General features: G+C 49.6%; 122 protein-coding genes and 3 pseudogenes (2 of these 125 running past the window's edge). 62 read left to right on the top strand and 63 right to left on the bottom strand.

Annotated elements, in window-relative coordinates; genetic code table 11:
* Positions 1 to 165 carry the start of a LysR family transcriptional regulator gene (locus A31E_RS16450; protein WP_016248625.1) on the bottom strand. 747 nt of this gene lie to the left of the window's left edge, so the window shows 165 of its 912 coding nt (coding positions 1-165); it begins with the start codon at positions 163 to 165; the stop codon falls past the left edge of the window.
* A 228-nt stretch (positions 166 to 393) separates the two neighbouring features.
* Here A31E_RS16450 and A31E_RS16445 point away from each other — a divergent pair, with 228 nt between their 5' ends.
* Entirely contained in the window at positions 394 to 720 is a 327-nt protein-coding gene (locus A31E_RS16445; RefSeq protein ID WP_001516246.1) for an EthD family reductase, read from the top strand.
* Positions 721 to 832: 112 nt separating this feature from the next.
* On the opposite strand, the gene A31E_RS16440 is transcribed toward A31E_RS16445, so the two are convergent.
* Positions 833 to 1,549 (bottom strand): YebC/PmpR family DNA-binding transcriptional regulator, encoded by a 717-nt coding sequence (locus A31E_RS16440; RefSeq protein ID WP_000532916.1) that lies wholly within the window; start codon positions 1,547 to 1,549, stop codon positions 833 to 835.
* Between the two features lie 274 nt (positions 1,550 to 1,823).
* Positions 1,824 to 2,153, bottom strand: a complete 330-nt coding sequence (locus A31E_RS0122400) for a YkgJ family cysteine cluster protein (RefSeq protein WP_032240664.1) — start codon at positions 2,151 to 2,153, stop codon at positions 1,824 to 1,826.
* A gap of 52 nt (positions 2,154 to 2,205) precedes the next feature.
* Here A31E_RS0122400 and A31E_RS26735 point away from each other — a divergent pair.
* From A31E_RS26735 to ymgF, 3 genes and pseudogenes are all read left to right on the top strand, one after another.
* Positions 2,206 to 2,291: pseudogene (locus tag A31E_RS26735) on the top strand (capsid protein); the annotation flags it as partial.
* Positions 2,292 to 2,963: 672 nt separating this feature from the next.
* Positions 2,964 to 4,487 (top strand): cyclic diguanylate phosphodiesterase, encoded by a 1,524-nt coding sequence (locus A31E_RS16435; RefSeq protein ID WP_016248626.1) that lies wholly within the window; start codon positions 2,964 to 2,966, stop codon positions 4,485 to 4,487.
* 170 nt (positions 4,488 to 4,657) lie between these two features.
* Positions 4,658 to 4,876 carry a cell division-associated protein YmgF gene (ymgF, locus tag A31E_RS16430; protein WP_001065870.1) on the top strand — a complete coding sequence of 73 codons (219 nt, stop codon included), beginning with the start codon at positions 4,658 to 4,660 and terminating at the stop codon, positions 4,874 to 4,876.
* A gap of 307 nt (positions 4,877 to 5,183) precedes the next feature.
* On the opposite strand, the gene A31E_RS16425 is transcribed toward ymgF, so the two are convergent.
* The 6 genes from A31E_RS16425 to minC form a co-directional block, all read right to left on the bottom strand.
* Positions 5,184 to 5,519: a YmgD family protein gene (locus A31E_RS16425; RefSeq protein WP_000979974.1), complete on the bottom strand. Its 336-nt coding sequence runs from the start codon at positions 5,517 to 5,519 to the stop codon at positions 5,184 to 5,186.
* Between the two features lie 3 nt (positions 5,520 to 5,522).
* Positions 5,523 to 5,867, bottom strand: coding sequence for a YMGG-like glycine zipper-containing protein (locus A31E_RS16420; protein WP_000726984.1), 345 nt, complete (start codon positions 5,865 to 5,867; stop codon positions 5,523 to 5,525).
* A gap of 16 nt (positions 5,868 to 5,883) precedes the next feature.
* On the bottom strand, positions 5,884 to 6,021 hold the full coding sequence (locus A31E_RS26740; protein WP_228988174.1) for a hypothetical protein: 138 nt from the start codon (positions 6,019 to 6,021) through the stop codon (positions 5,884 to 5,886).
* Between the two features lie 296 nt (positions 6,022 to 6,317).
* The gene (minE, locus tag A31E_RS16415; protein WP_001185664.1) at positions 6,318 to 6,584 is read right to left on the bottom strand and encodes a cell division topological specificity factor MinE; all 267 of its coding nucleotides are present in this window, start codon (positions 6,582 to 6,584) and stop codon (positions 6,318 to 6,320) included.
* A 3-nt stretch (positions 6,585 to 6,587) separates the two neighbouring features.
* Positions 6,588 to 7,400 (bottom strand): septum site-determining protein MinD, encoded by an 813-nt coding sequence (minD, locus tag A31E_RS16410; protein ID WP_000101053.1) that lies wholly within the window; start codon positions 7,398 to 7,400, stop codon positions 6,588 to 6,590.
* 23 nt (positions 7,401 to 7,423) lie between these two features.
* On the bottom strand, positions 7,424 to 8,119 hold the full coding sequence (gene minC / locus A31E_RS16405; RefSeq protein WP_001516251.1) for a septum site-determining protein MinC: 696 nt from the start codon (positions 8,117 to 8,119) through the stop codon (positions 7,424 to 7,426).
* Between the two features lie 128 nt (positions 8,120 to 8,247).
* On the opposite strand from minC, the gene A31E_RS16400 reads away from it, so the two are divergent.
* The 3 genes from A31E_RS16400 to A31E_RS16390 all read left to right on the top strand — a co-directional run bounded on the left by A31E_RS16400 (position 8,248) and on the right by A31E_RS16390 (position 9,810).
* Complete coding sequence (locus A31E_RS16400; protein ID WP_001516252.1) at positions 8,248 to 8,541, top strand: YcgL domain-containing protein; 294 nt, start codon at positions 8,248 to 8,250, stop codon at positions 8,539 to 8,541.
* 71 nt (positions 8,542 to 8,612) lie between these two features.
* Entirely contained in the window at positions 8,613 to 9,272 is a 660-nt protein-coding gene (locus tag A31E_RS16395; RefSeq protein ID WP_000284291.1) for a fumarylacetoacetate hydrolase family protein, read from the top strand.
* A 91-nt stretch (positions 9,273 to 9,363) separates the two neighbouring features.
* Positions 9,364 to 9,810: a YcgN family cysteine cluster protein gene (locus tag A31E_RS16390; RefSeq protein ID WP_001516253.1), complete on the top strand. Its 447-nt coding sequence runs from the start codon at positions 9,364 to 9,366 to the stop codon at positions 9,808 to 9,810.
* A gap of 837 nt (positions 9,811 to 10,647) precedes the next feature.
* Here the strand turns inward: A31E_RS16390 and znuB are convergent.
* Together znuB and znuC are read right to left on the bottom strand one after the other, a co-directional pair.
* The gene (gene znuB / locus A31E_RS16385) at positions 10,648 to 11,433 is read right to left on the bottom strand and encodes a zinc ABC transporter permease subunit ZnuB (protein WP_000571466.1); all 786 of its coding nucleotides are present in this window, start codon (positions 11,431 to 11,433) and stop codon (positions 10,648 to 10,650) included.
* Positions 11,430 to 12,185, bottom strand: a complete 756-nt coding sequence (znuC, locus tag A31E_RS16380) for a zinc ABC transporter ATP-binding protein ZnuC (protein WP_001516255.1) — start codon at positions 12,183 to 12,185, stop codon at positions 11,430 to 11,432. Before znuC ends, znuB begins: the two co-directional genes overlap by 4 nt.
* A gap of 78 nt (positions 12,186 to 12,263) precedes the next feature.
* Here znuC and znuA point away from each other — a divergent pair, with 78 nt between their 5' ends.
* From znuA to lpxM, 3 genes are all read left to right on the top strand, one after another.
* Complete coding sequence (gene znuA / locus A31E_RS16375; protein WP_010376204.1) at positions 12,264 to 13,196, top strand: zinc ABC transporter substrate-binding protein ZnuA; 933 nt, start codon at positions 12,264 to 12,266, stop codon at positions 13,194 to 13,196.
* Positions 13,197 to 13,211: 15 nt separating this feature from the next.
* Positions 13,212 to 14,534 carry a murein DD-endopeptidase MepM gene (mepM, locus tag A31E_RS16370; RefSeq protein WP_001184055.1) on the top strand — a complete coding sequence of 441 codons (1,323 nt, stop codon included), beginning with the start codon at positions 13,212 to 13,214 and terminating at the stop codon, positions 14,532 to 14,534.
* Positions 14,535 to 14,652: 118 nt separating this feature from the next.
* Positions 14,653 to 15,624, top strand: coding sequence for a lauroyl-Kdo(2)-lipid IV(A) myristoyltransferase (gene lpxM, locus A31E_RS16365; RefSeq protein WP_001516257.1), 972 nt, complete (start codon positions 14,653 to 14,655; stop codon positions 15,622 to 15,624).
* 154 nt (positions 15,625 to 15,778) lie between these two features.
* Here the strand turns inward: lpxM and pyk are convergent, their stop codons facing one another.
* Positions 15,779 to 17,221, bottom strand: a complete 1,443-nt coding sequence (gene pyk, locus A31E_RS16360) for a pyruvate kinase (RefSeq protein ID WP_000091161.1) — start codon at positions 17,219 to 17,221, stop codon at positions 15,779 to 15,781.
* A 126-nt stretch (positions 17,222 to 17,347) separates the two neighbouring features.
* Complete coding sequence (gene hexR, locus A31E_RS16355) at positions 17,348 to 18,217, bottom strand: DNA-binding transcriptional regulator HexR (RefSeq protein ID WP_001056699.1); 870 nt, start codon at positions 18,215 to 18,217, stop codon at positions 17,348 to 17,350.
* A 22-nt stretch (positions 18,218 to 18,239) separates the two neighbouring features.
* On the opposite strand from hexR, the gene A31E_RS0122415 reads away from it, so the two are divergent.
* From A31E_RS0122415 to kdgA, 4 genes are all read left to right on the top strand, one after another.
* The gene (locus tag A31E_RS0122415) at positions 18,240 to 18,539 is read left to right on the top strand and encodes a hypothetical protein (RefSeq protein WP_000155615.1); all 300 of its coding nucleotides are present in this window, start codon (positions 18,240 to 18,242) and stop codon (positions 18,537 to 18,539) included.
* 15 nt (positions 18,540 to 18,554) lie between these two features.
* Positions 18,555 to 20,030 (top strand): glucose-6-phosphate dehydrogenase, encoded by a 1,476-nt coding sequence (gene zwf, locus A31E_RS16350; protein WP_000301721.1) that lies wholly within the window; start codon positions 18,555 to 18,557, stop codon positions 20,028 to 20,030.
* Positions 20,031 to 20,264: 234 nt separating this feature from the next.
* Positions 20,265 to 22,076, top strand: coding sequence for a phosphogluconate dehydratase (edd, locus tag A31E_RS16345; protein ID WP_001516259.1), 1,812 nt, complete (start codon positions 20,265 to 20,267; stop codon positions 22,074 to 22,076).
* Positions 22,077 to 22,113: 37 nt separating this feature from the next.
* Positions 22,114 to 22,755, top strand: a complete 642-nt coding sequence (kdgA, locus tag A31E_RS16340; RefSeq protein ID WP_000800529.1) for a bifunctional 4-hydroxy-2-oxoglutarate aldolase/2-dehydro-3-deoxy-phosphogluconate aldolase — start codon at positions 22,114 to 22,116, stop codon at positions 22,753 to 22,755.
* Between the two features lie 55 nt (positions 22,756 to 22,810).
* On the opposite strand, the gene purT is transcribed toward kdgA, so the two are convergent.
* The gene (gene purT, locus A31E_RS16335) at positions 22,811 to 23,989 is read right to left on the bottom strand and encodes a formate-dependent phosphoribosylglycinamide formyltransferase (RefSeq protein WP_016248627.1); all 1,179 of its coding nucleotides are present in this window, start codon (positions 23,987 to 23,989) and stop codon (positions 22,811 to 22,813) included.
* Positions 23,990 to 24,130: 141 nt separating this feature from the next.
* Here purT and yebG point away from each other — a divergent pair, with 141 nt between their 5' ends.
* The 4 genes from yebG (at position 24,131) to ptrB (ending at position 28,079) form a co-directional block, all read left to right on the top strand.
* The gene (gene yebG / locus A31E_RS16330) at positions 24,131 to 24,421 is read left to right on the top strand and encodes a DNA damage-inducible protein YebG (protein ID WP_016248628.1); all 291 of its coding nucleotides are present in this window, start codon (positions 24,131 to 24,133) and stop codon (positions 24,419 to 24,421) included.
* A gap of 66 nt (positions 24,422 to 24,487) precedes the next feature.
* Positions 24,488 to 24,844, top strand: a complete 357-nt coding sequence (gene yebF, locus A31E_RS16325) for a protein YebF (protein ID WP_016248629.1) — start codon at positions 24,488 to 24,490, stop codon at positions 24,842 to 24,844.
* Between the two features lie 306 nt (positions 24,845 to 25,150).
* Positions 25,151 to 25,810 carry a tellurite resistance TerB family protein gene (locus A31E_RS16320; RefSeq protein ID WP_016248630.1) on the top strand — a complete coding sequence of 220 codons (660 nt, stop codon included), beginning with the start codon at positions 25,151 to 25,153 and terminating at the stop codon, positions 25,808 to 25,810.
* A gap of 208 nt (positions 25,811 to 26,018) precedes the next feature.
* Positions 26,019 to 28,079, top strand: a complete 2,061-nt coding sequence (gene ptrB, locus A31E_RS16315; protein ID WP_016248631.1) for an oligopeptidase B — start codon at positions 26,019 to 26,021, stop codon at positions 28,077 to 28,079.
* Here ptrB and exoX read toward each other — a convergent pair.
* The 3 genes from exoX to holE form a co-directional block, all read right to left on the bottom strand.
* A complete protein-coding gene (gene exoX / locus A31E_RS16310) occupies positions 28,076 to 28,738 on the bottom strand; it encodes an exodeoxyribonuclease X (protein ID WP_000944296.1) in 663 nt (220 codons plus the stop codon). The two genes, ptrB and exoX, sit on opposite strands and share 4 nt — an antisense overlap.
* A gap of 24 nt (positions 28,739 to 28,762) precedes the next feature.
* The gene (gene yobB, locus A31E_RS16305) at positions 28,763 to 29,419 is read right to left on the bottom strand and encodes a carbon-nitrogen hydrolase family protein YobB (protein ID WP_000122137.1); all 657 of its coding nucleotides are present in this window, start codon (positions 29,417 to 29,419) and stop codon (positions 28,763 to 28,765) included.
* Between the two features lie 100 nt (positions 29,420 to 29,519).
* Entirely contained in the window at positions 29,520 to 29,750 is a 231-nt protein-coding gene (gene holE / locus A31E_RS16300; RefSeq protein ID WP_000916764.1) for a DNA polymerase III subunit theta, read from the bottom strand.
* 138 nt (positions 29,751 to 29,888) lie between these two features.
* Between holE and yobA the strand changes: the two genes are divergently transcribed.
* The 4 genes from yobA (at position 29,889) to pphA (ending at position 32,559) form a co-directional block, all read left to right on the top strand.
* The gene (yobA, locus tag A31E_RS16295) at positions 29,889 to 30,263 is read left to right on the top strand and encodes a CopC domain-containing protein YobA (protein WP_016248632.1); all 375 of its coding nucleotides are present in this window, start codon (positions 29,889 to 29,891) and stop codon (positions 30,261 to 30,263) included.
* A gap of 3 nt (positions 30,264 to 30,266) precedes the next feature.
* Positions 30,267 to 31,139, top strand: a complete 873-nt coding sequence (copD, locus tag A31E_RS16290) for a copper homeostasis membrane protein CopD (protein WP_000879335.1) — start codon at positions 30,267 to 30,269, stop codon at positions 31,137 to 31,139.
* Positions 31,140 to 31,151: 12 nt separating this feature from the next.
* Entirely contained in the window at positions 31,152 to 31,493 is a 342-nt protein-coding gene (locus tag A31E_RS16285; protein ID WP_000976465.1) for a YebY family protein, read from the top strand.
* Positions 31,494 to 31,902: 409 nt separating this feature from the next.
* Positions 31,903 to 32,559: a protein-serine/threonine phosphatase gene (pphA, locus tag A31E_RS16280; protein WP_000806226.1), complete on the top strand. Its 657-nt coding sequence runs from the start codon at positions 31,903 to 31,905 to the stop codon at positions 32,557 to 32,559.
* On the opposite strand, the gene A31E_RS16275 is transcribed toward pphA, so the two are convergent.
* The 5 genes from A31E_RS16275 to yebS all read right to left on the bottom strand — a co-directional run bounded on the left by A31E_RS16275 (position 32,560) and on the right by yebS (position 38,612).
* On the bottom strand, positions 32,560 to 32,751 hold the full coding sequence (locus tag A31E_RS16275; protein WP_001516263.1) for a YdfD/YebW family protein: 192 nt from the start codon (positions 32,749 to 32,751) through the stop codon (positions 32,560 to 32,562).
* A gap of 104 nt (positions 32,752 to 32,855) precedes the next feature.
* Positions 32,856 to 33,092, bottom strand: a complete 237-nt coding sequence (locus A31E_RS16270) for a YebV family protein (protein WP_001516264.1) — start codon at positions 33,090 to 33,092, stop codon at positions 32,856 to 32,858.
* A gap of 115 nt (positions 33,093 to 33,207) precedes the next feature.
* The gene (gene rsmF / locus A31E_RS16265; RefSeq protein WP_024193571.1) at positions 33,208 to 34,647 is read right to left on the bottom strand and encodes a 16S rRNA (cytosine(1407)-C(5))-methyltransferase RsmF; all 1,440 of its coding nucleotides are present in this window, start codon (positions 34,645 to 34,647) and stop codon (positions 33,208 to 33,210) included.
* 79 nt (positions 34,648 to 34,726) lie between these two features.
* Positions 34,727 to 37,360 carry a lipid-binding membrane homeostasis protein YebT gene (yebT, locus tag A31E_RS16260; protein ID WP_000076949.1) on the bottom strand — a complete coding sequence of 878 codons (2,634 nt, stop codon included), beginning with the start codon at positions 37,358 to 37,360 and terminating at the stop codon, positions 34,727 to 34,729.
* Complete coding sequence (yebS, locus tag A31E_RS16255) at positions 37,329 to 38,612, bottom strand: membrane integrity lipid transport subunit YebS (protein WP_016248634.1); 1,284 nt, start codon at positions 38,610 to 38,612, stop codon at positions 37,329 to 37,331. The genes yebT and yebS overlap by 32 nt, the downstream gene beginning before the upstream one ends.
* A gap of 129 nt (positions 38,613 to 38,741) precedes the next feature.
* Between yebS and msrC the strand changes: the two genes are divergently transcribed.
* The 4 genes from msrC (at position 38,742) to htpX (ending at position 43,175) form a co-directional block, all read left to right on the top strand.
* On the top strand, positions 38,742 to 39,239 hold the full coding sequence (gene msrC / locus A31E_RS16250; protein WP_024193572.1) for an L-methionine (R)-S-oxide reductase: 498 nt from the start codon (positions 38,742 to 38,744) through the stop codon (positions 39,237 to 39,239).
* 96 nt (positions 39,240 to 39,335) lie between these two features.
* Complete coding sequence (gene proQ, locus A31E_RS16245) at positions 39,336 to 40,034, top strand: RNA chaperone ProQ (RefSeq protein WP_000431382.1); 699 nt, start codon at positions 39,336 to 39,338, stop codon at positions 40,032 to 40,034.
* A gap of 19 nt (positions 40,035 to 40,053) precedes the next feature.
* Positions 40,054 to 42,102: a carboxy terminal-processing peptidase gene (prc, locus tag A31E_RS16240; RefSeq protein ID WP_001516268.1), complete on the top strand. Its 2,049-nt coding sequence runs from the start codon at positions 40,054 to 40,056 to the stop codon at positions 42,100 to 42,102.
* Positions 42,103 to 42,293: 191 nt separating this feature from the next.
* Complete coding sequence (htpX, locus tag A31E_RS16235) at positions 42,294 to 43,175, top strand: protease HtpX (RefSeq protein WP_000984500.1); 882 nt, start codon at positions 42,294 to 42,296, stop codon at positions 43,173 to 43,175.
* Between the two features lie 46 nt (positions 43,176 to 43,221).
* On the opposite strand, the gene A31E_RS16230 is transcribed toward htpX, so the two are convergent.
* Entirely contained in the window at positions 43,222 to 44,595 is a 1,374-nt protein-coding gene (locus tag A31E_RS16230; protein WP_010376166.1) for an MFS transporter, read from the bottom strand.
* 176 nt (positions 44,596 to 44,771) lie between these two features.
* Here A31E_RS16230 and kdgR point away from each other — a divergent pair, with 176 nt between their 5' ends.
* Entirely contained in the window at positions 44,772 to 45,563 is a 792-nt protein-coding gene (kdgR, locus tag A31E_RS16225; RefSeq protein WP_001262177.1) for a DNA-binding transcriptional regulator KdgR, read from the top strand.
* A 154-nt stretch (positions 45,564 to 45,717) separates the two neighbouring features.
* On the opposite strand, the gene A31E_RS16220 is transcribed toward kdgR, so the two are convergent.
* Positions 45,718 to 45,957 (bottom strand): YobH family protein, encoded by a 240-nt coding sequence (locus A31E_RS16220; protein ID WP_001211005.1) that lies wholly within the window; start codon positions 45,955 to 45,957, stop codon positions 45,718 to 45,720.
* A gap of 157 nt (positions 45,958 to 46,114) precedes the next feature.
* Here A31E_RS16220 and mgrB point away from each other — a divergent pair, with 157 nt between their 5' ends.
* The 5 genes from mgrB to rlmA all read left to right on the top strand — a co-directional run bounded on the left by mgrB (position 46,115) and on the right by rlmA (position 48,621).
* Positions 46,115 to 46,258, top strand: coding sequence for a PhoP/PhoQ regulatory lipoprotein MgrB (gene mgrB / locus A31E_RS0122425; RefSeq protein WP_000714549.1), 144 nt, complete (start codon positions 46,115 to 46,117; stop codon positions 46,256 to 46,258).
* A 74-nt stretch (positions 46,259 to 46,332) separates the two neighbouring features.
* Entirely contained in the window at positions 46,333 to 46,620 is a 288-nt protein-coding gene (locus tag A31E_RS16215; protein ID WP_001006870.1) for a YebO family protein, read from the top strand.
* A 659-nt stretch (positions 46,621 to 47,279) separates the two neighbouring features.
* Positions 47,280 to 47,396 carry a DUF2627 domain-containing protein gene (locus A31E_RS0122435; RefSeq protein ID WP_032141266.1) on the top strand — a complete coding sequence of 39 codons (117 nt, stop codon included), beginning with the start codon at positions 47,280 to 47,282 and terminating at the stop codon, positions 47,394 to 47,396.
* 39 nt (positions 47,397 to 47,435) lie between these two features.
* Positions 47,436 to 47,645, top strand: coding sequence for a transcription antiterminator/RNA stability regulator CspE (gene cspE / locus A31E_RS16210; protein ID WP_001062678.1), 210 nt, complete (start codon positions 47,436 to 47,438; stop codon positions 47,643 to 47,645).
* Between the two features lie 166 nt (positions 47,646 to 47,811).
* Complete coding sequence (rlmA, locus tag A31E_RS16205) at positions 47,812 to 48,621, top strand: 23S rRNA (guanine(745)-N(1))-methyltransferase (RefSeq protein ID WP_000010094.1); 810 nt, start codon at positions 47,812 to 47,814, stop codon at positions 48,619 to 48,621.
* On the opposite strand, the gene mntP is transcribed toward rlmA, so the two are convergent.
* From mntP to manX, 5 genes are all read right to left on the bottom strand, one after another.
* Positions 48,618 to 49,184, bottom strand: a complete 567-nt coding sequence (gene mntP, locus A31E_RS16200; RefSeq protein WP_001027737.1) for a manganese efflux pump MntP — start codon at positions 49,182 to 49,184, stop codon at positions 48,618 to 48,620. The two genes, rlmA and mntP, sit on opposite strands and share 4 nt — an antisense overlap.
* Before the next feature lie 417 nt (positions 49,185 to 49,601).
* The gene (locus tag A31E_RS16195) at positions 49,602 to 50,060 is read right to left on the bottom strand and encodes a DUF986 family protein (protein WP_000156311.1); all 459 of its coding nucleotides are present in this window, start codon (positions 50,058 to 50,060) and stop codon (positions 49,602 to 49,604) included.
* A 54-nt stretch (positions 50,061 to 50,114) separates the two neighbouring features.
* Positions 50,115 to 50,966, bottom strand: a complete 852-nt coding sequence (gene manZ / locus A31E_RS16190) for a PTS mannose transporter subunit IID (protein WP_001516270.1) — start codon at positions 50,964 to 50,966, stop codon at positions 50,115 to 50,117.
* A gap of 12 nt (positions 50,967 to 50,978) precedes the next feature.
* On the bottom strand, positions 50,979 to 51,779 hold the full coding sequence (manY, locus tag A31E_RS16185; RefSeq protein ID WP_000406934.1) for a PTS mannose transporter subunit IIC: 801 nt from the start codon (positions 51,777 to 51,779) through the stop codon (positions 50,979 to 50,981).
* Between the two features lie 62 nt (positions 51,780 to 51,841).
* On the bottom strand, positions 51,842 to 52,813 hold the full coding sequence (manX, locus tag A31E_RS16180) for a PTS mannose transporter subunit IIAB (RefSeq protein ID WP_000150534.1): 972 nt from the start codon (positions 52,811 to 52,813) through the stop codon (positions 51,842 to 51,844).
* Between the two features lie 316 nt (positions 52,814 to 53,129).
* Between manX and A31E_RS26575 the strand changes: the two genes are divergently transcribed.
* Both A31E_RS26575 and yoaE read left to right on the top strand, forming a co-directional pair.
* Positions 53,130 to 53,288: a protein YoaL gene (locus A31E_RS26575; protein WP_269471531.1), complete on the top strand. Its 159-nt coding sequence runs from the start codon at positions 53,130 to 53,132 to the stop codon at positions 53,286 to 53,288.
* On the top strand, positions 53,276 to 54,832 hold the full coding sequence (gene yoaE, locus A31E_RS16175) for a CNNM family cation transport protein YoaE (protein WP_000395006.1): 1,557 nt from the start codon (positions 53,276 to 53,278) through the stop codon (positions 54,830 to 54,832). Before A31E_RS26575 ends, yoaE begins: the two co-directional genes overlap by 13 nt.
* 3 nt (positions 54,833 to 54,835) lie before the next feature.
* On the opposite strand, the gene A31E_RS16170 is transcribed toward yoaE, so the two are convergent.
* The 4 genes from A31E_RS16170 to pabB all read right to left on the bottom strand — a co-directional run bounded on the left by A31E_RS16170 (position 54,836) and on the right by pabB (position 60,055).
* Complete coding sequence (locus A31E_RS16170) at positions 54,836 to 56,434, bottom strand: EAL domain-containing protein (protein ID WP_001516271.1); 1,599 nt, start codon at positions 56,432 to 56,434, stop codon at positions 54,836 to 54,838.
* Between the two features lie 129 nt (positions 56,435 to 56,563).
* Positions 56,564 to 57,928, bottom strand: a complete 1,365-nt coding sequence (sdaA, locus tag A31E_RS16165; RefSeq protein ID WP_000624308.1) for an L-serine ammonia-lyase — start codon at positions 57,926 to 57,928, stop codon at positions 56,564 to 56,566.
* Between the two features lie 183 nt (positions 57,929 to 58,111).
* Positions 58,112 to 58,690, bottom strand: coding sequence for a CoA pyrophosphatase (locus tag A31E_RS16160; protein ID WP_000456725.1), 579 nt, complete (start codon positions 58,688 to 58,690; stop codon positions 58,112 to 58,114).
* 3 nt (positions 58,691 to 58,693) lie between these two features.
* Complete coding sequence (gene pabB / locus A31E_RS16155) at positions 58,694 to 60,055, bottom strand: aminodeoxychorismate synthase component 1 (RefSeq protein ID WP_016248636.1); 1,362 nt, start codon at positions 60,053 to 60,055, stop codon at positions 58,694 to 58,696.
* 73 nt (positions 60,056 to 60,128) lie between these two features.
* On the opposite strand from pabB, the gene A31E_RS16150 reads away from it, so the two are divergent.
* Positions 60,129 to 60,308 (top strand): YoaH family protein, encoded by a 180-nt coding sequence (locus A31E_RS16150; protein ID WP_000457334.1) that lies wholly within the window; start codon positions 60,129 to 60,131, stop codon positions 60,306 to 60,308.
* A 6-nt stretch (positions 60,309 to 60,314) separates the two neighbouring features.
* A complete protein-coding gene (locus A31E_RS24005; protein ID WP_000618094.1) occupies positions 60,315 to 60,767 on the top strand; it encodes a pentapeptide repeat-containing protein in 453 nt (150 codons plus the stop codon).
* Positions 60,768 to 60,858: 91 nt separating this feature from the next.
* Here A31E_RS24005 and A31E_RS16145 read toward each other — a convergent pair whose 3' ends face one another.
* Positions 60,859 to 61,158, bottom strand: coding sequence for a DUF1889 family protein (locus tag A31E_RS16145; RefSeq protein ID WP_001112001.1), 300 nt, complete (start codon positions 61,156 to 61,158; stop codon positions 60,859 to 60,861).
* Positions 61,159 to 61,577: 419 nt separating this feature from the next.
* A complete protein-coding gene (locus A31E_RS16140; protein ID WP_010376144.1) occupies positions 61,578 to 61,922 on the bottom strand; it encodes a RidA family protein in 345 nt (114 codons plus the stop codon).
* A gap of 131 nt (positions 61,923 to 62,053) precedes the next feature.
* On the opposite strand from A31E_RS16140, the gene A31E_RS16135 reads away from it, so the two are divergent.
* The 5 genes from A31E_RS16135 to rnd all read left to right on the top strand — a co-directional run bounded on the left by A31E_RS16135 (position 62,054) and on the right by rnd (position 68,425).
* The gene (locus A31E_RS16135) at positions 62,054 to 63,964 is read left to right on the top strand and encodes a DNA repair helicase YoaA (RefSeq protein WP_000128825.1); all 1,911 of its coding nucleotides are present in this window, start codon (positions 62,054 to 62,056) and stop codon (positions 63,962 to 63,964) included.
* A gap of 57 nt (positions 63,965 to 64,021) precedes the next feature.
* Entirely contained in the window at positions 64,022 to 64,717 is a 696-nt protein-coding gene (tsaB, locus tag A31E_RS16130; protein ID WP_001221005.1) for a tRNA (adenosine(37)-N6)-threonylcarbamoyltransferase complex dimerization subunit type 1 TsaB, read from the top strand.
* Between the two features lie 39 nt (positions 64,718 to 64,756).
* The gene (gene yeaY / locus A31E_RS16125) at positions 64,757 to 65,338 is read left to right on the top strand and encodes a Slp family lipoprotein YeaY (protein WP_016248637.1); all 582 of its coding nucleotides are present in this window, start codon (positions 64,757 to 64,759) and stop codon (positions 65,336 to 65,338) included.
* Positions 65,339 to 65,542: 204 nt separating this feature from the next.
* Positions 65,543 to 67,228, top strand: a complete 1,686-nt coding sequence (gene fadD, locus A31E_RS16120; RefSeq protein ID WP_010376141.1) for a long-chain-fatty-acid--CoA ligase FadD — start codon at positions 65,543 to 65,545, stop codon at positions 67,226 to 67,228.
* An 81-nt stretch (positions 67,229 to 67,309) separates the two neighbouring features.
* Positions 67,310 to 68,425: a ribonuclease D gene (rnd, locus tag A31E_RS16115; RefSeq protein WP_001516274.1), complete on the top strand. Its 1,116-nt coding sequence runs from the start codon at positions 67,310 to 67,312 to the stop codon at positions 68,423 to 68,425.
* Positions 68,426 to 68,522: 97 nt separating this feature from the next.
* Here the strand turns inward: rnd and A31E_RS26380 are convergent.
* Positions 68,523 to 68,633 (bottom strand): annotated as a pseudogene (locus tag A31E_RS26380) (tartrate dehydrogenase); the annotation flags it as partial.
* Position 68,634: 1 nt separating this feature from the next.
* Between A31E_RS26380 and A31E_RS0122450 the strand changes: the two are divergent.
* From A31E_RS0122450 to A31E_RS16095, 5 genes and pseudogenes are all read left to right on the top strand, one after another.
* Positions 68,635 to 68,955: pseudogene (locus A31E_RS0122450) on the top strand (LysR substrate-binding domain-containing protein); the annotation flags it as partial.
* A gap of 126 nt (positions 68,956 to 69,081) precedes the next feature.
* The gene (gene leuE, locus A31E_RS16110) at positions 69,082 to 69,720 is read left to right on the top strand and encodes a leucine efflux protein LeuE (protein WP_000457213.1); all 639 of its coding nucleotides are present in this window, start codon (positions 69,082 to 69,084) and stop codon (positions 69,718 to 69,720) included.
* Positions 69,721 to 69,891: 171 nt separating this feature from the next.
* Entirely contained in the window at positions 69,892 to 70,251 is a 360-nt protein-coding gene (yeaR, locus tag A31E_RS16105) for a DUF1971 domain-containing protein YeaR (protein ID WP_016248638.1), read from the top strand.
* 3 nt (positions 70,252 to 70,254) lie between these two features.
* Positions 70,255 to 70,437 carry a DUF1869 domain-containing protein gene (locus A31E_RS16100; protein WP_000513737.1) on the top strand — a complete coding sequence of 61 codons (183 nt, stop codon included), beginning with the start codon at positions 70,255 to 70,257 and terminating at the stop codon, positions 70,435 to 70,437.
* A gap of 148 nt (positions 70,438 to 70,585) precedes the next feature.
* Entirely contained in the window at positions 70,586 to 70,834 is a 249-nt protein-coding gene (locus A31E_RS16095; RefSeq protein ID WP_000512152.1) for a GlsB/YeaQ/YmgE family stress response membrane protein, read from the top strand.
* 58 nt (positions 70,835 to 70,892) lie between these two features.
* Here A31E_RS16095 and yoaJ read toward each other — a convergent pair whose 3' ends face one another.
* Genes yoaJ through A31E_RS16090 form a run of 3 tightly spaced genes read right to left on the bottom strand, consistent with a single transcriptional unit; the run spans position 70,893 to position 72,126 of the window.
* Positions 70,893 to 70,967: a protein YoaJ gene (gene yoaJ / locus A31E_RS25250; protein ID WP_001386836.1), complete on the bottom strand. Its 75-nt coding sequence runs from the start codon at positions 70,965 to 70,967 to the stop codon at positions 70,893 to 70,895.
* Between the two features lie 2 nt (positions 70,968 to 70,969).
* Positions 70,970 to 71,068 (bottom strand): YoaK family small membrane protein, encoded by a 99-nt coding sequence (locus A31E_RS0122455; RefSeq protein ID WP_001219350.1) that lies wholly within the window; start codon positions 71,066 to 71,068, stop codon positions 70,970 to 70,972.
* 32 nt (positions 71,069 to 71,100) lie between these two features.
* Positions 71,101 to 72,126, bottom strand: coding sequence for a sensor domain-containing diguanylate cyclase (locus tag A31E_RS16090; protein ID WP_001516275.1), 1,026 nt, complete (start codon positions 72,124 to 72,126; stop codon positions 71,101 to 71,103).
* A 184-nt stretch (positions 72,127 to 72,310) separates the two neighbouring features.
* Between A31E_RS16090 and A31E_RS16085 the strand changes: the two genes are divergently transcribed.
* A complete protein-coding gene (locus A31E_RS16085; protein WP_001516276.1) occupies positions 72,311 to 72,565 on the top strand; it encodes a putative hemolysin in 255 nt (84 codons plus the stop codon).
* Positions 72,566 to 72,586: 21 nt separating this feature from the next.
* Here A31E_RS16085 and A31E_RS16080 read toward each other — a convergent pair whose 3' ends face one another.
* Positions 72,587 to 72,934, bottom strand: coding sequence for a DUF488 domain-containing protein (locus tag A31E_RS16080; protein ID WP_001516277.1), 348 nt, complete (start codon positions 72,932 to 72,934; stop codon positions 72,587 to 72,589).
* A 97-nt stretch (positions 72,935 to 73,031) separates the two neighbouring features.
* Positions 73,032 to 73,478: a DUF441 domain-containing protein gene (locus A31E_RS16075; protein WP_001516278.1), complete on the bottom strand. Its 447-nt coding sequence runs from the start codon at positions 73,476 to 73,478 to the stop codon at positions 73,032 to 73,034.
* A gap of 168 nt (positions 73,479 to 73,646) precedes the next feature.
* Between A31E_RS16075 and yoaI the strand changes: the two genes are divergently transcribed.
* Positions 73,647 to 73,751, top strand: a complete 105-nt coding sequence (yoaI, locus tag A31E_RS23525) for a small membrane protein YoaI (protein WP_050558860.1) — start codon at positions 73,647 to 73,649, stop codon at positions 73,749 to 73,751.
* On the opposite strand, the gene yeaK is transcribed toward yoaI, so the two are convergent.
* The 5 genes from yeaK to yeaG all read right to left on the bottom strand — a co-directional run bounded on the left by yeaK (position 73,752) and on the right by yeaG (position 80,932).
* On the bottom strand, positions 73,752 to 74,255 hold the full coding sequence (gene yeaK / locus A31E_RS16070) for a mischarged aminoacyl-tRNA deacylase (protein WP_016248639.1): 504 nt from the start codon (positions 74,253 to 74,255) through the stop codon (positions 73,752 to 73,754).
* A gap of 42 nt (positions 74,256 to 74,297) precedes the next feature.
* Positions 74,298 to 75,788, bottom strand: a complete 1,491-nt coding sequence (gene dgcJ / locus A31E_RS16065) for a diguanylate cyclase DgcJ (RefSeq protein WP_001516279.1) — start codon at positions 75,786 to 75,788, stop codon at positions 74,298 to 74,300.
* A gap of 180 nt (positions 75,789 to 75,968) precedes the next feature.
* Positions 75,969 to 77,312: a sensor domain-containing diguanylate cyclase gene (locus A31E_RS16060; RefSeq protein WP_016248640.1), complete on the bottom strand. Its 1,344-nt coding sequence runs from the start codon at positions 77,310 to 77,312 to the stop codon at positions 75,969 to 75,971.
* 278 nt (positions 77,313 to 77,590) lie between these two features.
* Positions 77,591 to 78,874, bottom strand: a complete 1,284-nt coding sequence (locus A31E_RS16055) for a YeaH/YhbH family protein (protein WP_000219671.1) — start codon at positions 78,872 to 78,874, stop codon at positions 77,591 to 77,593.
* A 123-nt stretch (positions 78,875 to 78,997) separates the two neighbouring features.
* Positions 78,998 to 80,932, bottom strand: a complete 1,935-nt coding sequence (yeaG, locus tag A31E_RS16050; RefSeq protein WP_001019882.1) for a protein kinase YeaG — start codon at positions 80,930 to 80,932, stop codon at positions 78,998 to 79,000.
* A 435-nt stretch (positions 80,933 to 81,367) separates the two neighbouring features.
* On the opposite strand from yeaG, the gene mipA reads away from it, so the two are divergent.
* On the top strand, positions 81,368 to 82,114 hold the full coding sequence (gene mipA / locus A31E_RS16045) for a scaffolding protein MipA (protein ID WP_016248641.1): 747 nt from the start codon (positions 81,368 to 81,370) through the stop codon (positions 82,112 to 82,114).
* Between the two features lie 89 nt (positions 82,115 to 82,203).
* A complete protein-coding gene (gene yeaE / locus A31E_RS16040) occupies positions 82,204 to 83,058 on the top strand; it encodes a methylglyoxal reductase YeaE (RefSeq protein ID WP_001186329.1) in 855 nt (284 codons plus the stop codon).
* A gap of 50 nt (positions 83,059 to 83,108) precedes the next feature.
* On the opposite strand, the gene A31E_RS16035 is transcribed toward yeaE, so the two are convergent.
* Together A31E_RS16035 and gapA are read right to left on the bottom strand one after the other, a co-directional pair.
* Positions 83,109 to 83,993 carry a D-hexose-6-phosphate mutarotase gene (locus A31E_RS16035; RefSeq protein ID WP_016248642.1) on the bottom strand — a complete coding sequence of 295 codons (885 nt, stop codon included), beginning with the start codon at positions 83,991 to 83,993 and terminating at the stop codon, positions 83,109 to 83,111.
* A gap of 83 nt (positions 83,994 to 84,076) precedes the next feature.
* The gene (gapA, locus tag A31E_RS16030; RefSeq protein ID WP_000153502.1) at positions 84,077 to 85,072 is read right to left on the bottom strand and encodes a glyceraldehyde-3-phosphate dehydrogenase; all 996 of its coding nucleotides are present in this window, start codon (positions 85,070 to 85,072) and stop codon (positions 84,077 to 84,079) included.
* Between the two features lie 341 nt (positions 85,073 to 85,413).
* Between gapA and msrB the strand changes: the two genes are divergently transcribed.
* Both msrB and A31E_RS16020 read left to right on the top strand, forming a co-directional pair.
* Positions 85,414 to 85,827, top strand: a complete 414-nt coding sequence (gene msrB / locus A31E_RS16025; protein WP_001284624.1) for a peptide-methionine (R)-S-oxide reductase MsrB — start codon at positions 85,414 to 85,416, stop codon at positions 85,825 to 85,827.
* A 41-nt stretch (positions 85,828 to 85,868) separates the two neighbouring features.
* A complete protein-coding gene (locus A31E_RS16020; RefSeq protein ID WP_010376102.1) occupies positions 85,869 to 86,141 on the top strand; it encodes a YeaC family protein in 273 nt (90 codons plus the stop codon).
* Between the two features lie 153 nt (positions 86,142 to 86,294).
* On the opposite strand, the gene pncA is transcribed toward A31E_RS16020, so the two are convergent.
* The 4 genes from pncA to sppA form a co-directional block, all read right to left on the bottom strand.
* On the bottom strand, positions 86,295 to 86,936 hold the full coding sequence (gene pncA, locus A31E_RS16015) for a bifunctional nicotinamidase/pyrazinamidase (protein WP_001120524.1): 642 nt from the start codon (positions 86,934 to 86,936) through the stop codon (positions 86,295 to 86,297).
* A 155-nt stretch (positions 86,937 to 87,091) separates the two neighbouring features.
* Complete coding sequence (ansA, locus tag A31E_RS16010) at positions 87,092 to 88,108, bottom strand: asparaginase (protein WP_001516285.1); 1,017 nt, start codon at positions 88,106 to 88,108, stop codon at positions 87,092 to 87,094.
* A gap of 131 nt (positions 88,109 to 88,239) precedes the next feature.
* Positions 88,240 to 88,950: an SIMPL domain-containing protein gene (locus A31E_RS16005; protein ID WP_001030440.1), complete on the bottom strand. Its 711-nt coding sequence runs from the start codon at positions 88,948 to 88,950 to the stop codon at positions 88,240 to 88,242.
* Between the two features lie 115 nt (positions 88,951 to 89,065).
* Positions 89,066 to 90,922, bottom strand: coding sequence for a signal peptide peptidase SppA (gene sppA / locus A31E_RS16000; protein WP_001259890.1), 1,857 nt, complete (start codon positions 90,920 to 90,922; stop codon positions 89,066 to 89,068).
* 161 nt (positions 90,923 to 91,083) lie between these two features.
* Here sppA and A31E_RS15995 point away from each other — a divergent pair, with 161 nt between their 5' ends.
* From A31E_RS15995 to topB, 3 genes are all read left to right on the top strand, one after another.
* Positions 91,084 to 91,635 carry an NAD(P)H nitroreductase gene (locus A31E_RS15995; protein ID WP_016248643.1) on the top strand — a complete coding sequence of 184 codons (552 nt, stop codon included), beginning with the start codon at positions 91,084 to 91,086 and terminating at the stop codon, positions 91,633 to 91,635.
* Positions 91,636 to 91,751: 116 nt separating this feature from the next.
* A complete protein-coding gene (selD, locus tag A31E_RS15990; RefSeq protein ID WP_001516286.1) occupies positions 91,752 to 92,795 on the top strand; it encodes a selenide, water dikinase SelD in 1,044 nt (347 codons plus the stop codon).
* Between the two features lie 4 nt (positions 92,796 to 92,799).
* The gene (topB, locus tag A31E_RS15985; protein WP_016248644.1) at positions 92,800 to 94,755 is read left to right on the top strand and encodes a DNA topoisomerase III; all 1,956 of its coding nucleotides are present in this window, start codon (positions 92,800 to 92,802) and stop codon (positions 94,753 to 94,755) included.
* A 165-nt stretch (positions 94,756 to 94,920) separates the two neighbouring features.
* Here the strand turns inward: topB and gdhA are convergent, their stop codons facing one another.
* Positions 94,921 to 96,264, bottom strand: a complete 1,344-nt coding sequence (gene gdhA, locus A31E_RS15980) for an NADP-specific glutamate dehydrogenase (RefSeq protein WP_000373052.1) — start codon at positions 96,262 to 96,264, stop codon at positions 94,921 to 94,923.
* Positions 96,265 to 96,595: 331 nt separating this feature from the next.
* On the opposite strand from gdhA, the gene A31E_RS15975 reads away from it, so the two are divergent.
* Positions 96,596 to 96,868 (top strand): YnjH family protein, encoded by a 273-nt coding sequence (locus A31E_RS15975; RefSeq protein WP_000085224.1) that lies wholly within the window; start codon positions 96,596 to 96,598, stop codon positions 96,866 to 96,868.
* Here the strand turns inward: A31E_RS15975 and A31E_RS15970 are convergent.
* A complete protein-coding gene (locus A31E_RS15970; RefSeq protein WP_000781858.1) occupies positions 96,828 to 97,241 on the bottom strand; it encodes a pyrimidine (deoxy)nucleoside triphosphate diphosphatase in 414 nt (137 codons plus the stop codon). The two genes, A31E_RS15975 and A31E_RS15970, sit on opposite strands and share 41 nt — an antisense overlap.
* 86 nt (positions 97,242 to 97,327) lie before the next feature.
* On the opposite strand from A31E_RS15970, the gene A31E_RS15965 reads away from it, so the two are divergent.
* Positions 97,328 to 97,948 (top strand): CDP-alcohol phosphatidyltransferase family protein, encoded by a 621-nt coding sequence (locus tag A31E_RS15965; RefSeq protein ID WP_001516289.1) that lies wholly within the window; start codon positions 97,328 to 97,330, stop codon positions 97,946 to 97,948.
* Between the two features lie 8 nt (positions 97,949 to 97,956).
* Here the strand turns inward: A31E_RS15965 and ynjE are convergent, their stop codons facing one another.
* The 9 genes from ynjE to xthA form a co-directional block, all read right to left on the bottom strand.
* Entirely contained in the window at positions 97,957 to 99,264 is a 1,308-nt protein-coding gene (ynjE, locus tag A31E_RS15960; protein WP_016248645.1) for a thiosulfate sulfurtransferase YnjE, read from the bottom strand.
* Between the two features lie 66 nt (positions 99,265 to 99,330).
* A complete protein-coding gene (locus tag A31E_RS15955) occupies positions 99,331 to 99,984 on the bottom strand; it encodes an ATP-binding cassette domain-containing protein (protein WP_016248646.1) in 654 nt (217 codons plus the stop codon).
* The gene (locus tag A31E_RS15950) at positions 99,984 to 101,519 is read right to left on the bottom strand and encodes an ABC transporter permease family protein (protein WP_000235013.1); all 1,536 of its coding nucleotides are present in this window, start codon (positions 101,517 to 101,519) and stop codon (positions 99,984 to 99,986) included. Before A31E_RS15950 ends, A31E_RS15955 begins: the two co-directional genes overlap by 1 nt.
* Positions 101,492 to 102,658: an ABC transporter substrate-binding protein gene (locus A31E_RS15945; protein WP_016248647.1), complete on the bottom strand. Its 1,167-nt coding sequence runs from the start codon at positions 102,656 to 102,658 to the stop codon at positions 101,492 to 101,494. The genes A31E_RS15950 and A31E_RS15945 overlap by 28 nt, the downstream gene beginning before the upstream one ends.
* A gap of 9 nt (positions 102,659 to 102,667) precedes the next feature.
* Positions 102,668 to 103,216, bottom strand: coding sequence for a carboxymuconolactone decarboxylase family protein (locus tag A31E_RS15940; RefSeq protein ID WP_000524099.1), 549 nt, complete (start codon positions 103,214 to 103,216; stop codon positions 102,668 to 102,670).
* Entirely contained in the window at positions 103,216 to 103,923 is a 708-nt protein-coding gene (locus A31E_RS15935) for a TVP38/TMEM64 family protein (protein ID WP_016248648.1), read from the bottom strand. Before A31E_RS15935 ends, A31E_RS15940 begins: the two co-directional genes overlap by 1 nt.
* Positions 103,924 to 103,937: 14 nt before the next feature.
* Positions 103,938 to 104,615, bottom strand: a complete 678-nt coding sequence (gene ydjY, locus A31E_RS15930; protein WP_016248649.1) for a lipoprotein YdjY — start codon at positions 104,613 to 104,615, stop codon at positions 103,938 to 103,940.
* Between the two features lie 4 nt (positions 104,616 to 104,619).
* Positions 104,620 to 105,330 carry a TVP38/TMEM64 family protein gene (locus tag A31E_RS15925; RefSeq protein WP_016242631.1) on the bottom strand — a complete coding sequence of 237 codons (711 nt, stop codon included), beginning with the start codon at positions 105,328 to 105,330 and terminating at the stop codon, positions 104,620 to 104,622.
* A 166-nt stretch (positions 105,331 to 105,496) separates the two neighbouring features.
* Positions 105,497 to 106,303, bottom strand: a complete 807-nt coding sequence (gene xthA, locus A31E_RS15920; RefSeq protein ID WP_000673938.1) for an exodeoxyribonuclease III — start codon at positions 106,301 to 106,303, stop codon at positions 105,497 to 105,499.
* Positions 106,304 to 106,747: 444 nt separating this feature from the next.
* Here xthA and astC point away from each other — a divergent pair, with 444 nt between their 5' ends.
* The 5 genes in view from astC to astE are tightly spaced (each overlapping or abutting the next) and all read left to right on the top strand, a layout consistent with a single transcriptional unit that may run on beyond the window.
* Positions 106,748 to 107,968, top strand: coding sequence for a succinylornithine/acetylornithine transaminase (gene astC, locus A31E_RS15915; RefSeq protein ID WP_016248650.1), 1,221 nt, complete (start codon positions 106,748 to 106,750; stop codon positions 107,966 to 107,968).
* Positions 107,965 to 108,999, top strand: a complete 1,035-nt coding sequence (astA, locus tag A31E_RS15910; protein ID WP_016248651.1) for an arginine N-succinyltransferase — start codon at positions 107,965 to 107,967, stop codon at positions 108,997 to 108,999. The genes astC and astA overlap by 4 nt, the downstream gene beginning before the upstream one ends.
* A complete protein-coding gene (gene astD / locus A31E_RS15905) occupies positions 108,996 to 110,474 on the top strand; it encodes a succinylglutamate-semialdehyde dehydrogenase (RefSeq protein ID WP_001516297.1) in 1,479 nt (492 codons plus the stop codon). Before astA ends, astD begins: the two co-directional genes overlap by 4 nt.
* Positions 110,471 to 111,814 (top strand): N-succinylarginine dihydrolase, encoded by a 1,344-nt coding sequence (astB, locus tag A31E_RS15900; RefSeq protein ID WP_016248652.1) that lies wholly within the window; start codon positions 110,471 to 110,473, stop codon positions 111,812 to 111,814. The genes astD and astB overlap by 4 nt, the downstream gene beginning before the upstream one ends.
* On the top strand, positions 111,807 to 112,746 hold the 5' portion of the coding sequence (gene astE / locus A31E_RS15895) for a succinylglutamate desuccinylase (protein WP_001516299.1). The gene runs 29 nt beyond the window's last position; 940 of the gene's 969 nt are visible here — the first part of the coding sequence; the start codon lies at positions 111,807 to 111,809; its stop codon lies beyond the right edge, outside the window. The genes astB and astE overlap by 8 nt, the downstream gene beginning before the upstream one ends.

A 112,746-nucleotide genomic window follows, 5' to 3' on the forward strand; every position in this document is an offset into this window, starting at 1 on the left:
GGAACGTTGAAAAAGCTTCAACCCGAGGCGGTCTTCCAGACGACTGACGCTTTTTCCTATGGCAGACTTTGTCAGCCCCAGCTTTTCCGCTGCTGCCGTAAAACTTCCTTGCTGGGCTGTGGCGACAAAAGCCGTAATTCCCCCCAGATGATCTGTTCTTCTCATAATTGTCCGTGAGAGGTATTAGCCCTGTATACATAGATTTATTTTACAATAAATTGAAAACGATTTGTAGAATCTATGTCTACTCAGAGACGAGTGAAAGCGTGTTTATCGCACGAAGAAAAACAGCCATAGTCACCTTCTCTATTACGCTTCATCTAAATTGCAAGACGATGCCGGATTTCGCCGGCCAGTTTTACAAAAACATGAATTAATACAGAGGAGAATATGATGTCATCTGCTAACGGTTTCAAACATGTGGGCTTTCTTACCCGTAAAAAAGGACAGAGCTTCGACGATTTTGTTAAATACTGGGATGAGGTACATACAGCGATAGCGCTCAGACTCCCCGGCTTAAAAGGTTATGTACTCAACCCCATCGATCGGGAAAAATATCCCGATTCCCCCGTCGACGGTTTCTCCGAACTGTGGTTCGACTCACTTGAAGATGCTATCGCAGCATTCAATTCTCCCGTCGGCAAAGAAGCCTATGACGACGTGTCCAATTTTGTTGAACATGCTGCCATTACCTACATCACTGAAATCAGAAAGCGCTAATGCCTTAACATGCCGGGAGCGGTAGAGGTACTGGATTTAATGCGGAGTTTTTAGGTAAATCTAAGATAAGGTGAAGAAATCTGCCATAAAGGCAGATTTCTTAAATTCATAATTAGAGATTTGCAACGTTATGATATACTTTTTGAACATCATCATCATCTTCAAGGGCATCAACAAGTCCCTCAAAGATTTCTAAATCTTCTGGTGAAAGCTCAACTTCTGATTGAGCAATCATTTCTAATTCTGTTGTTGAGAACTCAGTAATTCCGGCTGCTTTTAGCGCTGCAATTCCTTTGTGAAGGTCTGTAGGCTCAGTATAAATAACGATATTTCCTTCTTCTTCGGTCACATCGCGAACATCAACTTCAGCATCAAGCAAAATTTCAAAAATATGGTCAGGATCTGTTCCTTTAAATACAATCACTCCAGTATTGTCAAACATATAGCTGACAGAACCTGCCGCTCCGATATTTCCGCCTTTTTTGTTGAAAATTGTGCGAACATTAGCAATCGTGCGGTTAACATTTGAAGTTAACGTTTCGGCGATAATCATTGAACCATTGGGGCCAAAACCTTCATAACGTCCTTGTACGAACGTTTCATCTCCGCCACCTTTAGCTTTATCAATTGCTTTATCAATGACGTGTTTTGGAACTTGTGCCTGCTTCGCACGCTCAATAACGAATTTTAAAGATGTATTTAATTCAGGGTCTGGTTCACCTTGTTTAGCTGCAGCATAGATTTCTACACCGAATTTTGCATATATTTTAGACGTTGCACCGTCTTTAGCCGTTTTTTTAGCAACAATATTGGCCCATTTACGTCCCACTGGAATGATCTCCTCGAAATTTATTTACATTACCGACAAGTTGATAACTTGTGTTTTTTCATCGTATTATATTATATCATAACATGAAAAAATTCGTCTATGGGAATATAAAATATTCTATTTTCACGCAAGGATATTTAATTTTAACGATGTTAATTATTGTCGATGCGTTATTTTATGATTTCATTTTTCATTGTTAATAATTAAACCGCAACAATAATGTCGCGGTATGGTTGATTTTGACACCTGAATGCCTTATTAAGGAGGCGCGGTTTTAAATTGGCGGTAGCCCATATTTAGCTCGGGCGCGATTACATGCCTCATTAATTTCTCCATGCTCGCCAGACATGGCGAATTCTCTACATGTGGATGAGCGATTCTTGTATATTGTGCAGCAGGCGTTTTTTCCAGGCGTTCCAGCCAGGGCAACACAGCGTGGATTCTTCTGGTTAGTACCGCGCATACATCGGTGGTAAGGGGATATCTGCTCAGTCAGATGAGCCGGTATGGTGCCGCCTGCATCATCAGCTTCGGCCCAGTAAAAAGAGACGCGGAAAAATGCACAACAGGCACCACACGTCAGGCATGGATTCGGATTGCTCATAATTCACCAGTACTACTATTTAAATATCACAACGAAACCGCAGACACGTCATATGAAAGCACGTGCCTGCGGCAGGCTGGCGAACTTTCTATAGTGCGAGTATTGAATGATTACCAGCCGTTATCAATTTTACATATCTATTTAGATATGACCAGACAAGTTGAATGCAAACTGGAAGAGTTAATCTTTACAATTTGTAACGTGGTGGTTTGTGAAAAGTGAACGTCTTATGTAACCAGAGTCTGTATTATATTGTCCCTATAGTCCGACTTGCTAAATATAGCGATTAGTGATTTCTTTTTAATTCTAATTGGTTAGGTAAGTTCATCAGAAAAAGTTATTTTTCTTGTTTTAACGTGTAAGGCTTATATTACTGCTATCCGTGTTTCACATTCATTCTAGTGATTTTGCTGTATGTATTGGTGCTGATTTGGGATGTGGCTATTGAGCGACATGGTCTGGCATCTCCATCTTATGATCTGGAGCCGCCGCTATCGAAGAAAAGACGCGGGGGCACGTACTGGAAAATTAACACCCACCTTACCAGCGAGGCCCCATCGACGTTGTGCCAGTTCATCATATCCTTACTTATTGATAGCTTATGTATAAAAGTGAAGGGGACACAGAGAACTTTGCCTGACCAATATTCTTGTTCCGTTTTGTTGTCCAATGCTTTTTCTCTGCTTTAAGTTACGGCATAGAGGGCAAAATTTCATCAAGAGTATGGATATTTCTGGTTCTCTCTACCATGCTCTTTGTAGACGCCAGATTGAGCGAATGAACACAAAATAATGGCCCCGGGACACGCAAATGCGCAATACACTTATCCCCATCCTCGTTGCGGTGTGCTTGTTTCTTACTGGTGTGTCTATTTTGAATTTTCAGCTCTGGTATTCCGCAAAAGCAGAGAGCCTGGCGGGGGCGAGGTACGCCGCTAACAACATTAATCATATTCTTGAGGAAGCGTCACAGGCGACTCGAACGGCAATGAAAATTGCCGGGAAGAGGTGCGATCTGGATGAACAATACCAACTAGGTACAGAGGCTGCGCTGAAACCACATCTGCGGACGATCATCATTCTCAAACAAGGTGCAGTCTGGTGTACATCGCTACCAGGTAATCGGGTTCTGCTATCCCGTATTCCTGTTATATCTGACAACAATTTGCTATTGGCTCCGGCGATCGACACCGTAAATAGATTACCCATCCTCCTTTATCAGATTCAATTCGCTGATACGCGTATCCTGGTGACAATTAGTGACCAGCATATCCGCGGGGCGCTCAATGTGCCGTTGAAGGGGGTGAAATATACTTTGCGCGTGGGGAATAGCATTATTGGACCGTCAGGAGATGTGACAACTCTCAATGGCAGCCATCAATTTTCTGGACGGGTAAATTCCACAGAATATCATTTCAGTATTATCTATAACCAACCGCCACTATTTAATTTCACCAGACTTATCGATAAAGGTTTGGGTATTTTGATATTCAGCCTGTTAATCTCCTGTTCTGCTGCTTTTTTGCTTGATAAATATTTTAACAAAAGTGACACACCTGAAGAGATCCTGCGTAGAGCAATAAGCAATGGTGAAATTGTACCTTTTTACCAACTCGTGGTTAATGGCCGGGAAGGGACGTTACGCGGCGTAGAAGTACTTGCCAGGTGGAAACATCCTAGCGGAGGATATATTTCACCCGCAGCATTTATTCCACTTGCTGAAAAATCAGGGTTGATAGTTCCGCTCACCCAAAGTCTGATGAACCAGGTCGCCACACAAATGAACGCGATCGCAAGTAAACTGCCGGAAGGTTTCCATGTAGGGATTAATTTTAGCGCCTCACATATTATTTCGCCTACGTTTGTTGAAGAGTGTCTGAAATACCGGGACAGCTTCACGCGCCATGATTTGAATCTCGTTCTTGAGGTTACTGAGCGTGAAGCTTTGCATGTTGATGAAAACCTTGTCCAGCGACTAAATATTCTGCATGAAAATGGCTTTGTCATTGCGCTGGATGATTTTGGTACGGGGTACTCGGGACTTTCTTATCTCCATGATCTGCACATCGATTATATTAAGATTGATCACAGTTTCGTTGGTCGGGTCAACGCAGATCCAGATTCCACCCGAATTCTGGACTGTGTGCTGGATCTGGCGCGAAGACTTTCTATCAGTATTGTTGCCGAAGGTGTCGAAACGAAGGAGCAACTCGATTACCTGAACAAAAATAATATCACGTTTCAGCAGGGGTACTATTTCTATAAACCGGTGACGTATATTGAGTTAGTCAAAATTATTCTCTCAAAACCGAGGGTGAAGGTGGTTGTTGAGTAAATATGTACTAATTCACGTAGCATGATGATGTCTGGCTAAAAAATGATCGAAAAGACTCTGTGGTGGTGCAATTGTAGACAGATAATTAGCTCGTTGCGTCTTGTTACTATTGTTCATTATTTTGTTTGCTATAATTATCTGAAATTGTTTTCAGGATCGCCGTCAGTAGCATGAACAATAGTAATAGCCTGGATTATTTCACTTTGTATATCATCTTCTCCATCGCGTTTATGCTGATCACCATTCTGGTGATCCTGGTCGCCAAACCCAGCATCTGGCTGGGAGAAGTGCTGGTTACCATAAATTTAATCAATGCACTTGTTTGGTTGGTGATCAATTTGCTTAACCGATTAAGAGAAAAGTTTGTAAGTCAAAGGGATCAACATTAATCTTTTTTATTATATTTTGATAATCTGGACTTATAGGATATTTGATCAGGCGTGTTTATAAGTCCAATCATTGAATAATTAATCATTAAAACTGAAAAACTATCCGGGTTTAATTTGAGGAATTGCTTTGGCGGTGAGTAACGCGTATACGAATATGATTGCAGGGAAATAGTTTTTGTGAAGAATAAAAAACTAAATCAATAAAATCACCAAAATAAATAATCAGTGCTTCAGTATTGTCTGTAAGTCTGTTCACCCGCTAAAAATACACCGCGTCGAATCAATCGGCGCGGTGCTACATTATCGATTATTTTTTACCGATGGCACGCATGGTGTCATCAATTGCGGTAATTAACAGCATTTGCGGATCTTTGGCACAAACCTGATTCAGTTTTTCTACCACTTTGGCACTCAGTTCCGGTGATTGCTCAATCTTTAAATCACGGCTGGTAACGCTGGCGTTACCCATTACCGCAACGATATCTGCAACCTGTGCGCTGTCAGTTTTTGCCATTTCGTTGGCTTCTGCGCAGGTAATATAGGTTTCTGCTGGCAAACCATTCTTAATATTATAGTCCTGAGCCCAGGTCATTGGTGCGAAGACGAACAGCCCCGCCAGTAAAGCAAATTTTTTCATCATCATTCCTTATTTCATTTTACCCAGAATTGCACCACCCGTACCGCCAATTACGGCACCTTTAATTGCGCCTTCAAGACCATTGCCGGTCAGAACGCCAGTGACCGCGCCAACGGCGGCACCCACTTTTGCGCCTTTACGGGCATTTTTACCATCGTGGCCTTTTTCTGTTACTGCACCAACGCCAGCGCCCACAGCAGCACCTTTCAGTACGCCATTAACACCATTGCCAGTCAGTAAACCAACGCCTGCGCCTAACAGTGCACCTTTCGTGGTGCGATTCATATCCGCCATCGCTGGCGCGGAGCAGAGCAATGCTGAGATAAGCCCTAAGGCGAGTATTTTTTTCTTCAACTTAGATGTCCGGTATTTAGTAAGTTGCACACACAATAATTTCGTCTTCAATTAAGAACAGCTTAACTAAAGAACGCTCTCTATTATTCAGATAATTCAAAATGAGCGCGGTTTGTATAATAAGAATTATGGTTTTTGCTTGAATGGGAATAATCTTAAATAATAATTAACTCATTGATTTGAAATGTTTATTCAAGAAATGTCATCAAATGTTAACGTGGTATTGTAAAGGTAAGGTGATCTGAAATATCAATATTATTGTGTAATTTATATGTGAACAATATTTATCAGAAAACGTAATGTAAGTGATTATCTTCTGGCGGCAGTAATGTGAATCTGTTTGGCGGGGAAGGGGGTAGCCAGGCAGAGAAAAACTTAAATCGGATGTAATCTGACAGATACCTGTATAAATCACCGGTAACTGTCAGATCAGGTCTGAGCTAATACGGCTTATTTCAGCTCTTCTGCTTCCGGCAAGGTCACGTTAAGCTCAAGGATGGAAATATCACCATCTTTTTGCTCAAGCTGAACAGTCACCATCTCGGGATCGATTTGTACGTATTTACAAATGACATCAAGAATATCTTTACGCAACTGCGGCAGATAGTGCGGTTCTGCATCGCTGCGCCGGCGTTCAGCAACAATAATTTGCAACCGTTCTTTTGCAATATTGGCCGTGTTTTTCTTCCGTGAGAGAAAGAAATCGAGTAATGCCATAACTTATCCTCCGAACAAGCGTTTGAGGAAACCTTTCTTCTCTTCTTCAATGAAGCGGAAAGGGCGTTCTTCTCCCAACAGACGTTCTACGGTATCAGCATAGGCTTTACCCGCATCGGCGTTGATATCGAGAATAACCGGTTCCCCCTGGTTAGAGGCGCGCAATACTGATTGATCCTCTGGGATCACGCCGACGAGCTTGATGCGCAGGATCTCCAGTACGTCTTCCATGCTCAACATGTCGCCTCTGTTAACGCGGCCTGGGTTATAGCGCGTTAATAGCAGGTGCTCTTTAATCGGTTCTTCACCGTTTTCTGCTCGACGGGATTTCGACGCCAGAATACCTAAAATACGGTCTGAGTCACGAACTGATGAGACTTCCGGGTTCGTGGTTATAATAGCTTCATCTGCGAAATAGAGCGCCATTAATGCACCGGTTTCAATACCCGCCGGTGAGTCACAAACAATAAACTCAAAATCCATTGCTTTTAGGTCATCAAGAACTTTGGCGACCCCTTCGCGGGTAAGGGCGTCTTTATCGCGAGTTTGTGATGCCGGAAGAATATAGAGGTTTTCAGTACGCTTATCTTTAATTAAAGCCTGATTTAGCGTTGCATCGCCCTGAATGACGTTGACGAAATCGTAAACGACCCGGCGCTCGCAACCCATAATCAGGTCGAGATTACGCAAGCCGATATCAAAATCGATCACGACAGTTTTCTTTCCCTTCTGGGCCAAACCAGTGGCGATGGCCGCGCTGGAGGTTGTCTTTCCAACGCCCCCTTTCCCCGAAGTAACAACAATAATGCGTGCCATAAAAATTCCTTGTTAAAAAGGGATCAATTTAACGATTGAACGGTCAAAGCGTTTTCGACTAATTGCAGCCGTGCCGCTTTGCCATAAAATTCTGCTGGGATTTTATCACTCAGCCAGTATTCACCTGCGATAGAGACCAGTTCTGCCATCAGGCTCGTACAAAATATTTGTGCTTCCCGATCACCACTTGCCCCCGCCAGCGCACGACCGCGCATCATGCCATAGACATGAATGTTACCATCTGCGATCAATTCTGCCCCTGCGCTAACATGGCTTGTAACAATTAGATCACATTGTGGCGCATAAATGCGCTGACCGGAACGCACTGGGGTATCTATTAAGCGCGTTTTTGTGTCCGGCGTTGTATTTTTCGCAGGAGCCTGGGGGGCAGGAGCTGGACGCGGCGCTTTTTCCTTTCCTTCAGTCAGGATTGGCAACCCCATTTTTTCGATTTCAGCTTTCAGTTTCGCATTTTTGCAGCCACTGACACCAATGATCCGCAAGCCCGTTGCCGAGATAGCTTTATGCATTGCAGACCAGTTGACCTGTTCTTCGAGGCCACTGACATTGAGTACGATGGGGGCATGCTTTAAAAATGCGGGAGCCTGAGCGATTTTGTCTTCCAGCGCCTGATGAATAACCTTAGGTTCTGCCTCATGCAGATGAACCACAGATAAGGTGAAGCTGCTACCTTTAAGCTCGATTGGCGTGTTTGACATCCTGGCCTTACTCAATTAGCTAATTACCATCATCATCAGCGTGCGATGATATTACGAAGACTATAAGGCATGTTATAGTCTGGATTATATTGAGGCAAGTCACCCCCCCATTTATTCAGAGTAAAATTATGTTTTGTGTGATCTATCGAAGTAGCAAACGTGACCAGACCTATTTATATGTTGAAAAAAAAGACGACTTTTCGCGTGTTCCAGAGGAGCTGATGAAAGGTTTTGGTCAACCTCAACTTGCGATGATTCTTCCATTGGACGGGAGAAAGAAACTGGTAAATGCCGATATTGAGAAAGTTAAACAGGCATTAGCTGAGCATGGCTATTATCTTCAATTGCCACCACCTCCCGAGGATTTGCTGAAGCAACATCTTTCTGTGATGGCGAAAAATACAGACAGCACTAAAAAATAACCGATATCCGGCGGTGGCACCATATTTGTCGGAGCGGGTTTTAAGAACCACGATGAAGTGAGAGGAACGTTATGTATCAACATCACAACTGGCAAGGTGCGCTGCTGGATTATCCGGTGAGTAAAGTGGTCTGTGTTGGCAGTAATTATGCCAAACATATTAAAGAGATGGGGAGTGAAGTGCCTGAAGAGCCAGTGTTGTTCATTAAACCCGAAACGGCACTGTGCGATCTGCGCCAGCCATTGGCCATCCCCTCTGATTTCGGTGCGGTTCATCATGAGGTTGAACTGGCGGTGTTGATCGGCGCGACGCTACGCCAGGCCACGGAAGAGCATGTACGCAAAGCCATTGCCGGTTATGGTGTGGCGCTCGATCTGACATTACGTGATGTTCAGGGAAAGATGAAGAAAGCCGGGCAGCCATGGGAAAAAGCTAAAGGGTTTGATAACTCTTGCCCACTGTCCGGGTTTATTCCCGCTGCAGAGTTCACTGGCGATCCACAAAATACGTCGCTAGGCTTAAGTGTAAATGGTGTCGTTCGTCAACAGGGTACAACGGCAGATATGATCCATAAAATCGTTCCGCTGATTGCTTATATGAGCAAGTTTTTTACCCTCAAGCCTGGTGACGTTGTACTAACAGGCACGCCTGATGGTGTTGGACCACTACACAGCGGTGATGAACTGATCATCACTTTCGGTAGTCATTCGTTGACAACTCGCGTTTTGTAATACTTTTTGCCGCCTGAAAGAGGCGGCAATACTTGCAACGCTGTGCCAGACTGGTTATAAGGTGCGTTTTAACGTAATGGCGGAACACCTGATGAGCGATATACCTTTCTGGCAAAGTAAAACCCTGGATGAAATGAGCGATGCAGAATGGGAGTCGTTGTGTGATGGTTGTGGTCAGTGCTGTCTGCATAAACTGATGGATGAAGATACTGACGAAATCTACTTCACTAACGTCGCTTGCCGTCAGCTTAATATTAAAACCTGTCAATGTCGTAACTACGAACGCCGCTTCGAGTTTGAACCTGACTGCATTAAATTAACCCGTGAGAATCTGCCAACATTCGAATGGCTACCGATGACCTGTGCTTATCGGTTGCTGGCGGAAGGGAAGGCATTGCCAGGGTGGCATCCACTGATTACCGGTTCGAAAGCGGCAATGCATGGTGAGCGAATCTCCGTACGTCATATCGCGGTGAAAGAATCAGAAGTGATCGACTGGCAGGATCATATACTCAATAAACCTGACTGGGCACAGTGAGCAACTGAAACCGAAGGGATTACTTGTTTTGTGCATGGGGCATTGTTGGTGCATCAGAACTGAAATTAGCATCCAGAATTGCCAGTGGATTGCCATTATTGTCTGACACCCATCTGAGCAGAAATCTGCCCCATTTGTGCAGCAATGACCTGCGCTTAGTGCTCTACAAGCAAATGTGCGCCTTGATTTGTACACGTTACAAACACATAGCTGCTCTTTTTAGAATGTTGTTTCAGTTAGCACCAAATGAGCCAGGTGCATGCCGTTTACCACCTTTGTTATTTCTTGCCATCAAGTGAGGAACGAAGATGAACCTCAATATAAGGTTATTTACCTATTCTGGTAAAAGCCATCTGAATTATCAGCACATTAATAACGGCCTGCCTAAGATTGATCATCCGTATACCGCTTTCTGTTTCTGATGATGTGAAATGATCTTTAATCGCAAGATTGCATTTGATGGTAATTATCCATTTTTTGTATAAATATTTCCCTGCTAATACATATATTTCGCCGTGCCACACTACTGTATTTATTACCAGTTTCCAGAGATTATGTATCTGCCTGTACGGGCATTTTCCAGAGAGACGATAATATCCCTCACAAGTGAGAGGGGGTTGATCTGATTTCGCTTTTTTGAGAGGGAGAATAGCTGTAAAAGGAGATTTGCTAATATAGCCGTTTAATTCGTCGAACCCGAACACGGGTCTCATTCAGAACATATACAGATTTATGTTCTCACTGTTCGATCGTTCTTAACGGTATGTTTTTTTTGATTATGTCCGCAATGTGGTGGCCTGGTTGATGAAACTGGCACTGTATAGTGCCAGTCGCAACTTAGCTGGTCTGCTTTTTCATCATACTGAGAATGAACAACAGCGCTGCACACAACACCACCGAGGGGCCTGCTGGCGTATCGTAAAACGCGGAAAATGTTAAACCGCCCGTTACAGCAACCATTCCTACTACAACAGCGACACCAGCCATCTGTTCCGGCGTGCGGGCAAAACGGCGCGCAGTAGCCGCAGGAATAATCAACAGCGAGGTAATAATCAACGCGCCAACAAATTTCATTGCTACGCCAATCGTCAATGCGGTCACCAGCATCAACAACAATTTCACACGCTGTAATTTCACACCATCAACAAACGCCAGATCCGGGCTAATCGTCATCGACAGTAAATTGCGCCATTGCCAGAACAGAATCGCCACCACGATAACCACGCCAATCGCAATAGCGATAAGATCTTCCGGTGTTACTGCCAGCAAATCACCGAACAGGTATGCCATCAAGTCAACGCGAATGTTAGACATCAGGCTGACGACGACCAGACCCAGCGACAATGCACTGTGCGCCATAATTCCCAATAACGTATCGATCGCAAGTTGTGGGCGCTTCTCCAGCCATACCAGGCCGCCCGCCAGCAGCAGCGTAACCGCAATCACCGCATAGAAAGGATTCACATCCAGTAACAAACCAAACGCGACTCCCAGTAAAGACGCATGAGCCAGCGTGTCACCGAAATAAGACATACGACGCCAGACAACAAACGAACCCAGCGGACCTGCAGCACAGGCCAGCATGATCCCGGCTAACCAACCGGGAAATAATAATTCAATCATGAGCGGTCATTTCCCCGACGCAGAATAATTCGCCCCTGTAAATCGTGGCGGTGATTATGATGATGGCGATAGATACCTAGCTGTTCAGCACCCCGAGGTCCGAACATCGAAATAAATTCCGGATGCAGGGAAACGACTTCCGGTGTGCCGGAACAACAGATGTGATGATTCAGACAAAGTACTTCATCGGTTTTGGCCATCACCAGATGCAGATCGTGAGACACCATTAAAACGCCGCAATCCAGTTCGCGGCGCAGTTGGTCAATAAGGTCGTACAGCGCAACCTGACCATTCACATCCACGCCCTGAGTAGGTTCATCCAGCACTAATAATTGCGGTTGATTTAACAACGCGCGTGCCAACAATACACGCTGCGTTTCACCACCAGAGAGCTTTTGCATTGGCGCGTCAATCAGATGCCCGGCCTGAACGCGTTTCAGTGCAGGCAGAATGTCTTCTTTATGTGTACTGGGGCGTAAGCGTAAGAAACGGTTTACAGTTAGTGGCAACGTGGTGTCGAGATACAGCTTCTGCGGCACATATCCGATGCGCAGTTTTCCGTGGCGCTTGATAACACCTTCATCAGGTGTTACCAGTCCGAGCACAACCCGCACTAGCGTCGACTTACCGGCACCGTTCGGCCCAAGTAAGGTCAAAATTTTTCCAGGTTTAAGTTCCAGCGACACATCAGAGAGGACGCGGCGTTGGCCAAAAGAGACCGAAACATTTTCCAGGGAAACCAGACTTGTCATGTTAATTTTAGTCTTGCAGTAGTCATGAAATGTTATAATATCACACTTCTCATATTCATTACGATGATTGGTCGCATTATGTTACATAAAAAAACGCTTCTTTTCGCAGCATTATCCGCTGCTCTCTGGGGGGGCGCAACACAGGCCGCAAATGCCGCCGTTGTTGCTTCGCTTAAACCTGTCGGATTCATCGCTTCCGCCATTGCTGATGGGGTAACAGAGACCGAGGTATTACTTCCGGACGGTGCTTCTGAACACGATTATTCACTGCGTCCATCGGATGTAAAACGCTTACAGAACGCGGACTTAGTCGTTTGGGTTGGCCCGGAGATGGAAGCGTTTATGCAAAAGCCGGTGAGCAAATTACCAGAGGAGAAACAGGTAACGATTGCGCAGCTTGAGAATGTAAAACCGCTGCTGATGAAAAGTATTCACGACGATGATGATGATCATAACCACGCGGAAAAAAGTGACGAAGATCACCATCACGGCGATTTCAACATGCATCTTTGGCTTTCCCCAGAGATAGCGCGGGCTACAGCGGTTGCAATCCATGGAAAATTAGTGGAACTTATGCCGCAAAGTCGAGCCAAACTTGACGCCAACCTGAAGGATTTTGAGGCACAATTAGTTGCAACCGATAAACAGGTTGGTAATGAGCTCGCGCCGCTCAAGGGAAAAGGTTATTTCGTTTTTCATGATGCTTATGGCTACTTCGAAAAACAATTCGGACTGACACCGCTTGGTCATTTTACCGTTAACCCAGAGATTCAACCGGGCGCGCAGCGTTTACATCAAATAAGAACACAGTTGGTTGAGCAAAAAGCAACCTGCGTTTTTGCTGAGCCACAGTTCAGGCCAGCGGTCGTTGAAAGCGTCGCACGAGGGACATCCGTTCGTATGGGAACGTTGGATCCCCTTGGGACGAATATCAAACTGGGTAAAACAAGTTATTCAGAGTTTCTGAATCAATTAGCCAACCAGTATGCGAGCTGCCTGAAAGGAGATTAATGAGGAAGTGATTACGTGCAACAGATAGCCCGCTCTGTCGCCCTGGCGTTTAATAATTTACCGCGACCACACCGCGTTATGCTGGGGTCGCTCACCGTTCTTACCCTGGCCGTCGCTGTCTGGCGGCCCTATGTTTACCACCGCGACGCCACGCCAATTGTCAAAACAATTGAGCTGGAACAGAACGAAATCCGTTCACTCTTACCTGAAGCCAGTGAACCGATTGATCAAACCGCACAAGAAGATGAAGCCATTCCGCAGGACGAACTGGACGACAAAACCGCTGGTGAAGCGGGTGTGCATGAATATGTCGTTTCCACAGGCGATACGCTAAGTAGCATCCTCAATCAATATGGTATTGAGATGGGTGATATCACCCAACTGGCTGCTGCGGATAAAGATCTGCGTAACCTGAAAATTGGTCAACAACTCTCCTGGACATTAACCGCAGAGGGCGATTTACAGCGTCTGACCTGGGAAGTTTCTCGCCGCGAAACCCGTACCTATGATCGCACTGCTGCTAATGGTTTTAAAATGACCAGCGAAATGCAGCAAGGGGAGTGGGTTAATAATCTACTGAAAGGCACCGTTGGGTCGAGCTTTGTTGCCAGCGCCAGAAATGCTGGTTTGACCAGCGCTGAAGTGAGCGCAGTGATCAAAGCGCTACAGTGGCAGATGGACTTTCGGAAGGTGAAAAAAGGCGATGAATTTGCTGTATTAATGTCGCGTGAAATGCTTGATGGCAAACGTGAGCAAAGCCAGTTGCTGGGCGTGCGTTTGCGTTCTGAAGGCAAAGATTATTACGCAATCCGCGCTGAAGATGGCAAGTTCTATGACCGTAACGGTACTGGCCTGGCGAAAGGTTTCTTGCGATTCCCGACGGCGAAACAGTTCCGCATCTCGTCTAACTTTAACCCGCGTCGTCTGAACCCGGTAACTGGTCGTGTTGCACCACACAGAGGTGTTGATTTCGCGATGCCACAGGGTACACCGGTGCTTTCGGTGGGTGACGGTGAAGTGGTAGTAGCCAAACGCAGTGGCGCTGCAGGTTATTATGTTGCGATCCGTCATGGTCGTAGCTATACCACGCGTTATATGCACTTGCGTAAGATTCTGGTGAAACCGGGGCAGAAGGTGAAACGTGGCGATCGTATCGCGCTATCCGGTAACACCGGGCGTTCAACCGGACCACACCTGCACTATGAAGTATGGATCAACCAGCAGGCTGTAAACCCGCTGACGGCGAAACTGCCGCGTACCGAAGGGCTGACAGGTTCCGATCGTCGCGAGTTCCTGGCGCAGGCCAAAGAGATTGTGCCGCAGCTACTGTTTGATTAATTAACATCCATTCGCAGCCGGTACGCAGTCAGTACCGGCTTTTTTATTTGGTGCGGGGCAAATTGCGCCGCTACACTATCAGCAGATTGATTTTTGCCTTATCCGAAACTTGAAAAGCATGGAAACGAAAAAAAATAATAGTGAATACATTCCTGAGTTTGATAAATCCTTTCGCCATCCGCGCTACTGGGGAGCCTGGTTGGGCGTGGCGGCGATGGCCGGTATTGCTTTAACACCTCCGAAATTCCGCGATCCCATTCTGGCGCGACTCGGGCGTTTTGCCGGACGACTGGGAAAAAGCTCGCGCCGTCGTGCGTTGATCAACCTGTCCCTCTGTTTTCCGGAACGTAGCGAAGCCGAACGCGAAGCGATTGTTGATGAGATGTTTGCCACAGCGCCCCAGGCGATGGCGATGATGGCGGAACTGGCGATACGTGGGCCGGAGAAAATTCAGCCGCGCGTCGACTGGCAGGGGCTGGAGATCATCGAAGAGATGCGGCGTAACAACGAGAAAGTGATCTTTCTGGTGCCGCACGGCTGGGCAGTGGATATCCCCGCCATGTTGATGGCCTCGCAAGGACAGAAAATGGCGGCAATGTTCCATAATCAGGGCAATCCAGTTTTTGATTATGTCTGGAACACCGTGCGTCGTCGTTTTGGCGGACGTCTTCACGCGAGAAATGATGGCATTAAACCGTTCATCCAGTCGGTTCGTCAGGGCTACTGGGGCTATTATTTGCCCGATCAGGATCATGGCCCGGAGCACAGCGAATTTGTTGATTTCTTTGCAACCTATAAAGCGACGCTGCCCGCGATTGGTCGTTTGATGAAAGTGTGTCGTGCGCGCGTCGTACCGCTGTTTCCGATTTATGATGGCAAGACGCACCGTTTGACGATTCAGGTGCGCCCGCCGATGGACGACTTGTCAGAAGCGGATGATCATACGATTGCGCGGCGGATGAATGAAGAAGTCGAGATTTTTGTTGGTCCGCGACCAGAACAATACACCTGGATTTTAAAATTGCTCAAGACCCGGAAGCCTGGTGAAATCCAGCCGTATAAACGTAAAGATCTTTATCCCATCAAATAAAAAAAGCCTCTCACGAGGAGAGGCTTCCGTTAGTTGATAAGTTCAAGTTTGCCTGATGAGTAATTTTATCGAGCCTACAGACGATTTGTAATCTTTTGAATTATCAAGGTGTTGTAGGCCGGATAGGGCGTTTACGCCGCATCCGGCAACTTACTTACTCAACAGTTAAAATACGCGTGGTATTGGTAGAACCCACGGTACTCATTACGTCGCCCTGGGTGACGATGACCAGGTCGCCGGACATCAGATAGCCTTTATCGCGCAGCAGATTTACCGCTTCGCTGGCCGCAACTACGCCATCACTTGCACTGTCAAAATAGACCGGCGTGACACCACGATAAAGCGCAGTCAGGTTCAGGGTACGCTCATGACGAGACATGGCGAAAATTGGCAGACCGGAACTGATACGGGAGGTCATCAGCGCGGTACGACCAGACTCGGTCATGGTGATGATAGCGGTAACCCCTTTCAGGTGGTTAGCTGCATACATCGCGGACATGGCGATTGCTTCTTCCACATTATCGAACTGAACGTCCAGACGGTGTTTAGAAACGTTAATGCTCGGGATTTTTTCAGCACCCAGGCAAACGCGCGCCATCGCAGCAACTGTTTCTGAAGGGTATTGGCCCGCAGCGGTTTCTGCAGACAGCATCACGGCATCAGTACCATCCAGCACGGCGTTTGCCACGTCCATAACTTCTGCACGGGTTGGCATCGGGTTGGTGATCATTGACTCCATCATCTGGGTCGCTGTAATTACCGCACGGTTAAGCTGGCGCGCACGACGGATCAACGCCTTCTGAATGCCGACCAGTTCCGGATCGCCAATTTCAACGCCGAGGTCACCGCGTGCGACCATCACCACGTCAGAGGCGAGGATAATGTCGTCCATTGCATCCTGGCTGCAAACGGCTTCCGCACGTTCAACCTTGGCGACAATTTTCGCATCACAACCTGCGTCGCGTGCCAGACGGCGGGCATAGTTCAGATCTTCGCCACAGCGCGGGAAGGAAACTGCCAGATAATCCACGCCAATCAGTGCGGCAGTCTGAATATCAGCTTTATCTTTTTCGGTCAGTGCTTCAGCCGACAGACCGCCGCCGAGTTTGTTGATCCCTTTATTGTTAGAGAGAGGGCCACCGACAGTGACTTCGGTGAACACTTTCATGCCCTGAACTTCCAGCACTTTTAACTGTACGCGACCGTCGTCCAGCAGCAGGATGTCGCCAGGCACGACGTCAGCAGGCAGACCTTTATAGTCGATACCGACTTTTTCTTTATCGCCTTCACCTTTACCCAGGTTAGCATCCAGCAGGAATTTGTCCCCAATGTTGAGGAACACCTTACCTTCTTTAAAGGTAGATACACGAATCTTTGGCCCCTGAAGGTCACCCAGAATAGCCACATGACGCCCCAGTTTTGCGGCAATTTCACGAACTTTATCTGCGCGCATTTTGTGATCTTCAGGCGAGCCGTGAGAAAAGTTCATACGTACAACGTTTGCGCCGGCAGCGATAACTTTTTCAAGGTTATTATCGCGATCAGTAGCCGGGCCTAACGTGGTAACGATTTTGGTTCTGCGAAGCCTTCTGGACATGTAATACTCCGTTGACTGAAACAACAAGGTGTTGCTTGAACATGAAATTCGCATAAATTAAAACGATAACGGTTCTAAATTAAACACATGCGAATGTCGTATAAGGATAGAACAGTGACTATCGTTTCAGCGATCGTCACTTAAATTAAGTAACTGCTTATCAAAACGCGATTCCTTGAGAGCTTCCTTGACCCGCTTCAAGTTATCTCTGAATTTTGTTCCGCGTCGCAAAGTAAATCCTGTTGCCAGCACATCTATCACGGTCAACTGTGCAAGTCGAGAGACCATGGGCATATAAATGTCAGTATCTTCCGGTACATCGAGGGTAATTGCCAGCGTTGCTTCCCGGGCGAGTGGCGTTCCCGCTGAGGTGAGGGCAATCACCATTGCGTCGTTTTCTCGCGCCAGTTGCGCCAGTTCAACCAGATTTTTTGTTCTGCCGGTGTGGGAAATCAGCACAACGACGTCACCATCACTACAATTCATACAACTCATTCGTTGCAGTACGATATCGTCCGAGTAGATCACCGGAACATTGAAGCGAAAAAACTTATTCATCGCATCGTGGGCAACGGCAGCGGAAGAACCTAATCCAAAAAAGGCAATTTTCTTCGCCTGGGTGAGGAGATCAACGGCACGATTGACGGCGGATTTATCCAGCGAGTGACGGACGTGATCAAGAGTAGCCATTGCCGACTCAAATATTTTCCCTGTGTATGATTCAACGCTGTCATCTTCATTGACGTTGCGATTAACATAAGGAGTGCCATTCGCCAGACTTTGCGCCAGATGCAGTTTAAAATCAGGAAAACCGCGAGTGTCCATGCTGCGACAGAAACGATTCACCGTCGGCTCGCTAACATTGGCTTCCAGCGCCAGAGCAGCAATACTCGAATGGATCGCGTTGTCGGGCGAAGCAAGAATGACCTCGGCAACTTTGCGTTCTGATTTGCTCAAATGTTCCAGTTGAGACTGGATTTTTTCCAGCATATTCATGATGTAAAGAGACTCACGGGTAATGACGATTTCCGCACTGAAAGAAATCGAAATGCAGTTTTGTCAGATATTACGCCTGTGTGCTGGGTTAATGACAAAAGCAGATAAAAAAGTTGTTATTTTTTTTCATAACATGATCAGTGTCAGATTTTTACCCAATGGAAAACGATGGTTTTTTTATCAGTTTTGCCGCACTTTGCGCGCTTTTGCTGTAATCGCACGGGTGGATAAGCGTTTACAGTTTTCGCAAGCCCGTAAAAGCAGTACAGTGCACCGTAAGAAAATTACAAATATACCCAGGCTTAAGTACCGGGTTAGTTAACTTAAGGAGAATGACATGGCGGTAACGCAAACAGCCCAGGCCTGTGACCTGGTCATTTTCGGCGCGAAAGGCGACCTTGCGCGTCGTAAATTGCTGCCTTCCCTGTATCAACTGGAAAAAGCCGGTCAGCTCAACCCGGACACCCGGATTATCGGCGTAGGGCGTGCTGACTGGGATAAAGCGGCATATACCAAAGTTGTCCGCGAGGCGCTTGAAACCTTCATGAAAGAAACCATTGATGAAGGTCTGTGGGATACCCTGAGTGCGCGTCTGGATTTTTGTAATCTTGATGTCAATGACACGGCCGCATTCAACCGCCTTGGCGCGATGCTGGATCAAAAAAATCGTATCACCATTAACTACTTTGCCATGCCACCAAGCACCTTTGGTGCGATCTGCAAAGGGCTGGGTGAGGCAAAACTGAATGCTAAACCTGCTCGCGTGGTCATGGAAAAACCGCTGGGAACATCACTGGCGACTTCGCGTGAAATTAACGATCAGGTAGGCGAATATTTCGAGGAGTGCCAGGTTTACCGTATCGACCACTATCTGGGTAAAGAAACGGTACTGAACCTGCTGGCGCTGCGTTTTGCTAACTCTCTGTTTGTGAACAACTGGGACAATCGCACCATTGATCATGTTGAGATCACGGTGGCAGAAGAGGTCGGAATCGAAGGGCGCTGGGGGTATTTTGATAAAGCCGGTCAGATGCGCGATATGATCCAGAACCACCTGCTGCAAATTCTTTGCATGATTGCGATGTCTCCGCCGTCCGACCTGAGCGCCGACAGCATCCGTGATGAAAAAGTGAAAGTACTGAAGTCATTGCGTCGAATTGACCGCACCAATGTGCGTGAAAAAACAGTACGCGGGCAATACACCGCAGGCTTCGCTCAGGGCAAAAAAGTACCAGGCTATCTGGAAGAAGAGGGTGCGAATAAAAGCAGTAACACGGAAACCTTCGTGGCTATCCGCGTCGACATCGATAACTGGCGTTGGGCTGGCGTGCCGTTCTACCTGCGAACAGGTAAACGTCTGCCGACAAAATGCTCTGAAGTTGTGGTCTATTTCAAAACACCAGAACTGAATCTGTTCAAAGAGTCGTGGCAGGATCTGCCGCAGAACAAACTGACTATTCGTCTGCAACCCGATGAGGGCGTGGATATCCAGGTGTTGAATAAAGTCCCTGGTCTTGATCACAAACATAATCTGCAAATCACCAAACTGGATCTGAGCTATTCAGAAACCTTTAATCAGACGCATCTGGCTGATGCTTATGAGCGTCTGTTGCTGGAAACGATGCGCGGTATTCAGGCGTTGTTTGTGCGTCGCGATGAAGTGGAAGAAGCGTGGAAATGGGTAGATTCCATTACTGAAGCATGGGCGATGGACAACGATGCGCCGAAACCGTATCAGGCCGGAACCTGGGGCCCGGTTGCCTCGGTGGCGATGATTACCCGTGACGGTCGCTCCTGGAATGAGTTTGAGTAATATCTCGACTTATCCTTACGGGTTATTTTACCGGTAACATGATCTTGCACAGATTGTAGAGTAATTTTTACACTTTTGAGCCTCGTGTGGATTCACCCACGAGGCTTTTTTTATTACACTCACTGAAACGTTTCTGCCCTATGAGCTCCGGTTACAGGCGTTTCAGTCATATTTTTCTTGAGTGAAACGCATTGTGAATCACCCTGCTCTGACAACTCAATTTCAGGAGCCTTTATGAATCCACAATTGTTACGCGTAACAAATCGAATTATTGAACGTTCGCGCGCGACTCGTTCTGCTTATCTCGCCCGGATCGAACAAGCGAAAACCTCGACCGTTCATCGTTCGCAGTTGGCATGCGGTAATCTGGCACACGGTTTCGCCGCTTGCCAGCCAGAAGACAAAGCCTCCCTGAAAAGCATGTTGCGTAACAATATCGCCATTATCACCTCCTACAACGACATGCTCTCTGCCCACCAGCCTTATGAACATTATCCAGAGATCATTCGTAAAGCACTGCATGAAGCTAACGCGGTCGGCCAGGTGGCGGGGGGTGTTCCGGCGATGTGCGATGGTGTCACCCAGGGGCAGGACGGAATGGAGCTGTCGCTGTTAAGCCGCGAAGTGATTGCCATGTCGGCGGCGGTGGGGCTGTCTCATAACATGTTTGATGGCGCGCTGTTCCTCGGCGTGTGCGACAAGATTGTCCCAGGGCTGACGATGGCTGCACTGTCGTTCGGTCATCTGCCTGCGGTATTTGTGCCATCAGGCCCGATGGCAAGTGGTTTGCCAAACAAAGAGAAAGTTCGCATTCGCCAGCTTTATGCTGAAGGAAAAGTGGATCGTATGGCGCTGCTGGAGTCAGAAGCCGCGTCTTATCATGCGCCGGGTACGTGTACTTTTTACGGTACAGCCAACACCAATCAGATGGTGGTTGAATTTATGGGGATGCAGTTGCCAGGCTCTTCTTTTGTTCATCCGGACTCTCCACTGCGTGATGCATTAACTGCAGCCGCTGCGCGCCAGGTTACACGCATGACCGGCAATGGTAATGAATGGATGCCAATCGGTAAGATGATTGATGAGAAAGTGGTGGTGAACGGTATCGTGGCGCTGCTGGCAACAGGTGGTTCCACTAACCATACAATGCACCTGGTGGCGATGGCGCGTGCGGCGGGTATTCAGATTAACTGGGATGACTTCTCTGATCTTTCTGATGTCGTACCGCTGATGGCGCGTCTCTACCCGAACGGCCCGGCCGATATTAATCACTTCCAGGCGGCGGGGGGCGTACCGGTGCTGGTGCGTGAACTGCTCAAGGCGGGTCTGCTGCATGAAGATGTGAATACGGTAGCGGGTTTTGGTCTTTCTCGTTATACCCTCGAGCCGTGGCTGAATAACGGTGAGCTGGACTGGCGAGAAGGTGCAGAAAAATCGCTCGACAGCAATGTGATCGCTTCCTTCGAACAACCTTTCTCTCATCATGGTGGGACAAAAGTGTTAAGCGGTAACCTGGGCCGTGCGGTTATGAAAACCTCCGCTGTACCCGTTGAAAACCAGGTAATTGAAGCGCCTGCGGTTGTTTTCGAGAGCCAGCATGACGTTATGCCAGCCTTTGAAGCGGGTTTGCTGGACCGTGATTGTGTGGTTGTTGTTCGTCATCAGGGGCCAAAAGCGAACGGAATGCCAGAATTACATAAACTCATGCCGCCACTTGGTGTATTATTGGACCGGCGTTTCAAAATTGCGTTAGTTACCGATGGACGCCTCTCCGGTGCTTCAGGTAAAGTGCCGTCAGCTATCCACGTAACACCAGAAGCCTACGATGGCGGGTTACTGGCGAAAGTGCGCGATGGAGACATCATTCGTGTGAATGGACAGACAGGCGAACTGACGTTGCTGGTAGACGAAGCGGAACTGGCTGCTCGCGAACCACACATTCCTGACCTGAGCGCGTCACGCGTAGGAACAGGACGTGAATTATTCGGCGCCTTGCGTGAAAAACTGTCCGGTGCCGAACAGGGCGCAACCTGTATCACTTTTTAAGACGACAAAATTTGTAATCAGGCGAGAGAAAACTTTGATGAAAAACTGGAAAACAAGTGCAGAATCAATCCTGACCACTGGCCCGGTTGTACCGGTTATTGTGGTAAACAAACTGGAACACGCGGTGCCAATGGCAAAAGCGTTGGTTGCTGGTGGCGTGCGCGTTCTGGAAGTGACTTTGCGTACCGAGTGTGCAGTTGATGCTATCCGTGCAATCGCCAAAGAAGTACCGGAAGCGATTGTGGGTGCTGGTACTGTGCTGAACCCACAGCAACTGGCAGAAGTGACCGAAGCAGGCGCACAGTTCGCTATTAGCCCGGGTCTGACTGAACCACTGCTGAAAGCAGCAACTGAAGGCTCCATTCCTCTGATTCCAGGTATCAGCACTGTTTCTGAACTGATGCTGGGTATGGACTACGGCCTGAAAGAGTTCAAATTCTTCCCGGCGGAAGCTAATGGCGGCGTGAAAGCACTGCAGGCGATCGCAGGCCCGTTCTCCCAGGTTCGTTTCTGCCCGACTGGTGGTATTTCTCCGGCTAACTACCGTGACTACCTGGCGCTGAAAAGCGTGCTGTGTATCGGTGGTTCATGGCTGGTTCCGGCGGATGCGCTGGAAGCAGGCGATTACGACCGCATCACTAAGCTGGCACGTGAAGCAGTAGAAGGCGCGAAGCTGTAAAAGTCAAAATGCCCGATCCATGATCGGGCATTTTTGCAGCGTGTTTCTGACGGACTTAACCTTGTACTTTCACCTGTGCGGCGGCGTGCTTCGCGCGTTCAATTGCCTCATCAATGCTCTCCGCTGTAGCCAGCGTCACACCCAGACGACGGCTGCCATCAATTTCCGGCTTACCAAATAAACGAATCTGCAAACCTGCGCCAACGGCATTCTGCACATTATCAAACGTGACATTCTGACTGCTCAGTTGCGGCAGGATAACAGCAGAAGCGGCAGGGCCATTCTGACGAATCCCGCCAACAGGCAGTCCGAGGAACGCGCGTACATGCAGGGCAAATTCCGAGAGATCCTGAGAAATTAACGTCACCATCCCGGTGTCATGCGGGCGAGGGGAGACTTCACTGAAAATCACCTCATCGCCACAGACAAACAACTCCACACCAAACAGACCATAGCCGCCCAGCGCCAGCACCACTTTGCGGGCAATCTCCTGCGCACGTTCCAGAGCCAGTGGACTCATTTGCTGCGGTTGCCAGGATTCTCGATAGTCACCATCTTCCTGACGATGACCTATTGGTGCACAGAAATGGACGCCATCCACCGCACTGACGGTTAGTAGGGTAATCTCAAAGTCAAACTTAACCACGCCTTCAACAATCACGCGTCCCGCCCCGGCGCGACCACCTTGCTGGGCGTACTCCCACGCCTGAGCAAGCTGGTCGGCAGAGCGAATAAACGTCTGCCCCTTGCCGGAAGAACTCATGACCGGTTTAACGATACAGGGATAGCCAATGGCGGTAACCGCCTCGCGGAAAAGACTTTCGCTATCGGCAAAACGATACGTTGAAGTGGGAAGCTGAAGTTCTTCTGCCGCCAGGCGACGGATCCCTTCGCGATTCATCGTTAGCTGAGTCGCACGAGCGCAGGGGACAACATTCAACCCTTCCTTTTCAAGCTGGATCAGCATATCGGTGGCAATAGCTTCGATCTCCGGCACGATATAGTGCGGTTTTTCCAGTTCAACCACACGGCGCAACGCATCGCCATCCAGCATATTGATGACATGAGAACGATGCGCGACATGCATGGCTGGCGCGTCGGCATAGCGATCGACCGCAATCACTTCTACACCGAGGCGTTGGCACTCGATGGCCACTTCTTTACCCAGTTCACCGGAGCCTAATAACATCACGCGAGTTGCTGCCGGACGCAGCGCAGTGCCTAATAACGTCATAACGAATATCCCCTGATTAATTCCGCGCGCAGTATAAACGAAAACGTTTGCGTATGTCTTTATTGCTTGATTGCTCGTGTTGATTTCAAGACCGAAAAGAATTATACTGTATAAAATTACAGTTATTGTGAGAGGCTGCAAATGGCGGTTGAAATTAAATACGTAGTCATTCGTGAGGGCGAAGAGAAGATGTCGTTTACCAGCAAAAAGGAAGCCGATGCTTATGACAAAATGCTTGATACGGCGGATCTGCTCGACACCTGGCTGACAAGTTCTCCAGTACAAATGGAAGACGAGCAACGTGAAGCGCTTTCGCTGTGGCTGGCAGAACAGAAAGATGTGCTTAGCACGATTCTGAAAACTGGTAAATTACCGTCTCCCCAGGTGGTCGGTAGTCGCTCTGATGTGGCAGATGAGACACACGCCGCCTGAAGCCACTTGCGCTCCTGATAATTTGTACCATGCTTTCTCCTGAATCATTGTGCTATGGAGAAAAACATGAAAAAAAGAGGGGCGTTGTTGGGGCTGTTACTGCTTTCTGCCTGTGCATCAGTTTTCGCTGCAAATAACGAAGCCAGCAAGTCGGTCACTTTCCCAAAGTGTGAAGGTCTGGATGCAGCCGGAATCGCTGCGAGTGTAAAACGCGATTATCAACAAAACCGCGTCGCGCGCTGGGCAGACGATCAAAAAATCGTTGGTCAGGCCGATCCGGTAGCGTGGGTCAGTGTGCAGGATATTCAGGGTAAAGATGATAAATGGTCAGTTCCGCTGACAGTGCGTGGTAAAAGCGCTGATATTCATTATCTGGTTAATGTGGACTGTAAAGCGGGAATGGCGGATTACCAGCGTCGTTAATTGCTGTCAGTCATTGCACATAACCCCTGGCGGATGCGGCGCGAGCGTCTTATCCGCTCTATAACGCACCAGATCCCGCAGGCCTGATAAGGCGCGACAGCGTCGCATCAGGCAATCAGCATAAGGCAACTCCAATTACGGCTACAAACCTCTACCATCGCAATTACCCTAAATAACCCGATCACCATTTTCCGTGGCTGGCTTCCTTGCTGTCCGCTAATTTGCGCATCTTTTGCCTCAATATACACTTTCTGACATCCTCATCCGCTATGCTACAGGCATTAAAATGGTTATTGAGGAGCAAACATGGCTAACTGGTTAAATCAACTGCAATCCCTTCTCGGGCAAAACAGTTCTTCTACCTCCTCGTCTACGGATCAGGGATTGGGCAAACTTTTAGTGCCGGGCGCATTAGGCGGGCTGGCTGGGTTACTGGTAGCGAATAAATCAGCACGTAAACTTTTAACGAAGTATGGCACGAACGCGTTGCTGGTAGGCGGTGGCGCGGTGGCTGGTACGGTGCTGTGGAACAAATACAAAGATAAAATTCGCGCGGCGCACCAGAACGAACCGCAATTCGGCACCCAGAGCACGCCGCTGGATGAGCGCACGGAACGTTTGATCCTCGCGCTGGTATTTGCCGCTAAAAGTGATGGTCATATTGATGCCAAAGAGCGTGCGGCTATCGATCAGCAATTGCGTGAAGCGGGTGTAGAAGAGCAGGGCCGTGTTCTTATCGAGCAGGCAATCGAACAGCCATTGGATCCTCAGCGTCTGGCCCTGGGGGTTCGAAACGAAGAAGAGGCGCTGGAAATCTATTTCCTGAGCTGTGCAGCTATTGATATTGACCATTTTATGGAGCGTAGTTACCTGAATGCACTGGGCGACGCGCTGAAAATTCCCCAGGATGTTCGCGAAGGGATCGAACGCGATATCGAACAGCAAAAGCGTACTTTGTCTGAATAATCCTTCTCTCTGTATAGCCCTATATTTACGTTTTTCGGGCTATACAAACTCGCACAGCTAGTTGAACCGACTGATTTTATCTGCCTGCTACCTTTCGATTTTCACTTCATAACGTGTCATCATCGCTGCAATGACTGTCCTGTTTCGCTTGCATCCCGGGTGAGTTTTGCCACCCTTATAAGATGCTTCAACCAGAAAGAACAATAACATGCTACCAAAAGCTGCTCGAATTCCCCATGCCATGACGCTTCATGGTGATACGCGTATCGACAATTACTACTGGTTGCGGGACGACACGCGCTCGCAGCCGGAAGTACTGAATTACCTGCAACAGGAAAATAGTTACGGGCACCAGGTGATGGCTTCGCAACAAGCCCTGCAGGATCGGATACTAAAAGAAATCATTGAGCGTATCCCGCAAAGAGAAGTCTCTGCGCCTTATATTAAAAACGGTTATCGTTACCGGCATATTTATGAACCCGGCAGTGAATATGCCATTTATCAACGCCAGTCTGCATTCACTGAAGAGTGGGACGAATGGGAAACGTTGCTTGATGCCAACAAGCGGGCGGCACACAGTGAATTTTATTCTATGGGCGGCATGGCTATAACGCCCGATAACACCATTATGGCGCTGGCAGAAGATTTCCTTTCCCGACGCCAGTACGGCATCCGTTTTCGCAATCTTGAAACGGGCAACTGGTATCCCGAACTGCTGGATAATGTGGAACCCAGCTTTGTCTGGGCGAATGACTCATGGACTTTTTATTATGTGCGTAAGCATCCGGTAACTCTGCTGCCTTATCAGGTCTGGCGGCACGCCATCGGGACTCCGGCATCGCAAGATAAACTGATCTACGAAGAAAAAGACGATACGTTTTATGTCAGTCTGCATAAAACGACATCAAAACACTATGTGGTTATTCACCTTGCCAGCGCCACGACCAGTGAAGTTCGTCTGCTGGATGCCGAGCTGGCCGATGCAGAACCGTTTGTCTTTTTGCCGCGGCGTAAAGATCACGAATACAGTCTCGATCATTATCAGCACCGCTTTTATCTACGCTCTAACCGTAACGGCAAAAACTTTGGTTTATATCGTACCCGAATGCGTGAAGAGCAGCAGTGGGAAGAGTTAATTCCGCCACGCGATAACATCATGCTGGAAGGATTTACGCTGTTTACCGACTGGCTGGTGGTTGAAGAGCGCCAGCGTGGGTTAACCAGTCTGCGGCAAATCAATCGCAAAACGCGGGAAGTTATCGGTATTGCTTTTGACGATCCGGCTTACGTCACCTGGATTGCCTATAATCCGGAACCTGAAACTTCGCGATTGCGTTACGGCTATTCCTCCATGACCACGCCAGACACGCTGTTTGAACTGGATATGGACACCGGTGAACGCCGCGTATTAAAACAAACTGAAGTGCCCGGTTTTGATGCAGAGAATTACCGTAGTGAACACCTGTGGATCACCGCCCGTGATGGCGTCGAAGTTCCGGTTTCGTTGGTTTATCATCGCAAACATTTCCGCAAAGGGCACAACCCGCTGCTGGTGTACGGATATGGTTCTTACGGCGCAAGTATTGATGCCGATTTCAGTTTTAGTCGCCTGAGTTTGTTGGATCGCGGCTTTGTCTACGCCATTGTGCATGTTCGTGGCGGTGGTGAACTGGGACAGCAGTGGTACGAAGATGGCAAGTTCCTGAAAAAGAAAAATACTTTCAATGATTATCTTGATGCCTGCGACGCACTGTTAAAGCTGGGTTACGGTTCTCCTTCGCTCTGTTATGCGATGGGTGGTAGCGCGGGTGGCATGTTGATGGGGGTCGCTATCAATGAACGACCAGAATTGTTCCACGGCGTTATTGCCCAGGTGCCGTTTGTCGATGTGGTGACGACGATGCTTGATGAGTCGATTCCGCTCACTACGGGCGAGTTTGAAGAGTGGGGGAATCCGCAGGATCTACAATATTACGAGTACATGAAAAGCTACAGCCCGTATGACAATGTCACGGCGCAGGCTTACCCACATTTGCTGGTGACGACAGGTTTACACGATTCACAGGTGCAATACTGGGAACCGGCAAAATGGGTGGCTAAATTGCGCGAGCTTAAAACAGACGACCATCTGTTGCTGTTATGTACCGACATGGACTCGGGGCATGGCGGCAAATCCGGTCGCTTTAAATCTTACGAAGGTGTGGCAATGGAATATGCTTTTCTGGTCGCGCTGGCGCAGGGAACATTACCTGGTCAGCCAGCGGCTTAAGCATCCGCCAAATAGTGCTTCAAGGTTAAACGCAGTTCCGGGCTCATACTGTCGAGGTTATTAAACAACCAGCGCAGATAGCCCGGATCGCGCTCTGCAACTTCTGATACCGCTTTGCCGCGATACTTGCCAAACGTGAATGTCGTTAACAATGACGGACGCCCGGTGATATCCGCCATTTGTTCTACCGTCCAGCCGGATGTGTTCATAATATCGATAAGTAAGGCCGCGGTGATGTAACAGTCATACAGCGCACGGTGGTGATGCAGCCCCGGCGGCGTTTGCACATTGAGCTTACGTGTTTTATACAGCGCCATGTTGCTGTACTTGATCCCCGGCCACAAACGACGGGCCAATTTCATCGTGCAGATCCACTCACCGGGCATTTCAGGCAGTACACGGCGGTCAAAGCTGGCGTTGTGGGCGACATACCATTCACTACCGTAGTAGTGTGGGAGCACGTCTTCAATCCACGGTTTGTCAGCAACCATGGCTTCAGTAATACGGTGGATCGCCATAGCCTGCGGAGTGATAGGGCGGTCGGGGCGAACCAGGTGGCTCATAGGGTTAACGATTTTCCCGTCAACAACATCAACAGAGGCAATCTCCACGACCCCTCCCTGTAAACCGCAGGTTTCAGTATCGATAATACGCAACATGGCAAAACTCCGGGTCGAAAACGCCTAGCGTAATGGAATGATATCGCCTTGCCAACCCTGCGATGTGCGCTGACCAACTAACAATAACGAACCGTAATCGGCGCGGACGATGAGGCGACCATATTCATCCCACAATGCACTATTACCGCGGGCATTAGCCATTAGAACAGCGATGGAATATTGATGTGAGAAAAATTGTAAGTGGCGAGTAGAAGTCAATAAATCTGGCTCGCTGATGCACTGACCGGTGGTAAAGAGTGAGCAGCTCGGGTCCATATCAATACCTTCAGGTTGTCCATCCACCACCGTGATGGTTTTGGAATGTCGCCCCAGGCATGCTCCGTGACTTTGATGATAAATTGCTGGCGCATTCATCCACGGTGCAAATACGGCAATTCCACGAATAAATCGATCGTTATATTCAACGGGAAGGCCGGTAATAATGGTCATTCGATAAGTCATTGCGGCATAACAAAGCGGGTCTAATAGCGAGAGGTCGGGCGGGGCAGGAAGAGGGCGTCGTTTATAATCACATCCCAGTAGAGAAAGCGAGGGGAAAACCAAAAGTTCACACTGCTGTCTGGCGGCAGCCCTCACGAACTCCAGATGATGGGCTACCTGCTCAGTGAGTGAGGCTTTACGAGGCTCATATTGTGCTGCTGCGACTTTCCTGTATGACATGATGACTTCCTTTTCACAGTGTCCGCAAATATTGGTGAGAATAAGAAAATACTCATAATTTAGCAGGCATCATGTAAGGAAGTGTAACTTAATATAAGGTTTATTTAAGTTTAGGTTCGTAAGGTAAACGTGACAGATTTACAGAGGTGAGACGGTGGGCGATAAGGCGCTCACGAAACCAGCTTCGCAGGTGTTCTGGTTGTTCACGTTCAACCGCTTCAGCAATCACCGGCATATTGTAACGTTCTTTAAATGCTACCCCGGCGGCCGCCAGATCGACATTAACTTTATCCATTTCAGTTTGATCCAGTTTGGCCAGATTCTTCAACATGCTGTGTCTCCTCATTAATCGCGGGCAAAAGTTACTAAGAGTTAGCCAGGATGGCAAGCCGGAATTGATGATCCTCGACTCTATCATTAGACAAGGTTATGCTCTGTAAAAAAGTTATTACAAAAAGGAATAGATAATATGGCTTCAACTGCACGTTCCCTTCGTTATGCGCTGACATTTCTGACAGCTTCGCTGGGAGTACCTTCTGCCTGGGCGCATGCGCACTTGACGCATCAGTATCCTGCGGCGAATGCGGAGGTTATCGCTGCTCCACAGGCCATTACTTTAAACTTCTCTGAAAGTATTGAACCCGGGTTCAGCGGCGCAAAAGTCATTGGCTCAAAGAATGAAAATATTAAAACGTTACCCGCGAAGCGTAATGAACAGGACAAAACCCAATTGATTGTTCCGCTTGCCGACGCCCTGAAGCCCGGGAGTTATATCGTTAACTGGCATGTTGTTTCGGTGGACGGGCATAAAACCAAAGGGCAATACACCTTTACAGTGAAATAAAGCATGTTGGCGTTTACCTGGGTCGCACTACGATTTATCCATTTTATCTCCCTGATGCTGGTCTTTGGCTTCGCGATGTATGGAGCATGGCTGGCACCAGTAACAATTCGTCGATTACTGACGAAACGTTTTCTGCGTATACAACAGCACGCCGCCGTCTGGAGTTTGAGCAGTGCCGCTGCGATGTTCGCCGTTCAGGGAGGGTTGATGGGCGCGGGATGGCCGGATGTGGTGTCGTTGAACATTTGGTTGTCGGTATTACAAACACAGTTTGGTGGTGTCTGGATTTGGCAAATCGTTCTCGCCCTCGTTACGCTGACCGTGGCTCTGATGCAACCACGGAATATGCCTCGTCTGTTGTTTATGTTAACTACCGCGCAATTTATTTTGATGGCGGGAGTAGGACACGCGACATTAAACGAAGGATTAACGGCGAAAATCCATCAGACGAATCACGCCGTACATCTGATCTGTGCGGCGGCATGGTTTGGTGGCTTGCTGCCGGTCGTCTGGTGTATGCAGTTGGTGAAAGGGCGTTGGCGACGTGAGGCCATTCATGCACTGATGCGATTTTCCCGGTGTGGACATTTTGCTGTGATAGGTGTACTGGGCAGTGGTGTGCTTAATACATTGTTAATCACTGGATTTTCCCCCACACTTGCGACGTACTGGGGGCAGCTTTTATTACTTAAAGTCATACTGGTAATGGTTATGGTGGCCATCGCGCTGGCAAATCGTTATGTTCTTGTTCCGCGCATGGGGCAGGACGAAGACCGTGCGGCACCCTGGTTTGTGTGGATGACTAAACTCGAATGGGCGATAGGTGCGGTAGTGCTGGTGATTATCAGCCTGCTTGCGACTCTCGAACCTTTTTGATGGATTACGAAAATGATGAAAAAAAGTATTCTGGCGTTTCTGTTACTCACCAGTTCGGCAGCGGCGTTGGCGGCTCCGCAGGTGATTACCGTCAGCCGTTTTGAAATGGGTAAAGACAAATGGGCGTTTAATCGCGAAGAGGTGATGCTGACCTGTCGTCCGGGCAATGCTTTGTATGTCATTAACCCAAGTACCCTGGTGCAGTATCCTTTAAACGATATCGCACAAAAGGAAGTAGCCAGCGGGAAGACTAAAGCCCAGCCCATTTCGGTGATCCAGATTGATGATCCCAATAAACCAGGTGAAAAAGTGAGTCTGGCACCGTTTATTGAAAGAGCTGAGAGACTCTGTTAATTATCTATAGTAATTTTTTGATTTTAAATAAAAAACCGCCCGGGTGCTTTCACCAGAATGGGCGGTTTTTAACATTTTAGAGGATGATAAACGCGCTTTTTTTCTGACCACTTTACGCGCGGACTGGAAAACCTGGCGTCGTCATCTATTCTTAAAAGGCAAGGCAACTAAGCCTGCATTAATGCCAACTTTTAGCGCACGGCTCTCTCCCAAGAGCCATTTCCCTGGACCGAATACAGGAATCGTGTTCGGTCTCTTTTTATCTATAAAGCCAGTTTGATAATGGCATTACTGCTTTTCCCTCACTGACTTCACAATCAACCATAACACACACTCTACTGCTTCAGTCCAGGCTTTTTTAACATTTTTGTTAAAATAATGTGATCTTATGCGCGGGAGTAAGGAATTGATGAAACAGGCAGGCCACATCTATCAGAGAATTGATGGTAGTCAGTGGCGACATATTTGGCTGGTGGGTGATATTCATGGCTGCCTGGCGCAACTGCGAGAGAAATTATGGTTCTGCCGGTTTGACCCGTGGCAAGACTTGTTAATCTCGGTTGGTGACGTTATCGATCGTGGCCCGGAGAGTTTGCGTTGCCTGCAATTACTGGATCAACGCTGGGTCAGGGCGGTAAGAGGCAATCATGAGCAGATGGCGATGGATGCGCTGGCATCGCAGCAGATGTCTTTGTGGTTTATGAATGGTGGCGACTGGTTTGCCGCACTGACAGAGCACCAACGTGAGCAAGCGAGAAGGGCGCTGGAAAAGTGCGGGTCTTTGCCGTGGATAATTGAATTAAGCTGTAGTAGCGGACTGCATGTCATCGCCCATGCGGATTACCCCAATGATATTTATGAGTGGCATAAGGAAGTCGATCTGCATCAGGTGTTGTGGAGTCGCTCGCGATTGCGTGAAGGCCGAAAAGGGCAGGGAATTACCGGCGCTGATCATTTCTGGTTTGGTCATACGCCATTACGCCATCGCGTAGATATCGGTAACTTGCATTATATTGATACCGGCGCGGTCTTTGGTGGAACACTCACGTTGGAACGACTCCAGTAATTAAAAGTCACTGTAATCTTGCGCAGGCCGCCAGAACCCATCAATGAAATCTTCAACGGGAAAACAGCCACCGTGGCGGATCCGTTGATCGTCCATTGAGTAGAGGCACTGCTGTTCCGTATTGTAGACATCAACCACAATATCTTCACAACCAGCGTCCAGATAGCAAACAAAAAGTACCAGCGCGAACATTTCATCCTCGAAGTGCGTTGCCGTACCGTTAAGTTTAGGAGAGATTTTACAACGGGAAAATAACCGGGATAAATAACCCGTCATGCCGACGGGTTCTTTTTGGATCAGGCAAGACGCATAATCCAGGCATCGGACTGTTGATCGTAGCGGGTACGGTAAAGGACAGAGTGTTCGCCGTTTAGCAGGGCAGGAATGCTGGTGTCGGCGTCCCAGGCATCCAGTTGCATACATAAATCCGGGTCAGATTTACAGGGAATGGTCAACGTTCGGTCACCAGGCGATTCGCCGTGTAACTCGCCGTCATCGATTTCAAAAGCGCCTATGCGCACACTGGTTTTCATCTTCGTGCTCTCCATTGAAGTGCTGGTTGTGGTACGACCAGTCCGATCGCACCATTTTTCAGCCTAGTCAAGGCAGTCAGATTCGCCAGTCAAAACGTGCGCTTTTTGTGTACTGTCAGGCTTTACCCGTAAAAAGTTTTCCGTCGCGCACTAGCTCACGCGGGTAACTGTTTTTCAGTCGCGAGCCAATACGTTTGGCTAAACCGATTGGCTGGCGCTGGAAGGTGACCAACACATCATCCCCGGTTGGTGCGGTCTGCGGGTAAACATCGCGCCCACGATACCACTCTTCTGCTTCTTGTGGTGTTAGTTCAAACGCGTTAGCGTGGTCGGGTGAGGCAAGGGCAATGACCGCTTCATGCTGCCAGCGGTAACCTTTGTTATGCGTTTCGGCAAGTTTTACTCCCAGACGAGAAAATCGGACTTTACCGATCAACGCTTCAATGCCCACCGGGAATAACCAGATTTCTTTATCACGCTGCCAGAGACGCAGGTTTTTGTCCCACTGTAAGCCAACATTCGCAGCCGCCTGCCGAATTTGTGCGGTTTCGCGATCTTTCACTGGGCTAAACGGGAAATTGCCCACTTTGTATTTCGGTGCGGGTAAGGCAGGAATGGCCTGAGTTTTACGCAGACGAGCAACGAAGAAGCCTTCGCAGTCATAAATTTGTGGGAAGACGTGCAAGAAGCCTTCTTCGGTCAGCGCTTTTTTTGCATCAGGGAAGAGATCGCCCAACGGCAAAAACTCTACTGCATCGGGATAAGTCTCTTTCAGCCACAGGCAAACGGCTTCGTTTTCGTCACGGTTTAAGGTACAGGTCGAGTAAACCAGCGTACCGCCAGGACGTAAGGCATGAAATGCACTGTCAATCAGTTCACGCTGGGTGGCGGCGATTTCCAGGTTGCTTTCCGGTGACCAGTTTTTCAGCGCGTCGGGGTCTTTACGTACCACACCTTCACCGGAGCAGGGAGCATCCAGCAAAATGGCGTCGAACATTTCTGGCAACGCTGCACCAAACACGCGGCCATCAAAATGCGTTAAAGCTACGTTACTGATACCGCAGCGGCTGATATTGGCATATAACACCTTTACCCGGCTGGCGGAAAACTCATTGGCAAGGATCGCGCCTTCATTATTCATACTCGCAGCAATCTGCGTGGTTTTTGATCCCGGCGCAGCCGCCACATCCATCACCCGTTGCGGGGAGTTACCATCGGCAAACAACGCCGCAACCGGTAACATCGAACTGGCTTCCTGAATATAAAACAGGCCACTTAAATGTTCGGCGGTGCTGCCCAACGGTAATGCCTCTTCATCGTCGCGTTCAATCCAGAAACCTTCCTTACACCAGGGAACCGGTGTTAACGTCCAGCCGTAAGGTGCGGTTAATTGCAGGAAATCAGCAACGGAGATTTTCAGCGTATTAACGCGAATGCTGCGGCGCAACGGGCGCTGGCAGGCGGCGAGAAAATCATCAAAAGAGAGTGTCGAAGGCATCGCTTCGCGCATTTGCGTCAGAAAGGCGTCCGGGAAATAAACGGTGTGTTGAGCCACAAGTATGTACCAGCGGAAAAAAACAGGCGCGCAGTTTAGCATAAACGCTCCGGCGCAGGCACGCCGGAGCAGGAGGAGATTAACGAGGCAGGGCGGTGCCCCATTCACGCCACTCTTTCGGTTCGCTTTCCAGCAACAGGAAGTGTTTGCCTTCCTGAGCTTTCGGTGCCAGTGGCGTTCCTGGTGGGGTAGCGAAGGCGATCCCTCCACGGATAAACTGATTAAAGGTGCCGGTTTTCACCACACCACCCGTCAGGCCAAAGTCCAGACTGTAGCCCGATGCCAGCCAGAAGACGGAATTGTTACGCACCAGGTGCTGGTATCGCTTACTGATGCGCATCGCAATCATCACCCGATCTGACAATGTCCCCAGCGTCATTCCGGTAACCGTACCTACTTCCAGACCACGGAACAGTACCGGAGTACCAATGCCTAATGACCCGGCTTCTGGCGCTTCAACAATAATGCTTAAGCCATCAAGGTAACGAGAATCGGTAATGGTGGCTTCTTGCAACTCAAAGTCACGGCGAGGATTACCCCGACCAGGTTCGACATTGATATACGGCTGAAGGATGGTATCAAGGTGCTCAACGCCCGCTGCCGAAATCTGTGGTGTGACCACCGAGAAGCGCGTACCTCCGCGGGCGAAGGTCTGGACATATTCCGGATAGAGCACCGCTTTTGCCTGTACTTCATTGCGTGCGGTGATCAGATCCAGCGTCTGGATCTGCCCGATATCAATACCGAGATAGCGAATTGGCATACCAACAGCCAGTTTTCCGGCATCGAAAGCATGGAGCGTAATCTGCCCGCCAACCGCACGAGCGGCTGTTTCGGAAGCATATAGAATTCGCTTGTCGCCTTTACGCTGACTGGCGCTGGCACCGCTGAGGTTATCGAAACTGATAGCCCCCTTTAATGCCCGTGAAAGCGGTGATGCCTGTACGGTCAGGCCGCTGCCGTTAAGCTGAACTTTTGCGCCACCTTCCGCCCAGAACACACTGTTGCTGGTCAGGAGATTGCGATATTCCGGCTTAATATGCAGATCGATATCAAAGGCATTGGCCCGAGGACGTACGGTAATAACTTCACCAACCTCAAATTTGCGGTACAGCACTACCGATCCCGCCTGCACATCTGGCAGCGTTTCCGCGCTCAAACTCACGGTCGTTGTAGGCAAATCGCTCAGGCTGTTTTCCAGGGCTTTTTCCAGATTGGCATACAGCGGATAGCTGGCTTTCATCTCGCCTTTTTCGCCCGGCAGAATGCGGATGCCACCGTTGAGCCATTCTGAGGCGCTGGCACCGAGGAACTCGACGCCATCCAGTCCCACTTTCACGTCAACACGGCTATTAACGACAAATTTGCTGTCACCTTTTACCAGTTCACGATGCTGCGGTTCGATGGCAACGGTAAAGGTGACGCCTTTGCTGGTAAGTTTACGTTCAATTACCTGGCCTACCTGTACACCATGCAGAATTAACGGCTGACCGGCATCAATACCGTAACTTTCCGGCGCGGTCAGGGTCAGCGTCATAACATCCGGTTCATGCAGCAGGGCTTTCTCGCCAGGCACAACAACAAACTCTTTGCGTGGCTCGCCATTACCTGGCACCAGTTCGAAGGTTTTGCCGGTCAGTAGGGAACTCAGATTGGCATCGCTGAGGGATAATTTCGGGTTACGTAACTCAATGCGAGTATTTTCACGAAGTAGGGTAACTACGCTGGGATCAACGGTCATTTCACCAGTAACTTTGCCACCTGGATTTAAATTCAGTTTGGTCAGTTGCCCGACTTCCAGTCCCTGGTACATGAGCGGCGTTGAATCGGCGCTTAATCCGACTCCGTTTGGCAGATCCAGTTTTATGAGCACCCCACGCTGGCTGTGGGCGAGATCTTCATACAGACCAAAGGTATCTTCCGGATCGGCTGGTTTCGACTCTTCCGGCGAGTCGAAGGCAATCGCACCGTTAACCAGAGCAGCCAGACTTTCCAGTTTCACCTTCGCGCCACTGATACTGACATTGGCATCAACGCCAGAAACGTTCCAGAAGCGACTGCCTTTTTTCACCAGGTCGGTAAAGCGCCGCTCAATCAGGACATCAATCACCACGCCTTGCTTATTGGGATTGATCGCATAGTCATAGACTCGCCCCACCGGGATTTTGCGGAAATAGACCAACGAGCCGCTGTTCAGCGAACCAAGATCGGGGGCTTGCAGATGGATCATAAGATCACCATTATCCAGCCGATATTTGGGCTGGGTATCGAGGGCGACAAAGTGATCTTGCTCTTTACCTTTACCTGGCATCATGCCGATATAGTTTCCGCCGACCAGCGCATCCAGCCCGGAAACACCTGCCAGCGAAGCTTTTGGCGTCACCAGCCAGAACTGCGTCTCTTCGCGCAACGCATCTTTCATATCGGACTTGATGCTGACCTTCACTTCAATCTTACGCAGATCGTCGCTCAGACTGACATCCTGCACCGTTCCGACTTCAACGCCCTGATAGCGAACAGGTGTGCGACCCGGAACAATGCCATCCGCCGACATAAAATCGATGGTGACGGTATTGCCTCGATCCTGATAACTCCCCCAAATTAGCCAACCGGCTATCATTAGCGCGATGAATGGCAGTAGCCAGAAAGGTGAGATACGGCGTTTAGTTTTAATTTGCGCTTCAGTCGTCGAAGCGGGCGTTTCCTGACTCATGTGCATCCCAAAGTAAGCGGCTGTCCAGCCATTCCACTGCAAGAATAGTCAAAATAACCGCTGCGCCGAAATAAAACGCAGCCGGTCCCATAGTAAAAGCGAGGATTTGATCGCGATTAATCAGCGACATGGTTAAAGAAATGACAAACAGATCCAGCATCGACCAGCGGCCAATCCAGGTCACTATTCGCAGTAACATTATTCGCGTACGTAACCCCTGTTGGCACTTAAAATGAATGCTCAACAATAAAGTGAACATAACAATCACTTTGGTAAATGGCACCAGAATACTGGCGATAAATACGATTCCGGCAACGGCAATATTGCTGTTCGCCAGCGACATAATCCCGGAAAGGATCGTATCTTCTTGTCGACCACCGTTCAGATAAATGATCGAAATAGGTAACAGATTGGCAGGAAACAACAAGATGATTGAAGCTAACAGCGCCGCCCAACATTTTTGAATACTATGATGGCGACGCAGGCGAAGCGGGATATGGCAACGGGGACAGCGACCGCGCGGATCAGGGTAGCCGGTAAAGTGACACCCCAGACAAACGCGTAGTTTTTTATCCCTACGCGTGGCAGGGCGTTCAGGGTAAAATCGCTCCCACAACTGTTCAACATTAAGATGTGACAACGTCACCGTCGTTAAAATCACCAGCGCTACAAAAGAGAATAGGCCGGCACCGGCCTGGATATGGGCATAGTCCTGCACCTTTATAGAGGCAACGGCAATGCCGACCAGGTAGATATCCAGCATTACCCACTCTTTCAGCCGCTCAAGCATCAGCAACACCGGACGTAAATTCATTCCCAGCCGATTACCAAACCACAACCAGGCAATAGATGTCACCAGAATGAGGGGGGCACCGATAACGCAGAAAAAAACCATTGCGCCCGTTACCGCATCTCCCTGTTTGGTCATTTGCCAGATGCCTTGCATTACGTTGGCGTCAATACGAATACCTAACAACCAGATATGCAATAGTGGTTCGCCCCACGCAAAAGGCATCAGCAACAGCATTGTGAAGGCCATTGCCGCCAGGCGCGTTAGCGACCAGTCGCGTCCGTCACGGATTTTTGCCTGGCAGCGTGGGCAATAGGCACTTTGGTGTGAATTTATCTCTGGCAGGCTGAACAGCATGTCACATTGCGGGCAGCGTTGGTAATCACCACGCGGCAACGCTTCGCCAATTGATCTCACTGTTATTTTTTTTGTTGGCGTAACTTGTGGGGTGTAAAGAGCCATGACGCGCCAAATGTAATAAGAATTAACACTAATCTTAACTCATGATGGGAATGATCTTGAGCATTAACGCATTTAATGCTTATTTTAATAGGCTGGCAGTTCCAGGTAAGACAACCAAGTGATTATATAATGAACAAAACAGAATTTTACGCGGACTTAAACCGCGACTTTAATGCGCTGATGGCGGGAGAAACCAGTTTTCTGGCAACACTGGCTAATACCAGCGCGTTATTATACGAACGTCTGGCCGACGTAAACTGGGCGGGGTTTTATCTACTCGAAGATGAGACGTTGGTTCTCGGACCGTTTCAGGGCAAAATTGCCTGCGTAAGGATCCCCATCGGGCGCGGCGTGTGTGGCACCGCGGTTGCCCGTAACGAAGTACAGCGAATCGAGGATGTTCACGCATTCGATGGACATATTGCCTGTGATGCGGCGAGTAATTCTGAAATTGTTCTACCGTTGGTGGTGAAAAATCAGATTATTGGCGTTCTCGACATCGACAGTACCGTCTTCGGTCGCTTCACCGACGAGGACGAACAAGGCTTACGTCAGCTTGTGGCACAGCTTGAAAAGGTGCTTGCAACGACGGATTACAAAAAATTCTTTGCGAGCGTCGCAGGATAATCAACGGATAACGTAGCATTTACTGATGGCGTCATTATAATGACGCCTGTTCATGCCTGCGCTTGTTGGCTACGTCCGTTGTAATCAGGAAATTTCATGGAAAATCAACCTAAGTTGAATAGCAGTAAAGAAGTAATCGCGTTTCTGGCCGAACGTTTTCCCCACTGTTTCAGTGCGGAAGGTGAAGCGCGTCCGCTGAAAATCGGTATTTTTCAGGATTTGGTCGATCGTGTTGCCGGGGAAATGAACCTGAGCAAAACGCAACTGCGATCCGCTTTACGTCTCTACACTTCGAGCTGGCGCTACCTGTATGGTGTTAAACCAGGCGCGACGCGTGTCGATCTTGACGGCAACCCTTGCGGTGAGCTGGACGAGCAACATGTAGAACATGCTCGCAAGCAGCTTGAAGAAGCGAAAGCGCGCGTTCAGGCCCAGCGTGCTGAACAGCAAGCTAAAAAACGCGAAGCTGCCATCGCTGCTGGTGAGAAAGAAGATGCACCACGTCGTGAACGTAAACCACGTCCTGCTGCGCAACGCCGTAAAGAAGGCGCCGAGCGCAAACCTCGTGCGCAAAAACCGGCTGAGAAAGCGCCAAAAACAGTAAAAGCACCTCGCGAAGAACAGCATACCCCGGTTTCTGACATTTCAGCTCTGACTGTCGGACAAGCCCTGAAGGTGAAAGCTGGTCAAAACGCGATGGATGCCACCGTATTAGAAATCACCAAAGACGGCGTCCGCGTCCAACTGAATTCGGGTATGTCTTTGATTGTGCGCGCAGAACACCTGGTGTTCTGAAACGGAGGCCGGGCCAGGCATGAACATGTTTTTTAGGCTTACCGCGTTAGCTGGCCTGCTTGCAATAGCAGGCCAGACCTTCGCTGTAGAAGATATTACGCGTGCTGATCAGATTCCGGTATTAAAGGAAGAGACGCAGCATGCAACTGTGAGTGAGCGCGTAACGTCGCGCTTCACCCGTTCCCATTATCGACAATTCGACCTCGATCAGGCGTTCTCGGCCAAAATCTTTGACCGCTACCTGAATCTGCTTGATTACAGCCACAACGTGCTGTTGGCTAGCGATGTCGAACAATTCGCGAAAAAGAAAACCGAGTTGGGCGATGAACTTCGTTCCGGCAAACTCGACGTTTTCTACGATCTTTACAATCTGGCGCAAAAACGCCGCTTCGAACGTTACCAGTATGCGTTGTCGGTACTGGAAAAACCGATGGATTTTACCGGTAATGATTCTTATAACCTTGACCGCAGCAAAGCGCCCTGGCCGAAAAATGAGGCTGAGTTAAACGCGCTGTGGGACAGCAAAGTTAAATTCGACGAGTTAAGCCTGAAGCTGGCGGGAAAAACGGATAAAGAAATTCGTGAAACCCTGACGCGTCGTTACAAATTTGCTATTCGCCGCCTGGCGCAAACTAACAGCGAAGATGTTTTCTCGCTGGCAATGACGGCTTTCGCACGCGAAATTGATCCGCATACCAACTACCTTTCCCCGCGCAATACCGAACAGTTCAATACTGAAATGAGTTTATCGCTGGAAGGTATTGGCGCAGTGTTGCAAATGGATGATGATTACACCGTTATCAATTCGATGGTGGCGGGTGGTCCGGCTGCGAAAAGTAAAGCGATTAGCGTTGGTGACAAAATTGTCGGGGTCGGACAAACCGGTAAACCGATGGTTGATGTGATCGGTTGGCGTCTTGATGATGTTGTTGCCTTAATCAAAGGGCCGAAGGGCAGTAAGGTTCGTCTGGAAATTTTACCTGCGGGTAAAGGCACTAAAACCCGCACGGTGACGTTGACGCGTGAGCGCATTCGTCTGGAAGACCGTGCCGTTAAAATGTCTGTGAAGACGGTTGGCAAAGAAAAAGTCGGTGTGCTGGATATTCCGGGCTTCTATGTTGGCTTGACGGACGATGTCAAAGTTCAACTGCAGAAACTGGAAAAACAAAATGTCAGCAGTGTCATCATCGACCTGCGTAGCAACGGTGGCGGTGCGTTGACTGAAGCGGTATCGCTCTCTGGTTTGTTTATCCCATCAGGTCCGATTGTGCAGGTTCGCGATAACAACGGTAAAGTCCGTGAAGACAGTGATACCGACGGCCAGGTCTTCTATAAAGGCCCGCTGGTGGTGCTGGTTGACCGTTTCAGTGCTTCGGCTTCGGAAATCTTTGCTGCCGCAATGCAGGATTATGGTCGCGCGCTGGTTGTGGGCGAGCCGACATTTGGTAAAGGCACAGTCCAGCAGTATCGCTCTCTGAACCGCATCTACGATCAGATGTTGCGCCCAGAATGGCCTGCGTTAGGCTCAGTACAATATACAATCCAGAAATTCTATCGCGTTAACGGTGGCAGTACGCAACGTAAGGGCGTAACGCCAGATATCATCATGCCTACGGGCAATGAAGAGACGGAAACGGGTGAGAAATTCGAAGATAATGCGCTGCCGTGGGATAGCATCGACGCAGCAACCTATGTGAAATCAGGAGACTTAACGGCATTTGAGCCGGAGTTGTTGAAGGAACATAATGCGCGTATCGCGAAGGATCCTGAATTCCAGAATATCATGAAGGATATCGCTCGCTTCAACGCCATGAAGGATAAGCGTAACATCGTCTCTCTGAACTACGCCGTGCGTGAAAAAGAGAATAACGAAGATGATGCGACGCGTCTGGCGCGGTTGAACGATCGCTTTAAACGCGAAGGAAAACCGGCATTGAAGAAACTGGATGATCTGCCAAAAGATTATAAGGAGCCGGATCCATATCTGGATGAGACAGTGAACATCGCGCTTGATTTGGCGCGTCTGGAAAAAGCCAGACCCGCGGAACAGCCCGCTCCCGTCAAGTAACATCAATCAGGCACAAGAAATTGTGCCTGATTTTTTAACAGCGGCAAGATGCCGTAAATCAGATGCTACAAAATGTAAAGTTGTGTCTTTCTGGTGACTTACGCTCTATCCAGACTTGAAAATAGTCGAGTAACCCATACGATGTGGGTATCGCATATTGCGTTTTGTTAAACTGAGGTAAAAAGAAAATTATGATGCGAATCGCGCTCTTCCTGCTAACGAACCTGGCCGTTATGGTCGTTTTCGGGCTGGTACTGAGCCTGACAGGGATACAGTCGAGCAGCGTTCAGGGGCTGATGATTATGGCCTTGCTGTTCGGCTTCGGTGGTTCCTTCGTTTCGCTTCTGATGTCCAAATGGATGGCATTACGATCTGTTGGCGGGGAAGTGATCGAGCAACCGCGTAACGAAAGGGAACGTTGGCTGATCAATACTGTTGCAACCCAGGCGCGTCAGGCTGGGATTGCTATGCCACAAGTGGCTATCTACCATGCGCCGGACATTAACGCTTTTGCAACCGGTGCGCGCCGGGATGCCTCTCTGGTTGCTGTCAGCACGGGTTTGTTGCAAAACATGAGCCCGGATGAAGCCGAGGCGGTAATTGCCCACGAAATTAGCCACATTGCTAATGGTGACATGGTTACCATGACGCTGATTCAGGGCGTGGTGAACACCTTTGTTATCTTTATTTCCCGTATTCTGGCACAACTGGCCGCTGGCTTCATGGGCGGTAACCGCGACGAAGGCGAAGAGAGTAACGGCAACCCGCTGATCTACTTTGCAGTTGCGACGGTACTGGAGTTAGTGTTTGGTATTCTGGCGAGCATTATCACCATGTGGTTCTCGCGTCACCGTGAATTTCACGCTGATGCCGGTTCAGCCAAATTGGTTGGCCGTGAAAAAATGATTGCTGCGCTACAGCGCCTGAAAACCAGCTATGAACCGCAAGAAGCAACCAGCATGATGGCTTTCTGCATTAACGGTAAGTCAAAATCGCTGAGCGAGCTGTTCATGACCCACCCGCCGCTGGATAAACGTATTGAGGCTCTGCGCACGGGTGAATACCTGAAGTAAGATGAAATAAATACTCAAAAAGCGCGTCCAGGTTGACGCGCTTTTTTTATGCCTGGGATCGTGGCTGGGTGATCCGTAAACCACTAACACCGGCAGCGATTACTGCCAGAATAGCCGCGGTCATCAGCGAGACGTGCGTACCATTATCACCAAACTGATTTAACATCAGTGCCACCAACGCTGCGCCACTACTCTGACCAAGCAGACGAGCCGTACCTAACATGCCACTGGCACCGCCGCTACGTTCCCGCGGGGCGGAAGTAATAATGGTGTGGTTATTGGGTGACTGGAATAATCCAAAACCGGCACCGCACAAGATCATAGGCCAGATGATATTGATATCGGCAGGTGAAGCAGGCAAGAGAACCAGCGAAAAAAGCCCCGCCGCCATAATAAACAACCCTAAAGCTCCAAGTAACCCAGCATGCACGCGTTCTATCAGATAACCTGCCAGCGGTGCCATCACCATTGTTGCCAGCGGCCATGGGGTCAGAAGTAGACCTGTTTCCACTTCACTACGTCCGAGCACCGTTTGCAGATAAAAGGGCAGGGAGACCATTGCCAGCATCTGTGCGCAGAAAGAGCAAATAGACGTGCAAATAGACAGTGAAAAAAGCGGAATACGCAGTAAATCCACTGGCAACAGCGGCACGGGAAGAGAAAGCTGACGACGAATAAAGAAAATACCAACGACAACCATTACCGCCAGTTCTACACCAATCAACGTCAGCGATTGCCCCTGAGCAAAACCACTCAACGCGGTAATAAGCAGACCAAATGTTAACGCGTTCATCACGGCGCTGGGCAGGTCAAAACGTGGTTTACTGGCACGAGAACCATTAGGTGGCAGAAAACGCATTGCCAGAAGCAGGGCGATAATACCCAACGGTACGTTGATTAAAAATAGCCACTTCCATGACGCGATGGAGAGGATTACCGCGGCGATAGTTGGCCCGGCAGCAGAGGAGACGGCGACAATAAACGAGTTAATTCCCATTCCCCGCCCCAGAAAACGCTGTGGATAGATTAGCCGGATAAGAGCAGTATTGACGCTCATTAGTGCTGCGCCACCAAAACCTTGTATTACACGCGCCAGAGTTAGCATTTGCAGCGAATCAGAAAGGGCACAGAACAACGATGACAGCAGAAATACGACCAGGCCGCATTTATAAATGCGTCGATAGCCAAACATATCTCCCAGAAACGAAAACGAAAGCAGGGAGACGACAATCGCGATTTGATAGGCATTCACCACCCAAATAGAACTGGCTGGCGTGGCGTGAAGATCAGTAGCAATAGTTGGCAAGGCGACGTTGGCGATAGCGCCGTCGAGGACCGCCATCGAAATACCGATAATAATGGTTAAAATCGCGCCGTATCGCTGAGGCAACGGCAGGCCATCGGCCTGAACTTTTGGCATAGGAATTTTATATCTTTGGATGATAATCAACAGGGTTATGATTCTAGCACTGATATTCACGGCGGATGTCGCAGAATTGTAACTAACCGGCAAAAGATGGATTGCGACCACCCAGGCGCGAAATTATAATAAAAAACAGTTCTGATTTTTATAAAACACTCGCAATGAGGTGATAAATGGCTAACGCAGATCTGGATAAACAGCCTGATTCTGTATCTTCTGTACTGAAGGTTTTTGGCATTTTACAGGCGCTGGGCGAAGAGCGCGAAATAGGGATAACCGAGCTGTCACAGCGCGTCATGATGTCAAAAAGCACCGTTTATCGCTTTTTACAGACCATGAAAACCCTGGGGTATGTGGCGCAGGAAGGGGAGTCGGAGAAATATTCTCTGACCCTGAAATTGTTTGAGTTGGGGGCTCGTGCCTTACAAAACGTCGATCTCATTCGTAGCGCAGATATCCAGATGCGCGAAATCTCCCGCCTGACGAAAGAAACCATCCACCTTGGCGCACTGGACGAAGACAGCATTGTTTACATCCACAAAATTGACTCTATGTACAATTTGCGCATGTATTCACGGATTGGTCGTCGTAATCCGCTTTACAGCACCGCGATTGGTAAAGTGCTGCTGGCCTGGCGCGATCGTGATGAAGTGAAGCAGATCCTTGAGGGCGTTGAGTATAAACGCAGTACCGATCGTACCATTACCAGTACCGAAGCGTTACTACCGGTGTTGGACCAGGTGCGCGAGCAAGGTTATGGTGAAGATAACGAAGAGCAGGAAGAAGGACTACGCTGTATCGCGGTTCCGGTATTTGACCGCTTTGGTGTGGTTATTGCCGGTCTGAGCATCTCCTTCCCAACGCTGCGTTTCTCTGAAGAGCGTTTGCAGGAGTACGTAGCTATGTTGCATACGGCCGCACGTAAAATTTCCTCGCAAATGGGGTATCACGACTATCCGTTCTGATTAGAGTTAGAACCTGTCTGTATAATATTCAGACAGGTTCTTATCTGGTGGGGGGTAAATAAAGTTACTGATGGCTGGCGTAATATCGTATACGTTGGTGATAAGTGTACGTTTTATGCATTGAGTTTAATGTGGGTATTTATACCTTAATCTATTAGCCATTATCGACGACGATATTGTTTTTACGTAACAGTGGGCAATCGGTTATCCCGAAAAAACCACTTTTAGTGTGCAGGTATTGTACCGTACTGGTATCCCGGGCCGTCAGATAGGTGCATTGCAACCCTAACCCAGCGGCATTTTCCTTGCTTCCAATCAGAACACCATATCCGCTTAGTAATAATCCTGTCCATACCAGTGCTATCAACATAATTGTGCGAATAATGAATCGCATTATGACCTCTTCTCTTTTTTGTTCGCTTAATCGTAGCGGTAATATGGACTGAAGCAAGCGTATAGTTCCGAAAAAGCACGAATATCGACATGGTTAGGCGCTGTTTAACTAACGCATGATAGTTTAATGACATAAGGTAGGTTAAACGGAGAATGGAGTGAAAAAGTTTCGATGGGTCGTTCTGGTTGTTGCTGTGCTGGCTTGCTTGCTGCTATGGGCGCAGGTATTCAACATGATGTGCGATCAGGATGTACAATTTTTCAGCGGAATTTGTGCCATCAATCAATTTATCCCGTGGTGATATCATTTTTTCAGCAGTAGATTTCCTTCCTGTGTGGCAGTGGTAGAATGACACCTCTACTTAGAGGTGGTGAAATGAACGAAGTTGTAAATTCAGGCGTAATGAACGTTGCGTCTTTGGTTGTATCGGTGGTAATTCTCGCTATTGGGCTCATCTTGTGGTTTTTCATCAACCGTGCCAGTTCACGGACTAACGAACAGATTGAACTTCTTGAGGCATTGCTGGAACAGCAAAAACGGCAAAATGCACTGTTACGTCGTTTGTGCGAAGCAAACGAACCTGAAAAAACGGATGCGAATACTGCTGAGAACCTAAAAACGGCTGAAGATGAAGATATCATCCGCCTGGTAGCGGAACGGTAATCTTTCCTCAAAATTTGAGTAGCCCTAATGCTGATGGGTTACTCATCTTATCCGCACTATAGTGGTGCAATTGATTCAAATTAATACTCTGGTCTGACTTCGATTATTTATCGTGTTATTTATTTCATAATAGCGGTATCGGAAAAAGATATTAATCGCACTAAGCTATTGGGATGTTTACATCGGAATTGTGATCAATTGCGGTATTATTTATTAGCGAAACGTTTCTCCCTTCACTTTTTAGTAATTCATCAATTTTTCTTATTTTAAATTAATAATGAGCATTAAGTCTGGTTTCTTCATTTCACCTGTGTATGTTGTTAACTATCTGTTTTATTGGGTGAAGTTATATAACATTTTATTCGTTATATATCATAAAAAGTGATATCGCTCGCATTGCGTAATAACTTGTACTGCTGCTCTGGAAGAACTGAACTTATTGAACTATGTTAGAAACTGCATCAGGTCAAGTATCTGCGTGTAATGGTATGGTTAAGTGCATCGATATATCGGCACGTATTCCGTTGCATAAGTGTGCAAAAAAAGTGGAAGGCGTATCGAGATTTGTGCGGCTGATCGAGACATGTTTAAAAATGGCTTGCCATAATTAACGTTGTATGTGATAACAGTTTCGGGTTAAACGAGGTACAGTTCTGTTTATGTGTGGCATTTTCAGTAAAGAAGTCCTGAGTAAACACGTTGTCGTTGAATACCGCTTCTCTGCCGAGCCTTATATTAGTGCCTCATGCAGTAATGTGTCAGTTTTATCTCTGTAATGCCTGCGGGCGAAGAAAACAATCTAAGGAATTTTTCAAATGGCAAAGATTAAAGGTCAGGTTAAGTGGTTCAACGAGTCTAAAGGTTTTGGCTTCATTACTCCGGCAGATGGCAGCAAAGATGTGTTCGTACACTTCTCTGCTATCCAGGGTAATGGCTTCAAAACTCTGGCCGAAGGCCAGAACGTTGAGTTCGAAATTCAGGACGGCCAGAAAGGTCCGGCGGCTGTTAACGTAACAGCTATCTGATCGAATCCACTGATCTGAAGTGTAAACGCGCTTCAATCTCGCTATAAAGCCTCGTCGAATTTGCGAGGCTTTTTACTTTGTTTTATTTTCGTTCCTGTCTCCGGATATTTGCCAGTCGTGCGATTCGCGTTACACTTGCGGCCTTTAGTATCCTGCCGGAGTTGTCATGTCATTTTCCTGTCCACTTTGTCATCAGCCTTTAGCGCTTGAAAAAAACAGCTATATCTGTCCCCAACGGCATCAATTTGATATGGCGAAAGAGGGATATGTTAATTTGCTGCCCGTTCAGCATAAACGTTCTCGCGATCCGGGCGATAGTGCGGAAATGATGCAAGCGCGGCGTACATTTTTAGATGCCGGTCATTATCAGCCGCTTCGCGATGCGATTGTCGCTCAATTGTGTGAATGTCTTGAGCAGCACGCAACGGCGATACTGGATATTGGTTGTGGGGAAGGGTACTACACCCATGCTTTTGCCGATGTCTTACCTGGCGTGACGACTTTTGGTCTGGATGTCTCTAAGGTCGCGATTAAAGCTGCTGCGAAACGCTATCAGCAGGTCACCTTTTGTGTCGCTTCCAGCCACCGTCTGCCGTTTTCTGATGCCAGTATGGATGCCATTATCCGTATCTACGCACCGTGCAAAGCAGAAGAATTAGCGCGAGTAGTCAAACCGGGTGGGTGGGTCATTACCGCTACTCCTGGGCCACGGCATTTAATGGAGCTGAAGGGTTTAATTTACGACGAAGTACATCTACATGCGCCCCATGCTGAGAAACTGGATGGTTTTGAGCTGCAGCGGAGTAATGAATTACATTATCCGATGCGCCTGCGCGGAGATGAGGCGGTTGCGTTGTTACAGATGACGCCGTTTGCCTGGCGCGCAAAGCCAGAGGTATGGCAAGCGTTGGCAGCAAAAGAAGAATTTAATTGCCAGACGGATTTTAATATTCACGTCTGGCAACGAATAAATTAGCTGTGGTAGTGCGTCCAGAGGATCTGGACGCCAATGCCAATAAGCACCAGCCCGCCAAGAATTTCCGCTTTTTTCCCAATAATTGAACCGATAAAGCGGCCCACCATCATGCCTAATGTTGACATGATTAAGGTGGCGCAGCCAATCGCCAGCGCAGTCGCGATAATGTTCACTTGCAGGAAGGCCAGACCAACACCAACAGCCATTGCATCCAGGCTGGTGGCAATTGCGGTAGTCACCAGCAACCAGAAACCGTGACGACGACGCGGTTCTTCATCTTCATCATCTCCACCGCGAAAACCCTCAATAATCATTCGCCCGCCGAGGAATATCAGCAGTACAAACGCAATCCAGTGGTTCCACTCGAGGACAAAACGGCTGGCCAACATGCCCATCCCCCAGCCAATCAGCGGCGTCAGCGTTTCGACGGCACCGAAAATAAGGCCAGTTCGCAGAGCTTCAGAAAATTTCGGTTTATGGAGGGTGGCACCTTTACCGATTGATGCAGCAAAGGCATCCATCGACATACCAAAAGCAAGAAGAACAGTAGCAGTGATATTCATGACAATGTCCTGACCGGGGTATCCATAAAACACATCATCGCCCCCAGCAAACATGCACACACGAACGACAAGAAGCGCTCATGCAGGCATAGCGATTGATGTGCATATGGTCTCGCCTGACTGAAAATGTTCAGTCCGTACGCGCCACGTTTTGCAACGAGTATGTTGACACGTACATTTCCGGAGTCTGGAAATCGGCTACTCCCCAAATGAGGGCGCAACCTTAACATATTTTGAGAATATAAAACAACTGTCAGAATATATTATTCCATTGCTATTATTGATAACGATTTTCATTTAGATTTATATATCAATAAAACGTTAAAAATAATAACAAATAAGGGACGGCGTAATATAGCCTAAGCTATGTCTGGTTATTAAAAATACACTACACATAGCTTTGGCTAAGTTGATAACTTATTGAGTTGAAACTAGAAGTTTATAAATCTTTTCCAGATCGTCGATATTTCGGACGCGGATTAACAAACGGCGCTGTTCTAATTGCATCACCAGTACACCATCTTCCGATAAGTTCATCGCTTTAATTCGGCTATATTCAATCCAAACATTGGCGAAGAAAAACCCTTTTTGTTTGAAGATGATTTTCGGAACCCGGATCCAGAAAGTATAAAATCCCATTAGCGCCAGTGCACTTAATAACCAGGTGGTTATTTGTGCGCCATGGCTGGTTACATTGTTATAGATAAGAATGACAATCAGCCCGACAAAGATAACGCTATCGATGCGACCGCGCCGGAGCAAAGGAATTGCCAGCAGGGTGGGGCCGTTGCGGCGGGGCATGATGAACTGATCGTATATCGCAAAAGCAAGCAGTGCGGCGATGAACAGAATCAGTACCAGTTCCGTGATTGTCATTAATCCTCCAGATAAAAAAACGGGGCCAAAAGGCCCCGGTAGTGTACAACAGTATTACAGTCCCAGCAGGCCGCAAGCGTAACCAGCGATACCAATGACGAAGAAGCCAACGATAATCCACAGCGGGTTAACTTTTTTGCGCAGCAGCCACATACAGGCAAAGGTCAGCAGCAGCGGCACCAGGCCTGGCATTAACTGGTCAAGAATGGTCTGGACAGTGGTAACGTGCTCTTTACCCGTCTGGTCGGTGATGCGAGAGACGACCAGAGGGATGTTGACATGTGTCCACTTGTTAACCAACGCCCCCATGACAAACAGGCCGAGAATAGACGCCCCTTCCGTCAGTTTTTGCAGGAAGCCGCCACCCATATCTTTAACGATATCGATACCTTTGGAGTAACCATACGCTACGCCGTAGTAACGTGTTGCCAGACGCACCAGGTTAAACAGGATAAAGAACAGCAGCGGACCTAACAGGCTGCCACTCATCGCGATACCGGCTCCCAGAGCTGCAAAAACCGGACGTACCGTACCCCAGAAGATCGGGTCACCCACGCCTGCCAGCGGACCCATCAGACCTACTTTGATACCGTTGATAGCACCGTCGTCGATCTCTGCGCCGTTAGCACGCTGTTCTTCCAGAGCCAGGGTTACGCCCAGAATTGGCGCAGCCACGAACGGTTGGGTGTTAAAGAATTCGAGGTGACGTTTAATCGCCTGTTTACGGGCATCATTGTTCTCAGGGTAGAGGCGACGAATCGCCGGAACCATAGAGAAGCAGAAACCCAGTGCCTGCATACGTTCGAAGTTCCATGAACCCTGGAAGAGGTTAGAACGCAGGAAGACGCCACGAATATCACTCGGAGTGAGTTTTTTCTCGGTGGTAGTTTTAGTTGTATCAACCATTTCGCTCACCTGTTAGTCCAGTTCGTTATCGAGATCGTTGTTACCAGCAGCCTGAACAGGCGCACCAGCTACGCGGTTATATTTCGGGCTAAGTTGGATGTAGAGCACTGCCATAACAGTACCAATTACACCCAGAGCAACCAGGTTAAAGTTGGTGAATGCTGCGGTTACGAAGCCGAGGTAGAAGAACGGCATCAGGTAGCCTGCACGCATCATGTTGATAACCATTGCATAACCAACAACCACGATCATGCCGCCAGCAATGTTCAGACCATTGGTCACCACTTCCGGAATGGCGTTCAGCATGTTCTGAACTTCACTGGTGCCTACAGACAGCGCAACAATTACGGCCGGGATAGCCACACGCATCGCTTGCAGGAACAGCGAAGAAACGTGGATCCAGGAAATTGCCGTCAGGTTGCCATTCTCAGCCGCCTTATCCGCAGCGTGCTGGAAAGCAACGGTGATGGTACGAACGATGATGGTCAGCACCTGGCCCGCAGCGGCCAGCGGGATTGCCAGCGCGATACCGGCACCGATGCTCTGATGACCTGCAATAACCAGAATGGTAGAAATGATAGAAGCCAGAGCGGCGTCAGGCGCAACTGCGGCACCGATATTCATCCAGCCCAGAGCGATCATTTCCAGAGTACCACCGATAATAATACCGGTTTTCATATCCCCAAGAACGATACCCACCAGGGTACAGGCGATTAACGGACGGTGAAACTGAAATTCATCGAGGATAGATCCCATACCTGCGATACAGGCTACGATAAATACCAGCACAATTTGAAGAGTGGTAATCTCCATTGTACTTCTCCTGTTTACGTAAGACTTAAGTGTGAAAACTGAGTGATAATCAACACAATACGTTACTTATCGATTTTGCTGATCAGATCCATCATTTTCAGTTTCGGATCGGTGGAAACCTTACGGACTTCCAGTTCGATACCGCGTGCATTCAGTTTCTTGAACGCTTCGATATCTTTTTCATCAACCGAAACCGCGTTATTCACCTGGGTTTTGCCCTGACGGAATGCCATACCACCGACGTTAACAGAGGTAATTTTCACGCCGCCTTCAACGAGGCGCTCAACATCTGTCGGGTTGGTGAATAACAGCATTACACGTTCGCCAGCATATTTCGGGTTGTTGTAGACGCGAATCATCTTGGCAACATCAACCACGTGTGCTGTTACGCCCGGAGGTGCGACCTGGGTGAGCAGTGTCTTACGAACGGTATCCGCAGCCACTTCATCACTAACAACAATAATACGGGAGACATTGGTTTCTTTGGTCCAGCGGGTAGCTACCTGACCGTGAATCAGACGGTCGTCGATACGCGCAAGGCCAATAACCATGTAGTCATTTGGTCCCATTGGTTTTGCCGGAGTTGGGGCCGCTTTGGGTGCCGCCGAAGCGGGGGCGGGAGCTGCTTTTTCAACCGGTTTGGCTTTCAGTGCTTTCACACCTTCACGGCCTGTTTCTACTGCCAGCGCCACCAGTTCATCAAAGCCCGGGTCATCATCACGAGCCATTAACGTTTCCACCAGCATTGGAATGTTAACGCCTGCGATCACTTCATAATGCTCTTTGTCGACGACAATGCGGCTGGCAGCATTGAACGGGCTGCCTCCCCATGTATCAACGAGAAACAGCACGCCTTTAGTGGTGTCGAGTTTTGCCAACTGAGCGTTGTACTTTTCGATCAGCGTTTCGGCATTTTCGCCTGGAACGAAATCGATCCAGCCGACGTTTTCCTGCTCGCCTAACAGCATCTCTGCCGTTTTAAGCAACTGCTCTGCAGCCCAACCATGTGTGCCTATAACAATAGCAATGGTCACTTGCTACCTCCTTTATTATTGTTAACACCTCAACGTGCCAGATGTATTTTTGAATCGTCGTCCACAATCGAATCGATTCAGATAAGGGTTACAACCAAAAACCCCCTGCGTTTCGCGATTTATTTTAGATATCGAAAAAAATATTTTATGTGATGAAGATCCGTAATTTAACTTTGGATTATCAAAATTCCGAAAGAGAAAATATTTTCGTCACATTTGTTTGCAAAGGAAGGTAAATCTTTGCCAAATCAGAGGTCTCTCTGATATGTTTAACTCCCGTTTAACAACCAAGGAGTATAGGGCAGCAGCCCGCAGTATGGATCGTCACCGACGTCATTTCAGCATCAGGCCTTTCAGCGCCTGCCTTTCTGGCACTTTTTGCCGCACCTTTTGTTTGCATTTTGTTGTTACGCCTGCATTATTTCTGGCGCCGAATAGCTATTCCTTAAGCAGGAGCTTGTCATGGAATTCTTAATGGACCCCTCGATTTGGGTGGGGCTACTCACGCTTGTCGTTCTTGAAATCGTGCTGGGTATCGATAACCTGGTTTTCATCGCCATCCTTGCCGACAAACTGCCACCGAAACAACGTGATAAAGCTCGTTTGTTAGGACTGTCGCTGGCGCTGATCATGCGTCTGGGACTGCTGTCGCTGATTTCATGGATGGTCACGCTGACCAAACCGCTATTTACCGTGATGGATTTTTCCTTCTCTGGTCGCGACCTGATTATGTTGTTCGGGGGGATATTCTTGCTGTTTAAAGCGACAACGGAGCTGCATGAACGGCTGGAAAACCGCGATCATGATTCCGGTCACGGTAAAGGTTATGCCAGCTTCTGGGTGGTAGTAACGCAGATTGTCATTCTCGATGCCGTCTTCTCGCTGGATGCGGTGATTACCGCAGTTGGGATGGTCAACCACCTGCCGGTGATGATGGCGGCGGTGGTGATTGCGATGGCGGTCATGTTGCTGGCGTCGAAACCGTTGACGAGATTCGTTAACCAGCATCCTACAGTGGTGGTGCTCTGCCTGAGCTTCTTGTTAATGATTGGTCTGAGCCTGGTTGCTGAAGGGTTTGGCTTCCATATTCCGAAAGGTTACCTGTATGCCGCGATTGGCTTCTCGATCATCATCGAAGTGTTTAACCAAATTGCGCGCCGTAACTTTATTCGTCATCAGTCAGCTTTACCGCTGCGTGCGCGTACTGCCGATGCCATCCTGCGTTTGATGGGGGGTAAACGTCAGGCGAACGTTCAGCACGATGCCGATAACCCGATGCCGATCCCTGTGCCGGAAGGCGCGTTTGCGGAAGAAGAGCGATATATGATTAACGGCGTGCTGACACTGGCGTCTCGCTCTCTGCGTGGGATTATGACACCGCGCGGCGAAATTAGCTGGGTTGACGCTAATCTCGGTGTTGATGAAATCCGTGAGCAGTTGCTTTCTTCGCCACATAGTCTGTTCCCGGTATGTCGCGGTGAACTGGATGAAATCATCGGTATCGTGCGTGCTAAAGAACTGCTGGTGGCGCTGGAAGATGGCGTTGATGTCGCAGCAATTGCCTCGGCTTCTCCGGCGATTATCGTTCCGGAAACCCTCGATCCGATCAACCTGCTGGGCGTGCTGCGTCGTGCTCGCGGTAGTTTTGTTATCGTTACCAACGAGTTTGGTGTGGTGCAAGGCCTGGTCACGCCTCTGGATGTGCTGGAAGCCATTGCCGGTGAGTTCCCGGACGCTGATGAAACGCCGGAAATCATTACTGACGGCGACGGCTGGCTGGTAAAAGGCGGTACAGACTTACATGCCTTACAGCAGGCGCTTGATGTTGAGCACCTTGCCGATGACGATGATATCGCGACGGTGGCAGGTCTGGTGATTTCTGCAAATGGTCACATCCCGCGTGCTGGCGATGTGATTGACGTAGGGCCGTTACATATCACCATTGTTGAAGCTAACGATTATCGTGTTGATCTGGTTCGCATTGTTAAAGAGCAACTGGCGCACGACGAAGACGAATAATCATTAACGAAATGGCATGACGGGCGTGATATGCCCATTATGCCGGGCGGGCGGCGGTTGGCTGCCCGCCAGCCATTTTGGGAAATCACGCAGTGGCATCGGCTGCGCGTACAAATACCCTTGTAAAATATGCACCCCATGACGGCGTAAATACTTCGCCTGTTCTTGCGTTTCTACGCCCTCCGCCACCAGTTCAATATTCAGTCTTTGCCCCAATGCGATGATGATATCGGTTACCGTCGAGTTAACCGCATCGGAACCAATTGCAGCGGTGAAAGACTTATCGATTTTCAGCACATCAGGGCGTAACGTTTCCAGCCAGGAAAACGAACTGTTGCCGGTGCCGAAGTCATCAATCGCCAGTTTGACGTTTTTACGATGCAGTTCGCGGGCAATCCGATAATCGACATCCAGTAAGGCATCGCGCTCGGTGATTTCGAGGATGAGTTGCTGAATCGGGTTAGCACTAAACCAATATTGATTGAGATCCTTCAATAACACGCCGCGGCGAAAATGGCTGGGGGCGACGTTAATCCCAATGTGAAACTGGCTGCTCATTGGAAAAACGTGGATTTGGCGGATGGTTTCCATCATCACATAACGGGTAAGCGGCACTATCAGATGATGTTCTTCCGCGATAGGGATAAATACATCTGGTGAGATCCACCCCTGACGCGGGTTATTCCAGCGCAGCAATATTTCTACACCAACACATTGCTGGCTACGAGCGTTTAGTAAAGGTTGACAGAATAGCTCGAATTCATGTTGCGCGAGGCCAAGATTAATTTCGCGCGAAAAACTCATTCTATGGGCGGTTGCCAGCCATGCGATGTAACCCACCAGTAAACTCAACAGTACCGCCAGTGGAAATTGGCTGGGAAGATGATGCAACGCCAGCGCTGTCGCGCCAGGGCCGCTAACGCTGATGGTAAAAGGGAAGTTCTGCGATGAAACCTGGTAACGTTCATTGCCATTAAGTGGAGGTAAAGCGTCAACCAGACCGTCACCATAGAGTAAATGGCGATCAGCCACCGTCAGGCTGGCGTTTCTAATTTGCGGCAACTGCGGTTCCAGTAACATCGTCGTCAATAGGTCAATGTTGATCATCTCCAGAACGCCATCGCCAGTATGTGATTGAGAGGGATACCACTGGATCAGCACTGGACTACCTTTAATCAACACGCGATCGGTGGTAAGGCGCAAAAGAGCCTGTGGGGCGGGCAAATCGGCCTGAATATCATGAACCGGAACATTGCGATAGCCAAAGATACTGGAGCAGTAAAGTGTACCGTTTTGTACCAGACCAATAGAACGCACCGTTTGCAGTTTTGCGGCTTGTTTGCGTAGAGGCAAATGAGTGACTGAGCAAGGGAGGCCAATCAACGGAAGTAACATCTCGCGTCCCGCCTGAAGGGGTTGCAATATATTATCCAGCTCTTCAACCGCGTGATTGGCGAAAAGTATCACCCGCTGTTGATTTAAATTACGCTGTGAAATAAATCGCACGCTTAGTGTCGCCACAAGCGTAAAGAGTGCGCAAATTGTACAAACAATCATTCGATTACGGCGATAAGTTTTGATGATCCGTTGTGCTTTTTGCATGCGGGCCGCCCTGTAAGCGTATGGCAACAAACGCCTGACGCAACAGTGGAAGTGTAGTGGGGAAATTTACTGCAGACGAGAAAGCGGGGGAAATTCGCCCATCCGTTGCAGATGGGCGAAAGAAAAGTATTAGTCACACTGGACTTTTATTGCCAGACCACCGCGAGAGGTTTCACGGTACTTGGCGTTCATATCCTTACCGGTTTCGTACATTGTCTCGATGACTTTATCCAGCGAGACGCGCGGAGCACTGGTGCGGCGTAAAGCCATACGTGCGGCGTTGATCGCCTTCACCGATGCAATAGCATTACGCTCAATGCATGGCACCTGAACCTGACCGGCCACCGGATCGCAGGTCAGACCGAGGTTGTGTTCCATCCCAATTTCCGCTGCCACACAAACCTGTTCCGGGCTACCGCCCAACAATTCAGCCAGGCCTGCGGCGGCCATTGAACAGGCTACGCCGACTTCGCCCTGACAACCCACTTCAGCACCGGAAATAGAAGCGTTCATTTTATACAACGCGCCAATTGCCCCAGCGGCCATAAAATAGCGGGTATAGATATCCGGGCTGACCGATTCAATAAAGTGGTCGTAATAGGCCAACACTGCCGGAACAATGCCGCACGCACCGTTGGTAGGCGCTGTCACCACGCGACCACCTGCGGCGTTTTCTTCGTTCACTGCCAGCGCAAACATGTTCACCCAGTCGATAACATTCATCGGATCGTTAGACAGTTTATCGCTGGAAACCAGCATCCGGCGCAGGGCAGATGCACGGCGCGGAACACGCAGCGGCCCAGGCAATACGCCTTCGGTATTCATTCCGCGATCGATACACGCCTGCATGGTCTGCCAGACATGCGCGAAATAGTCATCGATCTCTTTCTTACTGTGCAGCGCCAGTTCGTTCTGCATTGCCAGGCCGGAAAGGGAATAGCCAGTTTCATTACAGTATGCCAGCAACTCGGTTGCAGATTTAAACGGATACGGCACACTGACTTCGTTGGTGGCATCGTGACCAAAATGTTCTTCATCGACGATAAAACCGCCGCCGATGGAATAATAAGTTTTGCTGTAAACAACTTTATCGCCATTATACGCGTGGATCTGCATCCCGTTTTCATGCAGCGGCAGGTTGCCGTTATGAAAACGCATCCCATTGTCACGGGGGAAATCCACTTCATGCCGTCCCTGCGCCAGCAGCAGACGTTCGCGCTCTTCTACGTCGCGAATAAAACCGGGAATACTGTCGATATCCACGGTGGCAGGTTCGTTACCTGCAAGACCCATAATAATGGCGATATCGGTATGATGGCCTTTACCCGTCAGCGATAGAGAACCGTAAACGTCCACGGCAACGCGGGTAACGCTATCCAGTAAGCCTTTTTCGACCAGATCATCGACGAACTGTTTACCCGCCTTCATAGGCCCTACAGTATGGGAAGATGAGGGACCAATCCCCACCTTAAACATGTCGAATAGACTAATCACGATAATACTCCTGACAAGGTGACTGGACTTCCAGTAACGAACTAATAACAGCGCATAGTGTAAGAGGGAACGCGGCGATCGGCTTAACTATTCACATGAATTAAACTAATCAAAAACCGCGATTTAACTAATATTGCGATGATTGTCTCAAGTAGTGTTTTGTAGATGTAAAGATAAGTATAGTCAGGGTTTCACACCAATTTGCAGCGCCAGCTCACGAATTATGCCTGCGGTCATTCCCCATACAAAATACTGTTCGTACCAGGAAAGCCATACCCGATGTGAATCGCCACGGCGGTAGATATCTAAAGGGTGATAGCGCCCCAGATGTAATGCCTGAGCGAGCGGCATTTCAAACACAGCGGAGACTTCATCTTCACTGGCGCGATAGGGTAAATCGGGCGGGATAATACCGACGACTGGGGTTACCTGGTAACCCGTTACGCTATCGACGGGCGGCAGCACGCCGATAACTTCAACGGCTGAAGGCGGTATAGCGACTTCTTCTTCGGCTTCGCGTAGCGCGGCGGCGATAACTGACGCGTCGGTGTCATCTACTGCGCCACCTGGAAACGCCACCTGTCCGGCGTGTTTACGCAGGTGAATTGAACGCTGAGTAAGTAACAAACCCGGTTGCGGTCGGCGCACGATGGGGATTAACACAGCAGCCTGACGATGATTTAAGGTTTCCCGGTTAATTTGCGGGCGCAAAAGTTGAAAGCGTGATAAAAAATCATCAAGCGTCAGGCTACGGTATTCCACGTCTTACTTCTCCAGTTGCTTCAGAATACGATTAACTTTATCAAAAGTTTCCTGATATTCCGCCTCTTCTTGGCTATCGGCGACAATACCGCCGCCCGCAGAGCAGTAAATTTGCCCGTTAACCGCGGTCAGGGTGCGGATAGTGATGCTGGTGTCCATATTGCCGCAAAAACTTAAATAGCCAATGCTGCCACACCAGGCGTTGCGTCGCTGAGGTTCCAGTTCGTCGATAATTTCCATTGCCCGTACTTTCGGTGCGCCGGTGATTGAGCCTCCGGGAAAAGCCGCGCGCAGCAGATCGCTGGCATGCAACTGCTCGGGAAGGCGTGCCGTTATGGTGCTGACCAGATGATGCACTGCAGGGAAGGGCTCCACCACGAACAGCTCCGGCACTTTTACCGAACCTGCGACGGCAACACGGCCAATATCATTACGCATTAAATCGACAATCATCAGGTTTTCGGCGCGATCTTTCGGTGAGTTCGCCAGTTTTTCTGCCTGTTTGCTATCTTCCTGAGGATCGGCCAGACGCGGCAGAGTGCCTTTAATCGGACGGGTCTGGATCTCACCATCAGCACAAAGAATAAAACGTTCTGGCGAGAGGCTTAAAATCGCACCTTGCTCCAGGCGCAGGAAGGCACTAAATGGTGCACGGTTGGCCTGGTTGAGTTTAACGAACGCCAGCCACTCATCACCAGAATAGGTAGCTTGAAAACGCTGGGCAAGATTCACCTGGTAACAATCGCCGCTGTGCAGATATTCCTGCACCTGGCGAAATTTCTCGCCATACTGTTCGCGGCTCATATTAGATTGCCAGGCAGAGGTTAGCGTGAAATCACCCTGCGGTGTAATTTGCTGGTTTTCCAGCCACGCCAGACGGGCATTGACATCATTATGACTCAGCAAAGAAACAACCCGGTGCTGGTGGTCGACAATCAACGCCCAGTCGTAGATACCTACCGCCATATCAGGAAGGTTGATATCTCTCAGCGCCAATTCCGGCAGGGACTCAAAACGGCGGCCCAGGTCATAGCCAAATAAACCCAGTGCGCCACCCTGAAATGGCAAATTACCATTATGCAACGGGTGAATGTTTGCATGCTCCAGCGCCTGTTGGAGTACCCTTAACGGGTCATCAGTGGTCGTTGTACGGGTTTCTCCTTCACACACCACGGTTTCATTACCGTGAGTTGTTAAGGTGCAAACGGGGTCTGCCACCACAATATCAAACCGACTATGCGGATGATCGGCATAGCCGGAGTGCAAAAGCATCGCCCACGGCAAGTGGCTCAAGCGGGAGAAATAAAATTCAGCGGCGTCCTGACGCCAGGGTAAAGTAATCACAGCGGGAGATAACGTCTTCATTAGTCCTGACTCTACTGGCTATGTGCCGGGTAGCATGAAATAATTAGCGCCAACAATTTAGCAGGAGTTAACAATGTTTGCAGGTTTACCTTCACTCACCCATGAACAGCAGCAAAAAGCCGTTGAGCGGATTCAGGAATTGATGGCACAGGGGATGAGCAGCGGTCAGGCAATCGCACTGGTAGCCGAAGAGTTACGCGCCAACCATTCCGGCGAACGGATTGTGGCGCGTTTTGAGGATGAAGACGAGTAATACACAATGATCCGTATCGATTTCGTCACGGATGACGTTCTGTATCTTGATACGGATAGCCTCATCGGCTGGGATTTTTCCGGCATGAATTTACATCGCGCTATTTTTGATGGCATGTGTCTGGATGGTGCTCGGTTTAATGATGCGCATCTGCGTAATATCAGTTTCATCACATCCTCCCTTATTGGGGCCGACCTCTCGTCTGCCGCCCTGATGTGTGCCTGGCTAAATCACGCCGATCTGACGAATTGTAATTTTTATCAGTCACGCCCCATTGCTGCTGATTTTAGACATTCACGACTTTGTGGAGCAGATTTTACCGCTGCCGATTTAAGAGGTGCTAATTTCGCTGGGACAGATCTTCAGAATGTTTGTTTCAACGGGGTGCATTATGACAAGCGAACCATTTGGCCTGCAGCGTTTGAACCAAAGAAACGCGGGGCTGTTTTGCTTGATTGAATTCAGCGGTTTTATTGATAACGAGAAAAAAGGACGCTTTTCTAAGATCAATGAAAGCGTCCGGATTGATTTTTAGTGCTGGAGTTTTGACTCACACAAGGGCTTTAAGTTCTTCCTGCATATAAGACGAGAAGTATTCAGGGTTTTTAATCACCACGCGTTCACCAGACTCCATTTTTTTTGCCCAGCCAACCATTTTTTCCGTGAATCCAGGATTCCAGCCTTCCTGTTCAGCTCGCGCAGTAATATCGGTGGCCGTCGCGGGTACACCCAGAGCATGCAAATATTTAAATATTCCCTTCGCCGTACTTTCATTCATAGAGCTGGGGGTTGGTGCTGATATATCCATAGCACTAATGAAATCCAGGGCTTTATCTATTACAGCAGGCATATTCTTGTCCTTAAATTAACCACGTTTTCGATAAGGCTATATATGACATTAAATTGTGCCTAATATCAAAAGGATTATGACAATATCTCATTCGTTAACCTGTTGACATTCAGGTATTTTAAAGGTAGCAGGTCATGGCGGGTTATCTAGTGATGTGCCGAAATTAACAGAGAATCGTAGTACCGTAGCCAGGTTGTTCAGGTAAGTAAGGGCAACAGCGGAAAACAGGTTAGGTTAATTGAGTGATTAACACGTGGTTTAGTTTTTATGATTAATATCGTTTCTTTATAAATAAACTTGAAATCAAAAAAATAAATAATAAAGCCCCCGACTGGGGCACCGTCCATCTAAAGTAAGAGCTTAAGCACTGGTCGATTTGTTCATGATCGACCAGTATTTTCGATAATTCTCTTCCGGAATTAAACCGCCGCAATAATCTTAATTTCAACTTTATACTGCGGATTCATCAGTCCCGCTTGCACCGTGCAGCGTACCGGAGCATGACCCGCGACAACCCAGGCATCCCACGCTTTATTCATTGCCGCAAAGTCGTTTTTATCGGCCAGGAAAATGGTGGCATCCAGAATGCTCGACTTATTGCTGCCCTGTTTTTCCAGTACCGCGTCAATTTGCGCCAGTGTATTTGCCGTTTGCTCAAAAGCATCGGCGTCGAGGTTTTCCGGTACGCCAGTGTAGTAGAGCGTGTTGTTGTGGATCACCACATCAGACCAGCGGGCTTCGGCGTCTATACGAACGATAGTCATCATTTTGTCCTCATTATTATTCCATTTTTGTGCTGCAAAGACTGCCACAATGTGAAGTCGCCGTCATCACTTCAACTGGCGAAAAATAGCCTGGCCTGACATAATCCCTGTTCAAATCAACAGGGGGTAGTGTGACGGACGATTTTGCACCAGACGGTCAGTTGGCGAAAGCGATACCAGGCTTTAAGCCGCGTGAACCACAGCGACAGATGGCGGTAGCCGTCACCGGGGCGATAGAAAAAAGCCAACCGCTGGTGGTGGAAGCGGGAACCGGTACGGGCAAAACCTACGCTTACCTTGCCCCTGCGCTGCGGGCGAAAAAGAAAGTCATTATCTCGACTGGCTCGAAAGCATTACAAGATCAACTCTACAGCCGTGATTTGCCGACGGTGTCAAAGGCGCTGAAATACACCGGCAATGTGGCATTGTTGAAAGGACGTTCAAACTACCTCTGCCTCGAACGTCTCGAACAGCAGGCGCTGGCGGGCGGCGATCTGCCGGTACAAATCTTAAGCGATGTGATCCTGCTACGCTCCTGGTCCAATCAAACCGTCGATGGTGATATCAGCACCTGCGTCAGCGTTGCGGAAGATTCTCAGGCATGGCCGCTGGTCACCAGCACTAACGATAACTGCCTCGGCAGCGACTGCCCGATGTATAAAGATTGCTTTGTGGTCAAAGCACGCAAAAAAGCGATGGACGCCGATGTAGTGGTGGTAAACCATCATTTGTTTCTGGCGGATATGGTGGTCAAAGAGAGCGGATTTGGCGAACTGATCCCGGAAGCGGACGTGATGATCTTCGACGAAGCCCATCAGTTGCCGGATATTGCCAGCCAGTACTTTGGTCAGTCACTTTCCAGCCGACAACTGCTCGACCTGGCAAAAGACATCACCATCGCCTATCGCACTGAATTAAAAGACACTCAACAGTTACAAAAGTGCGCCGACCGCCTTGCTCAGAGTGCGCAGGATTTTCGCCTGCAACTCGGTGAGCCGGGTTATCGTGGCAATCTGCGCGAATTGTTAGCCAATCCGCAAATTCAGCGGGCGTTTTTACTGCTCGATGACACGCTTGAACTCTGTTACGACGTGGCGAAATTGTCGCTGGGTCGTTCCGCGTTGCTGGATGCGGCATTTGAACGTGCCACGTTATATCGCACACGTCTGAAGCGGCTGAAAGAGATCAACCAACCGGGCTACAGTTACTGGTACGAATGCACCTCACGTCATTTCACTCTGGCGCTGACGCCGCTCAGCGTGGCGGATAAATTCAAAGAGTTAATGGCACAAAAACCCGGAAGCTGGATTTTTACCTCGGCAACGTTGTCAGTGAATGACGATCTGCATCATTTTACCTCCCGGCTTGGCATCGAACAGGCCGAGTCGTTGCTGTTACCCAGCCCATTTGATTACAGCCGCCAGGCGTTACTCTGTGTGCCGCGTAACCTGCCGCAAACTAATCAACCGGGTTCCGCACGGCAACTGGCAGCAATGTTGCGACCGCTCATCGAAGCCAACAATGGGCGCTGCTTTATGCTTTGCACCTCACACGCCATGATGCGCGATCTGGCTGAGCAGTTCCGTGCCACCATGACGCTTCCCGTTTTGTTGCAGGGTGAAACCAGTAAAGGGCAATTGTTGCAGCAGTTTGTCAGTGCCGGTAACGCGCTTCTTGTCGCAACCAGTAGTTTCTGGGAAGGGGTGGATGTGCGCGGCGATACGCTGTCACTGGTGATTATCGACAAGTTGCCGTTTACCTCGCCGGACGACCCACTACTAAAAGCGCGAATGGAAGATTGTCGTTTGCGCGGTGGCGACCCGTTCGATGAAGTGCAACTGCCAGATGCGGTCATTACTCTCAAACAGGGGGTAGGGCGACTGATTCGCGACGCCGACGATCGCGGTGTGCTGGTGATTTGCGACAATCGGCTGGTGATGCGCCCTTACGGCGCGACGTTCCTCGCCAGCCTGCCGCCTGCGCCGCGCACCCGTGATATAGCCCGTGCGGTTCGTTTCCTTGCGATACCTTCCTCCAGGTAATTTGTGATGGAGTATGGTATGATGCGCGCCTTTTTATTGATCTAAGCACGAAGACCCATGCGAATTCTGGCTATCGATACCGCGACAGAGGCCTGCTCTGTCGCCCTGTGGAATGACGGCACTGTCAACGCTCATTTTGAACTTTGCCCACGTGAACATACTCAACGAATCTTACCGATGGTGCAGGATATCCTGACCACCAGCGGAACCTCCCTGACTAACATAAACGCATTAGCTTACGGGCGTGGTCCCGGTAGCTTCACCGGTGTGCGTATCGGTATTGGTATTGCACAAGGGCTGGCGCTTGGCGCGGAGCTGCCGATGATTGGCGTCTCCACGCTAATGACCATGGCGCAAGGGGCATGGCGCAAAAATGGCGCGACCCGCGTGCTGGCGGCCATTGACGCGCGAATGGGCGAAGTTTACTGGGCCGAATATCAGCGTGATGAAAATGGTATCTGGCACGGTGAAGAAACCGAAGCTGTACTCAAACCAGAACTCGTTCATGAGCGGATGCAGCAGCTTTCCGGTGAATGGGTGACGGTGGGGACAGGCTGGCAAGCCTGGCCGGATCTCGGTAAAGAGAGCGGGCTGGTTTTGCGCGATGGCGAAGTGTTACTGCCCGCCGCAGAAGATATGCTGCCGATTGCCTGCCAGCTCTTTGCTGAAGGCAAAACGGTGGCAGTGGAACATGCCGAGCCGGTTTATTTGCGTAACAACGTCGCGTGGAAGAAACTTCCGGGCAAAGAATGAATCTTAAGAGTATGCCCTGAGAAAAAAAGGAGTCGCATCATGGCGGTTCAAAAGAATGTTATCAAAGGCATACTGGCAGGTACGTTTGCGCTAATGTTGAGCGGTTGTGTCACTGTGCCGGATGCCATTAAAGGCAGCAGTCCCACGCCGCAACAAGATTTAGTTCGGGTGATGAGCGCGCCGCAATTGTATGTTGGTCAGGAAGCGCGCTTTGGCGGCAAAGTGGTCGCGGTACAAAACCAGCAGGGGAAAACCCGTCTGGAAATTGCCACCGTACCGCTCGATAGCGGAGCCAGGCCGACGCTGGGGGAACCTTCTCGCGGGCGCATTTATGCCGATGTGAACGGTTTTCTTGATCCAGTTGATTTCCGCGGACAACTGGTGACGGTTGTCGGGCCAATCACCGGTACGGTTGACGGTAAAATCGGCAATACACCCTATAAATTTATGGTTATGCAGGTAACGGGCTATAAGCGTTGGCATTTAACCCAGCAGGTGATTATGCCGCCGCAGCCGATTGATCCGTGGTTTTATGGTGGCCGTGGCTGGCCCTATGGCTACGGCGGATGGGGCTGGTATAATCCCGACCCTGCAAGAGTACAAACAGTTGTAACTGAATAATTGCTTGTTTTTAAAGAAAAAGAAACAGCGGCTGGTCCGCTGTTTCTGCATTCTTAGAGTAAAGATAAAAATAAATAGTGACGCGCTTCGCAACCTTTTCGTTGGGGAATTATCAAGCTGGTATGATGAGTTAATATTATGTTAATAACATGTATATCACTTGGGGTTGCGATGACGACGAACACGCATTTTAGAGGTGAAGAATTGAAGAAGGTTTGGCTTAACCGTTATCCCGCGGATGTTCCGACGGAGATCAACCCTGACCGTTATCAATCTCTGGTAGATATGTTTGAGCAATCGGTCGCGCGCTATGCCGACAAGCCCGCGTTTGTGAATATGGGGGAGGTGATGACCTTCCGCAAACTGGAAGAGCGCAGTCGTGCGTTCGCCGCGTATTTACAACAAGGGCTGGGGCTGAAGAAGGGCGATCGCGTTGCGCTGATGATGCCTAACTTATTGCAATATCCGGTGGCGCTGTTCGGCATTTTGCGCGCCGGGATGATCGTCGTAAACGTCAATCCGTTATATACCCCGCGCGAGCTTGAGCATCAGCTCAACGACAGCGGCGCATCTGCGATTGTCATCGTGTCCAACTTTGCCCATACCCTGGAAAAAGTGGTTGATAAAACCGCTGTCCAGCACGTGATTCTGACACGTATGGGCGATCAGCTTTCTACGGCGAAAGGGACGCTGGTTAACTTCGTTGTTAAATACATCAAGCGTCTGGTGCCGAAATATCATCTGCCAGATGCCATTTCATTTCGTAGCGCTCTGCATAATGGTTACCGGATGCAGTACGTAAAACCTGAACTGGTGCCGGAAGATTTAGCCTTCCTGCAATACACCGGCGGCACCACTGGCGTAGCGAAAGGCGCAATGCTGACTCACCGCAACATGCTGGCAAATCTGGAACAGGTTAACGCGACCTACGGGCCGCTGTTGTATCCGGGTAAAGAGCTGGTGGTGACGGCATTGCCGCTGTATCACATTTTCGCATTGACCATTAACTGCCTGCTGTTTATCGAACTGGGCGGGCAGAATCTGCTTATTACTAACCCACGTGATATTCCGGGGCTGGTGAAAGAGCTGGCGAAATATCCGTTTACCGCGATCACCGGCGTTAACACGTTGTTCAACGCGTTGCTGAACAATAAAGAATTCCAGCAACTGGATTTCTCCAGTCTGCATCTTTCCGCTGGTGGTGGGATGCCTGTTCAGCAAGTGGTGGCAGAACGCTGGGTGAAACTGACCGGACAATATCTGCTGGAAGGTTATGGCCTGACCGAGTGTGCACCGCTGGTCAGCGTTAACCCGTATGATATTGATTATCATAGCGGTAGCATTGGTTTGCCGGTGCCGTCGACCGAAGCCAAGTTGGTTGATGACGACGATAACGAAGTACCGCCGGGTCAACCGGGTGAGCTTTGTGTCAAAGGGCCGCAGGTAATGCTGGGCTACTGGCAGCGTCCGGATGCTACCGATGAAATCATCAAAAATGGCTGGTTACACACCGGCGACATCGCGGTGATGGATGAAGAAGGATTCCTGCGCATTGTCGATCGTAAAAAAGACATGATTCTGGTTTCTGGCTTTAACGTCTACCCCAATGAGATTGAAGATGTGGTCATGCAGCACCCAGGTGTACAGGAAGTGGCGGCTGTTGGCGTACCTTCCGGTTCCAGCGGTGAAGCGGTGAAAATCTTCGTGGTGAAAAAAGACTCGTCACTCACGGAAGAATCACTGGTGACTTTTTGCCGCCGTCAGCTCACAGGCTATAAAGTACCGAAGCTGGTGGAGTTTCGTGATGAGTTACCGAAATCTAACGTCGGAAAAATTTTGCGACGAGAATTACGTGACGAAGCGCGCGGCAAAGTGGACAATAAAGCCTGAGCGTTAAGTCAGTCGTCAGACGCCGGTTAATCCGGCGTTTTTTTTGACGCCCACTAAAGAGAATACAATTTGAATTACCAAATGATTACCACGGACGATGCGCTGGCTTCTTTGTGTGAAGCCGTCCGTGCCTTTCCGGCGATAGCCCTGGATACTGAATTTGTACGTACGCGCACCTATTACCCGCAACTTGGGTTGATTCAACTTTTTGATGGCGAACATCTGGCGCTAATCGATCCACTCGGGATCACCGACTGGTCACCGCTGAAAGCGATCCTGCGCGATCCTTCCATCACCAAATTTCTCCATGCGGGCAGTGAAGATCTGGAAGTGTTCCTCAATGTCTTTGGTGAGTTACCACAACCTCTGATTGACACGCAAATCCTCGCCGCATTCTGTGGACGCCCGATGTCATGGGGCTTTGCCTCTATGGTGGAAGAGTATTCCGGCGTTACGCTCGACAAGAGCGAATCGCGCACCGACTGGCTGGCCAGACCGCTAACCGAGCGTCAATGCGAATACGCGGCGGCGGACGTCTGGTATCTGTTACCGATCGCCGCAAAGCTGATGGTTGAAACGGAAGCCTCTGGTTGGCTACCTGCGGCACTGGATGAATGCCGCCTGATGCAAACGCGTCGTCAGGAGATCGTTGCGCCAGAAGACGCATGGCGTGATATCACCAATGCCTGGCAATTACGCACGCGCCAACTCGCCTGTCTGCAACTGCTAGCCGACTGGCGGCTGCGTAAGGCTCGGGAGCGCGATCTGGCGGTGAACTTTGTTGTGCGTGAAGAGCATTTGTGGTCGGTAGCGCGTTATATGCCGGGCAGTCTGGGCGAGCTGGATAGCCTGGGCTTATCCGGTAGCGAAATCCGCTTCCACGGTAAAACGTTGCTGGCGCTGGTAGAGAAAGCGCAGGCATTGCCAGAAGAGGCCTTGCCGCAGCCGATGCTTAACCTGATGGATATGCCCGGTTATCGCAAAGCGTTTAAAGCGATTAAGTCGCTGATTACTGACGTGAGTGAAACGCACAAGATCAGCGTCGAATTGCTGGCATCGCGTCGGCAAATCAACCAACTGCTGAACTGGCACTGGAAATTAAAACCACAGAATAATTTGCCAGAGCTGATTTCCGGCTGGCGTGGTGCGCTGATGGCGGAAGCATTACACAATTTATTGCAGGAATATCCGCAATAAAACGTGCGTAAGCCGGACAAGGTGCGTTATGCGCTGCATCCGGCTTCGGATAAACTACAAATCCAACACCAGTCGGTTCAAATAAACTGGTTTGACCTTAACGCAAAATAATTTTGCAAATAGCGTCAGTAAATTGTGGCGTGGTGGCATTGCCTTTCATATCCGGTGTTTTTGGCCCGTGAGTAATCACTTCTTCAATCGCTGCCAGGTTTGGTGTCTGGCAATTGTGCAATAAAGAAGGGCAGCATACGATTAAAGTTACCGGGCCGATGTTGTCTAACCATGGGGAAATTGTGCATCAGTGGTGCCTCGATGGTCAGGGGATTGCGCTGCGCTCCTGGTGGGATGTCAGTGAAAATATTGCCAGTGGTCATTTAGCGCAAGTGCTACCGGAATATTACCAGCCAGCGAATGTCTGGGCGGTATATGTATCAAGGCTGGCGATGTCAGCGAAGGTGCGGATAACGGTAGAGTTTTTACGCCAGTATTTTTCCCAACACTATCCGAATTTTTCACTGGACCAGGCATGAATAACAATTCAATTGTCCAGTTATTGTCAGGTTAAAACCTGATTTTCTCCTTTCTAAGCCGTTGCGGATTGGTTAGCATATTCACCTTTAATCGCGCATGATCCAAAGAGAATTAAAGAGGTTAATGTGTTCGCAGAATATGGGGTTCTGAATTACTGGACCTATCTGGTTGGTGCCATTTTTATCGTGTTGGTGCCAGGGCCGAATACCCTGTTTGTGCTTAAAAATAGCGTCAGCAGTGGGGTGAAAGGCGGTTATCTTGCGGCCTGTGGTGTATTTATCGGTGACGCGGTATTGATGTTTCTGGCGTGGGCTGGTGTCGCAACCTTAATTAAGACCACACCGATATTATTCAATATCGTACGTTATCTTGGCGCGTTTTATTTGCTCTATCTGGGGGGTAAAATTCTTTACGCCACCCTGAAAGGTAAAAATAACGAGGCTAAATCAGATGAGCCACAATATGGTGCCATCTTCAAGCGCGCATTAATTTTGAGTCTGACCAATCCGAAAGCCATTTTGTTCTATGTGTCGTTTTTCGTACAGTTTATTGATGTCAATGCGCCACATACTGGGATTTCATTCTTTATTTTGGCGACAACACTGGAATTGGTAAGCTTCTGTTATTTGAGCTTCCTGATTATTTCAGGTGCATTTGTCACGCAATACATTCGCACCAAGAAGAAACTAGCCAAAGTGGGCAACTCGCTGATTGGTCTGATGTTTGTTGGTTTTGCCGCACGACTGGCGACGCTGCAGTCTTAATGCTTTCAGCCCGCGATGCTGCGGGCTTCCCTCCTGAAATGCATCTGTATTCACCGTTTGATGATGCTAAAAAGTAACCAATAAATGGTATTTAAAATGCAAATTATCAGGCGTACTCTGAAACGGCTGAAATAAATGGTTTTCAGCATATTTACTGAAGGAGGGAAAAGGATGCTGCAAATCCCACAGAACTACATTCATACGCGCTCAACACCTTTCTGGAATAAACAAACTGCGCCTGCCGGAATATTCGAACGTCATCTTGATAAAGGAACGCGTCCGGGTGTTTATCCACGCCTGTCCGTTATGCATGGGGCGGTCAAATATCTCGGCTACGGCGATGAACATAGCGCAGAACCTGATCAGGTGATCCTCATCGAAGCAGGTCAATTCGCGGTGTTCCCGCCAGAAAAGTGGCACAATATTGAAGCCATGACTGACGATACTTATTTCAACATTGACTTCTTCGTTGCTCCTGAAGTCCTGATGGAAGGTGCAAAACAACGGAAAGTCATTCATAGCGGGAAATGAATCATGGGCAAAGCAACGTATACCGTAACCGTCACCAATAACAGTAATGGTGTTTCTGTCGATTACGAAACAGAGACGCCGATGACCTTGCTGGTGCCAGAAGTGGCGGCTGAAGTAATAAAAGATCTCGTCAATACCGTGCGTTCATATGACACGGAAAACGAACATGATGTTTGTGGTTGGTAATAATTGCTAATGTCAGATGGCGCTAATTCAGCGCCATCGCAAAAAAAATCCTCTGTGACACACATCACAATTCTTGCTTCTCTTATGTTGTGCTATGCTTTTTATCAGCGACTAACCCGCTAATGCAAAACAGATAAGTGAGGAAACAATGGGCATTCTGTCATGGATTATTTTTGGACTTATTGCCGGTATTCTGGCGAAGTGGATCATGCCTGGTAAAGATGGTGGTGGATTCTTTATGACCATCCTGCTGGGAATTATCGGTGCCGTAGTTGGTGGATGGATCAGTACACTGTTTGGTTTTGGCAAAGTCGATGGCTTTAACTTTGGTAGTTTTGTTGTTGCCGTGATTGGTGCGCTTGTCGTGTTGTTTATCTACAGAAAAGTCAAAAGTTAATGCTGAAAAACACAAAGGCTGCCGACAGGCAGCCTTTGCTATTTTTACCGACGTAGTGTTACCACCATCCCAGCTCGGTGCCAAGAACGACAATAATCGCCACGCCCATCATGATAATCGTTGTTTTTTTCATCTTCATGCCCCTGGGGCCGCATAGCCGCCAATAAAAAACCACGCTAAAAATACGACTGCCGTAATAAAGATTACGACGGGAAAGATAATACCGATTCGCATGTTACCACCAAAGAAAAGGATGTGAATATGCCTCAGGAATGCCTGTCTGAATGCGCGATAAAAGGTGTTTTCTCTTTGTGTTTTTTCTCCTGATACATCGCGATATCGGCAGCGTGCAGGGCACTGTCTGCGTCGGTTGTTTCAGGATCCACTTCAACTATGCCAAGACTGGCACCAGGATAAAACAGCTCAATATCGCCCAAGTGATATTCTCCACGTATTTGCTGTTGAATACGCTCACGCAGTGATGGGATATCCGCGTTTTCATTAACCAGAGATACGACTAAAAATTCATCGCCGCCGAGACGACCAATAATCTCGCCATTTTGATGCAGCTTATTGAGGCGCTCACCAACCTGAATAAGAAACAGATCGCCGCTATTGTGGCCAAAACGGTCATTGATTAGTTTGAAGTTATCCAGGTCGATAAAGGCAATCATGGCTTTACGCTTCAGATGCCGGGCAAGAGAAAACAGCGTCTTCAGGTTATCAAAAATCGCCCGCCGATTAGGTAGCCCAGTTAAAGAGTCAGTATACGACTGCGCAATCAAAGCGGCATTGGCTTCACGTAATTGCTCAACCAGCGCCTCTTTTTGAATATATTGTGCAATCAGCCCGGCGAATAACTGTAAAACCTGCTCTGCGCGCTCACTCCACGGACGCTTCTCGCTGCTGGCGGCACAAAGCGTGCCATAGAATGAACCATCCGGTAAGTGAACCGGCGTGCTCAGGAATGTCGTGATGCCGAGATTGCGGGCTGCGATGCAGTCACCCCAACGATCGGGAACTTCATCGCTGAAAAAACAGTTTTCATCAATGGCGCGTTTGCACAACGAGTAATCCCACGAGACAGTAAAATTCTCCGGAATGTGCATTTTCTGGCTATTACGGGCGAACAGAATATGTTGCAGGCGCGCGTCAATATCCACTTTTGTCAGATAAGTCGACTCCATGTCGGTGACCATTTCCAGCATCTCCAGAAGCTGCCGAACCAGACTTTCGAGAGAATGTTCTGAGGCGAGTGACTGCGAAACGCGGGCAATGATCTGATCTGACACGAAAGAACTCCAGGATGCTGCGGGTAAAATGCTGATTATTTAATCTTTACAGGCATGATAAAACATCATCAACGAAGATGAAACTAGCTGTAATATATTTTAAGTGAATGTAAAAGAAATAGTGCTGCAAAACAAAACGATACCGCGATATTCTAAGGCGTAGATAAATGTGCGGGATCAATATATGAAAATTCTCAGTTTTGCTCTGCCTTGCCTGCTAATTCTGGCAGGGTGTTCAACTACTTCTCAGCCGGATGCGCCAAAACCGCCGCAGGTTGGCATGGCGAATCCGGCTTCGGTCTACTGTCAGCAGAAAGGCGGTACGCTCATTCCGGTGCAGACACCGCAAGGGGTCAGTAACAATTGCAAATTGCCGGGTGGTGAAACGATTGATGAATGGGCGTTATGGCGGCGGGATCATCCGGCTGGTGAAAAATAACAGCCGGATGCCATGCTAAAATCACAAGCTGCGTAGCCAGTCGGCCAGTACCAGTGCATGGTTTTGCGTGGTATTTTTTGCCGAGTAGAGCAGGGTCAGCGGCTGTTTTTGAGCGATTTCCGCCAGCCGTTTCCCTTCCGACTCGTGTTGCGCCAGTTCAGCAAGATATTGTTCGCGAAAGGTTTTAAAATCGACCACTTCTCCGTGAAAGGCTTTGCGCAACTCTGTTGATGGTGTGATCTCTTTATCCCACTCATCAAGTGCTAAATCAGTTTTTTTGATACCACGCGGCCAGAGGCGGTCGACCAGTACGCGATAACCATCGCTCTGTTCAGCCGGATCATAAACGCGTTTACACTGAATATTCATCGTGTTTGTTCTCCCTTTCACGCATGATTTACCACGTCACTATAGCACTTTGTGGCTGTTGGTTTTTTGTTGTGCCAGTTCTGAGTTCGAAAACAGTCTACTGTTTCCCGATGATCAGAGAGACCAGTCCCGCGGCAATAAGCGGGCCGACCGGTACACCGCGAAACAGTGCCACACCTAAAATTGTGCCTACCAGCAGCCCGGCGACCAGTTGCGGCTGGCTGCCCATTAACGTCACGCCGCGTCCGCCAAGCCAGGAGACAATCACTCCCACGGCAATCGCTACCAGCGATTTCCAGTTCAGAAACGAGTGAATCAGTGTCGAGGGGGGCAGTGTTCCGCTGGCAATAGGGGCCATTACGCCAATGGTCAGAATGATTATCCCGATACTCAGTCCCTGTTTTTCGATCCACGGAAAAAAGGTGCTTAACGGTGTGACGCGGACAATGATCAACACCAGAATTGAAACGGCGACAGTGGTGTTGTGGCTGATAAAGCCCAGCGCAGCTAAGCCGAGCAGGATCAGCAAAGTGACATCAAACATCGTGGTTTCCTTGCCAAAAAATAATAACCCCGCCTACTTTACGCCTGCTGCTGAAAGGAAGCAGAAAAAATTACGTGTTATGCATAAAAAATCAGGCAATTTGTCATCAAATTGCCACTTGTACACGCTAACAATAACGTGAAAACAGGTATCTTCTGGGGGAAAACCATGAACGATCAAATGCTCGTTGAGACACTGATTATCACGTCATCGTTTTTTGCCATTGCAGTTGTGTTAGTACTGTCCGTTCTGCTTATTGAACGGACCAGCTAGTTACGCAGTACGGCGGAATTTGACCAGTTCTGGTTGCGCAATGCGCAAGTAATCTGTGGTGTTCAGAATTACAGATTTATCCAGCATGCCTGCGTTGAAGGCAATCTCATCGAATCGCTCAAAGAGTAGTGGGTCGGCAACCAGTTTGAGTTTTGGGTGGAAGCTGAAGGGGGGGATAGCGCCAAAGACACAGCCTGTCAGTTCATCGACTTCCGCCGGGCTGGCCAGCGAAGCGCGTAGCCCACCGATGTGACTGGCGAGTTTACTAAGATCAGCCTGTTGATCGGCTGCGAGGATCGCCAGAACATGCTGATTTACGCCATTACCTTTGACTTTACACACCAGTGCTTTAGCTCCCTGACCCAAAGCGGTGCCACGAATTTCTGACACCGCTTCGCATTTACCTACCGCTTCGTGGGTAACGATGCGGTAGTTAGCACCTTCTTGTGATAATAAAGCGATTAACCGCTGATGCGTCACGCTTCCTTTAGTCATTTCAGTCATTTCACGCTCCTGGAATTATAACCAAATAACCACAGAAGATTATCATGAACGGCTGTTTTTGTTCTGCTTATTGACATATAAACGTTCATCAGAAGCTTTATACGCATCATGTAACGTATCGTTTTCTTTCATCGCGTAAATACCGGAAGAGAAGCCGATCTCTTTCTTCGGCGCGATATGTTGCAGGCGTTTTTCGATACGTTCAGGCAGTTGCGCGGCAATTTGCGGCGTCGAATCGACCAGAATGATGCAAAATTCATCGCCACCGAGACGGATGGCATAATCGCTTTTACGAATCGACTGCTTAATCGCCTGGGCTAATAATGTAATCGCTAAATCGCCCTCCTGATGACCAAGGGTGTCATTAATTTGCTTTAACTTGTCCATGTCAATTGCAATAAACATGACAGAAGAACCGGATTGCACCAGTTTCTGCAAACGCTGCTCCAGTTCAGGCGTTAATATTTTGCGATTATACAGTCCGGTCATCGCATCACTGATATTTTCGCGCGTCACGTTCTGGTACAAGCGGAAGTGCATCCGGACCATATTCAGCAAAATTAACGCTGTCAAAATCCAGAACAGAACGCTTTTCCACGAAGACGTGATAAAGTAAAGAATATCAATGGATAACGAAACGCGAATACCGCCAGGTAAGTCGTGGACGTAACTGACATACTGAAACAGGTTATCTTCGCTCTGGTTGATAATAATGTCCCGTCCCGAATCTGTATCGGTTAGCGTGACATTAAGAAAACGCCAGAGGAGAGGGCGATCATGAGTGTAAAAGATATTTCGTAGATTATTCTTATTAATATCCAGCAGTACAATACCTTTTAACTGCCTTGCAACATAAACCGGTGTCAGCAAACTCATCACGTTCTGTTTAGTACGCTGATCCTGGTAAATGCTCGATAACACAGTACGTCCGGTAAACACTTTTTCAATATCTTTACGATCAATGCCAATGCTTCCTGATTGCAGGAAGGACCAGTTATTCATCGCGAAGTATTCAACATTGACTGGCTCATAAAAATAGACATAGCGGTCATTGAGATCGAGATAATAGTGAAATTTCTCTTCGGCCATGCCAAGACCGGAACCATAATCATCCTGATGGCGGTTGCCTTCAACTGCCTGATCAAATGCCGGTAAGAGCGCCGCAGCTTCCACAATCGTGTCGCAGTCAGTGGATGCAGTCTGCAATGTTCCGTGTAAACCCGCGTAAGTATGGGCTGTCAGGTTTAAGCCATGGGTATTGTTGGCAGATTCAAAAGCTTCACAGATGGCACGTCGCTGTTCTGGCGACACCTCAGACTGTTTCGCAGCAAGCGCGCGCATCACATGTGCGGCGATACTCTGATTTTGATACTTGTCGTAGAGAAAGGAGGAATCTGCTTTCTGGACGATATAGCGCAAATAAGCACTCATTGCCCTGTCGCTGGCGACAAGTTCAAAAATAAGGAAGGAAGATGTCAGCACAATGACACTTGCGGCGATAAAATGCCGGAGCATTCTATGGTGCAATTTCATGATAAATGGCACTCCTTCGGTTAGTGAAACGAGAAAACCAGATAAAGTTCGATTGCGGCCTGGTACAGGGGCGCTAATTATACTCATCTCTGCGCCGCTGGGGAGGGGAAATTTAGGGGTATTGATAATAAATTGTATGCCAAAGCCACGCAAAACGCATGGCTGTGAATAATTTTGCACTCAAATATAATGAATAATCACTTTGTTGCCACCATCATTTTTCGCTTCTCGTAACGCTTTATCAGCTTCCGTCATGACAAGCGAGATATTACGCGTGTCGCCAGTGGAAAAAACACAGCCAATGCTGATGGTCATTTGTTCAGGGACATTATATCTATTACTAAAACCGGTCAGTAGTTCGACATTTTTACGCACCCGATCGGCGATAATTTTTGCCTGGGCAGCATTCAATTCGGTAAATAGTAAACCGAATTCTTCACCTTCCAGACGCGCGAAGATGTCATCGGGGCGGATACTTTGCTGGATAATATCGACAATTGAAACCAGAACTTTATCGCCCACATGATGACCCCACTGAGCATTTATGCGTTTGAACTGGTTAATATCTACCAGCATGATACAAAAATCCTTCACAACAGGGCGAGAGAGTAATGACTCTACACTGTTGAAAAAGTGACGGCGGTTATAAATATTGGTCAGTACATCATAAACCGCCAGTTTACTGGCAAGTTGTAGTTCCTGAAAAATGTTATAAATCAGGAAAGAAACCACAAACAGTTTACTGGAAACCTCAATACCGCGGCTGATATACCAGATGGTGTAATTATATTCATCCAGAGTCAGTAGCAACAAGTTACAACAGAGTGAGGCCAGACATAATAACGCGATTGACGGCCAAAGTTCGCTCGCTAAACCTGTCCGTGTGATAATAAAAAATAGTAAACATGCCCACAGACAAACCAGAATCTTGGTGTAGTTAATACCCCAACTCGCAGTATTATTATTCGGGCAGTAATCTACGACATATAAGGCATAGTCAGGATTATAACTGCTCAGGTTGTGCGCCAGTAATGGAAACAACATAAAAGGTATTAGTGCCAGCAACAGGATGCAGGTTTTTTTCTTGTTGTTTGTCAGAATGCTGTTTCGGTCATAACAGAAAAGAGCCAGCGATGCTAAGCTAATAAAACTTAGTTGGCGAAAAAGATAGAAAATGGAAACGTCATTCGATTTCGTCTGGATCAGCGTACTATCGCTGATAGGCTTGTGAATAATAACGATCGTTTCAGTTAAATAGACAAGGCCACTTAAAAAAGCAAGACTTAAAATTAGGGTTGGGAAAATATCTCGATTAGTAAAATACTTCATTAACATGAAAAGGAAAATGACGGCGTTAAGGAAAAATAAAGCCACAACGACCATCAGGTAGTTCATCTGAGGGATGAGCTTTATATTGGCGTTTTCATTATATAAGGTGGTAATGCAAAATAAAATTAATGTCAATAGTAAGCTGAAAATAAAAAAGCCGTGTGCTTTTAATTTTTGTGTACCCATGGGAACCATAAAAAAGGAGAGCAATCTGAGTAGTCGATTTTATTGATTGCAGAGAAATGGAGTTTTGACCGGGATCAATTATCATTATCAGTAAAAAAGAATTAAAGTATAGCATTGAGAAAAGCGTGCTAACAGAATCATTTTTCCGAATGATTGTTTCATGAAACTAAGTTCTGTAAAGGTTACGCTGTTATATTTAAGTTGTTTGTAAGCTAATGTAGATAATAAATAACTGTATTTACAATTAACTAAAAATCAGCCAGGGAATAATGACCTGGCTGATGGTTTTAGTCTTTAGTAGTTGCATTTTGTTTATGAAATAGTTCGCGAAACACCGGATAAATATCATCCTGATCGCGGATATGCTGCATCGCAAAGTTTTCGAATGTAGATTGCAGATGCTCATATTCCCGCCACAATGTCTGATGAGCGCGACGGGTAATTTCGATATAGCTGTAATAACGAACAACGGGCAACAATTTTTTCGCCAGAATTTCATGGCAAAGCGGAGAGTCATCGGCCCAGTTATCACCGTCCGACGCCTGCGCGGCATAAATATTCCATTGTGCCGGGTTATAACGCTCTTTCACCACCTCATCCATCAGTTTCAGAGCGCTGGAAACAATGGTGCCACCCGTTTCCTGCGAGTAGAAAAACTCATGTTCATCGACTTCTTTCGCCTGGGTATGGTGGCGGATGTAAACGACCTCCACGTTCTTGTAAGTTCTGCTCAGGAACAGATACAGCAAAATATAAAAACGTTTGGCCATATCTTTGGTGGATTGATCCATTGAACCAGAAACGTCCATCAGACAAAACATTACCGCCTGACTGGAGGGATCGGGTCGTTTTTCGTAGTTCTTATAACGTAAATCGAAGGTGTCGATGAACGGAACGCGTTCAATTTTGGCGCGTAATTCGGCAATCTCTTTGCGTAGCCGTTCCTCTTCCAGCAATTGCGCAGGTTCACTGTTGCTGATGATTGCCAAATCTTCTTCCAGAGCATGAAGTTCCCGCCGTTTACCTGCGGTCATCGCGGTACGTCTCGCCAGTGAGTTTTGCAATGAACGCACCACGCTGATATTGGCCGGAACGCCGTTAGCGGTATAACCCGCCCGATGCGTTTTAAACTCGGTCAATTGGCGTTGCTGGTTCTGTTTTAAATTCGGTAAGGCTAAATCTTCAAACAGCAGGTCGAGATATTCGTCTTTCGAAATCTGGAAGACAAATTCATCCTGACCTTCACCGTCCTGACTAGCCTGGCCCTGACCACTACCGGAACCGCCGCTGCCGCCCTGGGGACGTTCAATGCGATCGTTCTGGATGAAATGGTCGTTACCCGGGTGAACGCGATGGCGCAGGCCGCCACGCCCCTGATGAAACATCGGTTCGCTAATATCTTCCGTTGGAATGGAGACGGACTCGCCGCTGTCGACGTCAGTCACCGAACGCTTATTAATGGCCTCGGAGATCGACTGTTTAATTTGCGCTTTATAACGGCGTAAAAAACGCTGGCGATTCACCATGCTTTTGTTTTTGCCGTTCAGACGCCGGTCAATAAACCAGGTCATATGCCCCCCGTACTGCATTTGCCAACTGTATGCTGCACCTGTATTGCCGGACACGCTTCGCTTATCCGGCCTACGGTTCGCTGTCGTTGTAGGCCCATGAGCATGTGCTCCGGGCCATGGTTGTTAAGAGGATTTACGTACGCGCAAATACCATTCGCACAGTAAACGCACCTGTTTACGGGTGTAGCCTTTCTCCATCATACGGTCGACAAAATCGTCGTGTTTCTTCTGCTCGTCGGTTGAGGTTTTAGCGTTAAACGAAATGACTGGCAGTAATTCTTCGGTATTGGAAAACATTTTTTTCTCAATAACCGTGCGCAGTTTTTCATAACTGGTCCAGTTCGGATTGCGTCCGCTGTTATTTGCTCTGGCGCGCAGCACGAAGTTGACAATCTCGTTACGGAAATCTTTCGGATTGCTGATCCCCGCTGGTTTTTCGATTTTCTCCAGCTCGGCGTTCAGCGACTCGCGATCAAACAACTGACCGGTATCCGGGTCGCGATACTCCTGATCCTGGATCCAGAAATCCGCATAGGTGACATAACGATCGAAAATGTTCTGTCCATATTCGGAATAAGACTCCAGATAAGCCGTCTGGATCTCTTTGCCGATAAACTCGGCATATTTCGGGATCAGATAACCTTTCAGGAACTCCAGATAGCGTTCTGCCTGCTCTTGCGGGAACTGCTCGCGCTCAATCTGCTGTTCAAGAACGTAGAACAGATGGACCGGGTTAGCTGCCACTTCCACGTGATCGAAGTTGAACACGCGAGAGAGGATCTTAAACGCAAAACGAGTGGACAGACCGTTCATCCCTTCATCGACGCCCGCGTAATCCCGATACTCCTGATACGATTTGGCTTTCGGATCGGTATCTTTTAGACTTTCGCCATCATAAACGCGCATCTTTGAATAAATGCTGGAGTTTTCTGGCTCTTTCAGACGCGAAAGAATGGAAAAACGTGACAGAGTTTCCAGCGTGCCAGGTGCGCATGGTGCGTGAGTCAGTTCACTATGATTAAGTAATTTCTCGTAGATTTTAATCTCTTCGGAAATGCGCAAGCAGTACGGCACCTTCACGATATAGACACGGTCGAGGAAGGCCTCGTTGTTTTTATTGTTACGGAAAGTGACCCATTCGGATTCGTTCGAGTGGGCGAGAATAATCCCGTTGAACGGCAGGGCGGAGATACCTTCCGTCCCGTTGTAGTTGCCTTCCTGGGTGGCGGTCAACAGAGGATGCAGCACTTTAATCGGTGCTTTAAACATCTCGACAAATTCCATGATCCCCTGGTTGGCGCGGCACAGCGCACCGGAATAACCATAGGCGTCTGGATCGTTCTGCGCGTAGTGTTCGAGCTTACGAATATCGACTTTCCCTACCAGCGCTGAGATATCCTGGTTGTTCTCATCGCCGGGCTCCGTTTTAGCGATGGCAATTTGTTGTAGAATCGACGGCCAGACCTTCACAACCCGAAATTTAGTGATATCGCCACCAAATTCATGCAGGCGCTTCGCGGCCCACGGCGACATGATAGTGCCGAGGTAGCGGCGCGGAATGCCGTACTCTTTTTCGAGGATCTGCGCATCTTCCTGTGGATTGAACAGACAGAACGGATGATCGTTGACCGGGCTGCGCTCACCATTGGCGCTCAATACATAAATAGGCACGAGTTGCATTAATGATTTCAGTCGCTCCGCAAGCGACGATTTCCCCCCACCCACAGGCCCCAGCAGATACAGAATTTGTTTCTTCTCTTCCAGCCCCTGAGCCGCGTGTTTCAGATAAGAGACAATCTGTTCAATCGCGTCTTCCATGCCGTAAAACTCTTCAAACGCCGGATAACGTGCGATGACCCGGTTCGAGAAGAGTCGAGAAAGTCTGGGTTCCTGGGCTGTATCGACCATGACAGGCTCACCAATAGCCATCAGTAGCCGCTCAGCCGCGTTGGCATAAGCACTGCGATCTTGCCGACAAGTGGTAAGAAACTCCTGCAGTGTGAACTCTTCGTCCTTGGCAGCTTCATATCGCTGGCGATAGTGATCGAATATATTCATGGTATGCCGTCCTTTCGTTTTTTAGCACAGGTTAAGAGCCGTTCATATGAATAGTAGAGGCTCCCGGAAGAGGTAAACTGAACGACGTCTCTTGCTAAAACACAGCAACTCTCATGCCATCTTACCGACTGCGAGAAGAACGTGCCCGGTGATACACCTTCAAAATTAAGCGTAGATGGCAAATGGAAAACTTGCCTGCACGGCTTTCTGGATTTCAATGGCATATCAACAACTCACCCATAAAAATTGCATAACTAATGTAAAGAATATTGCCGTCGGTAATGCAAAATTCATTCAGGTGTAAGCCTGATGTCACCAGCGTCAGGAAAATTAAACAGTTACCTTTAGAAATGAAAATGTAAAAAGGTTGGGTTTCGATGTATTGACGGGTAAACTTTGTCGCCCGCTAAACATTTGTTTAAGGAATGATTAATTGTGACCAAACTCAAACTTCTGGCACTTGGAGTGCTTATCGCAACGTCTGCAGGCGTAGCACACGCTGAAGGTAAATTTTCCCTGGGCGCAGGCGTAGGTGTCGTTGAACACCCTTATAAAGATTACGATACCGATGTTTACCCAGTACCGGTAATCAACTATGAAGGCGATAACTTCTGGTTCCGTGGCTTAGGTGGTGGTTACTACCTGTGGAACGATGCAACGGATAAACTTTCGATTACCGCTTACTGGTCGCCGCTCTACTTCAAAGCTAAAGACAGTGGCAACCACCAGATGCGCCACCTGGATGACCGTAAGAGCACTATGATGGCCGGTCTGTCCTACGCTCACTTTACCCAGTACGGTTATCTGCGTACCTCTCTGGCAGCCGACACACTGGATAACAGCAACGGTATCGTCTGGGATACGGCCTGGTTGTACCGTTACACTAACGGTGGTCTGACTCTGACCCCGGGTATCGGTGTGCAGTGGAACAGCGAAAACCATAACGAATACTATTATGGCGTATCGCGTAAAGAGTCTGCGCGCAGCGGTCTGCGTGGCTATAACCCGAATGATAGCTGGAGTCCGTATCTGGAACTGAGCGCCAACTACAACTTCATGGGCGACTGGAGCATTTACGGTACTGCGCGCTACACCCGTCTGTCCGATGAAGTTACCGATAGCCCGATGGTTGATAAGTCCTGGACAGGTCTGATTTCTGCCGGGATCACCTACAAATTCTGATAGTGCATCTTTCCAGGGCATTTTGTGCATAAAAACAGGGCGTCACGCCCTGTTTTGCATTACGGTGGTGCGTAACCTGGGAGGAAACAATGCAACAAAAAATGATTCAGTTTAGTGATGGGGACTCAGTGCCAGCCATAGGGCAGGGAACATGGTTTATGGGCGAAGATGTCAGTCAGCGCAAAACAGAAGTCGCTGCACTGCGCGCGGGCATTGAACTCGGTTTAACCCTCATTGATACCGCCGAAATGTATGCGGACGGTGGTGCTGAAAAGGTAGTTGGTGAAGCATTAACTGGCCTGCGTGATAAGGCCTTTCTCGTCTCTAAGGTCTATCCGTGGAATGCTGGCGGACAAAAAGCGATTAATGCCTGCGAAGCCAGCTTACGCCGTCTTAATACCGATTATCTCGATCTTTATTTATTACACTGGTCTGGCAGTTTCGCTTTTGAAGAAACTGTTGCCGCGATGGAAAAATTGATCGCCCAGGGCAAAATCCGCCGCTGGGGCGTTTCTAATCTTGATTATGCCGATATGCAGGAGCTCTGGCAGGTGCCGGGGGGAAATCAGTGTGCGACTAATCAGGTGCTTTATCATCTTGGCTCACGGGGTATTGAGTTCGATTTACTCCCCTGGTGCCAGCAACAGCAGATGCCGGTGATGGCTTACAGCCCGTTAGCCCAGGCTGGGCGGTTGCGCAATGGACTGCTAAAAAACGCGGTCGTCAACGAAATCGCACATGCCCACAATGTCAGCGCGGCGCAAGTTCTGCTGGCGTGGGTAATCAGCCATCAAGGCGTGATGGCGATTCCAAAAGCGGCAACTATCGCGCATGTTCAACAAAATGCGGCTGTGCTGGAGATTGTGCTTTCGCCAGAAGAATTAGCGATGCTGGACAAAGCGTATCCGGCACCAAAAGTAAAAACTGCGCTGGATATGGTGTGATGCTGAGCAGTGCCGGATACATCGCATCCGGCACACAAAACTAGCGCAGATTAGCGTTTGGCAACGCGGATGGATTGTGCCAGACGAGAGGGCATATCTTTGGACGTTTTTTGTGCTTCAGAGGCGTAAGCGGTTTCTACGCAGACAAAGGTTTTGTAGCCGTCATCTGGCATATCGCCCATGCTGACTGAAAGCGCCGGACCTGGATTCCAGCCAACAACGTTCAGATGATGCTGGTGACCAACGGTAATAATGCGGTTCAACGCTTCGTCATTAATCACACTACAATCTTGCGGATTCAGATACACGCGATCGGTACGATCCGGGAATGTCTGAATCCCCCCGGTCAAAGTGCCTTCTTTCGCGTCATTGACTTTATCAATGAAGCGATCGCCCAGGCCACTGACGCTCACCTTAGCAATATCACCCACGTTAAAGTAGGTATGCAGGGCAGAGGTGGTTTCAAATTCGCCGTGCGCTTCAAGATCAATTTCACAAGTCTTACCCACGCGGAAATGCGCTAACAGCGTAAAGTCGTGCGGCCAGTATTTTTTCGTCTCGTCGCTTTGTGTCAGTTCAAAAGTCAGCGCTACGCCATCGGCATCTTCACTGTGCGATTTCAGCGTCCACGGCAGAATGCGGGCAAAACCGTGAGCAGGCAGACCTTGCTGTGCTGCCGGACCAAACCACGGCCAACAAACCGGCACGCCGCCGCGAATGGCGACGCCATTTTTAAACGGCGTGTTATTACTCAACCACAGAACGTCTTCTTCACCTGTAGGTTTCCAGGAGAGAAGGTGTGCGCCCTGTAATGCAAAAGAGGCTTTTACCTGGGGATGATCGACCACAATAAGGTCCAGTTCATCCAGTTTACGACGGGAGAGGACAGGGGAAATTTGTTCGATGACCGGAAGGGCAAAAATTTTCTTAATCATGACGCAGTCCTTTAACTTCATTTCATCAGGTAAAAAAAAGAGCGACCGAAGTCGCTCTTTTTAGATCACAGAGTCATCTCAACTTATTTGGAGATGTGAGCGATCAGATCCAGAACTTTGTTGGAGTAACCGGTTTCGTTGTCGTACCAGGATACCAGTTTCACGAAGTTGTCGTTCAGAGCGATACCCGCTTTAGCATCGAACACGGAAGTGCAAACTTCGCCGTTGAAATCGGTAGATACTACGTCATCTTCGGTGTAGCCCAGAACGCCTTTCATTTCGCCTTCAGCAGCAGCTTTAACGGCAGCTTTGATCTGCTCGTAAGTTGCAGCTTTTTCCAGACGAACGGTCAGGTCAACTACGGATACGTTCGGAGTCGGAACACGGAACGCCATACCAGTCAGTTTGCCATTCAGTTCTGGCAGTACTTTACCTACAGCTTTAGCAGCACCGGTAGAGGACGGGATGATGTTCTGGGAAGCGCCACGGCCGCCGCGCCAGTCTTTGTGAGACGGGCCGTCAACGGTTTTCTGAGTAGCGGTAGTAGCGTGAACGGTGGTCATCAGACCTTCGATGATGCCGAAGTTATCGTTGATAACTTTAGCCAGCGGAGCCAGGCAGTTGGTGGTGCAGGAAGCGTTAGAAACGATGTCCTGGCCAGCATATTTGTCGAAGTTAGCGCCTTTAACGAACATCGGAGTGTTGTCTTTAGACGGACCAGTCATAACCACTTTTTTCGCACCAGCGGTGATGTGTTTACGAGCAGTTTCGTCAGTCAGGAACAGACCAGTTGCTTCAGCGACAACGTCAACACCAACTTCGTCCCATTTCAGGTTAGCCGGATCACGTTCAGCGGTAACACGGATTTTTTTACCGTTTACGATCAGATGACCGTCTTTCACTTCAACGGTGCCGTCGAAACGACCGTGAGTGGAGTCATATTTCAGCATGTATGCCATGTAATCAGCGTCTAACAGGTCGTTGATTGCAACGATCTCAATGTCAGAACGTTTCTGAGCAGCACGGAAAACAATGCGACCGATACGGCCAAAACCGTTGATACCTACTTTGATAGTCATATATTCCACCAGCTATTTGTTAGTGAATAAAAGGTTGCCTGTAAAATTACAAAAACCTTACGCAGCGTCAAGCGGAATCGTGTCAATCATTGCGACAAATCAATCCTGTGCCTTGGCATTACACGACTGACTCGCCTCACTCTTCCTTTGGGCTTGAAACCACATGAGGGCGGCGCCCAGAATTTTAAAGGGCAATTATGATAAAAATGTGATTTTCATCACGATTTAGGTGCAGCTATTTCGTCGAGATCAAGTTTAGGACAAAATTTTGCCAGTAGGTGTTAATGTTTTGTTAGAATAAGTCACGTAATGTGAGCGTGATTAAAGTGAGATGTGAGCAAATGGCTAACAAACCTTCGGCAGAAGAACTGAAAAAAAATTTGTCCGAGATGCAGTTTTACGTGACTCAGAATCACGGGACGGAGCCGCCATTCACTGGACGTTTACTGCATAACAAGCGCGGCGGTGTTTACCACTGTTTGATTTGCGATGCACCTCTGTTTCACTCCCAAACCAAGTATGATTCAGGCTGTGGCTGGCCCAGTTTTTATGAGCCGGTGAGTGAAGATTCGATCCGTTATATCAAAGACTTGTCACATGGTATGCAGCGGATAGAAATTCGTTGCGGAAACTGTGATGCCCATCTGGGGCACGTCTTTCCCGACGGCCCGCAACCCACAGGCGAACGTTATTGTGTTAACTCGGCATCATTGCGCTTTACTGATGACGAAAATGGCGAAGAAATCAACGGTTGAAAAAACGATTCAGCAACTTATTCCACAGGAGCGGGAAAATTATGGATCTTGATGAAATAATCAACAGCATGACGCCTGAGGTTTACCAGCGTTTATCGACTGCCGTTGAACTGGGAAAATGGCCAGATGGTGTTGCGCTGACTGAAGAACAAAAAGAGAACTGCCTGCAACTGGTGATGTTATGGCAGGCCCGAAACAATACCGATGCGCAGCATATGACAATCGACACTAACGGTCAGATGGTCATGAAGAGCAAACAACAGTTGAAAGAAGATTTTGGTATCTCGGCAAAGCCGATAGCCATGTTTAAGTAAGAGATTTGTTCCCTTTATCAGACGTTTATGAAGAGAGGGATAATCTTTACTGTTACGAGTTGATTGTTTGATTTAACTACGAGCACGCCAGATGCGCCGTTGATGTGTCTTATCTGGCCTACAACGTCAGTACTGAATCGTAGGCCAGCAAAATTATCCCTGCGTCTCTTCCCAGTCCGCCAGCGTGTACAGTGTTGCTCCAGCCGCTGACATCTCCATAAATGCGTGTGCACTGTCCTGCGGCTGAATATTTACGCCACGACAGCCATCGGTAATCACGCTCACGCTATAACCTAACTGCAACGCGTCCAGCACGGTAAACTTCACACAATAGTCAGTAGCCAGCCCCATAACGATCAATTCATTGATTTCATGGTCGCGTAACCAGCCATCGAGCGCGGTTTTCTGCCGACGTCCGTTATCAAAAAAAGCACTGTAACTGTCAACTAAAGGGTTTTCGCCTTTATGGAACACTGCTGCGATCGCATTTTGATTGAGTAACGGATGTAATTGCGCGCCTTCACTGCTCTGCACGCAGTGTTCAGGCCAGAATGTTTGCGGCAAACCGTCGAGCGTCCCCTGGCTGTATGGCTCCACCTGATGCTGGCTGGCAAAACTGCCGTGATTAGCCGGATGCCAGTCCTGACTGGCGATAACTGGTTCACCGCGCAACTGACACCAGTCAATCAAGCGGTTAGCGACATCCACAGTGCTGTCACCTTCTGGCACGGCGAGCGCGCCACCGGCACAGAAATCATTTTGTAAATCGACCAGTAACAGGGCGCGATGGGGCATTGCAATCTCCTTGTATCTTGAAAATTGGTTAATATAACAGCGATTAGATTTGGCAATGTGTATGCAGCCTGTTGTCTCCTGGGGTTTATAGCCCGTGATTAAGCGTTTGGCGCATACACTGAGCCACTCATCTGAAACCCGAACAAGACAGTTGCTTAATCATCCGGCGTCAGCTCGCCGCGTAGGTTTTGGCTCATAGCCTTGCGAATGGTTTCAGTATCCAGTCCCTGGCTAAGTAGATAGTGCAGCTTGGTGAGAGTGGCTTCCACAGTCATATCCGCGCCGCCAATAACGCCGGCGTGGGCGAGGGCGTTACCGGTGGCATATCCCCCCATATTCACTTTACCGGACATACATTGCGTCAGATTAACCACCACGATACCGCGATCGCTGGCCTCCTGTAATTCTTGCAGGAAAGCTTTGTTTTGCGGCGCATTACCCACGCCGTAAGAGCGAAGAATCAACGCCCTAACCGGTTGGCGCAGGAAATTACGCACAACATCGGCAGAGATCCCCGGATAAATTGTCACCACGCCGATCGGTTGTGGCGTAATTGGATGAACGATCAGTTCTCCATCACCGTGCGGGGCGGGTGGTGTATTCAAACGACGAATATGGATACCTGCCTCCAGTAACGGTGGAAGATTGGGGGAAGCAAAGGCATCAAAACCATCGGCATGGGCTTTAGTGGTTCGGTTTCCGCGATACAGGCGGTTATTAAAAAACAGCGTTACTTCGTTGATCGGGTAGTTAGCAGCAACGTACAACGCATTCAGCAGATTGATTTGTCCGTCAGAGCGTAGCTCGGCTAACGGGATTTGTGACCCTGTCACAATGACCGGTTTACCAAGATTCTCCAGCATGAACGACAGTGCAGAGGCGGTATATGCCATGGTATCGGTGCCGTGCAGAATGACAAAACCATCGTACTCGTTATAGTGCGCTTTAATGTCTTCAGCGATATGCTGCCAGTCTTCCGGCGTCATATCGGAAGAATCCATTAGCGGCGTATATTCATGAATAGTGAAATCTGGCATCTCCGGGCGATGGAATTCCGGCATCAACGCCAACTGGCGTTGCAGATGACCTGACACTGGAATATAACCCTGCTCGGAACGCTGCATCCCGATGGTTCCGCCCGTGTAGGCAACGTAAATTGATTTCTTTTGCATGATATTGATATGAATGATATCGAAAGAGCAAAAGTATATACGTGAGGGGCAGGGAGCGCACCTGGATACTCTGTGGATATGAGAAAAGTCTGGCGGAACAGAGGGTGTAGCGTCCCGCCGGAGAAAAGTGATTAATCCTGCAACGCATAGGTTACGGTCGTTACCACGCGCACCGTTTTATTAATCGCCGTAGGATCATCTTCATCACTGCCACTGGCGAAGATCTGGAACACCCCTTGCGAAGCATCGCTGATTGACCCCACCTGACTACCTGAATCTGTCGCAAACTGTAATGCTGCGTTGCGTGCGTCTTTTGTCGCGGCGGCAATCATCTCAGCGCGAAGTGCGCCAATGCCATTAAAACGATAGGCGATTTTGCTATCAGCGATAGCACCATCCGTGGCGACTTGCAGTTCGTTTAGTTTAGCGACGACTTTTTCGACGGCAGCAACGTTATGGGTTTTTATCGTCACTGACCCGTCGGCATTATAGCGAGGCATCGTTGGATCATCTTTGAGATAAAAGGAGTCCGTTCGCTTGCTTGTCCATTGACCCAGGTTTATCTCTGTGCTGCTAATCCCCTGAGCGTTGAGTTCGGCAACAATTTTTTTCTGCGCGTCTTCCAGTTTTGGGAAAAGCTCGCCGGGAACATTGCCCTTAAAGTTAATCGCAATGGTTAATTCAGCCGTATCTGCGCGAACTTCTTTTTCCGAAAGCCCCCGCACGTTCACATAACGGTTGTTAGTTTTTAAATGCTTAACTCCATCGCCAACGAAATAACCACAGGCGCTGATCCCCAGTCCGAGGACAATAGCGGCAATTAAAGAGGGTGCCTTATTCACTGATGACTCCTTATCAGATGCAGAATGAGCAAGGCAATGTAGTGGAGAGAGGAAGTGAAAGACAGTCCGGTTCAGGAGTGTGGCCGACAGCATATCGGCCACATATTTGCAGGGATTACCGCACGTTGGCGCAGGTCAGGCAAAACGCGTAACGGTTTTGCGGATCGTTAAAGGCCGCCAGCTTGTCGCTTTCGCTTTTAACGGTTGAAGCCACCGAGGCCAGCGGTGCAGGCAACATAGCCTGGAGCGTATCTGGCAACATCGCCCGTACAGAACCTGACATGTTGTCCATCACTTTGTCGAAGAAGGTTGGTTCATCGACGTAATATTCCAGATGCCACTGTTTCATTTTGGCCAGTTCTGCCGCTTTGGCAACTGCATCATCGAAATCACCGAGACTATCGACCAGACCGTTAGCTTTCGCATCCTGACCAGTCCAGACGTGGCCCTGAGCGATTTTATCGATCTGCTCTGGCGTCGAGTTACGCGAATCCGCAACCAGCGTGATGAAGCGTTTATAACCGTTCTCAATGCTTAACTGCATCATCTGCTGCGCTTCCGGCGGCAGTGCTTTAGTAATGGAAACATCCGCCAGAGGTGAGGTTGAAACGCCATCAGTATGTACACCAATCGAATCCAGACTGTTTTCTACGGTAGTGATCACGCCGAAGATACCGATAGAACCGGTCAGAGTGCTGGGGTTAGCCACAATGTAATTGGCCGGCGTGGAGATCCAGTAACCACCAGATGCCGCCATGCCGCCCATCGATACAACCACAGGCTTGCCAGCCGCTCGGGCTGCTGCCAGTTCAGATCGAATCACTTCAGACGCAGTAACGCTGCCGCCAGGGCTATTAACACGCAGAACAATCGCTTTCACTTTCGGGTCAAGACGAGCGTCGCGGATTTGCGCTGCGGTTGTGTCGCCGCCAACATTACCCTGGGTTTCTTCGCCATCCATAATTGCGCCATTTGCGAAGACGACACCGATGCTGTCGCCGGTATCTGCCGGAGTTTTCAAAGCATAATCGTAATAACTGATGGCGCGATAATTTTTATCCGCCTTACTCCAGCCGAACTCTTTGGTCAGGGCTTTTTCGATTTCGGCACTTGATGCCAGTGCATCGACCAGTTTGTTATCCAGCGCGTACTTCGCGGTATCGCCACCGGTTTTGGTTAAGCCATCAAGCACCCCTTGTGCGCCAGGGAATACTTGCTGGGCGGTGATCTGACGATTAGCAGCCACAGTGTTGAGATAGTTTTGCCACAGCTCACCAATCCAGCGGCTGTCAGCCTCGCGGGCTGCCGGTGACATATCATCACGAATAAACGGCTCAACGGCAGATTTATACGTACCGACGCGGAACACATGGGTGGAAACTTTTAACTTATCCAACAATGACTTGTAATACAGTCCGTTGGTCGCAAAACCATGCAGATCAACCACGCCTTGTGGTGATAGCCAGATTTTGTTGGCAAAACTGGCAAGATAATATTGTCCCTGGCTGTAGTTCTCGCCAATGGCATAAACCGGTTTGCCGCTGTCACGAAACTCTTTCAGGGCTTTACCAATGTACTGCATGGAAGGCTGATCGCCGCCCGCGAAGTTTTTCAGATCCATCACGATACCGGTGATGTTCCGGTCATCTTTTGCCTGGCGAATGGTGTTTACAATGTCAAACAGTGAGTTTTCCTGCAAACGATCAGAACTGGCACCAAGTAACTGACGGCTCAGCTTGCTAAACCGCTGCGAACTGTCAGGCTTATCGACGATCACGCCGGAGATATCGAGCAGCAACGCGCCACGACTGGCGGTTTCTTTGCTATCGCTACCACTGACCTGCATCCAGATACCCACGACAACAAGCACGAGAAAAATAAAAAACAGGTTAAGTACCATTTCACGGACAAAATTCAGTAGACGCCATGTCCATTTAAAAAATCCGGCAATAAGTCGCCAAAGGGTTCGCATGTATTCTCCCAGACTAAAAGTTACACCTGTCGCAGGTGCAATAGATGTGGTTATCGTAATGACCCAACCGGCACTTGTCAGCAGGAATCGCGGCCTGTGCTGTAACAAAATCCACTCTCGTGTTAATTTTGTGAATAAACATCATGACAGGAGTTAATCAAATGGATGCACTCGAACTATTGATCAATCGCCGTAGCGCCTCCCGCCTGGCGGAACCCGCACCAACAGGTGAGCAACTGCAAAACATCCTGCGTGCGGGGATGCGTGCGCCGGACCATAAGTCCATGCAACCGTGGCATTTTTTTGTGATTGAGGGGGAAGGGCGCGAACGTTTCAGCGCCGTTCTGGAACAAGGCGCAGTTGCTGCGGGGAGTGATGAGAAAGCGATCGACAAAGCCCGTAATGCGCCGTTCCGCGCGCCACTTATCATAACGGTGGTGGCGAAATGCGAAGAAAATCATAAAGTCCCGCGCTGGGAACAGGAAATGTCTGCCGGTTGCGCGATCATGGCAATGCAAATGGCTGCGGTTGCCCAGGGCTTTGGCGGGATCTGGCGTAGTGGGGCGTTAACCGAAAGCCCGGTGCTACGTGATGCATTCGGTTGTCGGGAGCAGGATAAAATCGTCGGGTTTCTCTACCTCGGCACACCGCAGTTGAAAGCGTCAACGTCAATTAACGTTCCGGACCCGACACCGTTTGTGACTTATTTCTGATAATTGCGGTGAAACTGAGTGGATTGTGAGCAAAGACGCAGGAATTCAGACACTCTCACTTATCACTTCACGGAATGAGGGTTACCATACCCGGATTGCATTGACAGGAGATGTCCATGAGCGAGAACTCGATTCGTTTGACCCAATACAGCCACGGAGCTGGTTGCGGCTGTAAAATTTCCCCAAAAGTGTTGGAAACCATCCTGCACAGTGAGCAGGCGAAGTTTGTTGATCCGAATTTGCTTGTGGGTAACGAAACCCGCGACGACGCGGCGGTGTACGATCTGGGCAATGGCACCAGCGTCATCAGCACCACCGACTTCTTTATGCCGATTGTTGATAATCCTTTCGATTTTGGTCGCATTGCGGCGACTAACGCCATCAGCGATATTTTTGCGATGGGCGGCAAACCGATTATGGCAATTGCGATCCTCGGCTGGCCGATTAACAAACTGTCCCCGGAAATTGCCCGTGAAGTGACCGAAGGTGGCCGTTATGCATGCCGTCAGGCGGGTATCGCGCTGGCCGGTGGTCACTCCATCGACGCGCCGGAACCGATTTTTGGTCTGGCGGTGACGGGGATCGTACCGACTGAACGGGTGAAGAAAAACAGTACCGCACAAGCGGGATGTAAACTGTTCCTGACGAAACCGCTGGGGATTGGTGTTCTTACCACTGCCGAGAAAAAATCACTGCTGAAACCGGAACATCAGGGACTGGCGACGGAAGTGATGTGTCGGATGAATATCGCGGGAGCGTCCTTTGCCAACATTGAAGGCGTAAAAGCGATGACCGACGTTACCGGTTTTGGTCTGCTGGGCCATTTAAGCGAAATGTGCCAGGGCGCAGGCGTGCAGGCGCGCATTGACTATGAAGCAATCCCGAAACTGCCGGGCGTGGAAGAGTACATTAAGCTGGGCGCTGTGCCGGGGGGCACCGAACGCAACTTTGCCAGCTACGGTCATCTGATGGGTGAAATGCCACGCGAAGTGCGCGATCTGCTGTGCGATCCGCAAACCTCCGGCGGCCTGCTACTGGCGGTTATGCCAGAGGCGGAAAACGAAGTTAAAGCTACCGCAGCCGAATTTGGTATCGAACTGACAGCGATTGGCGAACTGGTGCCTGCGCGCGGTGGTCGTGCCATGGTTGAGATCCGTTAATTCAATGCGGTTATTTATTGCCGAAAAACCGAGTCTGGCGCGCGCTATTGCTGATGTCCTGCCCAAACCGCACCGTAAAGGCGATGGCTTTATCGAATGCGGCAATGGTCAGGTGGTGACCTGGTGTATCGGTCACCTGCTTGAGCAGGCGCAGCCAGACGCCTACGACAGCCGCTATGCGCGCTGGAATCTGGCAGATCTGCCGATTGTCCCGGAAAAGTGGCAATTGCAACCGCGGCCTTCCGTGACCAAACAACTTAACGTCATCAAACGCTTTCTGCACGAAGCCAGCGAAATCGTTCATGCCGGAGACCCGGATCGTGAAGGGCAATTGCTGGTGGATGAAGTGCTGGATTACCTGCAACTTGCGCCGGAAAAGCGCCAGCAAGTTCAGCGTTGTTTAATCAACGACCTGAACCCGCAGGCGGTTGAGCGGGCGATCGATCGTCTTCGTTCCAACAGTGAGTTTGTACCGTTGTGCGTTTCTGCGCTGGCGCGAGCGCGTGCCGACTGGTTGTACGGCATTAATATGACCCGCGCATATACCATTCTGGGGCGTAATGCTGGCTACCAGGGGGTACTTTCCGTTGGGCGCGTGCAGACGCCAGTGCTTGGGCTGGTGGTGCGCCGCGACGAAGAGATTGAAAACTTCGTCGCGAAAGATTTCTTTGAAGTCAAAGCGCATATCGTGACGCCTGCCGATGAGCGGTTTACCGCCATCTGGCAACCGAGCGAAGCGTGTGAGCCGTACCAGGATGAAGAGGGGCGTTTGTTGCATCGTCCGCTGGCGGAGCATGTCGTTAACCGCATCAGCGGCCAACCGGCGATTGTCACCAGTTATAACGATAAACGGGAATCAGAATCCGCGCCGCTGCCATTTTCGCTTTCGACGTTACAGATTGAAGCGGCAAAACGTTTTGGCCTGAGTGCGCAGAACGTGCTTGATATCTGTCAGAAATTGTACGAAACGCACAAGCTGATTACCTATCCACGTTCCGATTGTCGTTATTTGCCGGAGGAACATTTTGCCGGACGCCATGCGGTGATGAATGCCATCAGTGTCCATGCGCCGAGTCTTCTGCCGCAGCCCGTGGTTGATCCAGATTTACGCAACCGCTGCTGGGATGACAAAAAGGTGGATGCCCACCACGCCATCATCCCGACCGCGCGGAGTTCGGCCATCAACCTGACGGAGAACGAAGCGAAGGTTTATAGTCTGATTGCTCGTCAGTATCTGATGCAATTTTGCCCGGACGCGGTGTTCCGCAAGTGTGTGATCGAACTGGACATAGCAAAAGGCAAATTTGTTGCAAAAGCTCGTTTTCTTGCCGAAGCGGGCTGGCGCACGCTGTTAGGCAGCAAAGAGCGTGACGAAGAAAACGACGGTACGCCACTTCCTGTGGTGGCAAAAGACGATGAGTTGCTGTGCGAGAAGGGCGAAGTGGTAGAGCGGCAAACCCAGCCGCCGCGCCATTTCACCGATGCAACACTGCTTTCGGCAATGACCGGGATTGCGCGCTTTGTACAGGACAAAGATCTGAAGAAGATCCTTCGTGCGACCGATGGTCTGGGCACAGAAGCGACCCGCGCGGGGATTATTGAACTGCTGTTCAAGCGCGGCTTCCTGACCAAAAAAGGGCGCTACATCCACTCTACTGATGCCGGAAAAGCGTTATTCCATTCGCTGCCAGAAATGGCGACGCGACCGGACATGACAGCGCACTGGGAATCGGTGCTGACGCAAATCAGCGAAAAACAGTGCCGCTACCAGGACTTTATGCAGCCGCTGGTGGGGACGCTGTACCAACTGATTGATCAGGCTAAGCGCACGCCGGTGCGGCAGTTTCGCGGCATAGTGGCTCCGGGCAGCGGCGAAGAGAAGAAAAAGGCTTCACCACGCAAGCGAACGCCGAAAAAAAGCCCACCATCGGAAGATGCGGGCAGTGGAGCGATAACATAAAGGCGTGATGCTGAAGATTTTCAGGGGGTTTACGTCGCACCCGGACAAATGCCTGATGCGACGCTTGCGCGTCTTATCAGGCCTACAGAGCTGTTCTCTGATTCAGAGGGTTTTCGTAGGCCGGATAAGGCGTTCACGCCGCATCCGGCACAAACGCCTGATGACTTAAATCACCCCTTGCGCCAGCATCGCATCGGCAACCTTCACAAAACCAGCAATATTCGCGCCCTGCACGTAGTTGGTTTGCTCACCTTCACCACCATGCTCAACACAGGCATGGTGGATATCCAGCATAATGTGGTGTAAACGCGCATCAACTTTTTCGGCTTTCCAGCCCAGACGCGCAGCGTTTTGCGCCATTTCCAGCCCCGATGTTGCAACGCCACCTGCATTAGCCGCTTTACCTGGCGCAAACAGCACGCCTGCCTGCTGGAACAGCTCAGTCGCTTCGATGGTCGTTGGCATATTTGCCCCTTCGGCCACCGCTTTAACGCCGTTGGCGATAAGCTGATGTGCAGCGTCAACATCCAGTTCGTTCTGGGTCGCGCACGGCAGGGCGATATCAACCGGCACAGACCACGGTTGTTGGCCTTCGAGATAGACCAGACCAAATTCTTTGGCGTAATCCGCAACGCGACCATCACGGCTGGATTTGATTTCGATAAGACGCGCCAGTTTCTCTTTGGTAAATCCACTTTCATCAACCACGGTGCCGCTGGAGTCTGATGCTGTAACCACGCGAGCGCCAAATTCCATCGCTTTTTCGATAGCGTACTGGGCGACGTTGCCGGAGCCAGAAACGGAAACACGCATTCCTTCAAAACCCATACCGTGGCGTTTCAGCATCGCTTCAGTGAAATAAACCAGACCGTAACCGGTGGCTTCCGGACGAATCAGACTGCCGCCAAAAGAAAGCCCCTTACCGGTGAAGACGCAGGCGGTATTGTTAGACAGTTTTTTCATCATCCCCGCCATAAAGCCGACTTCACGGCCACCAACGCCGATATCGCCCGCCGGAACGTCGGTATCCGCGCCCAGGTGGCGATACAGTTCAGTCATCAGCGCCTGGCAGAAACGCATCACTTCGCCTTCGCTTTTCCCTTTCGGATCGAAATCGCTACCACCTTTACCACCGCCCATTGGCAGGGTAGTCAGAGCATTTTTAAAGGTTTGTTCGAAGCCGAGGAATTTAAGGATGGAGAGGTTTACTGAAGGATGGAAGCGCATACCGCCTTTGTACGGGCCGATGGCGGAGCTGAACTGGACACGCCATGCGCGGTTAACCTGTACCTGATTGCGATCGTCAACCCAGACTACGCGAAACTGAATCACGCGCTCCGGTTCAACCAGGCGCTCCAGTAACGACATTTGGCGATATTTTGGATTTTGTTCAAGAAAAGGCCAGAGTGTGGTCATGACTTCACGAACGGCTTGCGCGAACTCGGTTTGATTCGGGTCGCGCTTTTGGACATGGTTGAGGAATGACTCCAGAGAATATGTCTGATCCATAGATATAAAACCCTTATATATTAATACGATTGTGCTGGTGTTGTTTGTTTTAGATGCTTCTGCAGTTTTCGACTATACCATCAAGAATGTGACGGTAAGCAAGAAAAAAATGACGCAGGAAAGCAAATTAATGATCTGCGGGTTTTATAAACGTCACCTAATGTTTGCTGTGACTCTGGTGCGTTTTATCAGACCTGGAAAACCGTGCGCATTTTCAAGAGTGGTTCGAGGCGGATAAGACGTGCACGTCGCATCCGGCAACCAGACGCTAAAGTTTTTCTGCCCGGTTACCGTTATCAGTAGCAGAGACAACGAATATAAGGAGTTTCCTGTGAGTAGAGCATTATTCGCCGTAACATTGGCATTTCCATTCTTTGCGCTGGCCAACCCGCAATATCGTCCGGATGTAGAGGTGAATGTGCCGCCGGAGGTGTTTAGTTCTGGCGGACAATCGGTGCAGCCCTGTAACCAGTGCTGCGTTTATCAGGATCAAAACTATTCGGAGGGGGCAGTGATTAAAGCGGAGGGGATATTGCTGCAATGCCAGCGGGATGACAAAACCATTAGCACCAATCCGCTGGTCTGGCGGCGCGTAAAGCCATAAACGCCTGTAAAAGTGGAATATCAGCAGGAGCCAGCGGATATTGCAAAGCCTCTTCTGGCGAACACCAGACCAGCGCCTGATGTTCGAGTGCCTGGCACGTACCGTGGAAGTCCGGTACGTGCCAGGCATGAAGATGGATAATCCGGCCAGACACTTCCTTCTGATGGCTGGCAACGTAAACACCGACAGTAGCTTCGATGCCGAGTTCTTCGCGCAATTCCCGCACCAGCGCCTGCGGCTGGCTTTCATCCGGCTCGACTTTGCCACCTGCAAACTCCCATAACCCCGCCTGATCGCTATGAGCGGGGCGCTGTGCGAGTAAAATTTTGCTATCCCGTTCGATAATGGCGGCAACAACATCAATCATTTTCATAAATTACCCACAGGCAGATAAGCGAAAAATGCCATAATATCCGCAGTGTTGCCCGAGCTGAAGGGCTTTATATTTAAGGAGTGCCCGTGTTAGACCGCCATCTTCACCCCCGGATTAAACCTTTGCTGCATCAATGCGTGCAGGTGCTTGATAAACCCGGCATCACGCCAGATGGTTTAACGTTAGTCGGGTTTGCTGTTGGTGTGCTGGCACTGCCGTTTCTGGCGTTGGGCTGGTATCTGCCTGCGCTGATCGCCATTTTGCTGAACAGATTACTTGATGGTCTTGATGGCGCGCTGGCGCGGCGTAGAGGATTAACTGACGCAGGCGGTTTTCTTGATATTTCTCTCGATTTTCTCTTTTATGCGCTGGTGCCGTTTGGCTTTATTCTCGCGGCACCAGAACAAAATGCGCTGGCGGGCGGCTGGCTGCTGTTTGCGTTTATCGGCACGGGCAGCAGTTTTCTTGCTTTTGCTGCGCTGGCGGCGAAGCATCAGATCGATAACCCCGGTTATGCGCATAAATCGTTTTACTATCTGGGGGGATTAACTGAAGGCAGCGAGACGATTTTGCTGTTTGTTCTGAGTTGCCTCTTTCCAGCGTATTTCCCGTGGTTTGCGTGGATATTTGGCGCGCTGTGCTGGATGACGACATTTACACGGGTGTGGAGTGGGTATCTGACGCTGAAGGGGCTTCAGCGTCAGTAATTGCAGTGTTATTTGCTACTGTCCGGGCCGCGTTCACCGGTTGCTACCGGGTTTTTCGGATCGCTGCTCCATTCGTACCAACCACCGTCGTAAACAGAGACATTATTCCAGCCCATTGCCCGCGCATACATAAAGGTTTCTGATGCGCGCCAGCCGGTGCCGCAGTAGAACGAGACTTGTTGATCCGGCAGGATGTTCCATTCTTTCCACATCGCTGTGATGTCATCCGCAGTACGCATAGTGCCGTCTGGGTTATGGAAATCTTCCATATGTGTTGAGTCGCTGCCCGCATGACCCCAACGTGCGCCAGGGATATCACCTTTTGGCTTGATGTAGTCATAGCCGCTGGTGGTGCCGATAAATTCAGCCCATGAACGAATGCTGACCAGTGACGCATCCTGGCGATGCAGCAGACCGCGCGCCTGTTCCATATCGAGCATCAGTTGCGGTTGCGCCGGGATCTTCACGCCGAAGTCAGGTTCGGGTTTCACTGTCGGTAGCGTACCGCGTTCAACGGGCAGACCCGCATCAGACCAGGTTTGCCAACCACCGTCCAGCAAGCGCACATCTTTCACGCCAGCGTAGAGCATAATCTGCGCCACGCGTGCGGCGGCGTAAACGTCACGCCCGTACAGAATTACTGTGGTGTCATGACGAATGCCATGTTTTGCCAGCATTGCTTTAAGTTGTTCGTCAGAGACTTTATTCCACAGTGGTTCGCTTTCCACTTCGTTGGTGTCAATGTAATCGGCACCAGGAATATGGCTGAGGAGGTAAAGTTTCGGAGCGCCCCATGCTGCTTCGATCACTTTCCAGTCACCCGCAGGTTTCGCCGTAACTTCTTTGCCTTGTTGCAGGTCATGCAGCCATTGCGGGTAAACCAGTTGCTCAAAGTGCGGCAATTTTTGCAGACGGGAAGGTTCGCTTAGCGCGCCACTCAAGATGGAGATATGCGTAAAGCCTGCTTTTTGCAGACGCGTTTTAACGGCTTCGACGTCTTTGTCATTACCGTATAACGCCACCGGCGCATCGGCTTTCAGGTTATGTTGCGTAATCCACGCGTTGAGCTGTTCAGTGCTCATTTTGTCGAGCCAGCTTGCAGAAAGGTTTAAGGCGGCAGGTTCATGGCCGGAAGGGCCATTTAAGGTTTGTGGCCAGCCGTTATAAAACGCGCTTGGGCGGGTATCTATTGCTGCGCCATTTTGTTGTTGAAGCTGGTCAAGTGTAAGAGGCTTCGCCAGTTCAGCGGCCCACGAAGAAGCGCAAGCCAGCCCTAAAGCCATTGCCAGCGCGGTCATTTGAGAAACACGTTTCATCGAAAATCCCGACATTGTAGTTTTGAGTGCGCCATTCTGAACTGACGCATCGGGAAAAACTTTGCGTTATCGCAGTTTGTTGTAATTTTCTGACCACTGAGCCATATCCAGAACGGGACTATCGGCAGGAACATCCTGAAAATCGTGGGTGACTTGAACGACGGGGATCGCCAGTTCGCGGACTTCATTGAATACCCACTGACGAAAATTATCGCGCAGAGCTACGTCAAGACGGCTGAACGGTTCATCAAGCAATAATGCCTTTGGCTGGGCGAGAAGGGCGCGCAGCAGAGCCACCCGCGCACGTTGGCCACCAGACAGCGTGGCCGGGTCCTGATGGAAAGTTCCGCCAAGTCCCGCACGCTCAAGCGCATCATCCACTGCATTGCGTCTTGCGTCACCTTTGAGCGTTGACGGTAGTGCCAGTAGTAAATTTTGTCCAACGCTGAACTGATCAAACAACAGCGCATCCTGGAAAAGAATACCAATCTGACGCCGGGCGGTGGGCAGGGTGTCGAGGCGTTGCTCATTGAGCCATAGTTCACCGGTGCAAGAAAATTGTCCCGCCAGTGCGCCAATCATCCAGGAAAACAGCGTAGATTTTCCGCAGCCAGACGGGCCCATTAACGTGACAACGTCACCTTTATTGACTGTGAAATTAACGTTTTCCAGTAAGCAGGTTTCAGGCAAACGTAGCGAAACATCTTTTACGCAGAGCATTAACGGAGTCCTTGTCTGGCAAAACCTACCCATTTTGCAAGCAGGGCGGTAAGGGCAAAAATAATAAGTGGTAATAGCAGTTGCCATAAAGCCTGAGCGGCGAGGATACCGTTGCTGCCGCCACTGCTTAACGCCACTGCTTCAGTCGTCAGCGTCGGGAAGCGCCCCGCACCCAGCCACAGCGTCGGCATATATTGCGCAATGCTGACTGAAAATCCGACAGCGAAGGCAATAAGCGCAGGACGCAGCATGAGTGGGCATTTCACGTAAAAGAATATTTTGCCTCGCGACCAACCCAGCGTTTGGGCAATCAGAATTAACCGTGAGTCAATACGCCGCCAGGCCGGTTGCAGGATAAACAACATCCACGGCATCACCCACAGCAGATGTCCCCACACCACCACAGCCCAGCAGCCATCCAGATGTAACCACAGCGCCAGCGTGTACTGGCCTGCCACCAGCGGCAGCGCTGGTAATAAAATGGGCAGCCATAACCACAATTGGCGACGCTTTGCTCCCCATTCCAGCCACAGCAGTAATAGGATCAAAGCGATGAATGTCGTTGCCAGTCCCATCGTCAGGCTATTGAATAGCGCCTCGTCATTGATCGTCGATTGATCTGCAAGGATCGCCAGCAGAACCACACAGAGCACGCCAGTTAATGGTAATAATCTCGCCAGCGTACTACCGGGCAATAAAGGCGTGGCTGGTTTGCGAACGCCATCTTTGCGGGGAATTGTGCGCCGCCAGGTGCGCCATAAAAGATAGCCCAGCAAAACACAGGTGGCGAGTAACAGCATCAGCAGCAGGCTGGCAAGTGCGCCTTTTATCTGTTGATCGGTGTCGCCCTGGGTTAACCACTGCCAGCTAATTACCGCCAGCGTCGGTGGATTACCCGGCCCAAGGATAATTGCGATATCCACGACCGATAGCGACCAGGCCACAATTGCCAGCATCGCCATTGCCAGTGCGGGAGCGACTGAGGGTAACAGCAGCCAGTTCAGGCATTGCCAGCGGCTGTAGCCCAGTGAATCCAGCACGATGACTTGTTGCAACAGCCTTTTTTCACTCAATACTGCCGCCAAAATCCACAGCAGAAATGCGCTTTCTTTCACCGCCAGAGTAATGCCCAGACCGATACCCAATCTGTCTGTTGGCGGAGTGAGGAAAGGGAAAAACTGATAAACCAGGCCGCCTTCGGCAAACAGTAGCAGGACGCTGGTGGCAAAAGCGACGTGGGGGATGGCGAGCAGCCATGGCAGACGGGCGCACAAATGCAGCCATTTCGCGCCAGGCCACAGCGCCACAATCACCAGCAGGGCAATCAACAACGCACCTACCGCCGCGATAGTTGTCGACACCAGCGTTGCCAGTATTGCCTGTGATAACTGCGGATCGGCAAATAACGCCTGCCAGTGTGTCAACGACAAGGCAGGCGTTATCAGCGTGAGAGCTGCCGGGATCAGCGGTGCGTAAATCACCGCCATCACCACCCACAGCAATAAAATTAATGCGTACCGTAACGGCGTAGCCATTCTTGTTCCAGCACATTTACCCAACCAGCATGCGGTTCCGCCAGTACTGGCGGCAGATCCTGCGGCATTCTTGATTGTAATGTTTCGCGCTGCCCGGCAGGCAGTTTTTGTGGATCAAGAACAGAAGGATCGCCCCAGACCGCAGGATCCGCTTTACGCAGTTGCGCTTCGGGTGAGAGCAGGAAGTTGGCGACCACCTTCGCCGCAGCACTGGCACTGGCGTTGGCAGGAATGGTGACGAAATGCACGTTGCCAATCATTCCCTCGCTAAAGCCAAAGCTGTAACTGCTCGCTGGCAAATCGCCACTGGCTATTTTTTGCCGGGCATGAGCGGGGTTAAAGGTCAGCGACAGGCGCAATGTGCCGGATTTCAGCAGGGCATCCATTCGCGCGGGCGAAGGGGGGAAATCCTTTCCTTCGCGCCACAAATACGGGTGCAGCGCATCGAGATACTGCCACAGCGGTGCAGTAATCTGGGCGAAAGTAGCATCGTTCGGCGCTTCTTTTAATGCAGCGGGATCTGGCGTCAGCATAATCAACAACTGTTCAAGAAATGCTGTGCCGGTAAAGTCTGGTGGGCGTGGATAGGTAACTGCGCCTGGATTGGCTTTGGCAAACTCCAGCAAGGCTTGCGGTGTTTTCGGTGGTTGTGGTGTCAGATCGCGGCGAGCGATAAACGTAAGTTGTGCGCCGCCCCAGGGGGATTCTGCCCCCTCGGTAGCGACAGAAAAATCTTCCCGTACAGGTAGTTGCGTGTCGACATAACGCCAGTTAGGTAATGTTTCCGCCCAGCCGGTTTGCAGCAAATTCGCCTCTTTTAACGTGCGGAAATTTTCACCATTTACCCACAAGAGATCTACCGAGCCGCCCGTTTTACGTCCGGCTGCGGCTTCGGTCTGAATGCGTTTTACTGCGTCAGCGGCATCAGCCAGGCGAACAATCTTCAGGTTTATATCGTAATGCGTTTTCATCTCACCGCTGACCCAGTCGAGATAGCGGTTAATCGCGGTGTCGCCGCCCCAGGCGTTAAACCAGACGATTTGCCCTTTGGCGTCGTTCTTAGTTTCCTGCCAGTCACTGGCATGTGTTGCCAAAGAAAACAGCGATAACAGTCCCAGCAACCACCCACAATGGCGCATCATTTCTCCTTAAGAACGTTTTTCAGGAAGTCGGCACAGTCCCTGGGCGGGAATGGCCATAGCAGAATTAAAACGGGCCGACAGGTTTTGCAGGCCGATTAATGCCGTCAGTTCGGTGAGCGCCTGAGCGTCAAAATGGGCTGCCAGTCGGGTGCGCAGGGCATCATCTACCGTTGGCGGCGTAACGCTGGCGGCTTCGGCGTATTCCAGCGCCAGCCGCTCCTCATCGCTGAACAGCGGGCTTTGCCGCCAGTCGGCCACCGCCAGCAGTTTATCGGTGCTGCCGGTTCGTTCAGCGACTTTCATGCTGGTGATGTCTACGCAAAACTCACACAGGCACATTTGCGCAATGCGCGCGCTGACAAGCGATCGCACCACCGGATCGAGCGGGGAGCGTTTGCGCTCCAGCCAGCCGACAAACATCGACACCAGATAGAAAATAAATGGGATCCGCCCCCACCAGCGAATCGGACTTAGCACCTCACCGTAATGGCGACGATGTAGCCACGCCTGCGGACGTAAAATTAAAGGAATTTTGCTAAGCGGCGGTAAACCCATCAGACATTCCTCTTCTGGCGCTCAAACCATATTTTTTTCGCCATGAAAATCACCACAGTCAGGGCAAACAGGATAAACAGTCCGGTAACAAACCAGAATGTGCCGCCCGTTAACATGCTGCCCGCCCAGGAATAGACAATGGTTGCGGGTAACTGACCAAGCCCGGTGGCGATAAAAAACGGACGAAAACGTATTGATGTCAGGCCGGCAGCATAGCTGATTGGATCAAAAGGGACAAAAGGCAATAACCGACATACCAGGATGGTATGTTTGCCGTAGCGAGTGAAAAAACCGTCCATGCTATCGAGCACGGTTTTACCGGTTAACTTTTCCACTACTTCGCGGCCCATCACTCTGGCGATAAAAAAGCACAGCGCCGCACCCGCCATCGAACTGGTCCACGACAGCAAGCCCCCCCAGAACGCGCCAAACAGCGACGCATTGGCAAAGGTGATCAAAAACGCAGGCAGCGGTGCGGCAATGGCCTGCAAAATCATCAACAAGAATGAGACAACTGCCGCCAGTGTGCCGTAAGACTGAATAAATCGTTCTATACCCTGTTGGTCCACAGCGGCAAACGCCGCAAGGCTGCGGTTGATAAAGTCATGGACGCCAGGAACCAGCGCCCATGCGAGCAGCGTAGCGAACAACAGGATGATGATGGCTGTACGGTAGTACCAGATTTTACGCGAATGCATCTTCATCATCTTTTATCCATGTTTTATTCTGTGATTTTAAAGGTCACCGTTGCCAGCGTGCTATCTGCCGGGAGAACTGACGCATTGCCTTTGAATTTCACTTCGCCACGTTTTTCCACCGCACCATAAGTGTATGTCGCATTGCTGACAATACCGACCGGGCAGCTATCCAGGCACACCAGACAACCGGTTTTTTTCTCTTCTGCCGCCGCTAAATTGCCACCAAAGCGCATGTCCAGTTTCTTGCCATTACTATCAACAATCACTTCATCGAAGGAATACGCTTTTGCCGCCCCTTGCCAGTTCACCGAAATATCCAGTTTACTGCCTGCAACATGGGTAGCTTCTTTGTTATCCATAGTCATATTTTCGCCCGGTGTGCCACCGGCCTGTTTCAGAGCGTCATAAAATGCTTTCGGGGTGGCATATCCCATAAACAGTGATTTATGCCCGTTGGAGCCGTCTTTAAACACAATGCCGTGACGGGTATCGTCGGTGAGGAAACGACCATTAATTTGCACCAGCATAGTTACCGTATGTGCCTGTGTATCGACGCGCAGTGGCTCACTGGCCGAAAGCCCATCGTATTCCACTTTGGCCTCGGTATTCTCTTTTTGATCACAGCCGCTAAGCCCTGCCGCTGCCAGTAAACACAGCGCAGCCAGTCCTTTTTTCCATGACACTGAATATTGTTGCAACATCGTTCTATCCTTCGTTTTTAGGGTGAGTAAGCGGTTGGCTGTCAGAAGCAGTCAGATCCACGTGTTTAAAGCGGGCGTAGCGTTTGGCGAGTTGGACGAGAATAAACAGCGTCAGTCCAGCCAGACAGAGGTTTAAAATAAAGTGCACGGTAATGCCTTCACGGGCGAGATCGCTGGCCATCACGGTATAAATAATAATCCCAGGCAGGGTAGTTAATGCCGAAATAAGGGTAAAAGGCCAGAAGGCTATAGCAGTTAATCCGTAAGCGTAATTTTGAATATTGTAAGGAAACAGCGGGATTAAGCGGGTCAGAATAAGAAAATCGATACCATTACGCGCAATACCTTTTTCAATAGCCTGAAAAGTATGGCTATGACCGACGTATTTCAGCAGCAAGTCACGCCCCAGCCAGCGCGCCAGCAGGAATGAGCACGACGAGGCCAGCGTAGCGGCAATTAACGAAAGTAGCGTTCCCAACAACGGGCCAAAGACTATTCCACCGGCGATCACCAGTACGCTACCGGGTAACAGAAAGAGGGTAGCGATAATGAATAACAGAATATAGAGGCTATAACCGAAAAATCCGCTCTGGCGAATGAGCGTTTGTAAGTGGGGTAAATCGGTGACCAGATCGAATAAACCGAAAGCGTGGATAGCGTAAATTATCAGTGCAAAAAGCAGACAGGCAAAAAGAAATTTACGCTCAGCGTTCATCGTAGAGTTTCCTATATCAAACTTGATAATAGAGAAGTGGTCAGACAACTAAAAACGCAGTGACGGTATAACAAAGGAAGGCAGGCAACAAATCATTACTGACAGTTTGTTGATTTTTCTCAAGGTTAATTCTCCTGACCTCGTGCGGGTCAGGAGAGCAGATAAATTAGCGGCGGAAGGTCGCCCACACAGGTGCGTGATCTGACGGTTTTTCCATACTGCGGATTTCATAGTCGATGCCGGTTTCTACGCAGCATTCCGCCAACGGCTGGCTGGCGAGCAGCAGGTCGATACGCAGACCACGGTTATCGTCAAAACCTTTTGAGCGGTAATCAAACCACGAAAAGCGATCTGCTGTTTCCGGATTAGCGTGACGGAAGGTATCTACCAGCCCCCAGCCGATCAGTCTGTCCATCCATTCGCGTTCTTCCGGCAGGAAGGAGCATTTACCGGTACGCAGCCAGCGTTTGCGGTTCTCTTCGCCAATGCCGATATCCAGGTCGGTGGGGCTGATGTTCATATCGCCCATAATCAGCACCGGATTATCGCGCTTAAGCTCAGTTTCCAGATAGTTTTGCAGGTTCTGGTAGAACTGCGCTTTTGCCGGGAATTTAATTGGATGGTCGCGGCTTTCGCCCTGTGGGAAGTAGCCGTTGATCACGGTGACATTGCCCAGCGGCGAGGGGATTTCTGCCATAATAATCCGCCGTTGAGCCTCTTCGCCGTCGCCCGGGAAGCCGCGACGCACAGCAATCGGCGTCTCTTTGGTCAGCAGCGCCACGCCATAATGGCCTTTCTGCCCGTGATAAAACACGTTGTAGCCGAGCTTTGCCACCTCTTCGAGCGGAAACATATCGTCATGAACTTTTGTCTCCTGCAGACCAATCACATCCGGTTGGTGCTTTTCGACGATGGCTTCAAGTTGGTGAGGTCTGGCGCGCAGACCGTTGATATTAAAAGAGACAAATTTCATAGTCGCTGCCGTTTATTCATATTAAGAGTGCGTGGATGGTAGCAGAAATTCGCTGTACTTACCGCCCGTTGTTAAGTGATTTGATCGATGGTTGTTAATGATGTCAACGATGGCGCAAAAAATGCCCGCTTTTGGTGCGGTCTGCGTCAGAATGGCGCAGTAATTTCCAGTAAATTTCGTCAATGATCACAATTCCAGAATTATATTTTACTTCTGCATAACATTGCGTTTTTTATTCTTTTTATTCATCCGTATCGCAAACGTATTCACTTTATATGCACTTTAAATGCATATCAGTTGGTTATAACTCGTTGATTTTCAGTTGGCCGCCGTCGCTTATGCAATTTTACCCCTGGCTGGCACGAACCCTGCAATCTACATTTACAGCGAAAACATTACTTATAATTAACATATAAATAACTATTTATTTACTGTGGGGTCGCTATGTCTCAGTCAATTACGCGTGAAAACTTTGATGAATGGATGATACCTGTTTACGCTCCGGCACCGTTTATTCCGGTACGCGGCGAAGGTTCGCGCTTGTGGGATCAGCAGGGGAAAGAGTATATCGATTTCGCGGGTGGCATTGCAGTGAACGCGCTGGGCCATGCGCATCCGGAATTGCGCGAGGCGCTAAACGAGCAAGCGAGTAAGTTCTGGCATACCGGTAACGGCTATACCAACGAACCAGTGCTGCGACTGGCGAAAAAACTTATCGACGCGACGTTTGCCGATCGCGTGTTCTTTTGTAACTCCGGTGCGGAGGCCAACGAAGCAGCGTTGAAACTGGCGCGCAAATTCGCCCATGACCGCTACGGCAGCCATAAGAGCGGCATCGTGGCGTTTAACAATGCGTTCCACGGGCGCACGCTGTTTACCGTTAGCGCAGGTGGCCAGCCAGCCTATTCTCAGGATTTTGCGCCACTGCCGCCGGACATCCGTCATGCCGCGTATAACGATCTCAATTCTGCCAGTGCGCTGATTGACGACGCCACCTGCGCGGTAATTGTCGAGCCAGTGCAGGGTGAAGGCGGCGTGGTGCCAGCCAGCAAAGCGTTTTTACAGGGGCTGCGAGAATTGTGTGACCGCCACAATGCATTGCTGATTTTTGATGAGGTACAAACCGGCGTCGGGCGTACCGGTGAACTGTATGCCTATATGCACTACGGCGTAACCCCCGATCTGCTGACCACCGCCAAAGCGCTGGGCGGCGGTTTCCCCGTTGGTGCGCTGCTGGCAACGGAGGAGTGCGCCAGCGTGATGACCGTTGGCACCCATGGCACCACCTATGGCGGTAATCCGCTGGCATCAGCAGTGGCGGGCAAAGTGCTGGATCTTATCAATACGCCGGAAATGCGTAATGGCGTCAAACAGCGCCACGACGGGTTTGTTGAGCGGCTTAACGCTATTAATCATCGCTGCGGTTTGTTCAGTGAAATTCGTGGACTGGGTCTGCTGATTGGCTGTGTTCTGAATGCCGACTATGCCGGACAAGCGAAACAGATTTCTCAGGAAGCGGCAAAAGCAGGCGTGATGGTGCTGATTGCGGGCGGCAGCGTGGTGCGTTTTGCTCCGGCGCTGAATGTCAGCGAAGAAGATATGGCTACCGGGCTGGATCGCTTTGCGCTGGCCTGTGAACGCGTTGTTAGCCGAGGTTCATCATGATGGTCATTCGTCCCGTTGAGCGCAGCGATGTCGCGGCGTTAATGCAACTTGCCAGTAAAACGGGCGGCGGTTTAACGTCGCTTCCTGCCAATGAAGCCACACTTTCGGCGCGTATCGATAGAGCCATCAAAACATGGCAAGGCGAATTACCCAAAAGTGAGCAGGGTTATGTGTTCGTGCTGGAAGAGAGTGAAACAGGTACGGTGGCGGGCATTTGCGCCATTGAGGTGGCTGTTGGGCTAAACGATCCCTGGTACAACTATCGCGTCGGCACGCTGGTTCATGCTTCGAAAGAGCTGAATGTTTATAACGCGCTACCGACGCTTTTTCTCAGTAATGATCACACCGGAAGTAGCGAATTGTGCACGCTGTTTCTCGATCCGGACTGGCGCAAAGAGGGCAACGGCTATTTGTTGTCGAAATCTCGCTTCATGTTTATGGCAGCCTTTCGCGACAAGTTTAACGACAAAGTGGTTGCCGAAATGCGTGGGGTGATTGACGAACACGGCTATTCGCCGTTCTGGCAAAGCCTCGGTAAACGCTTCTTTTCGATGGATTTTAGCCGAGCCGATTTTCTCTGCGGTACTGGTCAAAAGGCATTTATTGCTGAGTTGATGCCAAAACATCCGATCTATACGGACTTTTTATCCCAGGAAGCGCAAGACGTTATCGGTCAGGTACATCCGCAAACGGCACCCGCGCGGGCGGTGCTGGAAAAAGAGGGCTTTCGCTACCGCAACTATATCGACATTTTCGACGGTGGGCCGACGCTGGAGTGTGACATCGACCGCGTTCGCGCCATGCGCAAAAGCCGGCTGGTGGAAGTGGCAGAAGGGCAACCCGCACAGGGCGATTTTCCGGCCTGTCTGGTCGCCAATGAAAATTATCATCATTTCCGCGTGGTGCTGGTGCGTAGCGATCCGGCTACCGAGCGTTTGATTTTAACCGCCGCACAACTGGACGCTCTCAAGTGTCATGCCGGGGATCACGTTCGTCTGGTACGCCTGTGCGCAGAGGAGAAAACAGTATGACTTTATGGATCAACGGCGACTGGGTGACGGGCCTGGGTGCGCTGCGCGTGAAGCGTAATCCGGTATCTGGCGACGTTTTATGGCAAGGCAATGATGCCGATGCTGCTCAGGTGGCGCTGGCATGTCGTGCTGCTCGCGCAGCGTTTCCGCGTTGGGCGCGGCTCTCCTTTGGCGATCGTCAGGTAAGAGTTGAACGATTTGCCGGACTGCTGGAAAGCAATAAAGCTGAATTAACGACGATTATTGCCAGAGAAACGGGTAAGCCGCGTTGGGAGGCGGCAACCGAAGTGACGGCGATGATTAATAAAATTGCTATTTCAATCAAGGCATATCACGTGCGCACGGGTGATCAGCGCAGTGAAATGCCAGATGGGGCGGCAAGCTTACGCCATCGCCCACACGGCGTGCTGGCGGTGTTTGGTCCGTACAATTTTCCTGGGCATTTACCTAACGGGCATATTGTTCCGGCGTTGCTGGCAGGCAACACAATTATCTTTAAACCCAGTGAGCTGACACCGTGGAGCAGCGAAGCGGTAATGCGCTTATGGCAGCAGGCTGGATTGCCGCCAGGGGTGCTGAATCTGGTGCAGGGTGGGCGCGAAACCGGTCAGGCGCTGAGTGCGCTGGAAGATCTCGATGGTTTGCTGTTTACCGGTAGCGCCAACACTGGCTACCAGTTGCATCGTCAGCTTTCCGGTCAGCCAGAAAAAATCCTCGCCCTCGAAATGGGCGGCAATAACCCGCTGATTATTGATGAAGTGGCGGATATCGACGCCGCAGTGCATCTGACTATCCAGTCGGCATTTGTTACTGCCGGACAACGCTGCACCTGCGCCCGTCGTATATTGTTGAAAAGTGGAGCGCAGGGCGATGCGTTTCTTGCTCGCCTGGTTGCCGTCAGCCAGCGATTAACACCGGGCAACTGGGATGACGAACCACAGCCGTTTATCGGCGGGCTGATTTCTGAACAGGCCGCGCAGCATGTTGTTACCGCCTGGCAGGAGCTGGAAAACATGGGCGGACGGACGTTGCTTACGCCACGCTTACTGCAACCAGGTACTTCACTGCTTTCACCTGGAATCATTGACATGACGGGCATTTCTGGTGTGCCGGATGAAGAAGTGTTCGGGCCGTTACTGCGTGTCTGGCGTTATGACACCTTCGATGAGGCGATTAAGATGGCGAACAACACTCGCTTTGGCCTCTCTTGTGGGCTGGTTTCACCGGTGCGGGAAAAATTCGAACAACTGTTACTGGAGGCACGAGCGGGGATCGTTAACTGGAACAAACCGCTGACCGGTGCGGCCAGTACTGCACCATTTGGTGGCGTAGGCGCTTCCGGCAATCATCGCCCCAGTGCATGGTATGCCGCTGATTATTGTGCCTGGCCGATGGCAAGCCTGGAATCGGACTCGTTAACGCTGCCCACTACGCTTAACCCCGGGCTGGATTTTTCCGATGAGGTGGTGCCATGAACGCCCGGGAAGTTAATTTCGACGGGCTGGTGGGGCTGACGCATCATTACGCTGGCCTGTCGTTTGGTAATGAAGCTTCTACCCGCCACCGTTTTCAGGTATCTAACCCGCGACTGGCGGCAAAACAGGGCTTGCTGAAAATGAAAGCCCTTGCCGATGCGGGATTCCCGCAGGCGGTGATCCCGCCTCACGAGCGCCCATTTATTCCGGTTTTGCGTCAACTGGGATTCAGCGGCAGCGATGAGCAAGTGCTGGAAAAAGTTGCCCGTCAGGCGCCGCACTGGCTTTCCAGTGTCAGTTCCGCTTCGCCAATGTGGGTCGCGAATGCGGCGACGGTGGCACCTTCTGCCGACACGCTGGATGGCAAAGTGCACCTGACGGTTGCCAATCTGAACAACAAATTTCACCGTTCGCTGGAAGCACCGACCACCGAATTGCTGTTAAAAGCCATTTTTATTGATGAAGAGAAATTCACCGTGCATTCGGCACTGCCTCAAGTGGCGCTGCTCGGTGATGAAGGGGCGGCAAACCACAATCGGCTCAGTGGTAACTATGGTGATCCGGGTATACAGGTTTTCGTCTATGGCCGGGAAGAGGGCACTGGCACGCGACCTTCCCGTTATCCGGCGCGGCAAACCCGCGAAGCCAGCGAGGCGGTAGCAAGGCTGAATCAGGTTAATCCACAACAGGTAATTTTCGCTCAACAAAACCCGGAAGTTATCGATCAGGGGGTTTTTCATAATGATGTGATTGCCGTGAGCAACCGCCAGGTGCTGTTTTGCCATCAGCAGGCATTCGCCCGTCAGGCGCAATTACTGGCAAATCTGTGTGCGCGGGTGAGCGGCTTTATGGCAATAGAAGTTCCGTCGGCACAGGTTTCCGTAGCGGATGCTGTCTCGACCTATCTGTTTAACAGCCAGTTGTTGAGCCGTGATGACGGTTCGATGGTGTTGGTGCTGCCGCAGGAGTGTCGGGAACATGCCGGGGTATGGCGTTATCTCAATGAATTACTTGTTGCCGATAACCCGATCAGTGAACTGAAAGTTTTTGATTTACGCGAAAGTATGGCAAACGGTGGCGGCCCTGCGTGCCTGCGTTTGCGCGTGGTGCTGACGGCAGAAGAACGTCAGGCGGTGAATCCGGCGGTGATGATGAACGAGACACAGTTTAATGCGCTCAATGACTGGGTGGATCGTTACTACCGCGATCGTCTTACCGCTGCCGATCTTGCCGATCCGCAATTGCTGCGCGAAGGAAGGGAAGCTCTGGATGCACTGACTCGTTTGCTGGATCTCGGTTCGGTTTACCCGTTCCAACGGGAGGGGAGTGGCAATGGATAATTTTCTTGCCCTGACGTTAACGGGTAAAAAACCAGCCGTAACAGCGAGAGAAAGCAACGGTGTCCACTGGCGCTGGCTGGGTGACGGGCTGCTGGAACTGACGCCAGTCACCCCACCGCAAGGTGCGCTGGTGATATCAGCGGGGATCCACGGTAATGAAACGGCACCTGTTGAGATGCTGGAGGCGTTGCTTGGGGCAATTTATCACGGTGAGATTCAGTTGCGCTGGCGGCTGCTGGCGATCCTCGGAAATCCTCCCGCCCTGAAGCAAGGCAAGCGTTATTGTCATAGCGATATGAATCGAATGTTTGGCGGACGCTGGCAGCTATTTGCCGAAAGCGGCGAAACCTGTCGCGCCCGCGAACTGGAACAGAGTCTGGAAGATTTTTATCAACAGGGTAAAGAGTCCGTTCGTTGGCACCTTGATTTGCATACCGCAATTCGTGGTTCATACCATCCGCGTTTTGGTGTTTTACCGCAACGTGACATTCCCTGGGATGAGAAGTTTCTGACGTGGCTGGGCGCAGCGGGGCTGGAGGCACTGGTGTTTCACCAGACGCCTGGCGGCACGTTTACCCATTTTAGCGCCGAACATTTTGGCACCCAGGCGTGTACGCTGGAACTTGGCAAAGCGTTGCCGTTTGGGCAAAACGATCTTTGCCAGTTTGCGCCAACGTCCAGCGCGATTGCCGCGCTGTTATCCGGGATGAGCGTCGGTTTTGATAAAAAGCCGCCATTACGTTACCGGGTGGTTTCGCAAATTACCCGCCACTCCACTGATTTTGAACTGCATATGGCGAGCGAGACATTGAACTTCACGGCGTTTAAGAAGGGGACGTTGTTAGCGCAGGATGGCGAAGAACGCTTTACGGTGACTCATGATGTTGAATATGTGTTATTCCCTAATCCATTGGTGGCGCTGGGATTGCGTG

The organism is Escherichia sp. KTE159 (assembly GCF_000408805.1).
GTDB classification, from domain to species: domain Bacteria; phylum Pseudomonadota; class Gammaproteobacteria; order Enterobacterales; family Enterobacteriaceae; genus Escherichia; species Escherichia marmotae.

Bases quoted from the DNA above. Each gene is read 5' to 3' on its own strand.
- A31E_RS16445 (WP_001516246.1), top strand. From the start codon at position 394: ATGTCATCTGCTAACGGTTTCAAACATGTGGGCTTTCTTACCCGTAAA.
- A31E_RS0122400 (WP_032240664.1), bottom strand. From the start codon at position 2,153: ATGAGCAATCCGAATCCATGCCTGACGTGTGGTGCCTGTTGTGCATTT.
- A31E_RS16435 (WP_016248626.1), top strand. From the start codon at position 2,964: ATGCGCAATACACTTATCCCCATCCTCGTTGCGGTGTGCTTGTTTCTT.
- ymgF (WP_001065870.1), top strand. From the start codon at position 4,658: ATGAACAATAGTAATAGCCTGGATTATTTCACTTTGTATATCATCTTC.
- A31E_RS16425 (WP_000979974.1), bottom strand. From the start codon at position 5,519: ATGATGATGAAAAAATTTGCTTTACTGGCGGGGCTGTTCGTCTTCGCA.
- minE (WP_001185664.1), bottom strand. From the start codon at position 6,584: ATGGCATTACTCGATTTCTTTCTCTCACGGAAGAAAAACACGGCCAAT.
- minD (WP_000101053.1), bottom strand. From the start codon at position 7,400: ATGGCACGCATTATTGTTGTTACTTCGGGGAAAGGGGGCGTTGGAAAG.
- minC (WP_001516251.1), bottom strand. From the start codon at position 8,119: ATGTCAAACACGCCAATCGAGCTTAAAGGTAGCAGCTTCACCTTATCT.
- A31E_RS16400 (WP_001516252.1), top strand. From the start codon at position 8,248: ATGTTTTGTGTGATCTATCGAAGTAGCAAACGTGACCAGACCTATTTA.
- A31E_RS16395 (WP_000284291.1), top strand. From the start codon at position 8,613: ATGTATCAACATCACAACTGGCAAGGTGCGCTGCTGGATTATCCGGTG.
- A31E_RS16390 (WP_001516253.1), top strand. From the start codon at position 9,364: ATGAGCGATATACCTTTCTGGCAAAGTAAAACCCTGGATGAAATGAGC.
- znuB (WP_000571466.1), bottom strand. From the start codon at position 11,433: ATGATTGAATTATTATTTCCCGGTTGGTTAGCCGGGATCATGCTGGCC.
- znuC (WP_001516255.1), bottom strand. From the start codon at position 12,185: ATGACAAGTCTGGTTTCCCTGGAAAATGTTTCGGTCTCTTTTGGCCAA.
- znuA (WP_010376204.1), top strand. From the start codon at position 12,264: ATGTTACATAAAAAAACGCTTCTTTTCGCAGCATTATCCGCTGCTCTC.
- lpxM (WP_001516257.1), top strand. From the start codon at position 14,653: ATGGAAACGAAAAAAAATAATAGTGAATACATTCCTGAGTTTGATAAA.
- pyk (WP_000091161.1), bottom strand. From the start codon at position 17,221: ATGTCCAGAAGGCTTCGCAGAACCAAAATCGTTACCACGTTAGGCCCG.
- hexR (WP_001056699.1), bottom strand. From the start codon at position 18,217: ATGAATATGCTGGAAAAAATCCAGTCTCAACTGGAACATTTGAGCAAA.
- A31E_RS0122415 (WP_000155615.1), top strand. From the start codon at position 18,240: ATGACGATTTCCGCACTGAAAGAAATCGAAATGCAGTTTTGTCAGATA.
- zwf (WP_000301721.1), top strand. From the start codon at position 18,555: ATGGCGGTAACGCAAACAGCCCAGGCCTGTGACCTGGTCATTTTCGGC.
- edd (WP_001516259.1), top strand. From the start codon at position 20,265: ATGAATCCACAATTGTTACGCGTAACAAATCGAATTATTGAACGTTCG.
- kdgA (WP_000800529.1), top strand. From the start codon at position 22,114: ATGAAAAACTGGAAAACAAGTGCAGAATCAATCCTGACCACTGGCCCG.
- purT (WP_016248627.1), bottom strand. From the start codon at position 23,989: ATGACGTTATTAGGCACTGCGCTGCGTCCGGCAGCAACTCGCGTGATG.
- yebG (WP_016248628.1), top strand. From the start codon at position 24,131: ATGGCGGTTGAAATTAAATACGTAGTCATTCGTGAGGGCGAAGAGAAG.
- yebF (WP_016248629.1), top strand. From the start codon at position 24,488: ATGAAAAAAAGAGGGGCGTTGTTGGGGCTGTTACTGCTTTCTGCCTGT.
- A31E_RS16320 (WP_016248630.1), top strand. From the start codon at position 25,151: ATGGCTAACTGGTTAAATCAACTGCAATCCCTTCTCGGGCAAAACAGT.
- ptrB (WP_016248631.1), top strand. From the start codon at position 26,019: ATGCTACCAAAAGCTGCTCGAATTCCCCATGCCATGACGCTTCATGGT.
- exoX (WP_000944296.1), bottom strand. From the start codon at position 28,738: ATGTTGCGTATTATCGATACTGAAACCTGCGGTTTACAGGGAGGGGTC.
- yobB (WP_000122137.1), bottom strand. From the start codon at position 29,419: ATGTCATACAGGAAAGTCGCAGCAGCACAATATGAGCCTCGTAAAGCC.
- holE (WP_000916764.1), bottom strand. From the start codon at position 29,750: ATGTTGAAGAATCTGGCCAAACTGGATCAAACTGAAATGGATAAAGTT.
- yobA (WP_016248632.1), top strand. From the start codon at position 29,889: ATGGCTTCAACTGCACGTTCCCTTCGTTATGCGCTGACATTTCTGACA.
- copD (WP_000879335.1), top strand. From the start codon at position 30,267: ATGTTGGCGTTTACCTGGGTCGCACTACGATTTATCCATTTTATCTCC.
- A31E_RS16285 (WP_000976465.1), top strand. From the start codon at position 31,152: ATGATGAAAAAAAGTATTCTGGCGTTTCTGTTACTCACCAGTTCGGCA.
- pphA (WP_000806226.1), top strand. From the start codon at position 31,903: ATGAAACAGGCAGGCCACATCTATCAGAGAATTGATGGTAGTCAGTGG.
- A31E_RS16275 (WP_001516263.1), bottom strand. From the start codon at position 32,751: ATGTTCGCGCTGGTACTTTTTGTTTGCTATCTGGACGCTGGTTGTGAA.
- A31E_RS16270 (WP_001516264.1), bottom strand. From the start codon at position 33,092: ATGAAAACCAGTGTGCGCATAGGCGCTTTTGAAATCGATGACGGCGAG.
- yebT (WP_000076949.1), bottom strand. From the start codon at position 37,360: ATGAGTCAGGAAACGCCCGCTTCGACGACTGAAGCGCAAATTAAAACT.
- yebS (WP_016248634.1), bottom strand. From the start codon at position 38,612: ATGGCTCTTTACACCCCACAAGTTACGCCAACAAAAAAAATAACAGTG.
- msrC (WP_024193572.1), top strand. From the start codon at position 38,742: ATGAACAAAACAGAATTTTACGCGGACTTAAACCGCGACTTTAATGCG.
- proQ (WP_000431382.1), top strand. From the start codon at position 39,336: ATGGAAAATCAACCTAAGTTGAATAGCAGTAAAGAAGTAATCGCGTTT.
- prc (WP_001516268.1), top strand. From the start codon at position 40,054: ATGAACATGTTTTTTAGGCTTACCGCGTTAGCTGGCCTGCTTGCAATA.
- htpX (WP_000984500.1), top strand. From the start codon at position 42,294: ATGATGCGAATCGCGCTCTTCCTGCTAACGAACCTGGCCGTTATGGTC.
- A31E_RS16230 (WP_010376166.1), bottom strand. From the start codon at position 44,595: ATGCCAAAAGTTCAGGCCGATGGCCTGCCGTTGCCTCAGCGATACGGC.
- kdgR (WP_001262177.1), top strand. From the start codon at position 44,772: ATGGCTAACGCAGATCTGGATAAACAGCCTGATTCTGTATCTTCTGTA.
- A31E_RS16220 (WP_001211005.1), bottom strand. From the start codon at position 45,957: ATGCGATTCATTATTCGCACAATTATGTTGATAGCACTGGTATGGACA.
- A31E_RS16215 (WP_001006870.1), top strand. From the start codon at position 46,333: ATGAACGAAGTTGTAAATTCAGGCGTAATGAACGTTGCGTCTTTGGTT.
- A31E_RS0122435 (WP_032141266.1), top strand. From the start codon at position 47,280: ATGTGTGGCATTTTCAGTAAAGAAGTCCTGAGTAAACACGTTGTCGTT.
- cspE (WP_001062678.1), top strand. From the start codon at position 47,436: ATGGCAAAGATTAAAGGTCAGGTTAAGTGGTTCAACGAGTCTAAAGGT.
- rlmA (WP_000010094.1), top strand. From the start codon at position 47,812: ATGTCATTTTCCTGTCCACTTTGTCATCAGCCTTTAGCGCTTGAAAAA.
- mntP (WP_001027737.1), bottom strand. From the start codon at position 49,184: ATGAATATCACTGCTACTGTTCTTCTTGCTTTTGGTATGTCGATGGAT.
- A31E_RS16195 (WP_000156311.1), bottom strand. From the start codon at position 50,060: ATGACAATCACGGAACTGGTACTGATTCTGTTCATCGCCGCACTGCTT.
- manZ (WP_001516270.1), bottom strand. From the start codon at position 50,966: ATGGTTGATACAACTAAAACTACCACCGAGAAAAAACTCACTCCGAGT.
- manY (WP_000406934.1), bottom strand. From the start codon at position 51,779: ATGGAGATTACCACTCTTCAAATTGTGCTGGTATTTATCGTAGCCTGT.
- A31E_RS26575 (WP_269471531.1), top strand. From the start codon at position 53,130: ATGGATCGTCACCGACGTCATTTCAGCATCAGGCCTTTCAGCGCCTGC.
- yoaE (WP_000395006.1), top strand. From the start codon at position 53,276: ATGGAATTCTTAATGGACCCCTCGATTTGGGTGGGGCTACTCACGCTT.
- A31E_RS16170 (WP_001516271.1), bottom strand. From the start codon at position 56,434: ATGCAAAAAGCACAACGGATCATCAAAACTTATCGCCGTAATCGAATG.
- pabB (WP_016248636.1), bottom strand. From the start codon at position 60,055: ATGAAGACGTTATCTCCCGCTGTGATTACTTTACCCTGGCGTCAGGAC.
- A31E_RS16150 (WP_000457334.1), top strand. From the start codon at position 60,129: ATGTTTGCAGGTTTACCTTCACTCACCCATGAACAGCAGCAAAAAGCC.
- A31E_RS24005 (WP_000618094.1), top strand. From the start codon at position 60,315: ATGATCCGTATCGATTTCGTCACGGATGACGTTCTGTATCTTGATACG.
- A31E_RS16145 (WP_001112001.1), bottom strand. From the start codon at position 61,158: ATGCCTGCTGTAATAGATAAAGCCCTGGATTTCATTAGTGCTATGGAT.
- A31E_RS16140 (WP_010376144.1), bottom strand. From the start codon at position 61,922: ATGACTATCGTTCGTATAGACGCCGAAGCCCGCTGGTCTGATGTGGTG.
- tsaB (WP_001221005.1), top strand. From the start codon at position 64,022: ATGCGAATTCTGGCTATCGATACCGCGACAGAGGCCTGCTCTGTCGCC.
- yeaY (WP_016248637.1), top strand. From the start codon at position 64,757: ATGGCGGTTCAAAAGAATGTTATCAAAGGCATACTGGCAGGTACGTTT.
- rnd (WP_001516274.1), top strand. From the start codon at position 67,310: ATGATTACCACGGACGATGCGCTGGCTTCTTTGTGTGAAGCCGTCCGT.
- yeaR (WP_016248638.1), top strand. From the start codon at position 69,892: ATGCTGCAAATCCCACAGAACTACATTCATACGCGCTCAACACCTTTC.
- A31E_RS16100 (WP_000513737.1), top strand. From the start codon at position 70,255: ATGGGCAAAGCAACGTATACCGTAACCGTCACCAATAACAGTAATGGT.
- A31E_RS16095 (WP_000512152.1), top strand. From the start codon at position 70,586: ATGGGCATTCTGTCATGGATTATTTTTGGACTTATTGCCGGTATTCTG.
- A31E_RS0122455 (WP_001219350.1), bottom strand. From the start codon at position 71,068: ATGCGAATCGGTATTATCTTTCCCGTCGTAATCTTTATTACGGCAGTC.
- A31E_RS16085 (WP_001516276.1), top strand. From the start codon at position 72,311: ATGAAAATTCTCAGTTTTGCTCTGCCTTGCCTGCTAATTCTGGCAGGG.
- A31E_RS16080 (WP_001516277.1), bottom strand. From the start codon at position 72,934: ATGAATATTCAGTGTAAACGCGTTTATGATCCGGCTGAACAGAGCGAT.
- A31E_RS16075 (WP_001516278.1), bottom strand. From the start codon at position 73,478: ATGTTTGATGTCACTTTGCTGATCCTGCTCGGCTTAGCTGCGCTGGGC.
- yoaI (WP_050558860.1), top strand. From the start codon at position 73,647: ATGAACGATCAAATGCTCGTTGAGACACTGATTATCACGTCATCGTTT.
- yeaK (WP_016248639.1), bottom strand. From the start codon at position 74,255: ATGACTGAAATGACTAAAGGAAGCGTGACGCATCAGCGGTTAATCGCT.
- dgcJ (WP_001516279.1), bottom strand. From the start codon at position 75,788: ATGAAATTGCACCATAGAATGCTCCGGCATTTTATCGCCGCAAGTGTC.
- A31E_RS16060 (WP_016248640.1), bottom strand. From the start codon at position 77,312: ATGGTTCCCATGGGTACACAAAAATTAAAAGCACACGGCTTTTTTATT.
- A31E_RS16055 (WP_000219671.1), bottom strand. From the start codon at position 78,874: ATGACCTGGTTTATTGACCGGCGTCTGAACGGCAAAAACAAAAGCATG.
- yeaG (WP_001019882.1), bottom strand. From the start codon at position 80,932: ATGAATATATTCGATCACTATCGCCAGCGATATGAAGCTGCCAAGGAC.
- yeaE (WP_001186329.1), top strand. From the start codon at position 82,204: ATGCAACAAAAAATGATTCAGTTTAGTGATGGGGACTCAGTGCCAGCC.
- A31E_RS16035 (WP_016248642.1), bottom strand. From the start codon at position 83,993: ATGATTAAGAAAATTTTTGCCCTTCCGGTCATCGAACAAATTTCCCCT.
- gapA (WP_000153502.1), bottom strand. From the start codon at position 85,072: ATGACTATCAAAGTAGGTATCAACGGTTTTGGCCGTATCGGTCGCATT.
- msrB (WP_001284624.1), top strand. From the start codon at position 85,414: ATGGCTAACAAACCTTCGGCAGAAGAACTGAAAAAAAATTTGTCCGAG.
- A31E_RS16020 (WP_010376102.1), top strand. From the start codon at position 85,869: ATGGATCTTGATGAAATAATCAACAGCATGACGCCTGAGGTTTACCAG.
- pncA (WP_001120524.1), bottom strand. From the start codon at position 86,936: ATGCCCCATCGCGCCCTGTTACTGGTCGATTTACAAAATGATTTCTGT.
- ansA (WP_001516285.1), bottom strand. From the start codon at position 88,108: ATGCAAAAGAAATCAATTTACGTTGCCTACACGGGCGGAACCATCGGG.
- sppA (WP_001259890.1), bottom strand. From the start codon at position 90,922: ATGCGAACCCTTTGGCGACTTATTGCCGGATTTTTTAAATGGACATGG.
- A31E_RS15995 (WP_016248643.1), top strand. From the start codon at position 91,084: ATGGATGCACTCGAACTATTGATCAATCGCCGTAGCGCCTCCCGCCTG.
- selD (WP_001516286.1), top strand. From the start codon at position 91,752: ATGAGCGAGAACTCGATTCGTTTGACCCAATACAGCCACGGAGCTGGT.
- topB (WP_016248644.1), top strand. From the start codon at position 92,800: ATGCGGTTATTTATTGCCGAAAAACCGAGTCTGGCGCGCGCTATTGCT.
- gdhA (WP_000373052.1), bottom strand. From the start codon at position 96,264: ATGGATCAGACATATTCTCTGGAGTCATTCCTCAACCATGTCCAAAAG.
- A31E_RS15970 (WP_000781858.1), bottom strand. From the start codon at position 97,241: ATGAAAATGATTGATGTTGTTGCCGCCATTATCGAACGGGATAGCAAA.
- ynjE (WP_016248645.1), bottom strand. From the start codon at position 99,264: ATGAAACGTGTTTCTCAAATGACCGCGCTGGCAATGGCTTTAGGGCTG.
- A31E_RS15955 (WP_016248646.1), bottom strand. From the start codon at position 99,984: ATGCTCTGCGTAAAAGATGTTTCGCTACGTTTGCCTGAAACCTGCTTA.
- A31E_RS15950 (WP_000235013.1), bottom strand. From the start codon at position 101,519: ATGGCTACGCCGTTACGGTACGCATTAATTTTATTGCTGTGGGTGGTG.
- A31E_RS15945 (WP_016248647.1), bottom strand. From the start codon at position 102,658: ATGCGCCATTGTGGGTGGTTGCTGGGACTGTTATCGCTGTTTTCTTTG.
- A31E_RS15940 (WP_000524099.1), bottom strand. From the start codon at position 103,216: ATGGGTTTACCGCCGCTTAGCAAAATTCCTTTAATTTTACGTCCGCAG.
- A31E_RS15935 (WP_016248648.1), bottom strand. From the start codon at position 103,923: ATGATGAAGATGCATTCGCGTAAAATCTGGTACTACCGTACAGCCATC.
- ydjY (WP_016248649.1), bottom strand. From the start codon at position 104,615: ATGTTGCAACAATATTCAGTGTCATGGAAAAAAGGACTGGCTGCGCTG.
- A31E_RS15925 (WP_016242631.1), bottom strand. From the start codon at position 105,330: ATGAACGCTGAGCGTAAATTTCTTTTTGCCTGTCTGCTTTTTGCACTG.
- xthA (WP_000673938.1), bottom strand. From the start codon at position 106,303: ATGAAATTTGTCTCTTTTAATATCAACGGTCTGCGCGCCAGACCTCAC.
- astC (WP_016248650.1), top strand. From the start codon at position 106,748: ATGTCTCAGTCAATTACGCGTGAAAACTTTGATGAATGGATGATACCT.
- astA (WP_016248651.1), top strand. From the start codon at position 107,965: ATGATGGTCATTCGTCCCGTTGAGCGCAGCGATGTCGCGGCGTTAATG.
- astD (WP_001516297.1), top strand. From the start codon at position 108,996: ATGACTTTATGGATCAACGGCGACTGGGTGACGGGCCTGGGTGCGCTG.
- astB (WP_016248652.1), top strand. From the start codon at position 110,471: ATGAACGCCCGGGAAGTTAATTTCGACGGGCTGGTGGGGCTGACGCAT.